This is a genomic window from Bradyrhizobium sp. SZCCHNS30572 (assembly GCF_032484415.1).
Classification (GTDB): Bacteria; Pseudomonadota; Alphaproteobacteria; order Rhizobiales; family Xanthobacteraceae; genus Bradyrhizobium.
Map to the genome: position 1 here is coordinate 454,967 of NZ_JAUESY010000005.1, position 115,343 is coordinate 570,309.

100 protein-coding genes (1 of these 100 cut by a window edge) are annotated in these 115,343 nt (G+C 66.3%); 43 read left to right on the forward strand and 57 right to left on the reverse strand.

What is annotated here, in order from left to right:
* Window positions 1-153: 153 nt before the first annotated feature.
* The 3 genes from QX048_RS16305 to QX048_RS16315 all read left to right on the forward strand — a co-directional run bounded on the left by QX048_RS16305 (window position 154) and on the right by QX048_RS16315 (window position 3,401).
* Window positions 154-528, forward strand: a complete 375-nt coding sequence (locus QX048_RS16305; RefSeq protein ID WP_315715738.1) for a hypothetical protein — start codon at window positions 154-156, stop codon at window positions 526-528.
* A gap of 454 nt (window positions 529-982) precedes the next feature.
* Window positions 983-2,086 carry a ferredoxin gene (locus tag QX048_RS16310; RefSeq protein ID WP_315715737.1) on the forward strand — a complete coding sequence of 368 codons (1,104 nt, stop codon included), beginning with the start codon at window positions 983-985 and terminating at the stop codon, window positions 2,084-2,086.
* Between the two features lie 55 nt (window positions 2,087-2,141).
* Complete coding sequence (locus tag QX048_RS16315; protein WP_315826404.1) at window positions 2,142-3,401, forward strand: 2Fe-2S iron-sulfur cluster-binding protein; 1,260 nt, start codon at window positions 2,142-2,144, stop codon at window positions 3,399-3,401.
* Between the two features lie 203 nt (window positions 3,402-3,604).
* Here the strand turns inward: QX048_RS16315 and QX048_RS16320 are convergent, their stop codons facing one another.
* The 10 genes from QX048_RS16320 to QX048_RS16365 all read right to left on the reverse strand — a co-directional run bounded on the left by QX048_RS16320 (window position 3,605) and on the right by QX048_RS16365 (window position 17,841).
* Window positions 3,605-4,777, reverse strand: coding sequence for a fumarylacetoacetate hydrolase family protein (locus QX048_RS16320; protein ID WP_315826405.1), 1,173 nt, complete (start codon window positions 4,775-4,777; stop codon window positions 3,605-3,607).
* An 85-nt stretch (window positions 4,778-4,862) separates the two neighbouring features.
* Complete coding sequence (locus tag QX048_RS16325; protein WP_315826406.1) at window positions 4,863-7,844, reverse strand: autotransporter domain-containing protein; 2,982 nt, start codon at window positions 7,842-7,844, stop codon at window positions 4,863-4,865.
* 266 nt (window positions 7,845-8,110) lie between these two features.
* The gene (locus QX048_RS16330; RefSeq protein WP_315715821.1) at window positions 8,111-9,064 is read right to left on the reverse strand and encodes a DMT family transporter; all 954 of its coding nucleotides are present in this window, start codon (window positions 9,062-9,064) and stop codon (window positions 8,111-8,113) included.
* 195 nt (window positions 9,065-9,259) lie between these two features.
* Window positions 9,260-10,099, reverse strand: a complete 840-nt coding sequence (locus tag QX048_RS16335) for an aldo/keto reductase (protein WP_315826407.1) — start codon at window positions 10,097-10,099, stop codon at window positions 9,260-9,262.
* A gap of 212 nt (window positions 10,100-10,311) precedes the next feature.
* Window positions 10,312-13,002 (reverse strand): molybdopterin-dependent oxidoreductase, encoded by a 2,691-nt coding sequence (locus QX048_RS16340; protein ID WP_315826408.1) that lies wholly within the window; start codon window positions 13,000-13,002, stop codon window positions 10,312-10,314.
* Between the two features lie 19 nt (window positions 13,003-13,021).
* Entirely contained in the window at window positions 13,022-14,236 is a 1,215-nt protein-coding gene (locus QX048_RS16345) for an NAD(P)/FAD-dependent oxidoreductase (protein ID WP_409999223.1), read from the reverse strand.
* A 5-nt stretch (window positions 14,237-14,241) separates the two neighbouring features.
* Window positions 14,242-14,667 carry a globin family protein gene (locus QX048_RS16350; protein WP_315826409.1) on the reverse strand — a complete coding sequence of 142 codons (426 nt, stop codon included), beginning with the start codon at window positions 14,665-14,667 and terminating at the stop codon, window positions 14,242-14,244.
* Window positions 14,668-14,749: 82 nt separating this feature from the next.
* On the reverse strand, window positions 14,750-15,544 hold the full coding sequence (locus QX048_RS16355; protein WP_315715819.1) for an ABC transporter ATP-binding protein: 795 nt from the start codon (window positions 15,542-15,544) through the stop codon (window positions 14,750-14,752).
* 9 nt (window positions 15,545-15,553) lie between these two features.
* Complete coding sequence (gene ntrB, locus QX048_RS16360) at window positions 15,554-16,462, reverse strand: nitrate ABC transporter permease (protein WP_316200516.1); 909 nt, start codon at window positions 16,460-16,462, stop codon at window positions 15,554-15,556.
* Between the two features lie 62 nt (window positions 16,463-16,524).
* On the reverse strand, window positions 16,525-17,841 hold the full coding sequence (locus QX048_RS16365; protein ID WP_315826411.1) for a CmpA/NrtA family ABC transporter substrate-binding protein: 1,317 nt from the start codon (window positions 17,839-17,841) through the stop codon (window positions 16,525-16,527).
* Window positions 17,842-18,520: 679 nt separating this feature from the next.
* Here QX048_RS16365 and QX048_RS16370 point away from each other — a divergent pair.
* Together QX048_RS16370 and QX048_RS16375 are read left to right on the forward strand one after the other, a co-directional pair.
* Window positions 18,521-19,354, forward strand: a complete 834-nt coding sequence (locus QX048_RS16370; protein ID WP_315826412.1) for a formate/nitrite transporter family protein — start codon at window positions 18,521-18,523, stop codon at window positions 19,352-19,354.
* A gap of 69 nt (window positions 19,355-19,423) precedes the next feature.
* Complete coding sequence (locus QX048_RS16375) at window positions 19,424-21,154, forward strand: bifunctional protein-serine/threonine kinase/phosphatase (RefSeq protein ID WP_315754178.1); 1,731 nt, start codon at window positions 19,424-19,426, stop codon at window positions 21,152-21,154.
* Window positions 21,155-21,174: 20 nt separating this feature from the next.
* Here the strand turns inward: QX048_RS16375 and QX048_RS16380 are convergent, their stop codons facing one another.
* Window positions 21,175-22,089, reverse strand: coding sequence for a dioxygenase (locus QX048_RS16380; protein ID WP_315826413.1), 915 nt, complete (start codon window positions 22,087-22,089; stop codon window positions 21,175-21,177).
* A 149-nt stretch (window positions 22,090-22,238) separates the two neighbouring features.
* Between QX048_RS16380 and QX048_RS16385 the strand changes: the two genes are divergently transcribed.
* Window positions 22,239-23,513: a serine hydrolase domain-containing protein gene (locus QX048_RS16385; RefSeq protein WP_315826414.1), complete on the forward strand. Its 1,275-nt coding sequence runs from the start codon at window positions 22,239-22,241 to the stop codon at window positions 23,511-23,513.
* 242 nt (window positions 23,514-23,755) lie between these two features.
* Window positions 23,756-25,273, forward strand: coding sequence for a sensor histidine kinase (locus tag QX048_RS16390; RefSeq protein WP_315826415.1), 1,518 nt, complete (start codon window positions 23,756-23,758; stop codon window positions 25,271-25,273).
* A gap of 6 nt (window positions 25,274-25,279) precedes the next feature.
* On the opposite strand, the gene QX048_RS16395 is transcribed toward QX048_RS16390, so the two are convergent.
* Complete coding sequence (locus QX048_RS16395) at window positions 25,280-26,014, reverse strand: cytochrome c biogenesis CcdA family protein (protein ID WP_315715723.1); 735 nt, start codon at window positions 26,012-26,014, stop codon at window positions 25,280-25,282.
* Window positions 26,015-26,318: 304 nt separating this feature from the next.
* On the reverse strand, window positions 26,319-26,564 hold the full coding sequence (locus QX048_RS16400) for a hypothetical protein (RefSeq protein WP_315826488.1): 246 nt from the start codon (window positions 26,562-26,564) through the stop codon (window positions 26,319-26,321).
* Window positions 26,565-27,079: 515 nt separating this feature from the next.
* Here QX048_RS16400 and QX048_RS16405 point away from each other — a divergent pair.
* The 3 genes from QX048_RS16405 to QX048_RS16415 all read left to right on the forward strand — a co-directional run bounded on the left by QX048_RS16405 (window position 27,080) and on the right by QX048_RS16415 (window position 29,964).
* Entirely contained in the window at window positions 27,080-28,300 is a 1,221-nt protein-coding gene (locus tag QX048_RS16405; protein WP_315715722.1) for a LysR family transcriptional regulator, read from the forward strand.
* A gap of 7 nt (window positions 28,301-28,307) precedes the next feature.
* Window positions 28,308-28,703 (forward strand): helix-turn-helix domain-containing protein, encoded by a 396-nt coding sequence (locus QX048_RS16410; protein WP_015668220.1) that lies wholly within the window; start codon window positions 28,308-28,310, stop codon window positions 28,701-28,703.
* 439 nt (window positions 28,704-29,142) lie between these two features.
* Window positions 29,143-29,964 carry an enoyl-CoA hydratase gene (locus QX048_RS16415; RefSeq protein WP_315826416.1) on the forward strand — a complete coding sequence of 274 codons (822 nt, stop codon included), beginning with the start codon at window positions 29,143-29,145 and terminating at the stop codon, window positions 29,962-29,964.
* On the opposite strand, the gene QX048_RS16420 is transcribed toward QX048_RS16415, so the two are convergent.
* From QX048_RS16420 to QX048_RS16430, 3 genes are all read right to left on the reverse strand, one after another.
* Window positions 29,961-31,040 carry an isocitrate/isopropylmalate dehydrogenase family protein gene (locus QX048_RS16420; protein ID WP_315715719.1) on the reverse strand — a complete coding sequence of 360 codons (1,080 nt, stop codon included), beginning with the start codon at window positions 31,038-31,040 and terminating at the stop codon, window positions 29,961-29,963. The two genes, QX048_RS16415 and QX048_RS16420, sit on opposite strands and share 4 nt — an antisense overlap.
* A 164-nt stretch (window positions 31,041-31,204) precedes the next feature.
* A complete protein-coding gene (locus QX048_RS16425; RefSeq protein ID WP_315715718.1) occupies window positions 31,205-32,272 on the reverse strand; it encodes an alcohol dehydrogenase in 1,068 nt (355 codons plus the stop codon).
* A 231-nt stretch (window positions 32,273-32,503) separates the two neighbouring features.
* On the reverse strand, window positions 32,504-33,571 hold the full coding sequence (locus tag QX048_RS16430; protein ID WP_409999233.1) for a CaiB/BaiF CoA transferase family protein: 1,068 nt from the start codon (window positions 33,569-33,571) through the stop codon (window positions 32,504-32,506).
* Between the two features lie 339 nt (window positions 33,572-33,910).
* Here QX048_RS16430 and glgA point away from each other — a divergent pair, with 339 nt between their 5' ends.
* On the forward strand, window positions 33,911-35,326 hold the full coding sequence (gene glgA, locus QX048_RS16435) for a glycogen synthase GlgA (RefSeq protein WP_315826417.1): 1,416 nt from the start codon (window positions 33,911-33,913) through the stop codon (window positions 35,324-35,326).
* Between the two features lie 156 nt (window positions 35,327-35,482).
* Here glgA and QX048_RS16440 read toward each other — a convergent pair whose 3' ends face one another.
* The 3 genes from QX048_RS16440 to QX048_RS16450 all read right to left on the reverse strand — a co-directional run bounded on the left by QX048_RS16440 (window position 35,483) and on the right by QX048_RS16450 (window position 39,954).
* On the reverse strand, window positions 35,483-37,606 hold the full coding sequence (locus tag QX048_RS16440; RefSeq protein WP_315826418.1) for a HAMP domain-containing methyl-accepting chemotaxis protein: 2,124 nt from the start codon (window positions 37,604-37,606) through the stop codon (window positions 35,483-35,485).
* Between the two features lie 239 nt (window positions 37,607-37,845).
* On the reverse strand, window positions 37,846-39,000 hold the full coding sequence (locus tag QX048_RS16445) for a patatin-like phospholipase family protein (protein WP_315826419.1): 1,155 nt from the start codon (window positions 38,998-39,000) through the stop codon (window positions 37,846-37,848).
* A gap of 132 nt (window positions 39,001-39,132) precedes the next feature.
* Window positions 39,133-39,954, reverse strand: coding sequence for a 3-hydroxybutyrate dehydrogenase (locus QX048_RS16450; protein ID WP_315754193.1), 822 nt, complete (start codon window positions 39,952-39,954; stop codon window positions 39,133-39,135).
* A gap of 183 nt (window positions 39,955-40,137) precedes the next feature.
* Between QX048_RS16450 and QX048_RS16455 the strand changes: the two genes are divergently transcribed.
* Window positions 40,138-41,034 (forward strand): LysR family transcriptional regulator, encoded by an 897-nt coding sequence (locus QX048_RS16455; protein ID WP_315826420.1) that lies wholly within the window; start codon window positions 40,138-40,140, stop codon window positions 41,032-41,034.
* Here the strand turns inward: QX048_RS16455 and QX048_RS16460 are convergent.
* Both QX048_RS16460 and QX048_RS16465 read right to left on the reverse strand, forming a co-directional pair.
* Window positions 41,022-41,741, reverse strand: a complete 720-nt coding sequence (locus tag QX048_RS16460) for a peroxiredoxin-like family protein (protein ID WP_315715712.1) — start codon at window positions 41,739-41,741, stop codon at window positions 41,022-41,024. The two genes, QX048_RS16455 and QX048_RS16460, sit on opposite strands and share 13 nt — an antisense overlap.
* Before the next feature lie 85 nt (window positions 41,742-41,826).
* Window positions 41,827-42,108, reverse strand: a complete 282-nt coding sequence (locus QX048_RS16465; RefSeq protein WP_315715711.1) for a hypothetical protein — start codon at window positions 42,106-42,108, stop codon at window positions 41,827-41,829.
* A 244-nt stretch (window positions 42,109-42,352) separates the two neighbouring features.
* On the opposite strand from QX048_RS16465, the gene QX048_RS16470 reads away from it, so the two are divergent.
* Both QX048_RS16470 and QX048_RS16475 read left to right on the forward strand, forming a co-directional pair.
* A complete protein-coding gene (locus tag QX048_RS16470; RefSeq protein WP_409977935.1) occupies window positions 42,353-42,838 on the forward strand; it encodes a cupin domain-containing protein in 486 nt (161 codons plus the stop codon).
* A gap of 92 nt (window positions 42,839-42,930) precedes the next feature.
* A complete protein-coding gene (locus QX048_RS16475) occupies window positions 42,931-44,160 on the forward strand; it encodes an MFS transporter (protein ID WP_315715709.1) in 1,230 nt (409 codons plus the stop codon).
* On the opposite strand, the gene ccoS is transcribed toward QX048_RS16475, so the two are convergent.
* The 10 genes from ccoS to QX048_RS16525 form a co-directional block, all read right to left on the reverse strand.
* Complete coding sequence (gene ccoS / locus QX048_RS16480) at window positions 44,130-44,315, reverse strand: cbb3-type cytochrome oxidase assembly protein CcoS (protein WP_315715707.1); 186 nt, start codon at window positions 44,313-44,315, stop codon at window positions 44,130-44,132. The genes QX048_RS16475 and ccoS overlap by 31 nt on opposite strands.
* Window positions 44,306-46,507, reverse strand: a complete 2,202-nt coding sequence (locus QX048_RS16485; protein ID WP_316200515.1) for a cation-translocating P-type ATPase — start codon at window positions 46,505-46,507, stop codon at window positions 44,306-44,308. The genes ccoS and QX048_RS16485 overlap by 10 nt, the downstream gene beginning before the upstream one ends.
* A 14-nt stretch (window positions 46,508-46,521) precedes the next feature.
* Window positions 46,522-47,022: a FixH family protein gene (locus QX048_RS16490; RefSeq protein WP_315826421.1), complete on the reverse strand. Its 501-nt coding sequence runs from the start codon at window positions 47,020-47,022 to the stop codon at window positions 46,522-46,524.
* A gap of 17 nt (window positions 47,023-47,039) precedes the next feature.
* Window positions 47,040-48,521, reverse strand: coding sequence for a cytochrome c oxidase accessory protein CcoG (ccoG, locus tag QX048_RS16495; protein WP_316164331.1), 1,482 nt, complete (start codon window positions 48,519-48,521; stop codon window positions 47,040-47,042).
* Between the two features lie 112 nt (window positions 48,522-48,633).
* Window positions 48,634-49,506: a cytochrome-c oxidase, cbb3-type subunit III gene (ccoP, locus tag QX048_RS16500; protein WP_316164330.1), complete on the reverse strand. Its 873-nt coding sequence runs from the start codon at window positions 49,504-49,506 to the stop codon at window positions 48,634-48,636.
* A gap of 6 nt (window positions 49,507-49,512) precedes the next feature.
* A complete protein-coding gene (locus tag QX048_RS16505; RefSeq protein WP_315715702.1) occupies window positions 49,513-49,677 on the reverse strand; it encodes a cbb3-type cytochrome c oxidase subunit 3 in 165 nt (54 codons plus the stop codon).
* Window positions 49,678-49,694: 17 nt separating this feature from the next.
* Window positions 49,695-50,429 (reverse strand): cytochrome-c oxidase, cbb3-type subunit II, encoded by a 735-nt coding sequence (gene ccoO / locus QX048_RS16510; RefSeq protein WP_316170621.1) that lies wholly within the window; start codon window positions 50,427-50,429, stop codon window positions 49,695-49,697.
* 10 nt (window positions 50,430-50,439) lie between these two features.
* Window positions 50,440-52,086 (reverse strand): cytochrome-c oxidase, cbb3-type subunit I, encoded by a 1,647-nt coding sequence (ccoN, locus tag QX048_RS16515; protein ID WP_315715701.1) that lies wholly within the window; start codon window positions 52,084-52,086, stop codon window positions 50,440-50,442.
* Between the two features lie 215 nt (window positions 52,087-52,301).
* Entirely contained in the window at window positions 52,302-52,727 is a 426-nt protein-coding gene (locus QX048_RS16520) for an HPP family protein (RefSeq protein ID WP_315715700.1), read from the reverse strand.
* 37 nt (window positions 52,728-52,764) lie between these two features.
* Window positions 52,765-53,598, reverse strand: coding sequence for a universal stress protein (locus QX048_RS16525; RefSeq protein WP_315754197.1), 834 nt, complete (start codon window positions 53,596-53,598; stop codon window positions 52,765-52,767).
* 271 nt (window positions 53,599-53,869) lie between these two features.
* Between QX048_RS16525 and fixL the strand changes: the two genes are divergently transcribed.
* The 4 genes from fixL (at window position 53,870) to QX048_RS16545 (ending at window position 57,301) form a co-directional block, all read left to right on the forward strand.
* Window positions 53,870-55,393, forward strand: a complete 1,524-nt coding sequence (gene fixL, locus QX048_RS16530; RefSeq protein WP_409977926.1) for a sensor protein FixL — start codon at window positions 53,870-53,872, stop codon at window positions 55,391-55,393.
* A complete protein-coding gene (gene fixJ, locus QX048_RS16535) occupies window positions 55,386-56,003 on the forward strand; it encodes a response regulator FixJ (protein ID WP_316186865.1) in 618 nt (205 codons plus the stop codon). Before fixL ends, fixJ begins: the two co-directional genes overlap by 8 nt.
* A gap of 77 nt (window positions 56,004-56,080) precedes the next feature.
* Window positions 56,081-56,485, forward strand: a complete 405-nt coding sequence (locus QX048_RS16540) for a response regulator (RefSeq protein WP_315715697.1) — start codon at window positions 56,081-56,083, stop codon at window positions 56,483-56,485.
* Between the two features lie 111 nt (window positions 56,486-56,596).
* Entirely contained in the window at window positions 56,597-57,301 is a 705-nt protein-coding gene (locus tag QX048_RS16545) for a helix-turn-helix domain-containing protein (protein WP_316186886.1), read from the forward strand.
* Between the two features lie 13 nt (window positions 57,302-57,314).
* Here the strand turns inward: QX048_RS16545 and QX048_RS16550 are convergent, their stop codons facing one another.
* The 4 genes from QX048_RS16550 to QX048_RS16565 all read right to left on the reverse strand — a co-directional run bounded on the left by QX048_RS16550 (window position 57,315) and on the right by QX048_RS16565 (window position 63,287).
* Window positions 57,315-58,637 carry an MFS transporter gene (locus QX048_RS16550; RefSeq protein ID WP_316191792.1) on the reverse strand — a complete coding sequence of 441 codons (1,323 nt, stop codon included), beginning with the start codon at window positions 58,635-58,637 and terminating at the stop codon, window positions 57,315-57,317.
* Window positions 58,638-58,743: 106 nt separating this feature from the next.
* Window positions 58,744-59,253 carry a PRC-barrel domain-containing protein gene (locus QX048_RS16555; RefSeq protein WP_315715695.1) on the reverse strand — a complete coding sequence of 170 codons (510 nt, stop codon included), beginning with the start codon at window positions 59,251-59,253 and terminating at the stop codon, window positions 58,744-58,746.
* Entirely contained in the window at window positions 59,250-61,451 is a 2,202-nt protein-coding gene (locus QX048_RS16560; RefSeq protein ID WP_315754204.1) for an amylo-alpha-1,6-glucosidase, read from the reverse strand. Before QX048_RS16560 ends, QX048_RS16555 begins: the two co-directional genes overlap by 4 nt.
* A gap of 72 nt (window positions 61,452-61,523) precedes the next feature.
* Window positions 61,524-63,287, reverse strand: a complete 1,764-nt coding sequence (locus tag QX048_RS16565; RefSeq protein ID WP_315754206.1) for an ABC transporter ATP-binding protein — start codon at window positions 63,285-63,287, stop codon at window positions 61,524-61,526.
* 290 nt (window positions 63,288-63,577) lie between these two features.
* Here QX048_RS16565 and QX048_RS16570 point away from each other — a divergent pair, with 290 nt between their 5' ends.
* Window positions 63,578-64,648 carry a glycosyltransferase family 4 protein gene (locus QX048_RS16570; protein WP_315754208.1) on the forward strand — a complete coding sequence of 357 codons (1,071 nt, stop codon included), beginning with the start codon at window positions 63,578-63,580 and terminating at the stop codon, window positions 64,646-64,648.
* Between the two features lie 46 nt (window positions 64,649-64,694).
* Here the strand turns inward: QX048_RS16570 and QX048_RS16575 are convergent, their stop codons facing one another.
* The 5 genes from QX048_RS16575 to bioB form a co-directional block, all read right to left on the reverse strand.
* Window positions 64,695-66,638, reverse strand: a complete 1,944-nt coding sequence (locus QX048_RS16575; protein ID WP_315826425.1) for an alkyl/aryl-sulfatase — start codon at window positions 66,636-66,638, stop codon at window positions 64,695-64,697.
* Between the two features lie 82 nt (window positions 66,639-66,720).
* On the reverse strand, window positions 66,721-67,986 hold the full coding sequence (locus tag QX048_RS16580) for an adenosylmethionine--8-amino-7-oxononanoate transaminase (RefSeq protein WP_315826426.1): 1,266 nt from the start codon (window positions 67,984-67,986) through the stop codon (window positions 66,721-66,723).
* The gene (gene bioD, locus QX048_RS16585) at window positions 67,983-68,615 is read right to left on the reverse strand and encodes a dethiobiotin synthase (protein WP_315826427.1); all 633 of its coding nucleotides are present in this window, start codon (window positions 68,613-68,615) and stop codon (window positions 67,983-67,985) included. Before bioD ends, QX048_RS16580 begins: the two co-directional genes overlap by 4 nt.
* Window positions 68,612-69,757 (reverse strand): 8-amino-7-oxononanoate synthase, encoded by a 1,146-nt coding sequence (locus tag QX048_RS16590; protein WP_315826428.1) that lies wholly within the window; start codon window positions 69,755-69,757, stop codon window positions 68,612-68,614. The genes bioD and QX048_RS16590 overlap by 4 nt, the downstream gene beginning before the upstream one ends.
* 100 nt (window positions 69,758-69,857) lie before the next feature.
* Window positions 69,858-70,910, reverse strand: coding sequence for a biotin synthase BioB (gene bioB, locus QX048_RS16595; protein WP_409999225.1), 1,053 nt, complete (start codon window positions 70,908-70,910; stop codon window positions 69,858-69,860).
* Window positions 70,911-71,029: 119 nt separating this feature from the next.
* Here bioB and QX048_RS16600 point away from each other — a divergent pair, with 119 nt between their 5' ends.
* From QX048_RS16600 to soxA, 9 genes are all read left to right on the forward strand, one after another.
* Complete coding sequence (locus tag QX048_RS16600) at window positions 71,030-71,662, forward strand: GntR family transcriptional regulator (protein ID WP_315715813.1); 633 nt, start codon at window positions 71,030-71,032, stop codon at window positions 71,660-71,662.
* Between the two features lie 130 nt (window positions 71,663-71,792).
* A complete protein-coding gene (locus tag QX048_RS16605) occupies window positions 71,793-73,193 on the forward strand; it encodes an MFS transporter (RefSeq protein WP_315826429.1) in 1,401 nt (466 codons plus the stop codon).
* A 137-nt stretch (window positions 73,194-73,330) separates the two neighbouring features.
* Window positions 73,331-73,780: a (2Fe-2S)-binding protein gene (locus QX048_RS16610; protein WP_315715685.1), complete on the forward strand. Its 450-nt coding sequence runs from the start codon at window positions 73,331-73,333 to the stop codon at window positions 73,778-73,780.
* 10 nt (window positions 73,781-73,790) lie between these two features.
* A complete protein-coding gene (locus tag QX048_RS16615) occupies window positions 73,791-75,974 on the forward strand; it encodes a xanthine dehydrogenase family protein molybdopterin-binding subunit (RefSeq protein WP_315826430.1) in 2,184 nt (727 codons plus the stop codon).
* Window positions 75,975-76,029: 55 nt separating this feature from the next.
* Window positions 76,030-77,307 carry an NAD(P)/FAD-dependent oxidoreductase gene (locus QX048_RS16620; RefSeq protein ID WP_315826491.1) on the forward strand — a complete coding sequence of 426 codons (1,278 nt, stop codon included), beginning with the start codon at window positions 76,030-76,032 and terminating at the stop codon, window positions 77,305-77,307.
* A complete protein-coding gene (gene soxX / locus QX048_RS16625; protein WP_315826431.1) occupies window positions 77,294-77,737 on the forward strand; it encodes a sulfur oxidation c-type cytochrome SoxX in 444 nt (147 codons plus the stop codon). The genes QX048_RS16620 and soxX overlap by 14 nt, the downstream gene beginning before the upstream one ends.
* Before the next feature lie 6 nt (window positions 77,738-77,743).
* Window positions 77,744-78,232 (forward strand): SoxY-related AACIE arm protein, encoded by a 489-nt coding sequence (locus tag QX048_RS16630; protein WP_316191794.1) that lies wholly within the window; start codon window positions 77,744-77,746, stop codon window positions 78,230-78,232.
* Window positions 78,232-78,552: a thiosulfate oxidation carrier complex protein SoxZ gene (soxZ, locus tag QX048_RS16635; protein WP_315715681.1), complete on the forward strand. Its 321-nt coding sequence runs from the start codon at window positions 78,232-78,234 to the stop codon at window positions 78,550-78,552. The genes QX048_RS16630 and soxZ overlap by 1 nt, the downstream gene beginning before the upstream one ends.
* The gene (gene soxA, locus QX048_RS16640) at window positions 78,552-79,328 is read left to right on the forward strand and encodes a sulfur oxidation c-type cytochrome SoxA (RefSeq protein WP_315826492.1); all 777 of its coding nucleotides are present in this window, start codon (window positions 78,552-78,554) and stop codon (window positions 79,326-79,328) included. Before soxZ ends, soxA begins: the two co-directional genes overlap by 1 nt.
* A gap of 132 nt (window positions 79,329-79,460) precedes the next feature.
* On the opposite strand, the gene QX048_RS16645 is transcribed toward soxA, so the two are convergent.
* The gene (locus QX048_RS16645; protein ID WP_315826433.1) at window positions 79,461-80,420 is read right to left on the reverse strand and encodes a LysR family transcriptional regulator; all 960 of its coding nucleotides are present in this window, start codon (window positions 80,418-80,420) and stop codon (window positions 79,461-79,463) included.
* A 101-nt stretch (window positions 80,421-80,521) separates the two neighbouring features.
* Between QX048_RS16645 and QX048_RS16650 the strand changes: the two genes are divergently transcribed.
* The 3 genes from QX048_RS16650 to QX048_RS16660 all read left to right on the forward strand — a co-directional run bounded on the left by QX048_RS16650 (window position 80,522) and on the right by QX048_RS16660 (window position 82,085).
* Window positions 80,522-80,959, forward strand: a complete 438-nt coding sequence (locus tag QX048_RS16650; protein WP_315826434.1) for a DoxX family protein — start codon at window positions 80,522-80,524, stop codon at window positions 80,957-80,959.
* Window positions 80,960-81,022: 63 nt separating this feature from the next.
* A complete protein-coding gene (locus QX048_RS16655) occupies window positions 81,023-81,487 on the forward strand; it encodes a hypothetical protein (RefSeq protein ID WP_315715677.1) in 465 nt (154 codons plus the stop codon).
* Window positions 81,488-81,593: 106 nt separating this feature from the next.
* A complete protein-coding gene (locus QX048_RS16660; RefSeq protein WP_315826493.1) occupies window positions 81,594-82,085 on the forward strand; it encodes a TlpA disulfide reductase family protein in 492 nt (163 codons plus the stop codon).
* 52 nt (window positions 82,086-82,137) lie between these two features.
* Here the strand turns inward: QX048_RS16660 and QX048_RS16665 are convergent, their stop codons facing one another.
* From QX048_RS16665 to QX048_RS16675, 3 genes are all read right to left on the reverse strand, one after another.
* Window positions 82,138-83,793 carry a regulator gene (locus tag QX048_RS16665; protein WP_315826435.1) on the reverse strand — a complete coding sequence of 552 codons (1,656 nt, stop codon included), beginning with the start codon at window positions 83,791-83,793 and terminating at the stop codon, window positions 82,138-82,140.
* A gap of 74 nt (window positions 83,794-83,867) precedes the next feature.
* A complete protein-coding gene (locus tag QX048_RS16670) occupies window positions 83,868-84,554 on the reverse strand; it encodes an isochorismatase family cysteine hydrolase (protein ID WP_315826436.1) in 687 nt (228 codons plus the stop codon).
* Between the two features lie 986 nt (window positions 84,555-85,540).
* Window positions 85,541-86,587 carry a S1C family serine protease gene (locus QX048_RS16675; RefSeq protein WP_315826437.1) on the reverse strand — a complete coding sequence of 349 codons (1,047 nt, stop codon included), beginning with the start codon at window positions 86,585-86,587 and terminating at the stop codon, window positions 85,541-85,543.
* A gap of 156 nt (window positions 86,588-86,743) precedes the next feature.
* On the opposite strand from QX048_RS16675, the gene QX048_RS16680 reads away from it, so the two are divergent.
* Window positions 86,744-87,511, forward strand: coding sequence for a thermonuclease family protein (locus tag QX048_RS16680; protein WP_409999226.1), 768 nt, complete (start codon window positions 86,744-86,746; stop codon window positions 87,509-87,511).
* A 76-nt stretch (window positions 87,512-87,587) separates the two neighbouring features.
* Here QX048_RS16680 and cyoD read toward each other — a convergent pair whose 3' ends face one another.
* The 6 genes from cyoD to QX048_RS16710 form a co-directional block, all read right to left on the reverse strand.
* Window positions 87,588-87,971 (reverse strand): cytochrome o ubiquinol oxidase subunit IV, encoded by a 384-nt coding sequence (gene cyoD, locus QX048_RS16685; RefSeq protein ID WP_315715673.1) that lies wholly within the window; start codon window positions 87,969-87,971, stop codon window positions 87,588-87,590.
* Entirely contained in the window at window positions 87,968-88,609 is a 642-nt protein-coding gene (cyoC, locus tag QX048_RS16690; protein ID WP_315715672.1) for a cytochrome o ubiquinol oxidase subunit III, read from the reverse strand. Before cyoC ends, cyoD begins: the two co-directional genes overlap by 4 nt.
* A gap of 24 nt (window positions 88,610-88,633) precedes the next feature.
* Window positions 88,634-89,467 (reverse strand): COX aromatic rich motif-containing protein, encoded by an 834-nt coding sequence (locus QX048_RS16695; RefSeq protein WP_315826495.1) that lies wholly within the window; start codon window positions 89,465-89,467, stop codon window positions 88,634-88,636.
* A 72-nt stretch (window positions 89,468-89,539) separates the two neighbouring features.
* Window positions 89,540-90,871 (reverse strand): sorbosone dehydrogenase family protein, encoded by a 1,332-nt coding sequence (locus QX048_RS16700; RefSeq protein WP_315826438.1) that lies wholly within the window; start codon window positions 90,869-90,871, stop codon window positions 89,540-89,542.
* 81 nt (window positions 90,872-90,952) lie between these two features.
* Window positions 90,953-92,740, reverse strand: coding sequence for a chloride channel protein (locus QX048_RS16705; RefSeq protein ID WP_315826439.1), 1,788 nt, complete (start codon window positions 92,738-92,740; stop codon window positions 90,953-90,955).
* A 255-nt stretch (window positions 92,741-92,995) separates the two neighbouring features.
* Entirely contained in the window at window positions 92,996-94,228 is a 1,233-nt protein-coding gene (locus QX048_RS16710; RefSeq protein ID WP_315826440.1) for an acetyl-CoA C-acetyltransferase, read from the reverse strand.
* Between the two features lie 569 nt (window positions 94,229-94,797).
* Between QX048_RS16710 and QX048_RS16715 the strand changes: the two genes are divergently transcribed.
* From QX048_RS16715 to QX048_RS16745, 7 genes are all read left to right on the forward strand, one after another.
* Complete coding sequence (locus QX048_RS16715) at window positions 94,798-95,763, forward strand: amidohydrolase family protein (protein ID WP_315751965.1); 966 nt, start codon at window positions 94,798-94,800, stop codon at window positions 95,761-95,763.
* 45 nt (window positions 95,764-95,808) lie between these two features.
* Entirely contained in the window at window positions 95,809-97,122 is a 1,314-nt protein-coding gene (gene dctA, locus QX048_RS16720) for a C4-dicarboxylate transporter DctA (RefSeq protein ID WP_315826441.1), read from the forward strand.
* Between the two features lie 242 nt (window positions 97,123-97,364).
* Window positions 97,365-98,285: a PepSY-associated TM helix domain-containing protein gene (locus tag QX048_RS16725; RefSeq protein WP_315826442.1), complete on the forward strand. Its 921-nt coding sequence runs from the start codon at window positions 97,365-97,367 to the stop codon at window positions 98,283-98,285.
* Window positions 98,286-98,650: 365 nt separating this feature from the next.
* Window positions 98,651-100,213 carry an efflux transporter outer membrane subunit gene (locus QX048_RS16730; protein WP_315751968.1) on the forward strand — a complete coding sequence of 521 codons (1,563 nt, stop codon included), beginning with the start codon at window positions 98,651-98,653 and terminating at the stop codon, window positions 100,211-100,213.
* The gene (locus QX048_RS16735) at window positions 100,213-101,328 is read left to right on the forward strand and encodes an efflux RND transporter periplasmic adaptor subunit (protein ID WP_315751969.1); all 1,116 of its coding nucleotides are present in this window, start codon (window positions 100,213-100,215) and stop codon (window positions 101,326-101,328) included. The genes QX048_RS16730 and QX048_RS16735 overlap by 1 nt, the downstream gene beginning before the upstream one ends.
* Window positions 101,329-101,361: 33 nt before the next feature.
* A complete protein-coding gene (locus QX048_RS16740) occupies window positions 101,362-104,433 on the forward strand; it encodes an efflux RND transporter permease subunit (protein WP_315826443.1) in 3,072 nt (1,023 codons plus the stop codon).
* A 111-nt stretch (window positions 104,434-104,544) separates the two neighbouring features.
* The gene (locus QX048_RS16745; RefSeq protein ID WP_315715662.1) at window positions 104,545-105,234 is read left to right on the forward strand and encodes a PadR family transcriptional regulator; all 690 of its coding nucleotides are present in this window, start codon (window positions 104,545-104,547) and stop codon (window positions 105,232-105,234) included.
* Window positions 105,235-105,573: 339 nt separating this feature from the next.
* Here QX048_RS16745 and QX048_RS16750 read toward each other — a convergent pair whose 3' ends face one another.
* On the reverse strand, window positions 105,574-106,410 hold the full coding sequence (locus QX048_RS16750; protein WP_315751971.1) for a class III extradiol dioxygenase family protein: 837 nt from the start codon (window positions 106,408-106,410) through the stop codon (window positions 105,574-105,576).
* A gap of 5 nt (window positions 106,411-106,415) precedes the next feature.
* Window positions 106,416-106,769 (reverse strand): protocatechuate 4,5-dioxygenase subunit alpha, encoded by a 354-nt coding sequence (locus QX048_RS16755; RefSeq protein WP_315751972.1) that lies wholly within the window; start codon window positions 106,767-106,769, stop codon window positions 106,416-106,418.
* A gap of 123 nt (window positions 106,770-106,892) precedes the next feature.
* On the opposite strand from QX048_RS16755, the gene QX048_RS16760 reads away from it, so the two are divergent.
* Window positions 106,893-107,825 carry a LysR family transcriptional regulator gene (locus QX048_RS16760; RefSeq protein WP_315826444.1) on the forward strand — a complete coding sequence of 311 codons (933 nt, stop codon included), beginning with the start codon at window positions 106,893-106,895 and terminating at the stop codon, window positions 107,823-107,825.
* 24 nt (window positions 107,826-107,849) lie between these two features.
* Here the strand turns inward: QX048_RS16760 and QX048_RS16765 are convergent, their stop codons facing one another.
* The 3 genes from QX048_RS16765 to QX048_RS16775 all read right to left on the reverse strand — a co-directional run bounded on the left by QX048_RS16765 (window position 107,850) and on the right by QX048_RS16775 (window position 110,301).
* Window positions 107,850-108,236: a VOC family protein gene (locus tag QX048_RS16765; protein WP_315715658.1), complete on the reverse strand. Its 387-nt coding sequence runs from the start codon at window positions 108,234-108,236 to the stop codon at window positions 107,850-107,852.
* Between the two features lie 75 nt (window positions 108,237-108,311).
* Window positions 108,312-109,589 carry an NAD(P)/FAD-dependent oxidoreductase gene (locus tag QX048_RS16770; RefSeq protein ID WP_315826445.1) on the reverse strand — a complete coding sequence of 426 codons (1,278 nt, stop codon included), beginning with the start codon at window positions 109,587-109,589 and terminating at the stop codon, window positions 108,312-108,314.
* Window positions 109,582-110,301, reverse strand: coding sequence for a RibD family protein (locus tag QX048_RS16775; RefSeq protein WP_315826446.1), 720 nt, complete (start codon window positions 110,299-110,301; stop codon window positions 109,582-109,584). Before QX048_RS16775 ends, QX048_RS16770 begins: the two co-directional genes overlap by 8 nt.
* Before the next feature lie 165 nt (window positions 110,302-110,466).
* Between QX048_RS16775 and QX048_RS16780 the strand changes: the two genes are divergently transcribed.
* Together QX048_RS16780 and QX048_RS16785 are read left to right on the forward strand one after the other, a co-directional pair.
* Window positions 110,467-111,993 (forward strand): alpha/beta hydrolase, encoded by a 1,527-nt coding sequence (locus QX048_RS16780; RefSeq protein ID WP_315826447.1) that lies wholly within the window; start codon window positions 110,467-110,469, stop codon window positions 111,991-111,993.
* Window positions 111,994-112,125: 132 nt separating this feature from the next.
* Complete coding sequence (locus QX048_RS16785; RefSeq protein WP_315826448.1) at window positions 112,126-112,479, forward strand: DUF2200 domain-containing protein; 354 nt, start codon at window positions 112,126-112,128, stop codon at window positions 112,477-112,479.
* 24 nt (window positions 112,480-112,503) lie between these two features.
* Here the strand turns inward: QX048_RS16785 and QX048_RS16790 are convergent, their stop codons facing one another.
* On the reverse strand, window positions 112,504-113,421 hold the full coding sequence (locus tag QX048_RS16790) for a PaaI family thioesterase (RefSeq protein ID WP_316200514.1): 918 nt from the start codon (window positions 113,419-113,421) through the stop codon (window positions 112,504-112,506).
* 261 nt (window positions 113,422-113,682) lie between these two features.
* Between QX048_RS16790 and QX048_RS16795 the strand changes: the two genes are divergently transcribed.
* Window positions 113,683-114,351 (forward strand): hypothetical protein, encoded by a 669-nt coding sequence (locus QX048_RS16795; RefSeq protein WP_315715652.1) that lies wholly within the window; start codon window positions 113,683-113,685, stop codon window positions 114,349-114,351.
* Window positions 114,352-114,407: 56 nt separating this feature from the next.
* On the opposite strand, the gene QX048_RS16800 is transcribed toward QX048_RS16795, so the two are convergent.
* A protein-coding gene (locus QX048_RS16800) for a L,D-transpeptidase (RefSeq protein ID WP_315826450.1) crosses the window boundary here: on the reverse strand, window positions 114,408-115,343 show its 3' portion. 618 nt of this gene lie beyond the right edge of the window; only the last 936 of its 1,554 coding nucleotides appear in the window; its start codon lies beyond the right edge, outside the window; its stop codon occupies window positions 114,408-114,410.

Below are 115,343 nucleotides of genomic sequence, written 5' to 3' on the forward strand. Positions count from 1 at the left end.
AATCGTGAGTCCAGGACCGACCGGGATGGTCACATGCGTTCTCACTCCCGCGGCGCGTTGCGTCCGGGTGATGCCGATATCATCGCCCTTATGACGTGAAGGGCGCAGGGAAGGCCGGGCGCTGGCCGCGCCCGTGGCCCGCCTGCGGAAAAAATGCAGGCGGCAGGTACCACAGGTCTGGCCGAAGACGCCCGGCCCTCCCTGCGCGATGGTTTTGACGGCTGCTTCGCGTTCTCCCCGGTGCGCCGGCTTTTGGCCACCGTGCGCGACGACGCGCTGTCCGCGCGCCGCCGCGGGGACACCAGCATCGGGGTGCCAGGACCGCGCGACTTGACCGTGCGTGCATCATTGTTCGTCGGCGCGAATGATCACGCTGCAACGACACACGCCCATCGCATTCCGCTGCCGACGTCCATGACGACCGCGATACGTCCCCTCCGACGCAACGGAACGGGCTGGACTGTAATGCTGATTATACGAAATCGGCAAGCGATTTATTTTTTGCCTGACGGCTGGACAGGATTTTAGCGCGCGATCTGATTTGCCCGTCGGGTCGTTATGGCAGCGTCGAAAATCATCTGCGCACTGCCCTGATCACGCCCGAACTACGTCACAGCCGAGGCCGTCATTGATCCAGATCAAACGATCTGGAAAAACTGCTCCAGCCCCCGATCAAATCCTTGATGTTCCTCGATTTGATCCAGATCAAACGGCCGCAGGCCGACCGCAGCATGGCCCAGGGACGTCCATATTGGCCGTCAAAAAGCGCCACATCTCGCCGTCAGATTCTGCGTCACAGCATGCGCTGCGACACGAAGTCACAGGGATTGCGGGACTAACAACTCCGCGCCTGTGAACGTGACGTCGGCGCGATCGTGAAGACCAACTCGCGTCCTGGAAAGCAATGCAGAACAACAGCGCTCAACGTTCGCCCCGACACGACTACGCTTCGCAACATCGAGATGCCCGGCCGCTCGCGCACGTGGCGGTGAAGGTGGCTCCCGCCAGGTATCAGCCGGCCGCACAGGCCGGCAGCCGCAGCACCGGACGGGCCGAGCGGCGATTCTGGCTGACGATGCAGACGGTCATGCTGGTCGTCGGCGTGCTGCTGGTGAACCTGCTGCTGTTCTTCCCTCCCCTCGGCATCGCCCTGATGTGGAATCTCCTGATTCCGATCGCGCCCGCGCTGGTGACGATCTCGCCCGGCCTGTGGCGCAACATCTGTCCAATGGCGACATTCCATCTGTTGCCCAACAAGATGGGCATCTCGCAGAACATCCGGATGCCGGAATGGGGCGCGGCGACGCTCGCGGTGATCAGCGTGACGCTTCTTTTCATCGTCGTGCCGATGCGGCGAATCGGGCTCAATGTCGACGGTCCGCTGACGGCGGTCATGCTGCTGTCGGCCGCGGTCATGGCATTCGCGATGGGCTCTGTGTTCGAAATGCGCTCGGGCTGGTGCACCTCGCTGTGTCCGATCCACCCCGTCGAGCGGCTCTACGGCACCAACCCTGCCCTGACCTTCAAGAATGCCCGCTGCAACATCTGCGAGGCCTGCAGCAATCCGTGTCCCGACTCCACGCCGGAGCTGACGCCGACGGCGGGCGTGCCCACCAAAGTCCAGCAGTTCCTCGGCAACTTCCTGATCGGCAGCTTCCCCGGCTTCGTCTGGGGCTGGTATCAAGTGCCGGACTATCCGCCGCAGCAGGTCGACCAGGCCGCGATCATCACCGCCTATGTGTGGCCGCTGGGCGCCGCGCTCGTCAGCTACGTCGTCTTCAGGGTCGGCGAGCACATCCTGCGCTACAGGCCCGCCGCCCGCACCCGGATGCATCGCATCTTCGCGGCGGCCGCGATCAGCACCTACTACTGGTATCGCCTGCCCGGCCCGGCATCCTTGCTGCCGGACTGGTTTCCGCTGGTCTCGCATCTCATCACGACGCCGTTCTTTTTCTGGTTCCTGGTGCTGCGTTCGCCGAAGGTGAGCTGGCTGAAGCGGCCGGTGATGGCGTCGAACTACTGGTCGAGCCGGTTCGAGAGCACCGCCAACAAGAATCTCATCCGCGTGTCGCCCGGCAAGGCGTGAATCCCCGCGGTCTCATCCCACCATCGTCACAGCGTATCCGATCGAGGAGTGAACCATGTCGAACTTCAGGACCGTCACCGTCAAGGGCCGCCAGTTCCGCGTCCGCGCGGGTGACGTGCTGCTCGATGGCGCGCTCGCCAACGGCGTCGAGATTCCGTTCGACTGTCGCGCCGGCACCTGCGGCACCTGCATGGTTCACGTCTCCAAGGGCCAGACAGTGTGCGGCGAGACGCATACGCAGGGCATGATCTATGCCTGCCAGGCGCGCGTCGTCTCCGATCTCGACGTCGAGCTGGAGGACGTGCCGGAAATCGACACCAGCAAGGCGCGGCTGGTCGGCCTGCGCGAGGTCGCGCCCGACATCATGGAGCTGATGATCGCTCCGGAGAAGAGCATCAGCTATCTGCCCGGGCAGTACTTCAAGTTCACCTTCAACGGCTATCCGGCACGCGCCTACAGCCCAACGGCGTCGTTCGACGGCCGCATCGGCGGCCGCGTCATCCATCTCAACATCAAGCGCGTGCGCGGCGGCCGCGTCACGACGGCGCTCGGCAGCGGCATCCGTCCCGGCCATCGGCTGCGCATCCAGGGGCCGTATGGGCATGCGTTCCTGCGCCCGGGCGGCACCGGCCGTCTCGTCCTCGCCGGCAGCGGCACCGGCTTCGCGCCGATCTGGGCGATCGCCGCGATGGCGCTGCGCGAGTCCCGCAACCGGCCGATGGTGATCATCGCCGGCGCCAAGAAGCTGCCGCAGCTCTACATGACGCCGATCCTGGCGCAATTGGCGCGGCTGCCGAACGTCACGATCATCCCGACGGTCGAGGAAGGTCCGGTCAATCATCCCTCGATCCGCACCGGACGGATCGAGCCGCACATGCCGACGCTGACGGCCTCCGATGTCGTCTATGCCTGCGGCTCGCCGCGCATGGTGACCGCGCTCGCCGGGATGGTCGAGAAGGCCGGCGCGACGTTCTATGCCGACCCGTTCGATTCCGCGCCACCAGAAGCGCCATCCGGCCTGATCGGCCGCATCAAGACGCTCGTGGCGCGACGTCCGCCCGAGCCTGAGCCGGGCCGTGACGGCGGCAGGGGGCGTGACGCGTCGCTCGATCCGTTCGAGCGGGCGCTGTCGCTGGTGCCGAAGGATCCGATCGACGACGATCTGGGCCTGCGCCGGTCGGAGCCACGGCGCAGCACGGCCGCCGAACGCGACCACGCACTCTCGCTGGTGCGCGAGCGCGCGCTGGGCGACGCCTCATCGCTGCAGGAGCGTCCGCGCCGCGCCGCCAGCCAGATGGCCTCGGGGCATGTGTGAGGTGACGCAGGAGTCCCCCAGTCTCTCCGTCACTCCGGGGCGCTCGCGAAGCGAGCGAGCCCGGAGGCCATAACCACCAGCCCGCGTGATGGAGCGCGATCGTAACTCAGGCCGTCTGCCTCACGAGCGCTGCGGCGTATGGATTCCGGGCTCGCGCTGTCGCGCGCCCCGGAATGACATCGTGGGTGTGGAAGCTGCGTGCCTCAGATCAGCTTCCGCCGCGCCAGGCTGCGCATCAGCGCACCCACGCCGAAGGTCCACGGCTCGCATTCGTCGCTGTTGCGCATGCGGTTGACGAGACGGCCGAGTTGGGGCGCCGAGATGGTGACGATGTCGTCGCGCTTGTGGGTGAACCCCTGGCCCGTTGCGTCGCGATCCTTGACGGGCGCGAACATCGTGCCGAGGAACAGCGCGAAGCCGTCGGGATATTGATGCACGGCACCGATGGTCTGGGCGACCAGATCGGTCGGATCGCGACTGATCTTGCTGATGGAGGAATGGCCGTCGAGCACGAAGCCGTCGCTGCCGGTCACGTTCAGCGCCACGTCCATCTTGCGGACGTCATCCAGCGTGAAGGTCTTGTCGAACAGGCGCAGCAAGGGGCCGATGGCGCAGGAGGCGTTGTTGTCCTTGGCTTTCGACAGCAGCAGCGCCGAGCGGCCCTCGAAGTCGCGCAGGTTGACGTCATTGCCGAGCATGGCGCCGACGATCCGGCCGCGGCTCGACACCGCCAGCACGACCTCCGGCTCCGGATTGTTCCAGGTCGATTTCGGATGCAGCCCGGCATCCATGCCGGTCCCCACCGACGACAAGGTCGGCGCCTTGGTGAAGACCTCGGCGTCGGGGCCGATGCCGACCTCGAGATACTGGCTCCAGGCGTTCTGCTCGATCAGCACCTGCTTGAGGTGCATCGCCTGGTCGGAGCCGGGTTTGAGCTTGGAGAAATCGTCGCCGACCAGACGCACCACCTCTTTCCGGATCGCCTCGGCCGAGGCCGGATTGCCGCGCGCCCGCTCCTCGATGACGCGCTCCAGCATCGAGATCGCGAAGGTGACGCCGGCCGCCTTCAGGACCTGCAGGTCGACCGGTGCCAGCAGCCACGGCTTGGCCGGATCGCGGCGATCCGGCGGGGTGTTGGCGAGGATGGCGGCGAGGTCGCCGATGCGCTGCCCGCCCATGCCGCGCAGCGCCGTCGCCGGATCATCCTGCTCGCACAGCGCGCTGACGGTGGGGAAAGCCGAGGTGACGTCATAAACACCGTCATCGCGCACCGCGACCACGGCCGGTCCGTCCACGTCGGGGCGCCAGACCCGGCCAACCAGCGTGCCGCTGGTGCCGTCGTCGGGCAGGACGGTCTCGGGCGTCAGGTTGATCATGGCGTCGTGCTCCCTGTTGTTCTTGTTGCTCAGCGCACCCCTAGCATCGGTGCACGCCGGCTCCAAGCCACACGACGTCGCGCAATCACCAACTGTAGCGCACCACGCCCTTGCCGGCGTAGGAGCGGCTGATGGACGAGAATTCGCCTTCGAAGGTCGCGACCGCCGACCAGCCGTTGCGCCAGGCGATTTCGGCCGAGGCGGTGGTGAGCGCGAGGTCGCGCGACTGCGCGGCGCCGTTGACGACGAAGCTCGTGCCCGGCAGCGCCTCGAAGCCCGCGGTCATGGTGCGATCGGGGTTGAAATTGTGCGCCCAGGCGGCGCGGCCGCGCAGCGACAGCACGCCGTCGGCGAGCGCAAACGACCGGTCGACGCGCGCGCCGAGCTCGGTGCGCGCATCCGTCACGGTCTTGCCGGCATAGCTCAGCGCGAAGGTGCCCGCGCCGGAGAGCACCTGCTCGGCATAGGACGGCAGCACGTAAGCCGTCGCCTGGCCGCCGAGATAGGGCGTGATCCCGCCCCACGGCGTGGCATAGCGGCGGCCGGCCTCGAGGCGGGCCGAATAGGCCGACGCATCGAAGCGGGCGCGGAGCTGGTCGACGCCGGCGACGGTCACGGCGCGGTCGGTGGTCACGTCGTGCCAGCCATAGGCGAGCGCCGCGGAGAGATAGTCCGGACCACTGCGATAGCGGGCGAAGGCGCCGGCCTGGAACAGGTCGGAGCGGCCGCTGCCGCCACCATTGACGCCGAAGGCGGTGCCGCCGCCCGACAGCGCGAAGCCGGCCAGCCAGCTCGGCGACACGATGTAATCAGCGCCGGCGGCCAAGGCGACCTCGCGGATCGTGGCGTTGTTCGAGCCGAGCGCGGCGTTGCCATCGGCGAACGAGCCGCCGCCGAACGGCGCCGCCCAGGTGCTCCAGCGCTCGTCGAAGCGCCGGGCCGGTATGGCCTTCACCGGCATGCGCGCGAAGGCATCGCGCGGCGCGGCGCCCTGTCCTGCGTCGGCGAACGCCGCTGCCGGACCGGATGCGTTCGCGCTGCGCCCGGCGACAAAGGGATCGGTCATCAGGCCAAGGAAGATCTTCATCGAGTCGAACATCGCCTGCTGCGAGGCGGTGGCGATCTCGCCGGACGCCTGTGTCAGGCCGGCTGGGGTCAACGCGCCGAAAGCGAGCGGGATGCCGCCGGTGCGGTTGAAATAGCCGGTCGTGGTGTCCGTGACGTTCTGCTGGTTGGTGTTGGTCCCGGCCGTGCCGAGCGTCAGGTTCAGATAGACGTTGTTGGCGTCGTAGCTCAGGCTCGAAGAGAAGTTGGCCGGCAGGTTGGTGTTGATCAGCGTGTTGAAGGTGCCGCTGATGCCGCCGGCGGCGTTGACGATCGTGTACTGCTTGTTGACATAGCTGCCGGGCGCGAAGCTCGCCTGCACGGTCGCGCCGCCGAGCGTCGCGGTGCCCGTCACATTGACCCGGTCGGCATTGGCCGGCGACACCTCGACCATGTAGCTCGCGGCCGCCGTGAACACGAGGCTGCCCTGCACGGTGAGCAGCCCGATCGAATTGCCCGGCGCGAGCGCGCCGCCATTGACCAGCGTGCTGCCGACGATGCCGTTGCCGCCGAGCGTCCCGCCGGCATTCACGGTGACGCTGCTGCCGGCGATGGCGCCGTTGACGGCGAGGATGCCGCCATCGACCGTGGTCGTGCCGGTGTAAGTGTTGATGCCGGACAATGTCAGCTTGCCGCTGCCGACCTTGGTCAGCGAGCCTGGGCCGATGGTGCCGCACCCGCAAGGATCGGTGTCGCCGATCACGCCGGAGACCTCGGTGGAGAGATTGTTGCCGCCGACCACCAGCGTGTTGAAGGCGCCGATGTAGTAGTTGCCGGAGCCCGCCAGCGAGCCGGCGGTGATGCGGCCGTCGCCATTGACACCCATGCTACCGGAGAAATCGACCACGCCGGTGCCATTGGTGACGAACTGGGCGGTGCCGCCGGTCGTATTGTCGAGGAAGCGGGTGCGGCCGCCATCATTGGTGATGATCGTGGCGGAGCCGGCGCTGGCGTGATCGAAGAACAGCGTCGATCCGCCGTCATTGGTGGTGACGGTCGCGTTCGCCGCGGTGGAATGGGCGTTGAACTGGACCTGGCCGTTCATGTTGTTGATGATGGTGGCATTGCCGGCCGACGGGGTGTCGCTGCCGAAGCCGATCCCGAACATCACGTACGAATTGCCGCCATTGGTGATGACCGCATTGGCGGCCGTGGCGGCATTGACGAACGCCAGCAGGCTGAACGTATCGTTCGTGATCGTCGCGTTGCCGGCGCTGGTGTTGGCGTTGAACAGCGTGCGACCCTGATGGTTGGTGATCACGGCGTTCCCCGCCGTGGCCGTATCGGTGCCGCCGGCGACGCCGAACGCGGTCGTGGCAATCGACTGGTTCACGATCGTCATCGCACCGGCGGAGCTCGCGCCGAGGAAGTTGGTGGTGCCGCCGTCATTGGTGAGCGAGGTGATGCCGGAGGTGTCGGCCCTGACGATGTTGAAGATGCCGAAATTCGAAACGTCGCCGATGATGCGGGCGGTGTGGGTGGCGTCGCCGAGTTGCAGCGTCGCGACGCTGCCGATGAAGGTGCCGCCGGAATAGGAGTTGGTGCCGAGCAGGATGGTGGTGCTGTTGCCGAGCAGCTCGGCGCGCACGCCGGCAACGGTCTCGCCGAGATTGTTGCCGATCGTGATCGTCTGGCCGGAATTGGCGTTGTTGATGAAGCCCCAGCCGGAGCCGGCGACGCCGAAATTCACGTCGGCGCCGCCAATCGAATAGGACTGGGCGTTGCTGAGGAAGATCCAGGAATCCGGATTGATCGGCGCGGTGACCGTGATGGTCGATGCGCCGGTGGCGCCGAACAGCGCCTCCTGGCCGCTCGATGCCGGCGGCGCGCCGGCCGGCGGGCTCTCCCAGTTGGTCGAGAGATTGTAGTCGGAGGTCGCGGTGGACGAGCCGGTGCCGCCCCAGGTGTAGTCGGTCTGGGCCAGCGCCGACGTCGTCAGCCCGAGCCCACAGAGCCCGAGCATGAGCCCCAGCGCGCCCCACACGGCCCGCGCCGTCCGACACACCGCCGTTTCGACCCGCCTCCGCACGCAATCCCCCGATCTTGCTCTGCACCCGTGATGCAATCCAAGACCTAGCAGGCGCACGGCGCCCGCCGAGATCGACGGCGCTCCTGTTTCTTGTTTGAAATCAGTGCGTTACGCGTTTGATCGCAGGTGTAGCGGACACGCAACGCATCCACCCAAAAAGTCGCTCCCCGGTAATGGCCCGGGGGCGTGCGACCGATGGCTCACGGATTCGGCGAGCTCTCGCCGGCGACCTGGAGCAGTTGCGAGCGGCGGACGCGCTCGCGATGGGCGGTGTAGAGGCCGCTGGAGACGATGAAGGCGGCGCCGACGATGGTCCAGACGTCCGGCACCTCGCCGAACACCAGGAAGCCGAGGATGCTGACCCACAGGAGCTGGGTGTAGGAGAACGGCGCCAGCACCGAGGCGTCGGCATAGCGGAATGCCAGCACCACGATCCACTGCCCCATGGTCGAGGCGACGCCGACCAGCACGCCGAAGCCGATGTCCTGCCAGGACGGCGTGGTCCATACGAACGGCACGATTGCCGTGAGCACGCAGACGCCGGCAATCGAGGAATAGGTCATGATGGTGATGGCGTGCTCGCGGCCGCTCATCATCCGCGTCATGATCAGCGTGCAGGCCCAGGCGAACGCCGAGACGATCGGGAACAGCGCGGCAAGATGGAACGCGCCGGTGCCAGGGCGGAGGATGATCAGCACGCCGCACAGCCCGACCGCGGTTGCGACCCAGCGGCGCAGGCCGACCTTCTCGCTGAGGAAGATGATTGACAGCGCGGTGACGAACAGCGGCGCGACGAAGCCGGTCGCGGAGGCCTCGGCGATCGGCAGATAGCGTAAACCGGTGATGAACATCAGCGACGAGCCGAGCAGCGCAACGCCGCGCAGCAGCTGGAACTTGAGCTGCTCGGTGCGCATCGCGAACAGCGGCGAGCCCGGGATCATCGCCGGCACCATGATCGCTGCGAATACCACGAAGCGGATCCAGGTGATCTCGATCGAGGGCAGCGTCTTCGACAGATACTTCGCGGTGACGTCCGAGGTGCCGAGGAACACGGTCGACAGCAGGATCAGCGCGATGCCGCGGAACGGCCGGTCGGCCCGCGCGGGCGCGCGCTTGCGCGTGGCCTGCGGCTTCTCCTGCACGGATGTCGGCACATCGTCGAGGCGCGCGGCGGCGGCCGCACTCGGTGGCGGGGTCACGGTCGAACTCGGACGTTTGGAGACAGGACGATTCGGTGAGTGGCGACAAAACGCCAATCGCGACGCCGCGACAACCCATCGAAGCGGGCAGCACTTATGCGTTGCTACGCGCCGGGGTAGCAAACATCCGTAATTTTCCGTGATGCTGCATTACAGCATGGGCAGCCCACGCGGCTTCGGCCCGCGCGGAAAGGCGCGATCGATTGCGGCGATCTCGGCCGCGGTGAGCTCGATGTCGCCGGCCGCCGCATTCTGCTCGGCATGCCCGGGCCGCGACGCCTTGGGGATCGCGAACAGCGACGACGCCCGCGTCAGGAAGGCCAGCGCGACCTGGCGCGGCGTTGCACCATGCTGCTCCGCGATCCGCTGCAGCACCTCGCCGCCGGCGCCGCGGCGTTCCGGAAAGTCGTCATGGCCGAACGGCGAGTAGGCGACCACGGCAACACCATGCTGGCCGCACCACGGAATGACGGCATGCTCGATGGCGCGCTCCTGCAGATGATAGAGCACCTGGTTGCAGGCGATCTTGCCCTCACCTGCGACCTCCAGCAGTTCGTCGAGATCGTCGACGTCGAAATTGCTGACGCCCCAGGACGCGATCTTGCCGGCCGCCTTGAGCTCCTCGAACGCCGCCACCGTCTCCGCGAGTGGATAGGAGCCCGGCCAGTGCAGGAGATAGCAGTCGAGCCGGTCGGTCTTCAGCCGCTGCAGCGAGCGCTCGCAGGCGGTGACGGTGCCCTTGCGCGAGGCGTTGCTCGGCAGCACCTTCGACACCAGGAACACCTCGTCGCGTCGGCCGGCGATGGCCTCGGCGACGACGAGCTCGGCATCGCCATACATCTCGGCGGTGTCGATGTGGCTCATGCCGAGATCCAGGCCGCGCCGCAGGGTGGCGATGGCGCGGCGGCGATCGGCGTGGTCGAGATACCAGGTGCCCTGCCCGATGACGGAGACGCCGCCGCCGCCGGTTCCGAATGTCTTGTGCTTCATGCGCGGGAGCATAGTGGATGAGGCGCACGGCGTCGATTGGGTGCCCTCCCTGCTCAAGGCATCTGACACGCTTCCACACCCACGTCATTCCGGGGCGACGCGTCAGCGTCGAACCCGGAATCCCGAGCTTGTCTTGCGCTGTTTCATTTCCACCATGTCGAGATTCCGGGTTCGAGGCCGTTGGCCTCGCCCCGGAACGACAGTGTTCTCGGCTAGCTCGCCGCCGCGATGGGCGGGGCGTCCGTGGCCGTCTGCGCGATCAGCCGCTTCATCTCCGGAATGCACGAGCCGCAATTGGTGCCGGCCTTGAGCTGCGCGCCGATGGCGGCGGGCGTGCGCGCACCTGCCGTGATCGCATCGCAGATGGTGTCGCGGCCGACGCCGAAGCAGGCGCAGACGATCGGGCCGCCGCCGACGCCGTCGGGCGCGCGGCCGGACAGCAGCGTGCGACGCTGGTCGTCGTCGAGGCGGTCGGCGGCGAACATCGTCTTCACGACGTTCCAGTCGCCAGCATCATGGCCGGGGCCGACGAACAAACAGGTTTCGATGCGATCGTCGGCGAACGACGCGGCGCGATAGACGCCGCCGCCGACATCCATGTAGTCCGTGACATCGTCGGTGGCGCGCGCCTTGAACCAGGCCGGCCAGCGCGACAGATCGCCGTTGTCGGCGAACAGATAGCCGAAGCCGCCCTGCACCGTCGCGCGCGCCCACCACAGGTTGGACGGCAGCGTGAGCTCGTTGCGCGACAGGATGAAGCCGCGGAATACGTACTCATAAGAACTGATCGCAGCCGGGGTCGCCTTGGCCTCGGGCTGGCCGGAGAACGGATCGGTGTAGGAGGCGACCAGCGCGCCGACGCGGCCATGCGATGAGTTGGTGGCGCTCCAATGGATCGGCGCGAACAGCATGCCGCGCTGCTGGCGCTCGCTGACGACGACCTTGAGGATGCACTGGCCGTGCTCGGTCGTGACCTTGGCGAAACCGTCATGCATCAGGCCATAGCGCAGCGCGTCATCCGGGTGCACCTCGACGAACGGCTCCGGCAGATGCGCTGATAGCCGCGGGCTCAAGCCGGTGCGCGTCATCGTGTGCCACTGGTCGCGGATGCGACCGGTGTTCAGGCGCAGCGGGCGGGCGGCGGTGGTCTCGCCGCGCAGCGCCGGCACCTCCGGCGCGACGAAGCGCGCTTTGCGATCGTTGGTGAAGAAGGCGCCTTCGGCGAAAAAGCGCGGCTCGGGCGGCCTGCCCGCGCGCGCCGGCCATTGCACCGGCGCCATCGCGTCGTATTCGTCGTCGGTGAGCGTCGCCAGCGCGCCGATGTCGAAGTCGCGCGTGCCGTCGTTCTCGAACGCCGACAACGCCGCGTGCTCGCGGAACACGTCCGCCGCAGAGTTGTAATTGAAGGCGCCCGCGTGGCCGAGCCGTTTGCCGACCTCGCTCAGGATCCACCAGTCCGGCATGGCCTCGCCGGCCGGCGCAAGGAAGGCGCGCTGGCGCGAGATGCGGCGCTCGGAGTTGGTGACCGTGCCCGATTTCTCGCCCCAGGCCTGCGCCGGCAGCAGCACGTGGACGCCAGCATCGACGGTGTCGTTGGAGCGGACGTTCTCGGACACGACGAGCAGCTCGAGCTTCTTGAGCGCGGCGCGGACCAGATCGGCGTCCGGCAGCGACACCGCGGGGTTGGTGCCGATCACCCACAGCGCCTTGATCTCGCCGCGCGCGATCGCCTCGAACATCTGCACCGCCTTGAGACCCTCATGGGTGGCGATGTCCTTGGCCTTCCAGAAGCGGCGGACGCGGTCGATGTCCGGCGGCGTGAAGCCCATGTGGGCCGCGAGCTGGTTGGCGAGCCCGCCGACCTCGCGGCCGCCCATCGCATTGGGTTGGCCGGTCAGCGAGAACGGCCCCATGCCCGGCTTGCCGATGCGCGCGGTCGCAAGATGGCAGTTGAGGATCGCGTTGACCTTGTCGGTGCCCTGCGCCGACTGGTTGACGCCCTGCGAATAGAGGGTGACGACCTTGGGAGTATCGCGGAACAGCTTGAAGAAGGCGGCGACGTCGACCTCGGACAGGCCGGTGGCGAGCGCGGTCGCCGCGGCGCTGCCGGCGAGGCTCCGGGCGCGGGCCAGGGTCTCGTCGAAGCCGCCGGTGTGAGCGTTGATGTAGTCGTGATCGAGCGCACCGCTGTCGGCGAGATGCACCAGCAGGCCGGCGAACAGCGCCGCATCCGCGCCGGGCTTCAATCCCAGGAACAGATCGGCTTCGCTCGACGTGTCGGTGCGACGTGGATCGATGACCACGAACCTGGCGCCGCGCGCCTGCTTGTTGGCCAGCATGCGCTGGTACAGCACCGGGTGGCACCAGGCGGCGTTGCTGCCGACGAAGACCAGCAGATCGGCCTGATCGAGATCCTCATAGGTGCCGGGCACGGTGTCGGCGCCGAAGGCACGGCGGTGGCCGGCGACCGACGAGGCCATGCACAGCCGCGAATTGGTGTCGACATTGGCCGAGCCGAGAAAGCCCTTCATCAGCTTGTTGGCGACGTAGTAGTCCTCGGTCAGCATCTGGCCGGAGAGATAGAACGCCACTGCATCCTCGCCGTCGCGGGCGACGATGTGCTTCAGCCGGGTCGCGACGTGATCGAGCGCATCGCTCCAGGCCACCCGCTGCATTCCGCCCTTGCAGCGGATCATCGGGTACAGCAGCCGGCTCTCCAGCCCGAGCGTCTCGCCGAGCGCCGAGCCCTTGGAGCAGAGCCGGCCGAGATTGGCCGGATGCGAAGGATCCCCGGAGATCGCCGCACCGCCGCGACCGTCGGGCGTGGCGAGCACGCCGCAACCGACGCCACAATAGGGACAGGCGGTGCGCACCATCGGCAGCTTCGGATCGAGCGTCGTCATCGTCGTGCGTGGCCCCTTCTCACGCTGCCTGCGGCCGCGCCCTCGCGCGGCCGAACATCATCGCTGTCCGGATCGCTGCGACCGGTTCGCGGCTCCGGATCAGGTCGCGATACCACAACGCGTCCTGAGTCTCACCGATCAGCACGGCGCCGGTGAGGCGTCCCTCGGCGATGACGAGCTTCTTGTAGATGCCGCGCCTGGCGTCGTTGAGCACGATCGCCTCGCTGCCCTCGGCGCCCATGAAGTCGCCGGCCGAGAACACCGACACACCCGACACCTTCAGATTGGTCGAGACGACGCTGCCGCCATAGGCCGCCTGGCGGCCGGCGAGATGCCGCGCCAGCACCCGCGCCTGCTCATAAGCAGGTTCGACCAGCCCATAGCAGGTGCCACGGTGCTCGGCGCATTCGCCGAGCGCGAAAATGCCGGGCGCCGAGGTCTGCATCGCGTCGTCGACGACGATGCCGCGGTTGACCGCGAGCCCCGCCTCCTTCGCCAGTGTCACATTCGGCCGGATGCCGGCCGCGAAGACCACGGCGTCGGTGGCAAGGCGCCGCCCATCGGCCAGCTCGACTCCTTCGACGCGACCATCGCCATGGATGGCCGCGGTGCTGGCATTGAGCAGAACCTCGATGCCCTTGCGCGCCACCAGCGACTTGAGCAACGCGGCGGCCGGCGCATCGAGCTGCCGCTCCATCAGCCGGTCCATCAGATGCAACAGCGTCACCCTGGCGCCGGCACGCGCCAGGCCATAGGCCGCTTCCAGCCCGAGCAGCCCGCCGCCGACGACCACCACGCGCCCCTTCTTCGCCGCCAGCGCCAGAAGCACGTCCGTGTCCCGGCTGTCGCGGAATGTGTGCACACCCGGCAGATCGGCGCCCGGCACCGGCAGCCGCAGCGGCAGCGAGCCGGTGGCGAGGACCAGGCGCGAGAACGCCACGTTCTCGTCGTTCTCGATCCGCAGTTCGCGACGGCCGACATCGATGGCGGTGACGCGCGCACCGTATTTCAACGTTACCCCGCGCTCGCGCCACCAGGCCGCCGGCTTGAGCTCGATCTCGTGGGACGCGGCCTCGCCGGCCAGCACCGACGACAGCAGCACGCGGTTGTAGGCGAGCCGCGGCTCCTCGCCGATGACGGCGATCGCGTAGCGGCCGAGCGCAGTCTGCGACAATTCCTCGACCAGCTTTGCGGCAGCCATGCCGTTGCCGACGATGACGAGCGGTTCACTCAAAGCGCCTACTCCGCCGCCTGCGCCTTGCCATGGGCTTCCGCGATCATGTAGCCGGACAGCGTGCCGTAGGCCGCGGTCCAGGCATCGGCGACATCGGGCGTCCAGCCGTCGCCAAGTCCCTTCTCGAGGGTCCACAGCAGCGCGGCGCCGACCACCGGATAGTGCTCCGGCCTGGCGCCGTAATCGACGTGGCGCTTGGCGAGCGCGCTTGCCGCCGGCAGGATCGCGGGCAGATTCGTCAATCCATTGACGACGACCGCCAAGGTCGCCATCAGCTTCTTGCGCTGCTCGGTGAGATCGTCGGGAAACATCGCGCGCACCTGCGGCGCGACCTCGAACAGCCGATCGTAGAAGATGGTCGCGGCCTGATCGGAGATCGGCGCGACCCTGGCAAAGCTATCCTGAACCAATGCGATCTGAGACGGCGTCATGGGAAATCCTTATGATGGAAACGAGAACCCGTTAGTTGCCCGACGCGGAGAGCGGTTCGATGCGCTCTCCGCTTTCCAATCGTCACGCCGCCTCGACGTAGCGATGCCGCTCATACAGGAACTCCAGCACGCGCTGGCGACACTTGACGTAGGTGGCGTTGGTCGCCAGCTCGAGCCGCTTGCGCGGCCGCGGCAGGGCGACCTCGAGCACCTCGCCGATATGCGCGCTCGGGCCGTTGGTCATCATCACGATGCGGTCGGACAGCAGCACCGCCTCGTCGACATCGTGCGTGATCATCAGGATGGTATTGCCGAGCTTCTGGTGCAGCGCCATCACCGAGTCCTGCAGATGCGCCCGCGTCAGCGCGTCGAGCGCGCCGAACGGCTCGTCGAGCAGCAGCACTTTCGGCTCCATGGCGAGCGCACGGGCAATGCCGACGCGCTGCTTCATGCCGCCGGAGACCTCGTTGGGCCGCTTGTCCTTGGCATGGGCCATCTGCACCAGGTTCAGATTGTGCATGGTCCAGGCGTCGCGCTCGGCGCGGGTCTTGGTCTTGGCGAACACCTTGTCGACGCCGAGCCGCACGTTCTCGTAGACCGTCAGCCAGGGCAGCAGGCTGTGGTTCTGGAACACCACGGCGCGGTCGGGTCCCGGCGAATTGACTTCGCGCTCCTCCAGCAGCACGCCGCCGGTCGTGGCCGTGGTGAGCCCCGCCACGATGTTGAGCATCGTCGACTTGCCGCAGCCGGAATGGCCGATGATCGAGACGTATTCGCCCTTGTTGATCGAGAGGTTGATGTCCTTCAGCACTTCGGTGGTGGCGGTGCCGCGGGTGAAGGTCTTGTCGACGTGATCGAGCTTCAGATAGGCCATGATCTCTACCTCTCAATTCGTCGCGGTGCCGCGGGTGACGATCTTACCGACGACCGCAATCAGGCGATCGAGCACGAAGCCGATGATGCCGACATAGAACAGCGCCAGGATGATCTCGCTGATATGCGAGGAATTCCACGCATCCCAGATGAAGAAGCCGATGCCGACGCCGCCGATCAGCATCTCGGCCGCGACGATCGCGAGCCACGACAGGCCGATGCCGATGCGCAGGCCGGTGAAGATGTAGGGCGCGGCCGCCGGAATCATGATCTTGCCGAAGAACTCCAGCGGATTGAGCTGCACCACCGCGGCGACGTTGCGATAGTCCTGCGGAATGTTGCGGATGCCGACCGCGGTGTTGATGATGATCGGCCATACCGAGGTGATGAAGATGACGAAGATCGCCGACGGCTGGCCGTCGCGGAACGCCGCCAGCGACAGCGGCAGCCAGGCGAGCGGCGGGATCGTGCGCAGCACCTGGAAGATCGGATCGAGGCCGCGCATGGCCCACACCGACTGGCCGATCAGCGTGCCGACACCGACGCCGACGACGGCAGCAATCGCGTAGCCGAAGGCGACGCGGCGCAGGCTGGCCTCGAGATGCCAGAACAGTCCCTTGTCGATGCCGCCATGATCGAAGAACGGATCGAAGATCAGCTCGCGGGTATCGCTGAACACCCGGGAGGGCGGCGGCAGCGCCGAGCCGGCCCGGCGGCAGACCAGCTCCCAAATCAGCAGGAACAGCGCCAGCACGATCAACGGCGGCACCACACGCACCGCGGCCTCGCGGGCCATCTTTCCAAAGCGTTCGGCTTTCGGCGCCTGCTTGGGCGTCATGGTCACGATTGACGCCGAGGTGGACGCCGCCGCGGTCGGCACGACCTGGGGAGCGCTATCGTTGGTCAACGCTGGCATGGACATCGGAAATCGTTCTCCGTGCAATGAGAGAGGCCGCGCGCCTCGCGCGCGGCGGGAGGTCCTGATCAGGCGTCGACGCGCTTGATCGACAGCGACTTCAGGTAGGCGGCGGGATCTTCCGGATCGAACACCTTGCCGTCGAAGAAGGTCTCCTTGCCGCGCGACTTGGAGGTCGGAATCTCGGCGGCGGCGATGTTCATCTCCTTGGCGGCCTCGCGCCAGATGTCCTCGCGGTTGACCTTGGCGATCAGCGACTTGGCGTCGAAGCCAGCCTCATACTTGCCCCACCGGATGTCCTCGGTGATGAACCAGAGATCGTGGCTCTGGAATGGATAGGACGCGAAGTCGCGCCAATACTTCATGATGTGCGGCGAGTTCTCGACGACCTTGCCGGTACCGTAGTCGAACTTGCCGGCCGTGCGTCCGGCGACGTCCTCGACCGGGCAATTCATCCACTGCCGCTTGGCCATGATGGTCGCAAGCTCCTGCTTGTTCTCCATCTTGTCGGCCCACTGCTGCGCTTCCATCACCGCCATCGTCAACGCCTTCGCGGCCTTCGGATATTTGTCGACAAAGGTGGCGCGCATCGCGAAGGATTTTTCGGGATGCTTGTTCCAGATCTCGCCCGTCGTGACGGCGGTATAGCCGATACCCTGGTTGACGAGCTGCGCATTCCACGGCTCACCGACGCAGAAGCAGTCCATGGTGCCGACCTTCATGTTGGCCACCATCTGCGGCGGCGGCACCACGATGGTCTCGATATCCTTGTCGGGGTCGATGCCGCCGGCGGCGAGCCAGTAGCGGATCCAGAGATCGTGGGTGCCGCCCGGGAAGGTCATCGCGGCCTTCACGGACTTGCCGGAGGCCTTCTTTTTCTCCAGCGCGGCTTTGAACGGCGCGGTATCGAGGCCGAGCTTGAGGTCCGCATATTCCTTGCCGACCGAGATGCACTGCGCATCGAGATTGAGCCGCGCCAGAATGTACATCGGCGTCGGCTGGTTGTTCTGCGTCACCTTGCCCGAGGAGATCAGGTACGGCATCGGGGTCAGGATGTGCGCGCCGTCGATGCCGTTGCCTTCAGAGCCGAGCACGAGATTGTCGCGCGTGGTGCCCCACGAGGCCTGCTTCTGTACGTCGACGTCGGGCATGCCGTATTTGGCGAAGATGCCCTTGTCCTTGGCCACGAACAGCGGACCGGCATCGCTGAGCGCGATGAAGCCGAGCTTGGCGCTGGCGACTTCCGGCCCCGCCCCCTGGGCGAACGCTCCGCCCGGCAAGTTCAGCTTCGCGGCTGCTAGCAGCGCAGCCGTGCCGGCGCCCGCCTTGAGAAGCTGACGACGGCTGAAGCCGTTGCGGCGAGCAGGATTGGCAGTCTTCGTCATGAGTGCTGTCGTCCTTTGTCTGAAGAGCGCTCGATGGGTGAAAAGGCCGTCCGTTGCGGGTCGCTGCGCCACGCACGAAGGCGCGTGTTCCGAGGTGGCCTCGGAAGGGGCAGCGTCACGATTCGGATGAGGATTGCGCGGACGGCATCGATGGCGTCGCGAATGCTCTTTCAAGCTTCGTGCCAACGCATCATTTTTGAATTTACAAGTAGATTCAATCGCTTAACTGCACACAGCAAATCCATCAGAGGCAGAAGGCCGCATCCAAAATTTGCGATTCGCCCACTTTGTGTGCGCCGCACACAAAGTGGGCATGGCGCGATTGTTCCATGAGCACCAGGGCAGCAAATCAGCCCTTTCAAGCAGCCGCGGCCCGGACGTCCAAACGTAATCGATTGAAATCGATGATCTTTTGATTGGCGTCAAAATTGGCACAGGCATTGCTTCGACGCCTACAAGTCAACGATGACTGCGGTTCGCCGGACTGTCGAGGCCGATGGCGCCTGATCTCCGGGACGGACGCGCGCTCGCGACCGGGGTCACCTCGGCGCGGTCGTCGTGACGCCCTTCCCCGCATTCGACATCCGATCCGCCTGCCCGTGGCGATGTCCCGCGAGAGCCAGAACCTCTCGCAAGGCAGCGCGCAATCTATTCCCGAGAGCAAACAAAGGACGTTTGAATGTCGTACCTCGCGCCTTCAGAATTCGTGACCAAGATGGTGGACGCAGGTGAGTCCAAGATCTTCATGTCGACCCGGGACACCGTCATCCGCGCCTACATGGCTGGCGCGATCCTGGCGCTCGCGGCCTGGTTTGCCGTCACCATCAATGTGAACACAGGCCAGCCGATCATCGGCGCGCTGTTGTTTCCGGTCGGCTTCTGCATGCTCTATTTGCTGGGCTTCGATCTGCTGACTGGCGTGTTCGTGCTGTCGCCGCTGGCGCTGATCGACAAGCGTCCGGGCGTGACCATCGCGGGCGTGCTGCGCAACTGGGGCCTCGTCTTCATCGGCAATTTCGCCGGGGCACTGACCGTTGCCTTCATGATGGCATTCGTGACCACGTTCGGCTTCACGCAGGAGCCGGACAAGGTCGGCGCTGTCATCGGCAATATCGGTGAAGGCAGGACGCTCGGCTACGCGGCGCATGGCGCGGCCGGCATGGCGACGCTGTTCATCCGCGGAATGCTGTGCAACTGGATGGTCTCCACCGGCGTGGTCGGCGCGATGATCTCGACGACGGTCCCGGGCAAGGTGCTGGCGATGTGGATGCCGATCCTGGTGTTCTTCTACATGGTGTTCGAGCATTCGGTGGTGAACATGTTCCTGTTTCCGTCGGGGCTGATGCTCCATGCGAAGTTCTCGATCATGGACTACCTGATCTGGAACGAGATCCCGACCGTGCTCGGCAATCTCGTCGGCGGTCTCTCGTTCACCGGCCTGACGCTGTACGCCACCCATGTCAGGACGCAGCCGAAGCGTGATGCCAAGATCGCAGCCCGCGTCGCGGCTTGATTTCCGTCTCCCTTGGAGAGCCCGGCTTCAGTTAAGGTCGGGCTCTCCTCAAATCGCTCGATAGCCCAAATGCCATTGCGGATCACCATCGGAGCGCATTCCGACAAAGGGCAGAAGCCGGGCAACCAGGACTTCCACGGCGCACTGATTCCCGATGAGCCGGCGCTCAGCCTGAAGGGCATCGCGATCGCCATCGCGGACGGGATCAGCAGCAGCGAGGTCAGCCACATTGCGAGCGAGTCGGCGGTCAAGAGCTTCCTGACCGACTATTACTGTACGCCGGATGCCTGGTCGGTGAAGACCTCGGCGCGACGCGTGATCGCCGCGGCCAACTCCTGGCTCTACGCCCAGACCAGAGCCAGCCAATACGCCTATGACCGCGACAAGGGTTACGTCTGCACGCTCAGTGCGATGGTAATCAAGGCGGCCACGGCGCATCTCTTCCATATCGGCGATTGTCGCATCTATCGCCCCGCAGGCCACTCGCTCGAGCAGCTCACCGACGATCATCGCGTCATCATCTCGTCGCAGCAGAGCTATCTGGGGCGTGCGCTCGGGGTCAATCCCGAGGTCGAAATCGACTATCAGGCCATTCGGATCGAGCGCGGCGACATCTTCGTGCTCGCGACCGACGGCGTTCACGAACACGTAGGCAAGCGTTTTGTCGCCAACGTGTTGAAAGAGAATTCCCACGACCTCGACCAGGCGGCCCGTATCATCGTCGCTGAGGCGCTGGCGCAGGGCAGCGCGGACAATCTCACGATCCAGATCGTGCGGATCGACGAACTCGGTGCCGGCGATGCCGCCGAGATTCCGGTCCAGGCCGAGCAGCTGCCGCCGGCGCCGCTGCTGGACGCGCGGATGATCTTCGAGGGCTACCGGATCGTGCGCGAGATCCACGCCAGCAGCCGCAGCCACATCTATCTGGCCGTCGACGTCGAGACGGAGCTCGCCGTCGCCCTCAAGGTGCCTTCGATCGACCTGCGCGGCGACCCGGCCTATCTCAAACGGTTCCTGATGGAAGACTGGATTGCGCGGCGGATCGACAACCCGCACGTGCTGAAGGCCTTCCCATCGACGCGTCGCCGCGATCATCTCTACGTCGTCACCGAATTCGTCGAAGGCCAGACCCTGGCGCAATGGATGATCGACCATCCCAAAGCCGATCTCGATACCGTCAGAGACATCATCGAGCAGATCGCCAGGGGGCTGCAGGCGCTGCATCGCAAGGAAGTGCTGCACCAGGATCTGCGGCCTGCAAACATCATGATCGACCGGACCGGGACGGTGAAGATCATCGATTTCGGATCGGTGCGGGTCAGCGGCGTGGTCGAGGCCGATCCGGCTGCCGACCACGACAGCATCCTCGGCACCCAGCAGTATACGGCGCCGGAATATTTTCTCGGCGAGGGCGGCTCCGAATGGTCCGACCAGTTCTCGCTCGGCGTGATCGCCTACCAGATGCTGACGGGCCGGCTGCCCTACGGCGCGCAGATGGCACGTGCACGAACCCGGGCGCAGTTTCGCAAGGTGCTTTATCACCCGGCCTCCGGCGATGACCAAACCGTCCCGCTCTGGATCGATGGCGCACTCCGGCGCGCCGTCCATCCCGTCGCCGCCAAACGTTACGAGAGCCTCTCGGAATTCGTCTTCGACCTTCGGCACCCCAATCCCGCCTATATCGGCGGCGGCCGGACGCCCCTGATCGAGCGCAATCCGCTGCTGTTCTGGAAGGCGACGACTGCGCTGCTCGCGATCGCAGTGATCATCCTGCTCGCGGCTCGCCACGGCGGCTGGTAGGCGGACCTGCCAGCCGCGGATCAGGCGGGTTCAGGCGCGATCGCGCCAAGCGGCCTCGGCGCCACGCCCGCTCCCGGCTTCATGCGGAAATCATAGGTCATCAAGTGCCATGGCCCGATGGCCAGCTTGCCGTCCGGCATCACCGCGTCGCTGCGCCGCTCGACCTGGGCGATGAGCTCGTCCTTGACGCCAAAGACGACGTCGCTGTCGAGATATTCGTCGCCGCCGACGAAGACATGGGTGATGAGCGGCTCGTAGCCCTTGGCGTCCACCAGGAAATGCACATGGGCCGGGCGCATCGGATGACGCTTGGTCTCGAGGATCATCCGTCCCACCGGTCCGTCGGTCGGGATCGGATAGCTGCAGGGCAGGATGGTGCGGAAGAAAAAGCGGCCATCAGCATCGGTGATGAAGCGCGCCCGCGACGACGGACCATCGCTTTCATAGGACGGCCGCTGCGAATCGTAGAAGCCCTCGTCGTCGGCATGCCAGACATCGACCGCGGCGCCTGCCAGCGGGGCACCCGCCAGATCGGTCACCCGTCCCTGGACGAACATCTTCTCGCCCTTGAGATCCGCCGAGATGTCGGTGCCGTGGGGCGTCACCTTGTGCTCGCCGACGTAGAACGGGCCGAGTACGGTCGTCTCCGTCGCCCCTGCCCGGTCGCGATGATTGATGGCGTCGACCAGCATCGACACGCCGAGCACGTCGGACAGCAGGATGAACTCCTGCCGGCTTGCGGTGCAGGTCTGTCCGGTGCGGGTGAGAAAGTCGATGGCGGCGGCCCATTCGTCGAAAGTGAGCTCCGTCCGGCGCACATAATCGTGCAGCGACTTCACCAATTCCTGCAGCAGGAATTTCGCGCGCGGATCGGGTGTCCGTTCGAAGCTCGCGACGACGGCCTCCGTGAGCTCGCCTTCATTGAATTGTGTCATTGCCAATTCCTCCCGGCGCAAAGGGTACACGACGCATGCCTGGCCTGCCATTGGACGCGGCGCGATTTTCGGCTATCACCCGGAACAAACGGGATGCGCGGCCGATCCTCGCGCAGGCCGCCAGAAACCGATTATAGCGGAGACGCCCGATGCTCGCCCCGACACCCGCCTCGCCCGAAACCGTCGGCATGTCGAAAGCCGCGCTCGATCGCATCGATGCCCATCTGCGGCAGCGCTATGTCGAGGCCGGCCGCTTTCCCGGGACGCAGTTGATGGTCTATCGCCGCGGCAAGATCGTGCATGCGAGCTCGCTCGGCTATGCCGACGTCGAGCGCAAGGTCCCGGTCAGGGACGACACGATCTACCGCATCTATTCGATGACCAAGCCGATCACCTCGGTCGCCTTCATGATGCTGGTCGAGGAAGGCAAGGTCGCGCTCGACGAGCCGGTCGCGAAATACATTCCGGAGTGGAAGAATCTCGGCGTGTTCGTCGCCGGCACCGCGCCGGCCTTTGTCAGCCGGCCGCCGTCGCGGCCGATGCTGATCGTCGACCTGCTGCGCCACACCTCCGGCCTGACCTACGGCTTCCAGCAGCGATCGAACGTCGATGCCGCCTATCGCGACGCCAAGATCGGCGCAGTCGAAAAGGCGGGAACGCTGCAGTCGATGATCGATGATCTCTCGCGTATTCCGCTCGAATTCTCGCCGGGCGAGGCCTGGAACTACTCGGTCTCAACCGACGTGGTCGGCTATCTCGTCGGCAAGATCGCCGACCAGCCGTTCGAGCAAGTCCTGAAGCAGCGCATCTTCGATCCGCTCGGCATGAGCGACACCGATTTCCACGTGCCCGCGGCGAAGGCGCACCGGCTGGCGGCGTGCTACTCGGCCGATGCCGGCGGCGCCTTGTCGTTCCACGCCGCCGATCGCAAGGGCGGCCTGACCTTGCAGGACGACCCGGCGACCAGTTCGTTCCTGAACCCGCCCGACTTCATCTCCGGCGGCGGCGGCCTGTGCTCGACCACGGCCGACTATCTGACGTTCTGCCGCGCATTGCTCAATGGCGGCGAGCTCGGCGGCGTCAGGCTGCTCGGACCGAAGACGCTGAAGCTGATGACCTCGAACCATCTGCCGGGCGGCGTCGACCTGCCGGCGCTGTCGCGCTCGATGTTCGCGGAAGCAGCCTATAACGGCATCGGCTTCGGTCTCGGCTTCTCGGTGACGATGGATCCGGCCAAGACGTTGATTCCCGGCAGCGCCGGCGAATATGCCTGGGGCGGTGCGGCCTCCACGGCGTTCTGGATCGACCCGGCCGAGGAGCTGATCACGATCTTCATGACCCAGGTCTTGCCGTCGAGCGCCTACCCGATCCGCCGCGAGCTGCGCACGATGGTGTACGCGGCGATCACCGAAAGCAACGTCTAGGAGCGGCGTCGTGGCGGTAAAGCCGCTCAGGGAACCGGCGATCCCCGCGCGTTGCGCTTGGCGTGCACGTGGTGCTCTCCTATGCTGACAGTCATGTGAACGGCTGCAACCGCCGAACCCTTGCGGAGGCAGCCGCTCCAGCCTGATATGCGCTCGCCGCACAAATTCGCCTCCGCCCGACGCGTCTCCCGCCTGCGTCAGTCCCAACGGCGATCGGCAGCGCCAGCTCAAACGGGGCATCCGTGCCAAAACTCTCCCTGCCGATCCGGCTTGCTCTTCTGGTCGCAGGGACCACATTGCCGCTCATCCTGTTCGCAGGCGGAATCGTCTTGCACAGCTACATGCAGGATCGCAGCGACGCCCGTCAGCGCGTGCTGGAGACGGTGCGCAGCATCCGGCTGACGCTCGATGCCGAAATGCAGCGCATGACTGGCGGCGTCCAGGTCCTGGCGCTGACCGATGCTCTGACCACCGGCGATTTCGAACGCTTCCGGCCGATCGCGATGGGCTTCCTCGAGCAGTACGGCAAGAACGGCACGATCGTGGTCGCCGACCGCAACGGACGCCAGCTGTTCTCGTCGGCGACGACGGATACGGCTCACCTGCCGACGCGCAACAACCGCGAGATCACCCGCCGCGTGTTCGAGACCCGGCAGCCGCAATATTCCGACCTGTTCTACGGCGTCGTGAAGAAGAGCCTGATCGTCACCGTCGAGGTGCCCGTCTTTCGCGACGGCGAGGTCGTCTATGACATCTCGTTCAGCCCGCCGATCGAGATGTTCCAGACCATCCTGGAAAAGCAGCGGCCGAATCCGGACTGGACCTTGTCGCTGCTCGACCGCCAGGCGACCGTCTTCGCACGCGTGCCAAATCCGGCGGAGACGATAGGCAAGCAGGCCTCGCCCTCGGTGTTTGATCGCATGCGCAGCGAGCAGGAGGCGACGCTGTCGAGCGTATCGCTCGAGGGCGTGCCGCTGCTGTCGAGCTTCACCCATTCCACCCTCACCGGATGGACCATCGGCGCCGGCATCGCCGAGGATTCGCTGGTTGCGCCGTTGTGGCGCAACCTCGCCGTCACCAGCCTGCTCGGCGGCATCATGCTGGCGATCGGTCTGGCCTTCGCGGTGCGGATGGCGACGACGATCGCGCGCGCCGAGATGCTGCACGACCTGCTGATCGAGGAGCTCAATCACCGGGTCAAGAACACGCTGGCGATCCTGCAGGCGATCGCGGTGCAGACCTTCCGCAGCGCCAGCCGCCATGAGCGTGAGAAGTTCGAGGGCCGGCTCGGCGCGCTCGCCGAGGCGCATAATCTGCTCAGCAAGGAGAAATGGCAGGGTTCTGAGCTGCAGGACGTGATCGAGCGCGTGCTCAAGCCCTACCGCCTCAACACGCCCGACCGCATCAGGATCTCCGGCCCGAAGGTGGCGCTGTCGCCGCGGCTCGCCGTCGTGCTGTCGATGATCGTGCATGAGATCGCAACCAACGCCGCCAAATATGGTGCGTTCTCCAACGACACCGGCAAGGTCGATCTGTCCTGGGAGCTGGCGAGCGCGGCCGACGCGGCGAAGAAGCTGCCGGCACGGCTGCGGCTGGTGTGGCAGGAAACCGGCGGCCCGGTGGTCTCGGCGCCGATCCAGCGCGGCTTCGGCTCCCGCCTAATCGAGCGCAGCGCGCGCGATCAGCTCGGCGGCGAGGCCACGGTCGACTTCCTGCCGCTGGGCGTGGTCTATACCATCACCTGCAAGCTCGACGATTGAGCCGCGTCAGCCGAACCTCTGCAGCGCCGGGAACGTCTCGAGCAGCCAGATGCTGAAGGTCGAGACCGCGCCAGTGAGAAAGCCGATGCCGGTGGCGATCATCAGCACGCCCATCGCGCGCTCGATGTTCACGAGATGGCCACGCATGCGGATGAACAGCGCCGAGAACTGTTCGATCATGAACGCCGCGACCAGGAACGGAATGCCGAGGCCGGCGGAATAGACGGCAAGAAGCCCGGCCCCCTTGGCGACCGTCGTCTCCGCGGCTGCGATCGAGAGGATCGCCGCCAGGATCGGCCCGATGCACGGCGTCCAGCCGAAGGCGAAGGCGAGCCCCATGACATAGGCGCCCCACAGGCCGACCGGCTTGGGGATCGGCAGCCGCCCTTCGCGCATCAGGAACGAGATCCGCGTCAGGCCGAGGAAGTGCAGGCCCATCACGATGATGACGACGCCGGCGAGGATGGACAACTGCTCCGACCAGGCCCGGATCAGGCCGCCGATCAGCGAGGCGCTCGCCCCCAGCATCACGAACACGGTGGAGAAGCCCAGCACGAACAGTGCGGCCGAGATCATCACGGCGCGACGCGACGCGGCCGGAGGCTCGTCGCTCTCGATGTGCTCGATCGTGGCGCCGGTGAGATAGATCAAATACGGAGGAACCAGCGGTAGCACGCAGGGCGAAAGAAAACTGACCAAGCCAGCAATGAACGCGGCCGGAATCGATACGTTCTGGATCATGCGAGTCCCGCGATACGCCCCTCCAGGCGCAAGCCGGGGCACGACGCTTCTTGCCGCCGATGCGGGGAATACGCAACAGACGTGCCGAAGTTACGGCGGTCAACGATGATCACGGCCTGCGGGCTTTCGCCAGGATAGAGCCCGACGTCCCCGGATCGGGGCCTCATTGGCGAAGTCCCCCGCCCCGATAGGGAGTGTCGCCTCGCTTTAACCGGCTCGTCTGCGAGCCGGCGCGCGCCTCACCGTGGGATCACGACATATCACAAATGCGCCAGATGCACCCTTGTGCACACATCGAACTGTGCTATTTCACCACTCGAAGCAACGGTGGCCGGCGCTGACCCGGCTGCAGCTTCGCATCGCGCAGCTTGTCGGGATTGTCGGCTTGAACCATCTCATCGCAGAGCGATTTCAGATCGTCCTCGGTCAGACGGTTCAGCTTCATGCGCAGGTCGAGGATGGCAACCGAGACCAAATGCGCCGATTCGCGATTGCCCGTCGCCGCGAGCATGGCGCGGCACTGCTCGAGGGACGCAAGCACTGCAAGCATTTGTTCGTCTGAATTGGCCACAGGCGTCGTTTCCGTTCTAGTAGCGTGCGACGAGATGGAGCCGAGCAACTCCCGACTCGCGGATGGCTTCCAAATACGTCATGTCGTTGCTCCCCTGCGCTTTGCCGATGCGGCTCAGCCGAGCCATGCACCCACCCCCTGGGACGGCACGACGGCGTCCTGGCATGACGCAGGGTGAAGAAACATCACCGCTCCCCGGCATTCGATGAATTAGCGCCACGATCCGTTCATCACGATAGCATGACAACGGCCCATCTTCGAATACCATTTCATTGCGGTCGAGGCAAAAACCGTCGATCTTAGGTTCGACTCGCGTTAAGCGTGTCCCTGTCCTACATGATGTGTCAGACCGCGCATCTGCTGGCGGTAAGACCATGCTGCAGAGAACTGAAGGTGGCAGACTCATCGACCCTCGATCGCTCAACCAAATCATGGCACGAACGTGCCCTGCCCGTAATTTATCGGAATCACTCTAGCAGGCGGAGAGAGCTTGTATGCGCGTTGCGGCGGAACGGGGCGTTCCTCAGAAGGAACGCCGGGAACTAGCCGAGACCCCTGCGACGCTGGCACCAGGGGAGCACGGCGGCTCGTCTGCTGGGGCAGGATCGAGCATTGAACTGAGCCGAGAGAGTGGCGGCGCCAAGGGCGCAACGGCGAGCAAGCCGGCAAGAACTGCGACGGGCCGGGCCGCCCCGGCCAAGTCGACCGTGAGCAAATCGGCGCAGGCAAGCCTCACCGACTGGGATGCAGCGCGGATATTCCTCGAGGTTGTCAGGGCCGGCAGCTTTCGCTCCGCGGCCGAGCGGCTGACGCTCTCGATCAATGCCGTACGGCGACGCATCGATGATTTCGAGCGGCAGATCGGCGCGACGCTGTTCACGCGCGATGTCCACGGCGCTCGGCTGACCGACGAAGGCGCGCTGGTGGTCTCCGCCGTCGAGCACATGGAGGCCGCGTCATTCGAGCTGCTGCGCGCGGGCGATGGTCTCGCCGGCGCTGCGTCGGGCGAGGTCCGGGTCGCGGTGACCGAGGGGCTCGGCACGTTCTGGCTGGCGCCCCGGCTGGTCGAATTTCAGCAGAGCTTTCCCAACGTCATGGTCGATCTCTATTGCGCGATGCGCTCGGCCGACGTGTCGCGTCACGAGGCCGACGTCGCCATCCACCTCTCCCGGCCGGCGGCGCTCGACGTCAAGCTGGTCCGGCTCGGCCGCATGCACCTGATGTGCTTTGCGAGCGAGAAATATTTGGAGATATTTGGCATCCCAAAGACGATTGACGATCTCGTCAAACACCGCTTGGTTCTGCAGGTGGCGGACGAAGCCGCCGCCAATGCCGCCTTCGCCACCATCTTCCCCGGTTTCGAGCAGCGGGACCTGATCGCGATGACCACCAATGTCTCGAGCGCCAATTACTGGGCCGTGGCGCACGGCGCCGGCATCGGAGTCTTCCCAACCTATGCGAGTGCCCTGGGCGGGAAGATCATACCACTGGAGGTTGACCTCAAGTGGTCCTACGACATCTGGCTGTCTTATCATGCCACCACCGGACGCATCCCTAGGGTGCGTCACATGATCGACTGGCTGGTCGAGGCTTTTAACCCTGGCAAATACCCGTGGTTTAAAGACGAATTCATTCATCCACAGCAACTTAAAACAGTATATATGGGTGAACCCCTGACCCATCTATTCGGGGGCTTTCCGATGGAAGGACGGTAAAATCAGTATGAACAAATCAGCGGCAAAGAAAATGAAGCAGCGCAGTGCGGGCAAGCCCGACATCGAGCTCGGCAAGCGGATTCGCCTGCGGCGTGTAGAGCAGAAGATCTCGCAGGCCGAGCTCGGCGAGAAGCTCGGCGTGAGCTTCCAGCAGGTCCAGAAGTACGAGAAGGGCGTCAACCGGGTCGGCGCTGCGCGTCTGCAGCAGATCGCCACCGCGCTCGACGTGCCTGTGACGTTCTTCTACGACGGCGACAGCAAGGCGCGCGAGGTCGAGAGCCTCCTGTTCCTGGACTCAGCCTTCAGCCTGCGGTTGCTGCGCGCCTACAGCAAGATCAAGGACCAGACCGTGCAACGTCAGCTGGTATCCTTGATGGAATCGATCGCAGCGAACGAAGAATAGGCAAGGCTGTCTGATCCGTCAGACAGGTCTGCCCGTGATGGATATGGGCCATCTTCGCTCGAGGGCGCAACTTGGGGGCGCCAGGCGCTCTGCCAGCTCGGGCGAGTTCACTGCCTCGGCTCAAGGCCGAGCGATCGGCGCGGCCGACACACCGGCCCTTCTCGTCCGCACAGCGATCGCTGCGCGGTCTGAGGCTTCGTCGCTTTTATAATCTCGTGCTCTCTGCCGTCATAGGAAGTGGCGGCATGCCGGCGTTTCGGTCCTGTCCGGCCGACGCTGATCATGAACGCTGCGCGTCCTCTCCTGGGCCACCCGTGCACAGGTCGAGAGCTCGGCCCGAACGTCCCTTTGCCTGCCCATCATGTCCTGAACTTACATTGACGCCGTCACCGGCGCGGTGAACGATGCCGGCCGCCTGCCCTCCTGCGGACGGACCCACATGCCGACCATCTCCGAGCTCCCCACCACCTTCGCCGGGGACAAGATCCTCATGACCAGAGCGGGCGATGGCGTCGGCATCATCACCTTCAACAACCCGGACAAGCGCAATGCGATGTCGCTGGAGATGTGGGAGGGGCTCGGCCAGGCACTGGTCGCGCTGCGCGACGATGACGCGATCCGGGTCGTGGTGCTGACCGGCGCCGGCGGCAAGGCCTTCGTGTCCGGCGCCGACATCAGCCAGTTCGAGCAGAGCCGCCACAATGCCGCGGCCTCGGAGGCCTATGCCGAGCGAAGCGCCGCCCAGCGGGCGCTGCTCGCCGGCTACCCGAAGCCGACGATCGCCTGCGTCAGCGGCTTCTGCCTCGGCGGCGGCCTGCAGATCGCGATGCTGACCGACATGCGCTTCGCCGCCGCGGACAGCCAGTTCGGCATCCCCGCCGCCAGGCTCGGCATCGCCTATGGCTATGACGGCCTGCGCAACCTGGTGTCACTGGTCGGCCCGTCGCAGGCGCGGCTGCTGCTCTATACGGGCCTGCGGATCGATGCCGCGGAGGCGCTGCGGATCGGCCTCGTCGACCGGATGATGAGCAACGACGAACTGCTGCCGGCCACGCTGGAGATCGCCCGCACCATTGCCGTCAATGCGCCGCTGGCGGTCAAGGCCGCCAAGATCACCATCGCCGAAGTGCTGAAGGACGAAAGCCGCCGCGACATGGAAGCCATCAAGCGGATCGGCGACGTCTGCATGGATTCGGAGGATTTCCGCGAGGGCCGCCGCGCCTTCATGGAGAAGCGCAAGCCAGCCTTCAAGGGACGTTAGAGCGCCTCCAGCACCGCCCTGGTCACGTCGATCGTGCCGGCATTGCCACCGAACTCGAATGGCTTGAGGCCGGATGCGTAGACCTGGTCGACGGCCTGCTCGATCCGCTGGGCCGCCTCGGCTGCGCCCTCGATGCCATGGGTGTCCGCCAGCCAGTCCAGCATCATCGCGGCCGACAGGATCATCGCGGTCGGGTTGGCCTTGCCCTGCCCCATGATGTCGGGCGCGGTGCCGTGGCAGGGCTGGAACACGGCGTGGCGATCGCCGATGTCGGCCGACGGCGCCATGCCCATGCCGCCGACGAGACCGGCGGCGAGATCGGACAGGATGTCGCCGAACATGTTCTCGGTGACCAGAACGTCGAAATCCCACGGGCGCTTCACCAGCATGAGCGCGCAAGCATCGATGTAGAGGCGGTCCGTCTTCACGTCCGGATGAAGTTGAGCGACCTCGTCGAAGATCTTACGGAAGTAGGCGAAGGCCTTGAAGACGTTGGCCTTGTCGACGCAGGCTAAAGTCCCCGAGCGGCCGCGCGCGCGGCGCCGGGCGGCGAGCTTGAAGGAGAAGTTGAACAGCCGCTCGGATGTCTTGCGGGTGATGACGAGGGTCTCGCGCGCCTCCTCATGTGTCACGACACCTTTGCCCATCGAAGCGAACAGGCCTTCGGTGGACTCGCGGATCACGACGAAGTCGATGCCGCGCTCGGCGGCGCCGACGATCGGACTCGGCACGCCCGGGATCAGCCGCGCCGGCCGCACGCCGGCATAAAGGTCGAAATGGAAGCGCAGCTCGATCTGCGGCGCGATCTCGGTGTTGTCGGGATAGCGCACCGACGGCAGCCCGCAGGCGCCGAGCAGGATCGCGTCCGCCTCTTCGCACAGCCGGATCGTGGAGTCGGCGATCGAGACGCCGGTCGCGAGATAGTTGTTCGCACCGGCCTGGGCCTCGGTGAACCGGAACGACAGGCCGGCCTTGGCCTCGACCTTGCGCAGCACTTCAAGTGCCGGCGCCATGACCTCCGGCCCGATGCCGTCGCCGGGGAGGACTGCGATGTGGAGTGCGTTGGTGGAGGGCATGCTTTTTTCTTCGTCACACGAGGGATTTAGCGCCGTCATTGCGAGCGAAGCAACTTGTCCGCCTTAGCCCGAAGGGCGACGGCGGAAGCAATCCAGGGCCCAGGTTGAGACTCTGGATTGCTTCGTCGCTTCGCTCCTCGCAATGACGATGGAGAGGGTGTGTCCTACGGCGTCAGCACGGCGCGGCCGACCAGCTGACCCTTCTGCAGCTCACGCAGAGCATCGTTGGCCTTGGCGAGCGGCATCGGCGTCACCGGGATCGGCGCGATGTGCTTGGCACGGACGAGGTCGAGCAGCTCCTTTGTCTCGCGGAGATTGCCGACATAGCTGCCCTGGATCGTCACCGCCTTGATCGGAATGAGCGGCAGCGCCCACGGCGCGCCGCCGCCGAACAGGCCGACGATGACCAGCTTGCCGCCCTTGGTGAGGCAGTCGAAGCCCAGCTGCGCGGTGGCGGCATTGCCGACCAGGTCGATGACGGCCCGGATCGGCTCGCCTGCGGCCTTGTTCAGTTGCTCCAGCGCATCCGGCGCCTTGCCGTCGACCGCCGCCAGCGCGCCGGCCGCCAGCGCCGCCTCGCGCTTGCGCGCGTCGATATCGACCACGATCGCACCCTTGCCGCCCATTGCCTTCAACAGCGACAGCGCCATCAGCCCGAGGCCGCCGGCGCCGAAGATCACGATCGGCGTGTCGAAATCCTTCTCGACCTTCTTGAGCGCGCTGTAGGTCGTGACACCGGAGCAGGCGTAAGGCGCGGTCGTCACCGGATCGAGCCCCTTGAGATCGATCAGGTGGCGCGGATGCGGCACCGTCATGTGGTCGGCATAGCCGCCGTCGCAATAGACGCCGAGCGAGGCCGGCTTCAGGCACATGTTCTCGTCGCCGGCGAGACAGGTCGCGCACTTGCCGCAGCCGATCCAGGGATAGACCAGCACGACGTCGCCGACCTTCAGCCCGCCCTTCTCCGCCTCGGTGACCTCCGGCCCGAACGCCACGATCTCGCCGGCGCTCTCATGGCCCATGGTCCGCGGCAGCGACACGCCCCGATCCTTGAGGGACAGCGGCTTGCGGCCGTGCCCGAGATCATAGCCGCCTTCCCAGATGTGCAGATCGCTGTGGCAGACGCCGGCCGCCTTCACCTTGATCAGCACCTGTTTGCCGAATGGTTGCGGTGTCGGCTCGTCGACCTCGGTCAGCGGCGCATTGAAATCGGTGACCTTGAAGCTCTTCATGGTTTCACTCCCGTAGTCCGGTGCGGGCGCGACCGGACGGCGCATCGACGGGACGAGCGGCGAGGCTGCGCGCGGCAACGTCGCCTTGGACCTCCTCCCCGGCATGAGCGCGTCCGGCTGGTCCGGACTGTTCTTGCGATATCGCGACATTGGCTGGAAACGCGAGGAGCGGCAAGGCTGCGCGCAGCGCCTGCGGTCATGGCAGCCCTGCAGCGTTTTGCCTCAGCGAGCTCAAGGTTTTGCAGCGTCGCCTACGCCAGCTCCACGCAGGACTTCCACTGTGTGCTCTCCGAGGCTTGCGGCCCGCAGGCCGGCCGCAACCTTCGCTTCCGACATCCGAAACGGCAGGTTGACAACCTTGAAGCTGCCGGCTGCATCCTCCACATCGGCCAGCGCGCCGCGATGCGCGATCTGCGGATCAGCCAGCGCATCGGCCACGCTGCGGTAGGCCGAACTTGGCACGCCGCCCGCATTCAATGCCTCCAGGCATTGGGCGACGTCGAGCCGGCGCGACCAGGCTTCCACGCCATCCATCAGCGCCCCCCAGTTTGCCCGCCGGTCGGAATATTTTGCGAATCTGGGATCATCGACCCAGTCCGGATGGCCGATCACGGTCATCAGGTTCTGGAACGTCTTCTCGCTGGCGATGGCGATCATCACATAGCCGTCGCGACACTCCGCCGGGCCGAAGGTCGGCCGCGACGGCTGCGTGACGGGAAATTGCGACCATTGGATCTCGTTCAGCGTCAGGCTCAGCATCGATTCCAGCATCGAGCAGTCGATGTGCTGGCCGCGCCCGTTGCGTTCGCGCTGATACAGAGCGGAGGCGATGGCGCCGAACGCGTAGGTCCCGGTGACGACGTCGGCATGATAGATGCCGCAATAATCGGGTCGGCTGCGCCCCGGCTGGTAGGCGAGATGCGCCATGTCGTAGCCCGAAGCCGCATGGATCACCGGGGCGTAGGCCGGGAGTTCCGCCGATGGGCCGGTCTGGCCGTAGCCCGAGATCGAGCAGTAGATCAGCCGCGGATTCAGCGCGCTCAAGGCCGCATAGTCGAGCCCGAGCCGCTGCATCACTCCAGGGCGGAAGTTCTCAACCAGGATATCGGCCGATGCGACCAGCCGACGCACCGCGGCGACACCGTCGCGCGACTTGAGGTCGAGCACGACGCTCTTCTTGCCGACGTTGAGCTGACCGAAAGCGGTAGAGCAGCCATGACGCATCGGAGGCCGGGTGCGCATGGTTTCACCTTCGACTGACTCGATCTTGATCACCTCCGCTCCCATATCGGCAAGCATGCGGGCACAGTGCGGGCCGGCGATGGTGGTCGAGAAGTCGAGGACGCGCAGTCCCTCGAAACATCCTGTCAAACGGCTCTCATCGTTTCCCACTAGACTCACCCTGGCAGCTCCCTGGTTTGAACTCTTCTCGCTCGGCACCGAGGCCGAAGGTCCGCTTTGCCGTCGCGGATTCACAAAGCGTAAGCCATCGATCGTTGTGCAGGTCGTTTCTAGATCGAACCATTCGATGTCGAAAGCGTTTGGCGTTCCGCCGCGGTGCGGCAGCGCCTTTCTTCATGACTGAATTTGGACCTTTTCTTGCATAGGACGAACATGGGGCTTGATCGAGGACATCTCTTGCGGGTTCTGTTCGTTACGACCGAAATGGACGATTTCGTCCGGGTGGGCGGACTGGCTGCCGTTTCGGCGGCACTTCCCCGGGCGCTGCGCTCACACACCGATGTCAGGATCATGCTGCCCGGCTACCGGGACGTGATCGAGCAACTCACTCACATCGAGATCGTCGGCCACTGCGCGCCCCTGGCAGAGATGCCGGGCTGCGCCCTGGGGCGGTCGTCGACCCGCGACGGCCTGCCGGTCTACGTCCTGCTCTGCGACGAGCTCTACGACCGGCCGGGCAACCCCTATGGCGACGAAAGCGGGCAGGACTGGGCGGACAACGACATCCGCTTCGGCCGTCTCGCCGCCGCCGCCGCCGAGCTGGCGGCGGGCACGCTGGACAAGAACTGGGCAGCCGATCTGGTCCACGCCAATGATTGGCAGGCCGCATTGGTGCCGGCCTATCTGGCGTGGCGCGGGGTCGACGTACCGTCGATCCTGACCATCCACAACCTCGCCTATCAGGGCCTGTTCCCGCGCGAGTCGCTGCGCCGGATCGGCGCGCCCGAATCCTCGTTCCACATCGACGGTCTGGAGTTCTACGACAAACTGTCCTTTCTCAAGGGCGGTCTGGTCTATGCGTCGCATCTGACCACGGTCAGCTCGACCTATGCCCAGGAGATCACGACGCCCGAGCTCGGCTGCGGGCTGGAGGGCCTGCTCCGGCAGCGCTCCAATGCCGATGAGCTGACCGGCATTCTCAACGGCATCGACGAGAGCTGGGATCCCCGTTACTGCCAGCAGCTGGCGCAGCCCTTCGCCGCGGGCGACTGGAAGGGCAAGAAGGCCAACGCCGACTACGTCCGCAAGCAGTTCGGCCTCGCCGTGTCGCGCGGTCCGATGTTCGGCATCGTCGCGCGCCTCGTTCATCAGAAGGGCATCGACCTGGTGCTGGAAGCCGCCGATGAGATCGTCGGCGCCGGCGGCCAGATCGTGGTCACCGGCACCGGCGAGCCCGCCATCGAGCGCGCGCTGATGGAGGCCCACCGCCGCCGGCCGGACGCGATCGGGGTCGCCATCGGCTTCAACGATGCACAGGCGCGGCGCATCTTCGCCGGCAGCGACTTCACCCTGATGCCGTCGCGCTTCGAGCCATGCGGCCTGAGCCAGATGTATGCCCAGCGCTTCGGCTCGCTGCCGATCGGCCACCAGACCGGCGGCCTCGCCGAGACCATCACCGATGGCGAGACCGGATTCCTGTTCGAGAAGCCGTCGGCGGAATCCTTCCTCGGCGGGGTGAAGCGCGCGTTTTCGGCGTTCACCAGCACCGAACGGCTGAACGAGATGCGGCTGTCGGCGATGGCACGCTCATTCAGCTGGAACCTGTCGGCCGCCTGCTACAACGCGCTGTACCGGAAGATGCTGGCGTCGTAGCCCGCTCCCGTAGCCCGGATGAGCGAAGCGACATCCGGGTTTATCTCATCCTGTCGAACAGGCCCCGGATATCGCTTCGCTCATCCGGGCTACGGTCAACAACAAAAGCCCGGACGTCGTCCGGGCTTTTTCTTGGGCGCTTGAAAGGCTGGCTTCTTACGCTGCGCGGACCGCTTCCAGGAAGCTGCCGACCTCCCGCTTGAGGCGGTTGGAATCTCCAGCCAGCGACTTGGCCGACGACAGCACCTCGGCGGAGGCCGAGCCGGTCTGCGAGGCGCCGCGCTGCACGTCCGTGATGTTGGACGAGACCTGCTGGGTGCCGTGGGCGGCCTGCTGCACGTTGCGCGAGATTTCCTGCGTTGCCGCGCCCTGCTCTTCGACCGCCGCCGCAATGGCTGCTCCGATCTCGGCAAGCCGCTCGATCGTCGAGCTGATCGCCTGGATCGAATTCACCGATTCCTGCGTCGCGGCCTGCACGCCCGAGATCTGCTGTGAGATCTCCTCGGTCGCCTTCGCCGTCTGTTCCGCGAGCGCCTTCACCTCGGTCGCAACCACCGCGAAGCCGCGACCGGCGTCGCCGGCGCGCGCCGCCTCGATGGTGGCGTTGAGTGCGAGGAGATTGGTCTGTCCGGCAATGCTGTTGATGAGCTCGACGACGTCGCCGATGCGGGCCGCGGCCTGCGACAACTCGGCGACGCGCCCATTGGTCTGGCGCACCTGCTGCACGGCGTCGCCGGCCATGCGGGCCGACGCCTGGACCTGACGGCTGATCTCGATCACCGACGAGGAGAGCTCCTCGGTGGCGGAGGCGACCGACTGAACGTTGGCGGACGCTTCCTCCGACGCAGCCGCCACCACCGTGCTGAGCTCCTGCGAGCGGCTAGCGGTGTTTGTCAGCATATCCGCCGACGTTTCGAGGCCCGAGGCCGCCGACGACACGGTGTTGACGATGTCGGCGATCGTCGACTCGAAGTTGCGGGTCAGCGCATCCAGCCGCTGGGCCCGATCGATCTGCGCCTGCGCGTCGCGCTGCGCGGCCTCGTCCGAGACCTTCTTGGCGATCAGCGCGTCCTTGAAGATCTTCAGGGCGCGCGCCATCGCGCCGATCTCGTCCTTGCGGGACTCGTTCGGAATGTCGGCGCTCAGCTCGCCATTGGCGAGGCGCAGGGTCACGCCGGTCAGCCCGACCAGCGGGCCGATGACGCCGCGGACGACGCCGATGACCACGGCGACCGACACGATCGCCACCAGCAGCAGAACGCCGAGCGCGATGAACAGCCGCAGCCGCGCCGCGCCGATCGCCTGATCGATGGCCTGATGCGCGGACTTCAGCGCCGCATCGCGCAGCACGATGACGTTGTTCAGCATCGGCGTGGTCCAGCGGCCCCACTCCTCAGCCGTGACCGGCGACGGCTGTCCGTCGCGCCCCGCCGTGACGATCTGACGGTAGCGCTGTTCACCAGCACCCATCAGGGTCGTGCGCACGTGCTCTAGCGCGGCGGACACCTCCGGCGTATTGCGAACGCTGCGCGCCGCGAGCTCGATCTGCTGCCACAGCAGGGTCACCTGTCCGCTCTGCTCGGTCACCTCGGCAAGACGCGCCGGGGTCCAGCTGACGTTCTGGATGAAGAAGCGCAGCACGGCGGAGCGCGCGCCGTTGATCGTGCGCATCGATTGCGACAGCTGCGCAAGCTGGGCCGAAGGCAACAGGTTCTCGACCTCGCCGCCGGCCCCCGACAGCTCGATCGCGGTCTCGTCGATGGCGGCATTCAGGGACTCGGCCGCCCGACCGAGGCCATCCGTGGTCGTCGCCTGGATGTTCGCCGGACGTTGCGCGGCCGGAAGCGGTACAGCGTTGCGCGCCGCCGAACGGACGCCACGCAGTGTCGTCGCTGCGGCATCGATGTTGGTGGTCGGCAGGCCCGCAACTTGCGCGGCGGCCTTGGCCCGTGCGAGCGCCTCGTCCGTCGTGGCGATGGCCTTGTCGAGCTTGGCGACATCATCCGCCGACGCGGACCCGGCCGCCGCGAGCAGATTCCACTGGCCGCGCTCGAGCGGGATCTGCGCATTGACCTTCAGTGCCAGCTCGAAGGCGTCCAGAACCTGCTCCGCCCGCTCGCGCTTGCGCAAGTCGCCCCACCCGCTCCATGCGAGCGCAAAGGCGAAGGCCATCGCGAAGAAGCCGGTCAGCAGATTGCCGGCAAGAATTTTCCATTTGAGACTGACCGCACCGGTCTCCGGCTTGATCGTCTCATTCTGCAGCACCGAGCGCTCGGACATCGGCCGTTCCCAATCAAATATCGCTGCCCGGCCGGTCACGCTCGCGTCGGCCGATACGCGCTGGCGCAGCGGCCTCCGGCGACGTCCCCGCGCGGTCGGCAAACACGAATCGCGGCGATGCTGCCGCGCCATAATGATTAAGAACGAATGGCGACTAATCCCTTAAACTCAGCTGATCCGAGCGGTATCGGAATGCCGCGATACCGCGCCAATCGGATCGACTCGGCCCATCGGGCCCTCTACTCCGCAGCCGCTGCAAGCGTCACCGAGGGATCGTGCAACACCACGCCGGAGAGCGGATCGTGCTCGCCCGACCAGGGCCTGCGCTGCAGGACCGATCGCGTGTGCTGATAGCCCGCAGTCCAGCGCGCGATGATGCCTCGCTCGGTGAAATCGATATCCTTGGTATGGCTCTCGCGAGCGAGTTGCGGGGCCAGCAGCCGGACGACATGCATCCGCGTCTGGCAACCGTGACTGACAAGATCGCGGATCGCCGGATCATTGCGGGCCGACTCCGGCAAATGAACCGCAAGCTGATTGATGATATGCCGCAGCCGATGCGTCTGCTGCTGGCGCGCGATATGGCTCGAGATCCGGCTCGAATATTGCGCGTCCTTGTGGCGGTTGAACACCTCCGCCATGGTCGTCGGCTCGGCTCCCTCGGGATTCCACAGATGCACGGCGAAGATCAGCGAGTCCTTTCGCGGATTGTCGTCGAACACGACCTCGGTCGGCGTGTTCGACAGGATGCCGCCGTCCCAATACAGTTCGCCATCGATGCGAACTGCCGGAAACGCGGGAGGCAGCGCGCCCGATGCCAGGATGTGGCGGACATCCAGCACCTCGTCGCGACTGTCGAAATAGCGCATCCGGCTCGTCCTGACATGCGCCGCCCCGACCGTGAGGCGTAGACCGCCATTGTTGAGACGATCGAAGTCGACGAGCTCCTGCAGCGTTTCGCGCAGCGGAGCGGTCGAGTAATAGCCGGCCTGCTCGGCACCGAGCGGATAGGACTCCCCGGCATGCGCCAGGGCGTTGGGACGGAAGAAGCCCGGAATCCCATGCGTCACGGTCGTCCAATAGGACAGCCGCTCGTTGAAATCCGGAAAGGCCGTGCGCACTGTCCAGGCTGGCCGCCGGTGCATCCGCTTCCAGAACTCCCGCAGCCGCGTCATGCGCTCCTGCACCGGGCTGCCGGCGATGAGAGCGGCATTGATGGCGCCAATCGATGTCCCGATCACCCAGTCCGGCTCCAGACCAGCCTCGTGCAGCGCCTGATAGACGCCGGCCTGGTATGAACCGAGCGCACCACCGCCCTGCAGGACGAGAACCACCTGCCCGGGCAGCCTGCTGCGATCGATCATCGCGCACATCGTGTCGTCGACGTCGGCCATGTCTCCCTCCTCATGTCTCCCTCCTCATGTCTCCCTCCTCATGTCTCCCTCCTCATGTCTCCCTCCTCATGTCTCCCTCCTGATGCATTGTCCTGTTCGCAGTTTTCCCGTCGCTGTTACATCGCCCAACCGTCAATGTGCGGTCCAACCACCATCGACCGGCAGGGCAACACCGGTGATCGATGCGGCGGCATCGCTGGCGAGAAAGACGGCGAGCGCACCGATCTCCTCCACCGTTGCAAAGCGCTTGTTCGGCTGTTGCGCCAGCAGGACATCGCGGATGACCTGATCGCGGGAGATGCCGTGCGCCCTGGCCTGTCCGTCGATCTGCGCCTCGACCAGCGGCGTGTAGACGTAGCCTGGACAGATCGCATTGCAGGTGATGCCGATCTCGGCCGCCTCCAGCGCCGCGACCTTGGTCAAGCCGATGATGCCATGCTTGGCAGCGACATAGGCCGATTTGAACGGCGACGCGACGAGGCCATGCGCCGAGGCGATGTTGATGATGCGACCGAAGCTATTCCGCCGCATCGACGGCAGTGCCAACCGCATCGTGTGGAACGCCGACGAGAGATTGACCGCAACGATGGCGTCCCACTTTTCGACGGGAAACTGCTCGAGCGGCGCGACGTGTTGAATGCCGGCGTTGTTGACCAGGATGTCGATACGGCCAAATTCCTGCAGGGTACCGGCCATCATGCGCGCGATCGCTTCCGGCTGCGTCATGTCGGCCGCAGCATAGCCGGTGCGAACACCGAACTCCGCAGCGATCTGCGACCTGATGCGGCCGATCTCCTCGGGAGCTCCGAAGCCGTTCAGCATCACGTGCGCCCCGGCACCGGCAAGTGCCTGCGCAATCCCCAGACCGATGCCGCTGGTCGAGCCGGTGATCACCGCCACCCTGCCGGACAACGGAGGTAATGTGGATCGGGCTTTCAGTGAATCTACAGCCATGGCGTCGCCTTCGTCCGAGCAGTTGAGCCCCGTGCCTGCACAAATTGCCGGGCCGCCATGACCAATGGAAATGCCGTTTGGCTCGCCACACGATAGGTGCTCGCTATCGCAATCGCTGGTGCCAAGCCCCGCTTGGTAGGATATTGCACCCGGGACGTCAGCCCGATCGAACGGAGCACCTCGATGGAAATGCATCAGGTTCGGTATTTTCTTGCCGTTGCCCGGCTGCTGCACTTCACGCGCGCGGCCGAGGAATGCAACGTGACGCAGCCGTCGCTGACGCGTGCGATCAAGCAGCTCGAAGCCGAGCTCGGTGGCGACTTGTTCCGGCGTGAGCGGCCGGCCGCGCAACTCACCGAGCTCGGCCAGCGCATGCATCCACTGCTGAAACAATGCTACGAGGCTGCCGTTGGCGCGCGAACCCTCGCCTCGTCCTTCAAGAGCGGAGAGCTCGGCACGCTCCGGATCGCGCTCGCCGACTCGGTCGACCTTGCGCTGCTGATCCCGCTGCTCGATCAGCTGCAGCGCCAGTTCAACCAGCTCGAGCTCAGGTTTCTACGCGGCAGCAGCCGCATGATCGCAGAGCATCTGAAGAGCGGCGAAGCGGAGCTCGGCATCGCCTCGGAGATCGACGAGACCTGGGATCGGCTGGATGTCTGGCCTCTCTTCACGGAGGACTTCGCGCTCGCCGTGAGCAGCCGGCACCGGCTGGCCGGGCAGGATCCGATCGCGATCGATGATCTGGGCGGTGACGCGTTGCTGTGCCGCAACTATTGCGAACATGCGGACAGGTTGCGCACGCTGCTCCGCGAACGCGGCGTCGACCTCGGACGAACTCATGATGTCCACTCCGAACGCGACCTGATCGCGCTGATGGAAGCCGGGGTCGGCATCGGTGTGGTGCCGCAAACGACCGCGCTGCCGGAGACCCTGCATCGGGCCACCGTCGACGGACTCGACGTGCGGCGCACCGTTCATCTCTACGGCGTTGCTGGCCGTGAACGCACGGCGGTTGCCTCGACCGTGATGCGCATGCTGCGCGGCAGGAACTGGCAGGAATGGCTCGCTCAGCTGTCCTGAGCCGCGGCCTGGCGAAGCGCTTCGACCAGATCGTCGATCTCCATCCGCTTGCGGAAATCGGGATCGACGAAGCGCGCCTTTACGAGACCGTCACGCCCGACCACGAAGGCAGCCGGAATGGGCAACACCCAGCCGTCATTGCCGTGGAAGCTCGCCAGGTCCTGGTGCGCCAGTAGTTGCTGGATCTCACGACCAAGCCAGATCGCGAGGTTGAGCGACAAGGCATAGCCGTTGTCGAGATCCGTCAACACAGGGAAGGTGGCGCCGGCGTCCGATTTGAACTGCTGCGTGAACGCCTGCAGCTCCGGCATGATCGCGACGATCGCGCCGCCCGCGGCGTCGATGCGCTCCTGCGCCTTGATCACCGCGCGAACGTTGAGCCGGCAATAGGGGCACCAATGGCCGCGGAAGAACATCACGGCGACCGGCCCCCGGACGAGGCAGGATTGCAGGCTCACCAGCCGGCCAGCCTCATCGGGCAGGACGAATGGCGGCATCGTCTCACCGGGCCGCGGCGCAGTCTCGCCGCCGCCGTTGTCTCCGAGCCGCGCCACCAGGCGGTCGACGGCGGACGCGTAGGCCGGAAAGATCTCGCGACCCGCAGCGGCATAGGCCTCGAGCTGCTGACGCAGGGTGCCCTGCATCTCCCTGCATTGCAGGAAGGCCTGTCTGAGCCGCTCGGCATCCGCGGGTGAAAGCACTGTCATGAGCAGCTCCGGCAGGTTCAGGACCCCAACCATGATAGTTTCCCGGGCAAGCCGACCACAAGGGCGGCCTGCCCGACTGTCGCGCTCAGGGCCGATAGAAATTGCCGGTGGGATCGAGCATGCCGGACGCCGAATAGAGCTGCCCGTCGCTCATGAAGAAGACGGTGTTGTTCGGCACCTTCCTGGCGTGGCGCATCATGGCCCGATGATTGGCGTCGCCGGCGGCCATCGTCATCATGCTGGTCTTGCCGGCGCTGTAGACATAGGCCATGCCGGGCGCGAGATCGAGGCCGCCTTGCGCGATGGCTGCGGTGGCAGAGACCGCGACCACGGCCGCGGCGATCAAGGTCTTGGACAGGCGGGTCATGGATATCTCCTCCTCATGAATGCTGTCGCCCGTCATCGGGCGTCCGCATTACAAGCGCGACCTGCTCTGCTTGAGAAATGCCGTTGTCCAATCGCGAGGATAGCGTCCGCCTATCGATAGCGGCGGTCTATCGGCTCCAGAGAAAGGATGCATTTCCATCATGTCCCCTGCTCCCCGATGGTGCGCCTCGCGATGCCCGCTGGGCGCGGGCCGCTGTTCCATCAGAGGAGACAATGACATGTTGATGCAGATCGCACCTACACGCGCGCGCCGCCTGAGCGCTGCTTTCGTCCTGGCCGTTGCTACGACGGTGATCGCGGCGTCCGGCGCCCGCGCCGGCGAGTGTCCGGCCGACAAGATCAAGGCCGGCGTACGTGAGAAAGCCGACGTCAAGGCGGTCGGCGTTACCGACGTCACGCTTGGCGCGATCGATCTCGCCAAGCAGCCCGCCAATATCAAGGACCGCGAGTTGCGCTTCCGCAAGCTGACCATCGCGCCCGGCGGCATCGTGCCGTGGCACAGCCATGACGATCGCCCGGCGCTGATCTTCGTTCAGCAGGGCGAGATCATCGAATATGCCAGCAACTGCGCCGAGCCGATCCTGCACAAGGCCGGCGATCTGAGAGCCGAGGTGTTCGGCACGTCGCATTGGTGGAAGAACGACGGCAAGGAGACGGTCATCCTCTATGTCGGCGACGTTCGCAAGGATCCGCACGATCACAACATGTAGATCGCGGGCCTCCGCCAGCCGCCTTCGGATCGCCGCCTTCAGGCAGGCGATCCGGATACGGCCGCGTTGCCTGTGGAGCCGAGGAGATTGCCATGACGGATCTGTCCGCACGGTTGCCGATTGGAGCCGCCGATGTGAATGCACGAAGGGCGGCGCGGCGCGCGGTCCTGGTCGGCCTGCTCGCCTTTTTCAGCCTCGTCGATCTGTTCGCGGCGCAGGCGATGCTGCCGGTCCTCGCGCGCTACTATCAGGTCAGCGCGGCCGAGATGGGGCTTGCCGTCAACGCCTGCACGCTGGGAATGGCGATCGCGAGCCTGGTCATCGGCCTGCTCAGCCCGCTGATCGATCGCCGGATCGGCATCGTCGCCAGCCTTGCCCTGCTCGCCGGCTTCACCGCCTTGCTCGGCAGCGCGCCCGACCTGACGGTGTTCGCAGGCTTGCGCATCCTGCAGGGCCTGTGCATGGCCTCGGCGTTCGCCCTCACCCTTGCCTATCTCGGCGAGCAGTGCACCGCCAGCGAGGCCGGCGGCGCCTTCGCGGCCTATATCACCGGCAACGTCGCCAGCAATCTGGTCGGGCGCCTGCTCTCGGCCGGTCTCACCGGTGCCCTGGGCCTCAAGCCGACCTTCTACGTCTTCGCCGCGCTCAATGTCTGCGGCGCCCTTCTCGCCGCATTCGCGGTCGGAGGCGCGGCCATGCGTGCGCAGGGAACGATGCGGCTGCGCGGCGGGGCCATCGCCGATCACCTGCGCGACCGCCGGCTGCGCGCGGCCTTCGGCGTCGGCTTCTGCGTCCTGTTCGCCTTCATCGGCGCCTTCACCTTCGTGAACTTCGTGCTGGTGCGACCGCCGCTGTCGCTCGGCATGATGGAGGTCGGACTGGTGTATTTCGTCTTCCTGCCCTCGATCGTCACCACGCTGCTCGCCGGCCGGACGGTCGCAAGGATTGGCACACAGGGCGCGATCTGGGGCGCACTCGCAACCGCAGGCCTCGGCCTCGTCCTGATGCTGTCGTCACAGCTCGGGGCGGTGCTCGCCGGCATGGTGCTGGTCGGAGCGGGCACGTTCTTCGCCCAGGCCGTGACCACAGGTTTCGTCGGAAAGACCGCCGCCCACGATCAGGGCGTTGCAAGCGGTCTTTACCTCGCCAGCTATTTCGCCGGCGGCATCATCGGAACGGCCGTGCTCGGCCAGTTGTTCGACCGGTTCGGCTGGACGGCTTGCGTGGCAGGCATCGCCGCCGCGCTCGCGGTCGCGGGATACCTGGCGCGTCGGATGACGCTGCCAGGCGTTCAGGACCGGCTCGGCGCGGCCTCGGGCTGAGCCGGCGGGGCCTGCTCATCGTCGTCGGCGATGGCGCGCCAGGCCGCCCCTTCGAGATCCTCATACTGGCCGCTCTTCAGCGACCAGAGAAAGCCGACCAGGCCGGCAAGGCCGAGCGCCAGAGCGAGCGGGACGAGAATGATCATCACTTCCATGACGCGACCTCCCCGGCCACCTTGCGGGCACGCAGCGCATTCAGCATGACGATGATCGACGAGCCGGACATCGCGGCTGCCGCGATCAGCGGGGTGACGACGCCGCTGATCGCAAGCGGCACCGCCAGGGCGTTATAGCCGACTGCGAGCCACAGATTCTGCCGCATCAGATGCAGCGCCTTGCGCGCGTAGTCGATCGCGGCCAGCACCGGCGCCAGGGGACGACCGAGGAAGACGAGATCGGCGGTGGCCTGGCTCAGATGCGCGGCCGAGATCGGCGACATCGAGACGTGCGCGGCGGCGAGCGACGGCGCGTCGTTCATGCCGTCGCCGACCATCATGACCTTGACGCCCGCGCGCTTCAGCTCCTCGATGCGCGCGATCTTGTCGGCCGGCGTGACGCCGGCGCGCCACTCGACGATGCCGAGCGCCTTGGCGGCCGCAGCCACGGCCGCCTCGCGATCGCCCGAGAGGATCTCGACCTTGATGCCGCGCCGCTGCAGGCCGGCGACGATCTTGGCGGCGTCGGGGCGCAAGCCCTGGCGCACCGAGAACAGGTACTTGCTGTCGCCGCGGCTGAAGGCCACCACCGAGGCCTCGGGATCAACGCTGCCGGTCTGCGCAACCAGCGCCTCGGCGCCGCAGAAGGTTGGACGTCCCAGCCTGATCTCGACGCCGTCGACGACGGCGCGGACACCCTGGCCCGGCTCCTCGACCGCGCCCATCAGCGGCGACCGCGCATTGGCGGCCTGGGCCACCGCCGCGGCCACCGGATGATGGCTCGACAGCGCGAGCTGGCCGGCCAGCGCGAACACATCTGCAGGGATGTCGGCGGCGTTGACGACCTCGAGCTCCGGCAGCGTCAAGGTACCGGTCTTGTCGAAGATGACGTGATCGGCCTCGGCGAGGCGCTCGATCGCATCGCCCGCATTGAGCAGCACGCCGGACTTGAACATCGCGCCCGACGCCACGGTCTGCACGGTCGGAATCGCGAGCCCGAGGGCGCAGGGGCAGGTGATGATCAGCACGGCGATGCCGGTGACGATGGCGTCGTGCCAGCTCGCGCCCATCAGCACCCAGCCGAGCACGGTGAGCGCAGCGGTCGCATGCACCACCGGCGCATACAGCCGCGAGGCGCGGTCGGCGAGGCGCATGTAGCGCGAGCGGGCCTGCAGCGCGTTGTCGAGCAGGCGCGTGATCTCGGCGAGCAAGGTGCCCTCGGCCGCGGCCGACACCCGGACGCGCAGCGTGCCGGAAATGTTGAGCGAACCGGCATAGACCGCGGTGCCCTGCTCGGCCGGCACGTACAGCGTCTCGCCGGTGATCAGGCTCTGGTCGATCTCGGAGCGGCCCTCGACCACGACGCCGTCGACAGCGCAGCGCTCGCCGGGCCGCAGCAGCACGAGATCGCCGGCGCGAACGGCGGCGACCGGTACCTCCGAAATCTCGTCGGGGCCGATGAACTTGGTCGCGGTCTCCGCCTTCAGCGCGGCCAGATTGCCGGCGACGGCGCGAGTCCGCCGCCGCATGTTCTGGTCGAGATAGCGGCCGACCAGCAGGAAGGTCAGCAGCATGATCGCGGCGTCGAAATAGGCGTGCTCGGCGTGGTGGAAGGTCTCGACGACCGACATGCCCAGCGCCAGGATCACGCCGATGCAGATCGGCACGTCCATGTTGACGTTGCCGCTCTTGAGCGCGCGCCATGCCGAACGGAAGAACGGCTGGCCGGCATAGGCCGCGGCCGGCAATGCGATGACGGCCGACAGCCAGTGGAAGAAGTCGCGCTGCTCCGGCAGCATGTCGCTGACATTGCCGGACCACACCGGGATCGACAGCATCATCACGTTCATGGTCGCGAACGCGGCGACGCCGAGACAGCGCAGCAGGAAGCGCGATTCCTCGGCCTCGTTGGCCTCGGCGCTTGCCTTCTCGAACGGATAGGCCTTGTAGCCGAGCTCGGCGAGGCGGTCGATGAACTTGGCCGGATCGAGCGTGCCCTGCTTCCATTCCAGCGCGACGCGGCGGTCGGTCAGGTTGACCCGCGCGAGCGTCACGTCGGGCAGTGCCGAGAGGCCGCGCTCGATCTTGGCCATGCAGCCGGCGCAGCTGACACCCTCGACCGCGAGGTCGATGTGCTTCAGGCCGGCGCCGAGATCCTTGACGTAATGGGAGAAGTCACGCGTCACATGCATGATCGGAAGTCCCTTCAGTTCAGCAGCACGCGGTTCTTCGACATGAACAGGCGGCGGCCGCTGGAATCACCTTCGAGCACGAGGTCCCACTGGCCCGGCGCGATCGCCTCCGCCGTGCCGCGATAGATGCCGATGCCGACCTCGGCGAGGGCGACGTCCTGATCGGCGCGCTTGTCGGCGGGACGCTCGAGCCGGCCCTGGAAGGTCAGGCCCGAGACGGGATTGCCGCTCGCGTCGCGCGCGTTGACCTGCAGGATGGCGGCGCCGCCGGCGCCACGCTCGATATGCGCCTCGACCTGCCACCGCCGCGCCTCCTGGGCGCGCGCCGCCGCGATCTCCTTCTCGTAGCCGAGGCTGGCGCTGTAGGCGCTGTCGACCTCGGTGCCCGGCAGGGTCGAGATCGCCATCTTCATCATGTAGACGTTGACGCCGATCACGGTCCCGAAGAAGGCGAGGAGCATCGCGAGCACCATGCCTCCGGTCAGCTGGAAAGAAGGATTGGAACGGCTGGCCATTGACAGGCTCCTTAGCTCTACGGGCTGACGAAATTGTCGGTGGCGGAGGCGACGACGCCGAGACCGATATCCGTCACATGGAACTTCACTGGGATGGACTTCGCGGGATTGTTCTCCTCGGGAGCGGTCACCAGGAGGCGCAGCTCCTCGGTCTGGTCGCGCCCGATCACGATCATCGGCCGGTCCGGCGTCACCGAATCCGCACCGACGACGTGGACGGTCGAATTGGCAGGCCCCTCGATGTCGATGGCGATGACGCGATCGAAGCCGTGCTTGTTGAGGACGCGCACCGTATAGGCATTGCGGATCGAGCCGTCGGACAGCTTGATCGCGATCGGATTGCGATCGTGCAGCACGTTAACCTCGAGCAGCGACCGGGTCGCGAGCTTGTAGACCATGGCGCCGCCGACCACGGCGATGATCGCGGCATAGACGATGGTCCGCGGGCGCACGAGCTTGTAGATCGGCGGCTTGCCTTCCTGTCGACGATGGATGTTGATGTCGTTGTCATAGCCGATCAGCCGCGTCGGGCGGCCGATCTTGGTCATGACGGTATCGCAGGCGTCGATGCAGAGGCCGCACTGGATGCAATCCATCTGGGCGCCGTCGCGGATGTCGATGCCGGTCGGGCACACCGCCACGCATTGCTTGCAATCGATGCAGTCGCCGGCCGGCTGGCCGAGCGCGCGCAATTCGGCGGCCTTCTTGACCGACATGCGGCTCTCGCCGCGGTCATAGCGGTAGGTGACGTTGAGCGCCCATTCGTCGGTCAGCGCCGCCTGGATGCGCGGCCACGGGCACATATAAACGCAGACCTGCTCGCGCATGAAGCCGGCGAGCGTGTAGGTCGTCGCGGTCAGGATCGCGATCCAGACATAGGCGAGCATCGGCCCCTGGAAGGTGATGAGATCCTTCACGAGCGTCGGCGCATCGCTGAAATACAGCACCCAGGCGCCGCCGGTCCACCACGCGATCATCAGCCAGATCGAATGCTTGAGCACGAGCTCCGAAATCCGCTCCAGCTTCATCGGGTCGCCGGAGGCATCCTTCTTCATGCGCTCCCGCCGGTCACCCTCGATCAGGCGCTCGACGGCATAGAACAGGTCGGTCCACACCGTCTGAGGGCACAGATAGCCGCACCAGATACGGCCGCCGATCGCGTTCATCAGGAACAGGCCGATGGCGGCGATGATCAGGAGGCCGGTGAAGTAGTACACCTCCTGCGGCCACAGCTCGATGAAGAAGAAATAGAAGCGGTGGTTCGAGAAGTCGATCAGCACCGCCTGGTCGGGCGCGCCGAGGCCGCGATTCCAGCGCACGAACGGCAGGAAATAATAGACGCCGAGGCAGAAGCCCATCAGGCCCCATTTGATCCGGCGGAAAGTGCCCGAGACGCTCTGCGGATAGACCTTCTTGTGCGCAGCATAGAGCGGACCGTAATCGTCCACGGGCTGCAGGTCCTGAGGCTTCAGGTCGTCCGGTCTTACCGTCTGGTTCATGGCTGGCGGATCATGGCTGGGGGTCTTCTCGCAGTTGCGGCCGAAGGTATGTCCACCTCCGGCCGCTCAGTTGATCCAGCTCAATCGAAGGGAAAGTTCCGTTGGATTTCCGTTACTTTCCGCCACCGAGCGAGTGGACATAGACCGCCATCGCCTTGATCGTGGTCGGGTCGAGACGGCCCTCCCAGGCCGGCATGACACCGGCGCGACCATTGGTGATGGTCTCGATCAAGGTCGCCTCGTCGGAGCCGTACAGCCAGATCTTGTCCGTGAGGTTCGGCGCGCCGAGCTCCGGATTGCCCTTGGCGTTGTCGCCATGGCAGGCCACGCAGTTCTCGGCGAAGACCTTGGCGCCGGCCTTGGCGTCATAACCCGGCCGGGTCGGCAGGCCCGCCAGCTCGCGGACGTAGTTGGCGACCGTGACGATCTCCGCCGGCTTCAGGACACCGTCCTTGCCGAAGGCGAGCATCTGGCCCTCGCGCGTCTTCGGGTGACCCGAGCGCACGCCGTACAGCAGGGTCTGCTGGATCTGCTCCAGCGAGCCGCCCCACAGCCAGTCGTCGTCGTTCAGGTTCGGGAAGCCCTTGGCGCCGGCCGCGCCGGTCCCGTGGCAGGCGGCGCAGTTGTCGCCGAACACGGTCTTGCCCTTGGCACGCGCCAGGGCCAGCATCGCCGGATCCTTCTCGATGTCGGCGAGCGAGGCGGTCGCGAGCGCCGCCATCTTGGCGCCGCGGATCTTCTCGAGATTGGCAAGCTCGACCCCCACGTCCGCACGGGACGAGTAGCCGAACAGGCCCTGAGTGTTGCTGGAGATGGTCGGCCAGGCCGGATACACGATCCAGTAGCCGATCGCCCAGACGATGGTGATGTAGAAGGTGATCACCCACCACCGCGGCAGCGGGGTGTTGAGCTCCTTGATGCCGTCCCAGGCGTGGCCGGTGGTGGGGGTGCCGGAGACACTGTCGACTTCGGTATGGTCAGCCATGATGAATTAATCCTCCCGCAACGGCATGCTCGCCGCCTCGTCGAAAGCGGCCTTGTTGCGAGGCCAGAGGGCATAGGTCACGATCGCGATGAAGATCGCGACGAAGATCGGGGTCCACAGCGTCGTCACGAGTGACGACGCGATGTTTTCGACTGCAATGATGGGCTTCATGATGTTCGCCTCTGATCTCAGCGCAGATTGGCTTTTTCGTTGTAGATCTTGAAGTCGACCAAGGTGCCGAGCATTTGCAGGTACGCTACCAGCGCATCCATCTCGGTCGGCGCACCCGCCTTGCCGTCGAAGTTGCGCACCACCGCCTTCGGATAGCGTTTGGTGAGCGCCTCGGCACCGGCACCATCCGGATCGACCTGCGCCTTGAGGTCGGCGGCGGCGTTGGCGATCTGGTCGTCGGTGTAGGGCACACCCACCGCCCGCAGCGTCTTCAGGTGATCGGCGACGTTGTCGGCGTTCAGCTCGGCCTCCTTCAGGAAGGGATAGCCGGGCATGATCGATTGCGGGACGATGGCGCGCGGGTTGGTCAGGTGGGTGACATGCCAGTCGTCGGAGTACTTGTTGCCGACGCGGGCGAGGTCAGGACCCGTACGCTTGGAGCCCCACTGGAACGGATGGTCGTACATGCTCTCCGCGGCGAGCGAGAAGTGGCCGTAGCGTTCCACTTCGTCGCGCAGCGGACGAACCATCTGCGAATGGCAGAGATAGCAGCCCTCGCGGACGTAGATGTTGCGGCCGGCCAGCTCGAGCGGCGTATAGGGACGCACGCCGTCGACCGCCTCGATCGTGCTCTTCAGGTAGAAGAGCGGAGTGATCTCGACGAGGCCGCCGATCGCGATCACCAGCAGGATGCCGATGACCAGGATGATCGAGTTCTTCTCGAAGACTTGGTGTCGTTGCCAGAAAGACATGGTTGATACCTCACTCCGCCGGCTGAAGGGCGACGGGCGACTGAACTTCTTCCTCACCGACACGGACCGTCATCCAGAGATTGTAGGCCATGATGAGTGAGCCGATCAGGAACAGCGCGCCACCGGCGGCACGGATGATGTAGAAGGGGTGCATCGCCTCGACGGTCTCGATGAACGAGTATTCGAGGAAGCCGAGCGCCGTGTAGGACCGCCACATCAGACCCTGCAGGATGCCCGAGACCCACATCGCGGAGATGTAGAGCACGATGCCCAGCGTGGCCGTCCAGAAGTGCCAGTTCACGAGCTTGAGGCTATAGAGACCCTTGCGGTTCCAGATCCACGGCACCAGGCAGTACAGCGCGCCGAAGGAGACGAAGCCGACCCAGCCGAGCGCACCGGAGTGCACGTGACCGATGGTCCAGTCGGTGTAGTGGCTGAGCGAGTTGACCACCTTGATCGACATCATCGGACCTTCGAAGGTCGACATGCCGTAGAAGGCGACCGAGACGACCAGCATGCGCAGCACGGGGTCCGTCCGCAGCTTGTCCCACGCTCCCGACAGGGTCATCAGGCCGTTGATCATGCCGCCCCAGGAGGGCATCCACAGCATGATCGAGAAGGTCATGCCCAGGGTCTGCGTCCAGTCCGGCAGCGCCGTATAGTGCAGATGGTGCGGGCCGGCCCAGATGTAGAGGAAGATCAGCGCCCAGAAGTGGATGATCGACAGCCGATACGAGTAGATCGGACGCTCAGCCCGCTTCGGGATGAAGTAGTACATGATGGCCAGGAAGCCGGCGGTCAGGAAGAAGCCGACCGCGTTGTGGCCGTACCACCACTGGAACATCGCATCCTGCACGCCACCCCAGGCGATGTAGGACTTGGAGCCGAACAGCGACACCGGAAGCGCCGGATTGTTGCCGAGGTGCAGAACCGCGATCGTGACGATGAAGGCAAGATAGAACCAGTTCGCCACGAAGATGTGCGGCTCCTTGCGCTTGATGATCGTCGTCAGGAAGACCAGCAGGTAGACCACCCAGACGATCGTCAGCCAAAGATCCGAGTACCATTCGGGCTCGGCGTACTCCTTGCCCTCGGTGACACCGAGCAGATAGCCCGTGCCCGCGATCAGGATGAAGAAGTTGTAGCCGATCACCACGAACCAGGGCGCGAGATCACCGGCGAGACGCACGCGGCAGGTCCGCTGCACGACGTAGAACGACGTCGCCAGCAGCACGTTGCCGCCGAAGGCGAAGATCACCGCCGAGGTATGCAGCGGCCGCAGGCGGCCGAAGCTGGTCCATGGCAGGTCGAAGTTCAGCGCGGGCCAGGCCAGTTGCGAGGCGATGATGAGGCCGACCGTGAAGCCGGCGATGCCCCAGAACATCGACATGAACGAGGCGAACTTGATCGGACCGAGATTGTAGTTCGGCCGACCATTGATCTCCTGCGGAGGCAGCTCGCGGCGCTCGAAGTAGCGGTTGAGGATGAAGAAGACGGACGCCGCGCTGGCGGCAGCCGCGAGCGAGGCGTGGAACGCGAAGGCCGTATCCAGTGCCTTCGCCGCAGCGAAGACGCACAGGAAGGCGGTGACGGCAAAAGTGAGCGACAAGCCACTTTCGCCGATGGTCATGGATTTTGTGGATGAGGACGCGCTCATGCGGAATCTCGCTGAAAGAACACGAGCCCAGCAACCACAATCGTTCACACGTGGAATTGATCGAAATCAACTTTGCGACCAGTTCGCCGGTAAACAGGCAGAGTGTTGCACGACGACGCGGTTTCGCTCGCAGACACGGCGACGGCCGGCATGCAGCGATGCATGCCGGCCGTCATTAGACGTTCGTAGCAGGCTTCGGACTCAGCGCGCCGCGCTCAATCCTTGGCGGCAGCCGCCAGCGCTCGCACGATGTCCTCGCGCGCCACGATCCCGACCACGCGGTTGTCGGCATCGGTCACGGGAAGGCTGCGGATGCGATGCTCGACCATCAGTTGCAGCACGCGCGTCAGCTTCGTATCCGGCCTGACGTAGATGAACTCGGACGTCATCACGTCGGCGACCGTCCGGTTCATCAGGTCGCTGTAGCGCGGCAGCATCTGATTCGGCGTAAAGGCAAAGCATTTCAGCACGTCGAACTTGGTGACGATGCCGATCACCTCGTCGTTCTCGACGACGGGGTAGGTGTTGAAATCGTCGCGGTCGAACATCTCGCCGAGCTCGCGGATCGTCGTCTCCCGGGTCACGGTCGTGACGTTCCGCGTCATGTAGTTGCCGGCGGTTTCCTCGAGAAATCTGTACAAGGCGGCAATCCTGTTCTCGAATGGAGCGGGTCGAATTTCAGTGCGACAGCAGAACGCAACGCTCGCTGCGCGTCATCAGATGCTCGGTGACCCCGCCGAGCACGAGCTCGCGGAATCGGGAATGGCCATAGGCGCCCGCCACGACGAGACCGGCCGAAACATCGGCGGCGACGGCGTCGAGCGTAGCCGCAACGTTGCGCCCCTGCCCCGGTTCCGCGACGCGCGCCGATGCGACGATCTTGTGACGGCCGAGCCATGCGACGACGTCCGCAAGATGCGCCGCGCAGGCGTCATATTCCGAGGCGGTTTCCGGGATCTCGGCGACCACGACGCCGCTCGCCTTGGCGAGCAGCGGCAGGGCATCGGTCAAAGCGCGGCGCGCCTCCGGTGTCTCCTTCCAGGCCACCAGCACGGTCCCGAGATCGAGGCTGCTGACGTTGTCCGGCACCACGAGCAGCGGGCGCCCGGCCTGCATGACGAGATCCTTGGGATTGGCGACCGCGAACGCATCGGACACCCCGGGCGGCACGCCGCCGGTGACGAGAATGTCGGCGGCACGGGCCTGCGCCAGCACGTAGCGCGCGGGGAAATCCACGGCGCTGCGCCAGCTCAACGACGCAGCCCGGTCACCCACTGCGGTGCGGAACTGCTGCTCGAGCTCGGCCAGTCGATTCCGCAGCGCGGCCTCACCCTGCTCGATCAGATCCTGCGCCTGCTCGCCGGTCGTGAAATACAGCGGCGGCGCGAATTCCGCGGCCGCCACGCCGATGACACCTGCGTCAAAGCGCGCCGCCAAGTCGGCCGCGACCTGAAGGCGGGCCTCATTCGGCTGACTGAGCGCAAGGCTCACCATGACAGTCGCGAACGTCATCCCGCCTCTCCAAACATTGCTTCCATGCAGCTCTTAGAGGTGAAATCACCTGCCGTGATGAGATAGATCAAGGTGCGGCGGTGAAGCACGGGCGGCAGGACACCGTTGGAACCCGGCCCAGGATCGGAGAAAGCCTTGAATTGTCGAACCAAAGTTTAAGTCGGGCCGGGTTGCAGGGGCGCAATCTGGTATAGGATACCGCGGTGGTCGGCCTCCCGGCCGCGGCGGCAACGGCGAATCGGACAACGGCGAATCGATCAAAGGCCTCGAATTGCGCGACTTCACCCACCCCTTCCCGGATGCATCCGCCAGGCTCGACGACGCTCCCGAGGACGCTCGGAGGCTGGGCTTCGGCGCGTGGGATCTCGATCTGGCCTCGGGCGAGTTCTACTGGTCGGTGACGACGCGGAAGCTGTTCGGCGTGGCGGCCGATCAGCCGGTGACCTACGGGTCCTTCCTGGCGCTGCTCGCGCCCGAGGATCGCGCGCCGGTCGAGGCGGCGATCGAGGATTCGCGCCATCGGAGCACCGGGTTCGACATGTCGTTCAAGGTGTCCGGCGGCGGCCACTGGATTCGCGTGCTTGCCGGCGTGGTCCCCGACGAGGCCGGCGCGCCGCACCATCTGCGCGGCATCGCCCTCGACATCGACCAGGAGAAGCGGCTGGAGGAGACGCTGCGGCTGCGCGAGCAGCATTTCCGCTCGATCCTGGACACCGTGCCGGACGCGATGATCGTGATCGACGGCAGCGGCACGATCCAGTTCTTCAGCTCCGCGGCGGAGCGGATGTTCGGCCTCACCGAGGCAGAAGCGGTCGGCCTTGACGTCAGCGAATTGATGCCCGAGCCGGACCGCTCGCGCCATGCCGGCTACCTCACCCGCTACCATGCCAGTCGCGAGCGCCGCATCATCGGCATCGGCCGCATCGTGACCGGCCGCCGCCGCGACGGCACGACATTCCCGATGCATCTGTCGATCGGCGAGATGCAGTCCGGCGGCAAGCCCTATTTCACCGGCTTCGCCCATGATCTCACCGAGCATCAGCAGACCCAGGCACGGCTGCGGGAACTGCAGTCGGAACTGGTCCACGTGTCGCGCCTCAGCGCCATGGGCGAGATGGCCTCGGCGCTGGCGCATGAGCTGAACCAGCCGCTCGCCGCGATCAGCAATTACATGAAAGGCTCGCGCCGGCTGCTGGCCGGCAGCAGTGATCCGAACACGCCCAAGATCGAGAGCGCGATGGACCGCGCCGCCGAGCAGGCAATTCGCGCCGGCCAGATCATCCGCCGTCTGCGCGATTTCGTCTCGCGCGGCGAATCGGAGAAGCGGGTCGAGAGCCTGTCGAAGCTGATCGAGGAAGCCGGCGCCCTCGGCCTTTCCGGCGCCCGCGAGCAGAACGTCCAGTTGCGCTTTCAACTCAATCCGGAGGCCGATCTCGTGCTCGCCGACCGGGTCCAGATCCAGCAGGTCCTGGTCAATCTGTTCCGCAATGGACTCGAGGCGATGGCTCATTCCGAACGCCGCGAGCTCAGTGCGACAAATTGCAGACTCAGCGACGACTTGATCGAGGTCTCGGTATCCGACACCGGAACGGGATTCCACGACGACGTCATGCCCAATCTCTTCAAGACCTTCTTCACCACCAAGGACACCGGAATGGGAGTCGGCCTCTCGATCAGCCGGTCCATCATCGAGGCCCATGGCGGGCGCATGTGGGCCGAGAACAACGAAGCGGGCGGCGCGACGTTCCGCTTCACCCTGCCGGCAGCCCCAACCAAGGTTGAGCACGATGGCTGAACGGGCCAAGGTCTATGTGATCGACGACGACGAGGCGATGCGGGATTCGCTCAACTTCCTGCTCGATTCATCAGGCTTTGACGTCACGCTGTTCGAGAACGCGGAGATCTTCCTCGGCCGACTGCCGATGCTCCCTTTCGGCTGCGTCGTCTCGGACGTGCGGATGCCCGGCATCGACGGCATCGAGCTGCTCAAGCGCATGAAGGCCGCCGGCAGCAGCTTTCCGATCCTGGTGATGACCGGCCATGGCGACGTGCCGCTCGCGGTCGAGGCGATGAAGCTCGGCGCGGTCGATTTTCTGGAGAAGCCGTTCGAGGACGAGCGACTGGTCGCCATGATCGAAACGGCAATCCAGCAGGCCGAGCCGGCCGCGAAGAATGAATCGGTCACGCAGGACATCCTGGCGCGCGTCGCCAGCCTGAGCCCCCGGGAGCGCCAGGTGATGGATGGACTGATGGCCGGTCTCTCCAACAAGCTGATCGCGCGCGAATACGACATCAGTCCGCGCACCATCGAGGTCTACAGGGCCAACGTGATGACCAAGATGGGAGCGAACAGCCTCTCCGAGCTGGTGCGTCTGGCGATGCGCGCAGGTGCGCTGAAGGATTGAGCTAGATCAAGCTACCTTGACAGAATCGAGTGTTATCTTGCGCCTCGGTTCAACATCACATTCTCGCGGCACGTGCGATGTCGGCTCACACAAAACCTACGGTCTACGTAGCCGACGACGATGCTGACGTCCTCGGCTCGCTGCGCTTCCTGCTGGAGGCCGATGGCTTCGACGTGCGCACGTTTCGCAGCGGCACCGCACTGCTCAAGGCCTCGGACCACGCGCCCGTCGACTGCTTCGTGGTCGACTACAAGATGCCGGAGATCAACGGCGTCGAGCTCGCCGAACGGTTGCGCAAGCAGGGGGCGACCGCGCCGGTGGTGCTGATCACGGGGCACTACGATGACCGGCTTGCGGCGCGCGCGGCGGCCGTCGGGATCCAGGATTTCCTGCTCAAGCCGTTGCTCGACGACAATCTGGTGAAGCGGATCCGCAAGGCGATCGCCAACGACCATTCGGGTACCGCCCAGCGGGTCTCCTGAGCGGGCCGGCTACGTATATCTACGTAAGGAACCCCCCTTAAGATAACGGCCGAAATGTCCTTAACGGGAGCCGCCGTGTACCACATCGCCATCCGCCGCAAGGAGATGGTCATGCTCAATCAGTCGATTACCAATTCGGTCGTCAACACCAACGCCCCCCACGCCGTCCCCTCTGCTGTCGTCTCTCCTGCCGCCAATCCCTTTGCCGAGATCACCGGCCATGCCGGGCTCATCGCCAGCGAGTTCTCCTACAAGAAGGACGAGGAGATCTATGGCGAGGACGAGCCGGCCGAATACGTCTACCAGGTGATTTCCGGCGCCGTTCGCAGCTACAAGCTGCTCTCCGACGGCCGCCGCCAGATCGGCGCCTTCCATCTTCCCGGTGACGTTTTCGGCCTCGAATTCGGCTCCATGCACCGTCTCGCCGCCGAGGCCATCATCGATACCACCGTGCGCCTGGTGAAGCGCCGCAGCCTCGAACAGGCAGCAGGCGTCGACGTCGCGGTCGCCCGCAAGCTCTGGACCATGACGGCCGGCGATCTCCGCCATGCCGAGGACCACATGCTGCTGCTGGGCCGCAAGACCGCGATGGAGCGCGTCGCGACCTTCCTGCTCGAGATGGACCGCCGCCTCGCCGTCGCCGGCATGATGGCGCTGCCGATGTGCCGCCGCGATATCGGCGACTATCTCGGCCTGACCCTGGAGACCGTGTCGCGCGCGCTGTCGCAGTTGCACAGCCAGGGCGTTCTCGGCTTCTCCGGTGCCCGCCAGATCGTGCTGCGCAACCGCCAGCGCCTGCGCAGCATGGACGCCTGAGCGCCCTGCCCGTTCACGCCCTGCGCTCGCGCTGCCCGGTCTCCGGCATCAGCAGCGCGATCAAGAGAAGACCCGTCAGCGCCACGCCTGACAGACCCATGAAGGCGGTGGCGCTGCCGTAACGGTCGCTGGCGAAGCCGGCGACGACGGTGGACAGCGATCCGCCGATCCCGGACGCCGTCCCGACGATTCCCTGCGCCAGATTGAAATGCCCGCTGCCGAAGGCGACGTCGGCCACCGTCAGCGGAATCATGACGGCGAACACGGCCGCCGTGACGCCGTCGAAGATCTGCACCGCCACCAGCACGTAGGGATCGTGCACGACCGCGAACAGCGCGCCGCGCATCGCGAGCGCCGCAAACCCCAGCATCAGCAGCGGCCTGCGGCCCCATTGCTGCGCGACCGCGCCGACCGAGGGCGAGGTCAGCGCCACGATCGCCTGCGGCACCACGATGCAGAACGCGATCAGCATCGGCGCCCATTCGCTCGATTTCGTCGTCACCACGCCGGCCATCAGCGGCAGCATCGCCGCATTGGCGAGCTGCAGCAGGAACACGCCGAGCGCGAACACGAGCAGCGCGCGCTGGCGCAGCAGGCCGAGCAGATTCGACAGCCGCGCGACCTCCTTGTCCTCGTGATGGGCCCGGCCGTGTGCCCGCGCGACGTCGATCTCGCGCTCGCGGATGCGCGACAACGCGATCAGCGTCGGAAAGGCGAGAATGAAGGTGACCAGGAACACGGCGCGGCTGGACAGCAGATAGCCGCAGGTGCCCATCACGGCCGCAGCCACGCCATTGCCGAGCGACGCGAACCGCGCATTGCGGCCGAGCCGCTCCGCCATGCCGCGCGGCCCGACCAGGCCGAGGCTGATCGCCGCGATCGCGGGTCCCAGCACGCAGCTCGCCGCCGCATGCAACGTTGCGGCAGCCGCGACCACGGGAAAGATCGGCCAAGCCGCATAGGCCAGCGCGCAGCCGCCGATGGCCGCGATGGCAAGGCCGGCGACGCGGCGCTCGGATCTGGCCGCATCGATGATCGCGCCGCCCGGCATCTGCCCGATCAGCCCGACGATGCCGCCGATCGACAGCACCAGGCCGATCTGCGCCTGCGTCCATTTCTGCGTCGTCAGATAGACCGCGATGAAGGGACCGAAGCCGGTCTGCACGTCGGCCAGGAAGAAGATGAACCAATCCAGCCCGTGCAGGCTCTGCCGCGACGGCGCTGGTCTTGAAGTCTGGCCATGATCCTCCCCGGCATCCGGACGCGCGCCCGCCTCTGCCGCGCCGTCAGGCTCGGGCTCCCGGTCAGGCGATCTCGACGGCCGTGCAATCGGCATGGCTCTCACATCTCAACTCATCTCAACTCGTGAGGCTGACGGGACAGAACATCCCCACCGTGTTCCGCTGCACGCGCAGGCCGGACCGGCAATCGCACACATCAACTCAATGATCGAAATCCCAGGGTGACAGCTTGCCGGACGCGCCGAGCACGACGACGGCCTTGTCCTCCTTGTATTCGGGCGCGGCCTTCACCTGCTCCTTGGTGAGGTCGAGCGTGACCTGGTCGCTCTTCTCGGCGATGTGCTTGAAGTCGAGCGCGGTCCAGTCGACCACGATCTTGCGGCTGCCGACACCGAGGAAGCCGCCGAAATCGATCACCGCGGCTCGCACCGTGCCGGTGGAATCGACGATGACGTCGACGATGTGGCCCATGTCCTCGCCGGTCGAGCTGCGCACGTCGCGACCGAGCACGCCATGCGCATCGCGCGCGCCGAGGATGGTGACCGAGGGCGGCGGTGCCGGCTCCTTCGCGGGCGCCGCGGCATCCTTGGCAGGCGGTGCCGGCGACGGCTGCTGCGCATGCCCGTCGCCGACATACGGACCGATGAGCAACGGCAGCGTGACGAGACAGCCGCAAGCAGCTCGGTGGAGAGCGGGTTTCAACGCCATCATTGCGCCAGCACCAGCGAGACCTGGATCTGACCGCGCCGCCGCAGCACCTCCATGGAGATGTCCTCGCCATGGCGGCGAATGCGCAGGTCGATCGTCGAGCTGCCGAGCCTGAGATCGCGCAGCACCACCCAGTCCAGGAACGCGGGCAGCCGCGGATTGCGCAGACGGATCTCGCCGCGCGCGGCGTCGAACTCGAGCCCGAGCGCCGCCTCGAGCAAGGTGAACGGCGTCGCGCTGGCCCAGGCCTGCGGCGCGCAGGCCACCGGATAGAGCGTCGGGCCGCGATGCTTCTCGCGCCGGAAGCCGCAGAACAGCTCCGGCAGCCGGCGCAGATCCATGTAGGACGCCGCTTCGAACAGGCCGCCGAACACCTGCTCGACCGCATGCTTGAGGCCATAGCGCGACAGGCCGAGCGCAATCAGCGCATTGTCGTGCGGCCAGATCGATCCGTCGTGATAGGACATCGGATTGTAGCGCGCTTCGCCGCAGGCGACGGTGCGGATGCCCCAGCCCGAGAAGAAATGCGGCCGCAGCAGTTCGGCGGCAAGCTTGCGGGCGCGATCCTCGCGCACCATGCCGCTGAACAGCAGCTGCCCGGCGTTGGACGTCCGGACGCGGCAGGGCTGCTTGTGGCCGTCGAGCGCGAGCGCATAGGTGTTCAGATCCTCGCACCAGAAGGCGTCCTCGAACCGTTCCGCGAGATCAGCGGCCTCGGCCTGGAGCCGGTCCGCCATCTCGGCCTTTCCGAGCCGACGGGCGCAACGCGCCGCCAGCTGCTTGCCGGCAAACACATAGCCCTGCACCTCCGCAAGCGCGATGTAACCTTCCGCGAGACGTCCATCGGCATGGAACACCGCGTCGTAGGAGTCCTTCCAGCCCTGGTTGGCGAGACCCTGCTCGGAGGCGCGCTGATATTCCACGAAGCCATCGCGATCGGGATCGCCGGGGCCGTCGATCCAGCGCAACGCCAGCTCGATCGCCGGCCATAACTCCCTCAGGGTGTCGATGTCGCCGGTGCGCTCGATATAAAGCCCGGCGAGCAGCACGAACAGCGGCGTGGAATCGACGCTGCCATAATAGCAGCCGAACGGCACCTCACGCAGCGCCGCCATCTCGCCGCCGCGCATCTCGTGCAGGATCTTGCCGGGCTCGGCATCGGACAGCGGATCGGTCGTGCGCGCCTGATGCACGGCGAGCCGGCGCAGGACGCCGCGGGCAATGCGCGGATCGACCCACAGCATCTGCATCGCGGTGATCAGCCCGTCGCGACCGAATGTGGTCGAATACCAGGGAATGCCGGCATAGGGATAACGCCCCTCCGGCGTATCCGTCATCAGGATGTTCAGATCGGCCGCTGCCTGGCACAGCACCTCGTTGAGGATGTCGTTGGAGGTCTCGATGCTGGCGGCGCCAACGGTGCATCGGCGCATCTCTCGGCGATGGGCGAGCAGGCTGCGGAAAAAGGGCCGGGGCCGCTCGCCGGCCTTGGCGTTGCACATCACGGCCACGAACAGCGAGGCCGATTCCTGCGGGGCAAGGTCGAAATGATAGGTTGCGACATTGACGGTGAGATGCGTCGGACGCGGATCGAAGCTCACGTCGGTGGTGCGCAGGACATTGTCCAGGCCGCGATAGTGCAGGACCACCTCGGACGGGTCCACCAGCCGGCTCGAGCCGATGCCGCGCCGCGGCCGCACGGTGCCTCGCACCTCGAAAAGGTCGGCAAAATCATTGTCGAATGTCAGCTTGAGATCGAAGCTGGCATGGCGATCGCCATGGTTCTGCAGCCCGATGCGCTGATAGGCCGTGCCATGCCAGAGAAAGATCGTGCGCACGATGTGCAGCATATCCTTCGGCAGCACCAGGCGGCCCTGGCTGTAGATGTCGGGATTGGTGAGATCGACGGTCAGCGCGGAGTTGTCGTCGCGCAGGCTCGAGCCGAGCAGCAGGGGCTGAACGTCGTCCAGCGTCAATTCGAGCCGCGCGAGATAGCGCGTATCGGCGTTGAAGAGACCGTCCGGTCCGCCGGCCGAGGCGCCGATGTCGCCATGGCCGTCGAGGACGATGAACGTATCGTCGTGCTTGAGCGAGCGCCGCGGCCGGGACGCCGGCCCCGTCATGGGAATATAGAACGGCTGCTCGACAGGCTCGTCCGTCTGGGTGATCAACGACAGTGTGCTTGCGACTTCGGCGGACATGTTGGCCTCATGCGATGTTGAAGTGCCCAGACAACCGAGAGTGCACGTTCTCGACGCGACCCGACGCTACGATCAGGCGGCGAACTTGGCGAGCCGGTTCATCTCCTGGGTGACGAGCTCACGATACGGGCCCTCGTCCTGCATCAGCCGGTCAGGCGCGCCGTCCTCGATGATCCTGCCCGATTTCAGCACCACCACGCGGTCAAAATTCCGCAAGGTCGCAAGGCGATGCGCGATCGCAATGACGGTGCGGCCGCGCATCAGACGACTCAACGCCTCACGGATGGCCTCCTCGGACTCGCTGTCGAGCGCGGCGGTGGCCTCGTCGAGCAGAAGGATCGGCGCATCCTTGAGGAAGGCGCGCGCGATCGCGATGCGCTGGCGCTGCCCGCCCGAAAGCTTGACGCCGCGATCCCCGACCATTGTCTGCAATCCCTCCGGCAGCGTCTCGACGAAGTCGCAGCGCGCCGCGATCGCCGCCCGCAACACCTCGTCGTCGGTCGCACTCGGACGTCCGTAGCGAATGTTCTCCAGAATGGAGCGATGAAACAGCGAGATGTCCTGCGGAACCACCGAGATCGCCTCGCGCAGGCTCTGCTGGGTGACCTTGGCGATGTCCTGGCCGTCGATCGTGATATGCCCGGCTTGCGGATCATAGAACCGTTGCAGCAGCGTGAACAGGCTCGACTTGCCGCCGCCGGACTGTCCAACCAGGCCCACGCGCTGGCCCGGCTGCAGGCGCAGCGTGAAATTCTCGAACAGCTTGTGACCGCCAGGATAGTGGAAGGTGATGTTGTCGAAGGCGATGGCCGCACCGCTCTTGACCAGCGGCTCGGCCTGCGGGTCATCGCGCAGCTCGTGCGGCTGCAGCAGGGTCGCGATCGCCTCGCTCATGCGCGCCACGTGCTGGGTGACATCGACCAGCGCCACCGCCAGATCCCGCGTCGCGTTGAGAATGCAGAGGCCGAGCGTGCAGACCAGCACGACGTCGCCGGTCGTCGCCCCGCCCCGCTGCCACAGCGAGATCGCCCACGCCATGAGCGCGATCGTCAGCACGATCGTCACCGTCGCGTGCAGAATGCGCAGCTTCTCGAGGTAGCGGAGACTGCGCCCGCGTGCCTCCAACTCCCTGTCGACCGTCGCGTCGAACCGGTCGTGCTCGTGGCGCAGGCCGCAGAACGCGCGCACCAGCGGCATGTTCGAGATCACGTCGACCATCTCGCCGTCGACCATGGCCGCCTTGTCGGCGAAATCGTCATGCAGCGGCTTGCCGGCGGCCGCCAGACGGAACATCGCCGCCACCATCATCGCCGCGATCAGCAGCAGGCCGATGGCCATCGGGCCGCTCACGGTTCCGATCAGGCAGATCGCCGCGACCGTGGCGAGGCATGGCGGCAAGACGTTCCAGACGAACATGTTCTCCACGGTGAACACGGCGTTCGACGTCGCCGTGATGCGGCTCGACAGCATGCCGGGCAGACGGTCGCCGAAATAGCTCGGCGAATGCCCGGTGAGATGACGGAAGATGTCGCGCCGGAGATCTCCGGTGACACGGACGAAGGTGAAGCTCGCGATCCAGCTGGCGACACGCCAAAGAATGTTGTCGGTCGCGATCAGCGCCATCAGCAGCACGAACGCGGCCCAGACGTTGCCGCCGCCCGCAGGCCCTGCCGAGAGGCTGTCGACGAGCGATTTCACGCCATATTGCGTGCCTACCGAACAGGCAACCGCACCGATGACGGCCATCAGAATCACGAGGTGGGCGGTGGGGCGCTTGCGCAGATAGCGCATCACGAAGGGAAAGGGTCGGTGCGCGTAGCCAGAAAGCTGATCCATGGTCTTCCCGTTGATGAGCGAGGTCGTGGCGACACCTGATGCGGCCAGATGAACGACGAACGGTTTCTCGGGTTCCGTGCGCCTTCGCGGCGCAACCTGCCCTCCGACGATGCCGCGGCAGCAGCGTTGGAGAGCGGGGATGGCATCAATGAGACGGCACGGAACACGTTGTGTCGAAGAAAGAGTGATCGCGTGAATGGAACTTCGCACATGCGACAACGTTCCCGCTGTGGCAGTGCCGGTGCCATTGGGGATTCATCCATGATCGGTCACGAACAGGAGACGATGAGATGCGCATTGCGCAAATAGCTCCATTGACGGAGGCCGTGCCTCCGAAGCTCTACGGCGGCACTGAGCGGGTCGTCCATTGGTTGACCGAAGAGCTCGTTGCCCTCGGACACGACGTCACCCTGTTCGCCAGCGGCGATTCGCAGACCTCGGCGAAGCTCTCTCCGACATGGCCGAAAGCACTGCGCCTCGACGGCTCGGTGAGGGATCCGAACGCGCTGCACATGGTGATGCTCGAAAACGTGCGGCAGCAATGCGACGACGAACAGTTCGACATTCTGCACTTCCACCTCGACTACTACCCGTTCTCCCTGTTCCACCGGCAACCCACACCGTTCCTGACCACCTTGCACGGCAGGCTCGATCTTCCGGAGCACCAGCCGGTGTTCTCGGTCTTCAAGGATGTTCCCGTCGTCTCGATCTCGGACTCGCAGCGCCGGCCGGTGCCGAATGCGAACTGGGTGCGCACCGTGCTGCATGGACTGCCCGCAACGCTCCTGATTCCCAAGCCGGTGACGCCGAGCTATCTCGCCGTGCTCGGACGCATCGCCCCGGAAAAGGGTGTCGACCGTGCCATCAAGATCGCCATGCGCTGCGGGATTCCGCTGAAGATCGCGGCCAAGATCGATCGCGCTGACCAAGACTATTATGAGCAGACGATCCGTCCCTTGATCCACGGCAATCCGCTCGTCGAGTTCATCGGCGAGATCAGCGATCACGAGAAGCCGGAGTTCCTGTCCGGCGCGCTCGGCCTGCTGTTGCCGATCGATTGGCCGGAGCCGTTCGGCCTGGTGATGATCGAATCGATGGCCTGCGGCACGCCCGTGATCGCCTACAACCGCGGCTCGGTTCCCGAAGTGATCGACGACGGTGTGACCGGCTTCATCGTCGAGGACGAGCTCAGCGCGGTAGCGGCCGTCAGTCGCCTGCCCGAGCTGAGCCGCGCCCGCGTGCGCGCGCAGTTCGAGCGACGCTTCACCGCGCGCCGGATGGCGCTCGACTATCTCGCGGCCTATCGCAGCCTGATCGACATCGCTGCGCCGCGCATCCGGCTGGTCAGCAGCGCCGAATAGCATGAGGAGGCCGGGCAAGTTCGGCGAGCCCGGCCTCCGCCTCATCTCAGGTGACGGCAGCCCGCTTCGGCTCGACGATCTCGAACATGCGCGGGAACTCGTCCATCAGCGACATCAGCTCGGCCAGCCGCATCGGATTGCCCGCGAAGCTGATCTTCCCGGCGGCGACCGCTTCCGGAAAGCTCGTGGCCTTGGCAATGACCGCATCGAGCGTCGAACGCGCCAGCGTGAACCCCGCATCGGCGGTCGACGCCTGCACGCCGACCGCATAGGTCAGCGCACAATTCTGCAGGGTGAGCACGAAGCGCTCGCCGGTGTCGGTGAACGTCCAGTTCAGCACGATGTGCTTGCCTTCCGCCTTGGGCCCGTTCAGCCTGACCCCGAGCACGTCCCATAGCTGCTCGGTGCGCAGCGCCGCCAGCGTCTCGCGCGGCAGGCCGGGCCGGGCCGGAACCTCCGGCATACCTTGGCGCAGCTCCTGCGCGCCGAACAGATAGGCATTGCGCCAGGTCGCACTCTCGGCGGCATAGCCGAGCTGCTCCAGCGTGTCGGCCAGCAGCGCGCGCGCCTCGGCATTGTCCGGCTCGGCGAAGACGAGATGACCCACGACCTGCGCGACGAAGCGGAATTCGCCGTTGGCAAAGTCCGCGCGCGCCCGCGCCAGCAGCGCCTCTGTCCCGCCCATATAGGAGACGTATTTCCGGCCGGCCTCGACCGGCGGCAGCGGATCGAGATTGACCGGATTGGCATCATACCAGCCGAGATATTTCTGGTAGATCGCCTTCACGTTGTGGCGGATGTGGCCGTAATAGCCGCGCGCATGCCATGCCCCTTCGAGGCTCCGGGGCAGCCTGATCTGCTCGGCGATCTCACTTGCGGTCAGGCCATGATTCATCAGCCGCACGGTCTGGTCGTGGGCAAATTTGTAGAGATCGCGCTGTTCGCGGATCATGCCGTCGACACGGCTCGCGCCCCATATCGGCCAATGATGCTGGCCGCACATCACCTCCGCCTTGCCGCCCCACAGTTGCAGCGCCTCGCCGAGATATTTCGACCACGCCAGCGCGTCGCGCACGTCGGCGCCGCGAAACGGCAGCAGGTTGTGGAAGTTGTGCGTGCAGTTCTCGGCGAGGTTCAACAGGCGATAGCGCGGCACGAAGAAATGCATCTCCGCCGGCGCCTCGCTGTTCGGCGCCATCTGGAATTCGAAGGTGAGACCGTCGATGACCCGGGTGTCCCCGGTCGCCATGATCAGGTCGGTCGGCCGCAGCAGCGCAACGGCTCCCGCCGCCATGGTCTTGCCGAGCCCACAATCGACATGGCCCTTCGGCCCCTTCGCGAGCAGCGGCCCGAACTGATATTGCGCCCGGCGCAGCATCGCAGGGCCGGCGATGATGTTCTCGGAGACCGCATGCTCGATGAACAGGTTCGGCGCGATCAGCGGCACGCGGCCGCTGGCCATCGCGTCGTCGTCGACCACGCCGCGCGCGCCGCCCCAATGATCGGTGTGGGTATGCGTGAACATCACCGCCGTGACCGGCCTGACGCCGCGGTGCTGGTAGTACAGCTCCAATGCGGCCTGCGCGCCCTCGATCGAGGTCAGCGTGTCGACCACGATCACGCCGGTGTCCCCCTCGATCAGCGTCATGTTGGCGATGTCGAGCCCACGCACCTGGTAGACGCCGGGCACGACCTCGAACAGGCCGTGATGCATGTTGAGCTTCGCCTGCCGCCACAGGCTGGGATTGACGGTCGGCGGCGCCTGCTCCGCGTCAAGGAAGTAGTAAGGCGCGAGGCTCCAGACGGTGCGCCCCTGCGCCGTCGTCACCTTGGCCTGATCGATCGTGCCGAGAAAGCCGCGGGCGGCATCATCGAAATCGGCGGTGTCGCCGAACGGCAGCGCCTCCAGCACGGCCTGCTGCGCTGCGCTCACGGCCGCGCTGGCCTCCTTCGGATCCTTGGTGCCATCTCCGCTGACCGGCGCGCTCATGACTGTTTCCTCCGCAACGACGTTGGCACGATGCTAGTGCGCGGGATCGCGGAGCGCAAATCGCGGGCCGCAGAACAGCCCCTCAGAGCACGTGATCGACGGCCTCGTCGATGGCGGCATAGACCGTCTCGACATCCCCGGCGGTGACGCAGTAAGGCGGCATGACGTAGATGGTGTGGCCAAGCGGACGCAGCAGGACGTCGCTGTCGCGGAAGAAGGCCTGCAGCTTCGGGCCGACCTCGGCGAGGTAGCCCGGCTCGTCGGCATGGAGATCGAGCGCGGTGATGGTACCGCAGCGCCGCAGGTCGGAAAATCGCTCGTCGTAACGCAGGCGGTCGAGGCAGCGCTCCTGCGCGGCCGCGACGGCGGCGACCCGGGCCCGCGTCTGCGGCTGGCGCCACAGCTCGAGATTGGCGCTAGCTGCCGCGCAGGCGATGGGGTTGGCGGTGTAGGAGCTGGAGTGAAAGAACGTGCAGGCGCGGTCGGTCGAATAGTGCGCCTCGTAGATAGCGGGACTGCACAGCGTGACCGCAAGCGGCATCGCGCCTCCGGTCAGTCCTTTGGCGTAGCAGGCGATATCGGGGGCGATGTCCGCCTGCTCGCAGGCGAACAACGTGCCGGTGCGGCCCCAGCCGGTCATCACCTCGTCGGCGATGAACAGCACGCCGAACACCTTGCAGATCCGGTGCATCTCGCGCAGCACCGCGGCCGGATACATCAGCATGCCGCCGGCGCCGAGCACCAGGGGCTCGACGATGAAGGCGGCCGGCCGGTCTTTCTCGCAAATTGTAGCGAGCGCATCCAGAGTCGCCTGTTCCCGGCCCTGCGCTGGAAACGGGACGACGGCGACGTCGAACAGCAGCGACTCATAGGCCGCATTGAACACGCCGCGGGCGCCGACTGACATCGCGCCGATGGTGTCGCCGTGATAGGAATGCTGCATTACCACGATGCGCGAACGCGGCTCGCCGATGTTCCTGAAATAGCCGAGCGCCATCTTCAGCGCGACCTCCACGCTGGTGGCGCCGCTGTCGGAAAAGAACACGTGCGTGAGGCTCGGCGGCACCAGCGCGAGCAGCCCGGCGGCCACCTGCTCGGCCGGCTCGTGGCTATGACCGGCGAAGATGACCTGATCCAGCCGCTCGGCCTGGTCCTGGATCGCGCGCACGATATGCGGATGGCAATGGCCGTGCGTGACCACCCACCACGACGCGATCGCGTCGATGATCCGCCTGCCGTCGGCGGTGAAGAGATAGGCGCCCTCGCCGCGCGCGACCGCCGTCATCTCGGGCTGGAGCGCATGCTGCGTGAAGGGATGCCAGATCGGCGAGGTTGCCTTGCGCATCATGGTTCGAAATCCGTGCGCTGGAATTGGGTGGCGAACACGTGCTGCAGCGATCGCGCCGTCAGCGGCGTGACCCAGGGCAACCGGCCGAGGCGCCTCACCTCGCCGAGCCGGCAGATCGTATCTTCGTTGTCGTCGTGGCCGTCGCCGATGAAGGCGATGCCGAGCACGTCGATGCCACGACTGCGCAGCGCCGCCAGCGACAGCAGCGAGTGATTGATCGTGCCGAGACTGGTGCGCGCGCAGAGCACGACCGGCAGCTGCCATCGCGCGAAGACATCGAGATAGAGCGTTCCGGAATCGAGCGGCACCATGACGCCGCCGGCTCCCTCGATCACGACAGGCCGGCCGGCGGCCCGCGGAGGACGGAGGCGGAGCGGATCGATGCTGATGCCTGCGAGGCGTGCCGCGCGATGCGGCGAGGCCGGCTCGGCCAGCCGATAGGCTTCAGGCAACACGCGGTCGTCGGCGAGCTCGGCGAGCCGCTGGACACGGCGGGTATCCGTCTCCTCGGCAAGGCCGGCCTGGACCGGCTTCCAATAGCAGGCCCCGAGCAGCGCCGTGAGGCCGGCGGCGAACACCGTCTTGCCGATCCCGGTGTCGGTCCCGGTGACCACGATGCGCAGCGTCATGGCCGCGGCCTTCCGATCTCGTCGGCGAGCGCGTCGAGCAGCGCCGCGATGGCCGGCTCGTCGATGTTCAAGGTCAGCGACAGCCTGAGCCGCGCCGTGCCCGGCGGCACCGTCGGCGGGCGGATGCCGCGGACGTCGAAGCCCCGCGCCTGCAGCGCGGCAGCCAGGTTCATCGCGCGCGCATTGTCGCCGACGACGCAGGGAATGATCTGCGACGGCGACCAGCTTTCACCGAAGCGCGCGGCGATCGCGCCATGGGCGAAGGCAACGAGCTGCGCCAGCCTCCGCTGCCGCTCCGGCTCTTCCCGCAGGATCGCAAGCGCCTCCATCACCGCCACCGCCATCAGCGGCGACGGCGCCGTGCTGAAGACGAAAGGTCGGCAGCGATTGATCAGCGTGTCGCGCAGCACGCGGCTTGCGGTGACCAGCGCACCGGCTGCGCCCAATGCCTTGCCGCAGGTGTGAACGGTCACGACGCTCTCGCGTCCCTCGTAGGCTGCGGCCAGACCGCGGCCCTGCGCGCCGTGGACCCCGGTCGCATGGGCCTCGTCGATCAGCAGAAAGGCATCGTGGCGCTCGGCGATCGCGATCAAATCCGCCAGCGGCGCGAGATCGCCATCCATGCTGTAGAGGCTTTCGACGACGATCCAGGGCCGGCCCACCCCGCCGCCCCTGCGCCAGATCAGGATCGCGTCCTCGGCCGACTGGGCGTTGTTGTGGATGAACTGGCACGTCTCGGCACGGCCGGCGCGCGCGCCTTCATGGGTGCTGGCATGAACCAGCGCATCGAGCACCAGCAGGTCGTCGCGCTGCGGCAGCGTGGTGAGCACGGCGAAGTTCGCCACGTAGCCGGAGCCGAAGAACAGCGCGCTCTCGGCACCGAAGAAGCGCGCCGCGTCCGCCTCGAGCCGTTCGTGCTCCTCGCAATTGCCACGCAGCAGGCGCGAGCCGCCGGCGCCGACCGGCGTGCCGGCCTCCATGGCCGCGGCGACCGCGCGCTTCATCCGCGGAGCCTGTGCGAGACCGAGATAGTCGTTGGAGGAGAAATCGAGACCGGCCCGTGGACTGAGGCGCCGCAACCGGTCATCGGCCGCGAGTCTCTGCAGACCGTCGGAATAGATCGCCAATCTGTCGGACGGCATGGGCATGGCTCCGCTCTCTTTCGGTCAGCCGCGGACGTGGACCGGCACGACAAGGCAGTTCCGGGGGCGCCGTCGCGCCGAGATCGCGCTGAGGGTTGAATCAGGCCGGGGACGAAGCCTCCGCGCCCTCGCCGGCGGCGACCGGCGCGCCCGGGCGCGCCGACAGCGACGATGTCATGCCGAGCCGCGCGAGCAGATCGGCATCGCGGTCGCGTTGCGGATTGGCCGTGGTCAGCAGCACGTCGCCGATGAAGATGGAATTGGCGCCGGCGAGCAGGCACAGGGTCTGCAGCTCGTCGCTCATATATTGCCGGCCCGCGGACAGCCGCACCACGCTGGCCGGCATCATGATCCTGGACACCGCGATCAATCGCACGAGCGCAATCGGATCAGGCCGCGCGGCCGTAGCGTTGACCGGCACGCCCTTGACCTCGTTCCACATGTTGATCGGCACGCTGTCGGGATGCTCAGCGAGATTGGCCAGCAGCACCAGCATGCCGAGCCGATCATCGACCTCCTCGCCCATGCCGATGATGCCGCCGCAGCACACCTTGATGCCGGCGTCACGGACATGCGCGAGCGTGTCGATGCGGTCCTGCAGCGCGCGCGTGGTGATGATGCGGTCGTAGAATTCGGGCGAGGTGTCGACATTGTGGTTGTAGAAGTCGAGCCCGGCCTCTCTCAGCCGCTGCGCCTGCGGCGGGGTCAGCATGCCCAGCGTGACGCAGGTCTCCATGCCCAGATCCTTCACCGCGCTGACCATGTCGCAGACCTGATCGAGGTCGCGGTCCTTCGGACTGCGCCAGGCGGCGGCCATGCAGAAGCGCTCGGCCCCGGCGGCCTTCGCGCGCCGCGCGGTGGCGACCACCTCGTCGCGGTCCATCAGCTTGGTCGCCTTGAGCCCGGTGTCGTAATGCGCGCTCTGCGAGCAGTAGCCACAATCCTCCGGGCAGCCGCCGGTCTTGATGCTGAGCAGGCTCGCCGTCTCGACGCGGGTGGGATCGAACTGCCGGCGATGCGCCGACTGCGCCAGGAACATCAGGTCCGGAAATGGCAGGCGATAGAGCGCCTCGGCCTCGTCTCTGGTCCAGTCATGACGGATGGCATTGCCAACCGCCATTCGATCAGGGCCCGCGCCGCTTTGATCCGCCATGCTCGCTCCACGCCAAATTATAGATTATCATAGATATTATCTATGATTTTCTGTATTCGAGCACCGTATCGGACGAGAGCTTCCGCTGCATCGGTTTTTTCGATAGATAATCTATGACTATGCCGGACGAGAATCTCACCACCGCTCAGCGGATCGCCGAAGCGATCACCGATCGCATCGTCAGCGGTGCGCTGCCGCCCGACGCGCCGTTGCGGCAGGACCACGTCGCGCGCGAGTTCAACTCCAGCCACGTGCCGGTGCGCGAGGCATTTCGGCAGCTCGAGGCGCTCTATCTGGTGGTCGCGGCGCCGCGACGCGGCGTGCGCGTGGCACCGCTCGATGCGAAGTCGACCAGGGAGATCGTCGAGATGCGCACAGCGCTCGAGGTGATCGCGCTGCGCAATGCCGCGCCGCGCTACACGCCGGCGCATCTCGCCGCGATCGAGCTGGCGCTGATCGAGGCCGATAATGCGGAGACCATCCAGGAGTTCGAGACCGCAAACCGCGCCTTTCATCGCGCGCTGGTCGCGCCCTGCGCGATGCCGCGGCTGCTGGCGAGCCTCGACGGACTACGCCTCGCGAATTCGCGCCTCGTGCTGGCGATGGCCCGCAATGCCGGCTGGCGTCCGCGCACCAACCAGGATCACCGGCTGATCCTGCAGGCCCTGCGCGCCCGCCAGATCGGCCACGCCTGCGAGCTCCTGACGCGGCACAACCAGACGATCGAGCGGCTGGCAAGGCCGGGCGTGTAGCCGGCTTCAACCCGTTCCTTGCGACCGGGCGCATACCGCCATGCGCCCGCGACGGCTGGGGCGCTCGCCTGCTCCCGTGTACATGCTGATCCGGACGCGCCCCGCGAACCGAAGGTCTCCAAAGGTCTCCATGTCCAACCGCCACCACGCTTCGAGGCTCGCCGGCGACGGCACCGCCGACGGCCTGCCGCCGGGCCAGCGTCCCTGGGCGATCTCGGCGATCTTCACCGCGCTGTCGATGGCCTCGCTCGACGTCGCCATCGCCAACATCGCGCTGCCGTCGATCTCGGCCGATCTCCACGTCTCCCCGGCCGAGGTGGTCTGGGTGGTCAACATCTACCAGATCGCGCTGGTGGCGACCTTGCTGCCGCTCGGCGCGCTCGGCGAGATCGTCGGCCATCAGCGCATCTATCTCGGCGGCCTCCTGCTGTTCACGCTGGCCTCGGTCGGCTGCGCGCTGGCGTGGTCGCTACCGACCCTGGTCGTCGCCCGCGCATTGCAGGGCCTCGGCGCCAGCGGCATCATGAGCGTCAACACCGCGCTGGTGCGCTTCGTCTATCCCGGAAAGATGCTCGGACGCGGCCTCGGCCACAACGCGCTCGTGGTCGGCATCTCCTTCACCTTCGGCCCGACCATTGCGTCCGCCATTCTCTCGCTCGGCTCCTGGCCTTGGCTGTTTGCGATCAACCTCCCCTTCGGCCTGATCGCCATCGCGATCGGCATGAAGATGCTGCCGCGAACGCCGCGCGCCGAGCATGGCTTCGACTTTCTCGGCGCCGGGCTCGCTGCGCTCTGCCTCGGCCTGTTCATCACCGGCATCGGCAGCGCCGCGCATGGCGCGACGCCGGCCATGGTGGTGGCAGAGCTTGTCGGCGCGCTCGTGCTCGGCGTCATCCTGACCCGCCGCCAGGCCGATCACCCAGCGCCGATGCTGCCGATCGATCTGTTCCGCCGCGGGGTTTTCGCGCTGTCGGCGGCGACCGCGGTTTGCTCCTTCTCGGTGCAGGGCCTCGGCTTCGTGTCGCTGCCGTTCTATTTCGAGGACATTCTCCAGCGTTCGCAGGTCGAGACCGGCTTCTTCATGACCCCCTGGCCGCTCGCGGTCACGATCATGGCCCCGATCGCCGGGCGGCTGTCGGACCGTTTTCCCGCCGGCCTGCTTGGCGGCATCGGCCTGGTGATGCTCGGATCCGGCATGGCGCTGCTCGCCATGCTGCCCGAGAACCCGAGCATCGCCAACATCGTCTGGCGCATGCTGATCTGCGGCATCGGGTTCGGCTTCTTCCAGGCGCCGAACATGAAGGCCATCATGTCGAGCGCCCCGCCCCATCGCAGCGGCGGCGCCAGCGGCATCGTCGCCACGGCCCGGTTGACCGGTCAGACCACCGGCGCGGCGCTGGCCGCCTTGTGCTTCAGCCTTGCGGGGCACGACGGAGCCACCCTTGCCTTGGCCCTCGGCGCAGGTTTCGCCGCGCTGGGCAGCGTGATGAGCTTTCTGCGGCTGGCCGTAGCTCCGCCGCGCGGCCCATGAGCCGAAGCAACTACAACCACGGCTCATCACAAATCTTCCCGCGCGGCAAACGCATATTCTTGATTTGAAGGATGCAAACGTTCGCGCCACATTGCCGCCCTCTGTTCAACTGGCGAGTTGAACGAAAGGGATCTGCGATGGCAAACCTCACGATCAACGGACAATCCTATACTCTGGACGTCGAGCCCGACACGCCGCTGCTGTGGGCGATCCGCGAGAATGCCGGACTGACCGGCACCAAATATGGCTGCGGCATTGCACAATGCGGCGCCTGCACCGTGCATCTCGACGGCGCGGCCGTGCGCTCCTGTGGCGTCACCGTCTCCGAGGCCCAGGGCAAGCAGATCACCACCATCGAGGGGCTCGCGAGCGACAACGGGCTGCACAAGGTGCAGCAGGCCTGGGTGGAGAACGACGTTCCGCAATGCGGCTACTGCCAGAGCGGCATGATCATGGCCGTCGCGGCACTGCTCAAGGACAATCCGAAGCCGAGCGATCAGGACATCAACGACGCCATCACCAACATCTGCCGCTGTGGAACCTTCGCGCAGGTGCGCGAGGCGATCCACGCCGCGGCCAACGCCTGAGGAGGACGGCATGAACCAGCATGTGACGCCGCGCCTCGACCGCCGGTCCTTCGTCATCGGCACCGCCGCACTCGGCGGCGGCCTCGCCCTCGGCCTCGATATCCCCTTCGGCGGCCCGCAGGTGGTGCGCGCAGCCGATGGCTCACCCGAGGTCAATGCATGGGTCGTAGTCCGGCCCGACGACACCGTGGTGATCCGCATCGCCCGCTCGGAAATGGGCCAGGGCTCGCTGACCGGGCTCGCCCAGCTCGTCGCGGAGGAGCTTGCCTGCGACTGGAGCAAGGTCACGACCGAATATCCGACGCCCGGCCAGAACGTCGCCCGCAAGCGCGTGTGGGGCGATTTCTCAACCGGCGGCAGCCGCGGCATCCGCTCGTCGCAGGACTACGTCCGCAAGGGCGGTGCCGCCGCGCGCATGATGCTGATCCAGGCGGCCGCCGACGAATGGAAGGTTCCGGCGGCCGAATGCACCGCCGCCAACAGCGTCATCACCCACAAGGCGTCGGGCCGCACGACGACCTACGGCAAGGTGGCGGAAGCCGCCGCGAAGCTGACGCCGCCTGCCGACGTCAAGCTGAAGGATCCGAAGGACTGGACCCTGATCGGCAAGGGCGTGAGACGGCTCGACACCGCCGACAAGGTCACCGGCGCGATGATCTACGGCGCCGACATGAAGCTGCCGAACATGCTCAACGCCGCGATCAAGGACTGTCCGGTCACCGGCGGCAAGCTGAAGAGCTATGACGAGGCCAAGATCGCCGGCATGAAGGGCGTCAAGAAGGTGGTCGCGATCGATGGCACCGCCGTGGCCGTGGTCGCCGACACCTGGTGGCACGCGAAGACGGCGCTCGATGCGCTGCCGATCGTGTGGGACGAAGGCGAGAACGCCAAGGTCTCCTCGGCCTCGATCGCCAAATGGCTCGCGGAAGGATTGGAGTCCGGCCCCGCCTTTGTCGGCAACGAGAACGGCGACGCCAAGGCGGCGCTGGCGAGCGCCGTCAGGAAGGTCGAGGCCGTCTACAACTATCCCTATCAGAACCACGCCACGATGGAGCCGATGAACGCCACGGCGCTCTACACGCCCGAGCGATGCGAGGTGTGGTGCGGCACGCAGAACGGCGAGGCGGCGTTCGCCGCGGTTCTGGAAGCCTCAGGGCTGCCCGCCGACAAATGCGAGGTGCACAAGCTGATCCTCGGCGGCGGCTTCGGCCGGCGCGGCCAGACCGACTATGTCCGCCAGGCGGTGAAGATCGCCAAGGAGATGCCGGGCACGCCGATCAAGCTGTTGTGGTCGCGCGAGGAGGACATGACCCATGGCCGCTATCACCCGATCACGCAGTGCAAGCTGACCGGCGGCTTCGACGCCGACAACAATCTGACGGCACTGCACATGCGCATCTCCGGCCAGTCGATCCTGTTCAGCCTGCGGCCCGACGCGCTGGTCAACGGCAAGGACCCCGCGACCTTCCAGGGGCTCGCACCATCGGGCGAAGCCACGATCGGCTACTCCGTGCCGAATTTGCTGATCGAACACGCAATGCGCAACCCGCACATCAATCCGGGCTTCTGGCGCGGCGTCAACGTGAACCAGAACGCGATCTATCTCGAATGCTTCATGGACGAGCTCGCCGATGCGGCCGGCCAGGATCCGCTGGACTTCCGCCGCAAGCTGATGGCCGATCATCCCAAGCATCTCGCGGTGCTCAACGCTGTCGCGGAGAAGATCGGCTGGGGCACGCCGGCGCCGGACGGCGTGTCCCGTGGCCTCGCTCAACTGCACGGCTATGGCAGCTACGTCGCGGGTGCTGCCGAGATCTCGGTGATCAACGGCAGCAAGATCAAGATCCACCGCATCGTCGCCTCGACCGATCCCGGCTACGTCGTCAACCCGGCGCAGGTGGAGCGGCAGATCGCCGGCTCGTTCGTCTACGGCCTCTCGGCGCTGTTCTACGGCGGCTGCACCGTGAAGGACGGACGGATCGTCGAGACCAACTTCGACAGCTACAACTCGATGCGCATCGCCGAGATGCCGAAGGTGGAAGCGATCATGATCCCGAGCGGCGGCTTCTGGGGCGGCGTCGGCGAGCCGACCATCGGCGTCGCCGCGCCCGCCGTGCTGAATGCGTATTTTGCCGCCACTGGGAAACGCATCCGCTCGTTGCCACTGCGCGACCAGAACATCACCTTCGCATGACCCGCGTGGCGGCGGCCGTTGGGAACAATGGCTGGCGCCGTGCTATTGCAGGATGATGACGATGTCCCGGCAGCGCACGCGCAGAGAGGTCGGCGGCCTGATCGCGGCGTCAGTTGCCATGATCGCCGCCCCTGCCGTGCTGCGCGCACAAGCGATGGCGCGCGTCGTCGTGATCGGCGGCGGCTTCGGCGGCGCCAGTTGCGCCCGCGCGCTGCGCCAAGCCGATGGCAAGCTCGACGTCACGCTGGTCGAGGCCAACACGACCTTCACGGCGTGTCCGCTCAGCAACGAGGTCATCGCTAGCCTGCGCGATATCAGTGCCCAGCAGTTCGGCTATGACAAGATCGCAGCCGAAGGCGTGAGCACTGTGCTGCGGGCGGCCACGGCGGTCGATGCGCCCGCCCACAAGGTGACGCTCGCCGACGGCAGCGCGCTGGCCTATGACCGCCTCGTGCTGGCGCCCGGCATCGACCTCGATTTCACAGCCCTGCAAGGCTACGACGAGGCCGCCTCCGCGGTCATGCCGCACGCCTACAAGGCCGGCGAGCAGACGCTGCTGCTGCGGACGCAGATCGAGGCGATGCCGGATGGCGGCACCGTCGCGATCGCCGTCCCGGCCAATCCGTCGCGCTGTCCGCCCGCGCCTTACGAACGCGCCAGCCTGATCGCGCATTATCTCAAGGCGCACAAGCCGAGGTCGAAGGTGCTGATCCTCGATGCCAAGGACAGCTTCTCGCAGCAGAAGCTGTTCGAGCAGGCGTGGCAGCAGCTCTACCCCGGCGTGATCGAACGCATTCCGCTGTCGCAGGGCGGCCGCGTCACCGGCGTCGAGATCGCCACGCGTACCGTTGTCACCGAGTTCGGCAATTACAATCCCGATGTGACCAACATCATCCCGCCGCAGAAGGCCGGCCGCATTGCCGCCCTCGCCGGCGCAGCCGACCGCACCGGCTGGTGCCCGATCGATGCCGCGACCTTCGCCTCGAAGCTCGTCCCCGACGTCCATGTCATCGGCGACGCCTGTCTTGGCGGCGGCATCCCGAAATCGGCCGGCGCCGCCCAGGCGCAGGGCAAGGCGTGTGCGGCCGTGATCGTGCGCGATCTGACGGGACGGCGGTCGGAGCCGCCGCCGCTGACCGGCATCTGTTACAGCATCGTCGCGCCGGACGACGCGTTCTCGCTCGCCGGCGTCTACCAGCCCAAGGGAGACATCTTCGCCGAGATCGAGGGCGGACGGGCCAGCCCGGTCGACGCATCGCGCGAGACGCGCGCGCGTGAGGCCGCCGCCGCGACGGCCTGGTTCAAGGCGCTGACCCACGATGCCTTCGGCTAGCCTTGTCATCGCCGCGCTCGTGGCCGCCCTGCCCGCCGCTGTCGCGGCGCAGACACTCGCGCCCGCTACGATCACCGGCGACGGCATCGCCTCGTCCCTCACCGGACGGCCTGGCGACGCCACCCGCGGCCGCGCACTCGTCCTCGCGCGCAGCTCGACCTGCATCCTCTGTCACTCCGGCCCGTTTCCGGAAGCGCGCTTCCAGGGCGATCTCGCACCCAGCCTTGCCGGGGCCGGCAGCCGTTCAACGATCCCGCAGCTCCGCTTGCGGCTGGTCGATGCCTCCAGGCTCAATCCGGAAACGATCATGCCGTCCTATTATCGCATTGACGGGCTGACGCGCGTCGGTTCCGCCTGGCGCGACAAGCCGATCCTGTCGGCAGAGCAGATCGAAGACATCGTCGCCTATCTCGCGACCTTGCGCGAGTGAGCCCATATGACCGGCATGTTCGAACCGTCCCACATGTCCCGCCGCCACCTGCTGCAACTGGCGGGAACGCTGACCGCCGCGGGCGCGCTGCCGCTGATCACGGTCCGGCCTGCGCAGGCGACCCCGGCGATGCTGGCGTCGGCGATCCGCAACCTCGTCGGCGAGGCAAAGGTGAACGCCGGCAAGATCCGATTAGACATCCCGCCGCTGGTCGAGAACGGCAACACCGTGCCGATGACCGTCAGCGTCGATCACCCGATGACGCCTGACGATTTCGTCAAGAGCATCCACGTCTTCAACGAGAAGAACCCGCAGCCCAACGTCGCCAGCTTTCACCTGATGGCGAGCGCCGGCCGCGCCCAGGTCACGACGCGCATCCGGCTCGCCGACACCCAGAAGGTCGTGGCGATCGCAAGGCTCTCCGACGGCTCGTTCTGGTCGGCGAGCGTCGACGTCATCGTGACCTTGGCCGCCTGCACCGAGGAGATGCCGTGATGCCTGCCGCCCTCGTCAACGTTCCCGCCAAGGCCAAGCGCGGCGCCGTCATCGAGATCAAGACGCTGATGAGCCACGTCATGGAGCCGGGCTATCGCCATACGGCCGCAGGCGAAGCCATCCCGCGCGACATCATCACCAGCTTCACCTGCCGCTTCAACGGCACCGAGATCTTTCGCGCCGATCTCTATCCGGCCATCGCGGCCAATCCGTTCCTGTCGTTCTTCACCACGGCTACCGAGAGCGGCCGCTTCGAGTTCGAATGGATCGGCGACAACGGGTTCGTCGCCACCACCGCCGCCGCGATCACGATCGAATGATGCGGTCTGCGTTTCTCACTGTCGTCACGGCAATCGTCCTGACCTTGCCCGTGCTTGCCGGCGAGATCGCTGAGTCCGAGCGCCGCTCCGGCTATGACTTCATGTCGTCGGACACCAGGGCGATGCAGGACGACGACACCGCCAATCCGGCGATGCTGTCGGTGCTCGACGGTGAGGCGCTGTGGACGACGAAGGCAGGCACGGCCAACAAGGCGTGCGGCGATTGTCATGGCGCGGTCGATGTCAGCATGAAGGGCGTCGCCGCGCGCTATCCCGCCTTCAATGCCGCCAGCGGTGCGCCGGTCGATCTCGGCCAGCGCGTCAATCTCTGCCGCAAACAGCATCAGGAGGCGGCGCCGTTCGCAGCAGAGAGCCGCGAGCTGCTGGCACTGACGGCGCTGATCGCGAAGCAATCGCGCGGGATGCCGATCACCGCTGGCGACGATCCGCGGCTCCAGCCCTTCATCGCGCGCGGTCGCGAGCTATTTTTCCAGCGGCAGGGCCAGCTCAATCTCGCCTGCACCAATTGTCACGATGACAATTGGCGCAAGCATCTCGCCGGCTCCGCGATCACGCAGGGACAGTCGACGGGCTATCCGATCTACCGGCTGGAATGGCAAGGCATAGGCTCGCTGCAGCGCCGCCTGCGCGGCTGCATGACCGGGGTGCGCGCCCAGGCCTACGATTTCGACGCCCCCGACATGATCGCGCTGGAGCTGTATCTGATGTCCCGGGCGCAAGGGATGCCGGTGGAGGCGCCGGCGGTGCGGCCGTGAGCGGGCAAGGTCTCGCGAGCTATCAGGCAAGTCGTTCGAGCTTGCAGAACGCCGCTTACGAACGAGCCGTGCCATGGGTTACGCGTCATGGCCGGCCATGACGGCATAGAGACCTCCGGCGACCCAATATGCTCAAGACCCTGCCTTCCGTCCCTTTCTCATCCCCGCCGCAGTCGGATCGATCGCGGCCAGAGGTCCGTCCGAGGCCTGCTTCATCAGGGGATCGGCGGCGATGAAGTCGATGAAGGTGCGGACCTTGGCGGAGAGATATTTTCGGCTCGGATAGACCGCCATCAGCGGCGCTTTGATCGTCAGCATCTCCGGCAGCACCGTCTCGAGCCGGCCGCTGGCGAGGTCGTCGGCCATCAGCCAGCGCGGCAGCACCGCCATGCCCATGCCGGCGACAGCGGCGTGATGCAGGAGCGTCTCGTTGGCGCTGATCAGCACCTCGTTGAAGTTGACCGTCACCTCGCCGTCCACGGTCGGCAGGATCATGGCCCGCAGCGGGTACAACGCGTATTTCAGCATTGCATGGCCATTGAGATCGGCCACCGCCTTCGGCCGCCCGGCGGCGGCGAGATAGCTCGGCGCGGCGACGAGCTGCATCAGCACCGGCGACAGCGGCCGCGCGATCAGCCCATCGCCGGGCGTGGCCGAGACGCGCAGCGCCAGATCAAACCCCTCGTCGACAAGGTTGACCAGGCGTCCGCTGAGATCGAGATCGATCACCACGTCCGGATAGCGCGCGCGGTACGCCGCGAGCGTGCCGGCAAACAGCGGATTGGCGAACCATACCGGCGCGCTGACCTTCAGGGTGCCGCGCGGGATCACGGTTGCCTTGCTGACGACGGCCTCGACCTCGTCGAGAGACTCCAGCATCGGCCGCACCTGGTCGAAATAGACTTGGCCGGCCTCGGTCAGGCCGACCCGCCGGCTGGTGCGGTTGAGCAGCCGGGTCGAGAGCCGCTGCTCCAGCTGCATGACATGCTTGGAGGCCATCGCCGCCGAAAGCCCCAGGCGATCGGCGGCGGCCGCGAAGCTCTTGAGCTCCGCGACCTGGCAGAACACCCGAATACTGACCAGCGTATCCACTTATCATCAACCCATAGAAAATGATGGCTTAACAAAAAGGATAATGATCAAACCAGAAGAAATTATCAATGTCGGGCACCTTTCCATTTGGAGCTCCGACCATGTCCAGCACCGCATCGACCACCGATCTCAGCCCACTCCAGCCCCCGCTGGCGCTGCGCATCGGCCTGTGGGTCGCCCAGACCCTGCTCTTCGCCCTGTTCTGCTTCGCCGGCGTCACCAAGGTCTTCACGCCGATCGAGGAACTCGCCCAGATGATGCCGTGGACCGGCGAATATTCGGTGGCCTTCGTCCGCACCATCGGCCTGATCGATCTGGCTGGCGGGCTCGGCATCCTGTTGCCGTCGCTGACCCGCATCATGCCGCGCGTGACCGTGCTGGCCGCGATCGGCTGTGCCACGCTACAGGTGTTCGCGTTCGCCTTCCACATCTCCCGCGGCGAAGCGGCAGTCACGCCTTTGAACATCCTGCTGCTGGCGCTGTCGCTGTTCGTACTGTGGGGCCGCAACGGCAAAGCGCCGATCGCGCCGCGCGGCTGATCCGAGCATCGCCGGCGCTGGCCATCCAGCGCCGGCGCATCGCGTGCTTTAAAGGAAGCCATGATGAGCGAACCGATCCCTGACGTGTCGCGCCGCGGCTTTCTCGCTGGCGCGACAGCCCTCGGCGCCCCAGCCCCTGCCGTCCCGGCCGTCGCCCAGCATCGCGCCGGCATTGTCGTGCTGATCGACCGCAACGACCCCCATGTGATGGGTCACGCCATCAGCTATTCCGGCAATCTGACGCGGCATTTCGGCAGTCTCGGACAGACCCCCGCGATCGAGGTCGTCGCCAACGGCACCGGCATCGACGTATTTCGCGCCGACAAATCACCGCTCAAGGAGCCGCTCGCGGCGCTGCGGCAGATGTATCCGCATATCGGCTTCAGCATGTGCGCCTCGTCGAAGTCGATCGCGGAGAGCAAGGAGAACCTCACGATCCAGCTGATCGACGGCGCCAGGCTGGTGCCGTTCGGCATCGGCCGCGTCGTCGAGCTGCAGCGCAAAGGCTGGGCCTACGTCCATGGCTGAGGCTTTGAGCGCGCCCGCACGGCGCGATCTGCTGCTGGCCGCGGCCAGCCTGCTGCTGCTGACAAGCAGGCCTGCTTGCGCCGGCGCACAGGACCCGAGCCCGCCGGTGTTCCGCAGCGGCCGCACCCAGTTCATCGTCGAGCGGCCGCGCCAGGCGCTGCCGCCGTTGAAGCTGCAGGACATGGGCGGCAAGGACGTGACGCTCGCGCCCAAGCCCGGCCATGTCACGCTGGTCAATCTCTGGGCGAGCTGGTGCGCGGCGTGCAAGATCGACCTGCCGACGCTGGCCGGGCTGGAGCGGATGCGGATTCCGGCGCTCGACGTCTGGACCATCTGCACCGACCGGCGCGACATCAAGAGCATCCGCCGCTATGCCGAGGCGATCGCGATGCCCCGCGCCTCCTTCGCCGATCCGCATGCGCAAGCGACCAATCCGGCCAATGCCGATGCCTCGATCTTCGCGACGCCGGCGATGCCGATCACCTATCTGGTCGGCACGAGGGGATTGATCGAAGGCTATGTCACCGGGGCGGCCGAATGGCCGTCCGAGCCGGGCCAGGCGCTGTTGCGCTATTATCTCGATCAGCCGGGCGCGTGAAAATCATAACCGGCGGCCATGCCGCCGGTTGTCGTTCCCGTTGAAAAGATACCTATTCTGCCGGCGCCACATGCATGTCGGCATGCGCCAGGTAGCTCTCGGACGTGCCGAGCCGCCCCAGTGCGAACAGCCCGCCTGCGACGGCCGCATAGGCCAGCGCCACCGCCGGCGTCACGCCGAAACCGCCACCGATGCCGACCGCCTCGCCATGCATGAAGCCGAAATAGGTCATGACGGCGCCGGCGAGCGCGAACGCCGCCGCCTTGATAAAGTCGCGCTCGATCACGAACACGCCGATCGCGCCGAGCACGAGGCCGGCGAGGATCGAGCCGCCGCCCATCACTTCGAGCCCGTGATACAGCACGCCCTGCTGCGGCAGCGCCGCGATCGCAGCGGTCTTGACCGCATCGACCTTGTCGGCCGCGAGGCCGCCGACGCTCTGCGCCGCGGCCACCGTCGAGGCCAGCATGGTGTCGATCTGCAGCTTGGCCCAGGCGGCGAGATGCGGCGTGAAGGCGAGCACGATCGCGGGCGCGTGCTTGACCGGCGTGGTCTGGAACGCCTGCGCGCCGATCAGCATGCCGATGTAGAGCAGGATCGGCGAAATCGCGACCACCGGCACCAGTGCCAGCAGCACCGAGATGATGCCGAGCCAGGACAGCACGATCACCATCAGCCCGGTCGCCGCGGAGTAGCCGATGCGGCCGCCCATCGCCTTCCAGCCGGGATGGCCGATATAGACCGCGTTGATGAAAGGATTGCCCATCATGCAGCCGATCAGGCTGACGATGCCGTCGGCGGTCAGCACCCGCGTGGTCGGATATTCGTCGCCCGCGGCTTCCGCGCTCTCGACGTTATCCATCGCCTCGACGAGGTCGTAGATGCCGAACGGAATCGCAGTCACCAGGATGATCCCGAGATATTCGAAGCCGGAGAACACCGTGCCGAAGGCCGGCAGCGGCACCGAGAACCCGAAGTTCGCAAAGGCGTCCCCGACGCCCTTGACGCTGAGCCCGCCGAGACCGAGGCCGAACAGGTTCGAGCCCCACGCGATGATCATGCCGACCGCGATCGCCACCAGGCCGGCCGGCAGCCCCTTCGGATATTTCACGCCGCCGAACCAGCTCACCAGAATGATCGCGAAGCACACCAGGCCGATCTGCGGCGTCATGTACATCTCGAGCGCCGGCCGCATCGAGATGAAGGTGACCGAGACGCCGGCGAGCGTGCCGAGCAGCGCCGCCCGCGGCGTGATCTTGCGGATGTAGGGCGCGACGAAGCCGCCGATCATCAGGATGAAGCTCTGGAAGAACACCCAGACGAGGCCGGCCGACCAGCCCTTCAGGGGATCGCCGGTCTTGAGCGTGATCGGCAGCATGATCACGAAGGTCACGATGAACATGTGCGGGACACTGACGCCCGAGGGCAGCGCGCAGACGTCGCTGCGTCCGGTCTTCTGCGCCAGGCGATAGGCGAGGAAGGCGTAATACAGGGTCGACAGGCACATCATGAGGCCGAGCGCCGGCAGGATGCGGCCGAACACCAGGCTGTCCGGCATCTTCAGCACGAAGCGCAACAGTCCGGTGAGGACGAGCATGTTGACGAGGATGTTGGTGCCGAAACCGAAGAACGCGTTCCAGTCGCCGGGTGTCCACAGCACCGGCTTGAAATCCGCCTTGACCGAGCTTGCCGTCCCGCTTCCGCTCATCGCCTTGCTCCCCTGTTGCTTGCAGCGACTACATGACCGAACTCATTCGTCTCGACTCGTCTCTCAGCTCTCTCTCAGCTCATGGCCTTCAGCACCGCGGTCGACTCCGCGACCCAGCCGAAGATGCCGCCCTGTGCCTTGATCATCTTCAGGCCCATCTCGTGGAATTCCGGGAAGTAGGACGCGCAGCCGTCGGAGATGACGACGCAGCGATAACCGCGGTCATTGGCCTCGCGCACGGTGGTGTTGACGCAGACCTCGGTGGTGACGCCGCACACCAGCAGGTTTTCGACGCCGTGATGCTTCAGCACGTCACCGAGTTCGGTGGCGTAGAAGGCGCCCTTCCCCGGCTTGTCGATCACGACCTCGCCGTCGACAGGATAGAGCGCGGGAATGATGTCGTGGCCGGCCTCGCCGCGGATGAGGATGCGCCCCATCGGACCGGGATCGCCGATGCGAAGCGACGGCGCGCCGCGCTCGACCTTGGCCGGCGGCGCGTCGGAGAGATCCGGCGCGTGCCCCTCGCGCGTATGGATCACCAGCATGCCGCTCATGCGTGCCGCCGCCAGCACGTTGGCAATCGGGACAACCGCACGGGCGAGCTGCGAGACGTCGTTGCCCAGCGTCTCGCCGAATCCACCCGGCTCCATGAAGTCGCGCTGCATGTCGATGATGACCAGCGCGGTCTTGAAGAGATCGAGCGTGATCGGCTCCGGCTCGGCCGTGATCGTAGCGGTTGCCGATGCAGATGAGTTCGCCATACCAGCCGCTTGCCTCTCCACGAGAATGCCTCGCAACAGACGAAGCAAGCGCTATGCCATTGTGTACAATTCGGCGGGACGCAAGCGCGACGGCGAAGCACGAACTAATTCAAAGGGTTGAGAAGCGCGCCGGCAATGCCCGGTCGCTGAGCACGTTTTGTTTGCAGCGATCGCAGCTCATTTCATGAGCGGCCATTGCATGCAACGATCACCCTGCTGCATCCCCTTGCACCAAGGGAAGCCAGTGAATTGAGGAGAGTCTCAACTGCGCGAGGTTGCCCACCGATCGCGCCAAACCGAACGGCGCCGTCCCGGGCTTGACCCGGGACGACAGCGGAGGGCGAGGCGCCATATTCCGATAAAGATAATCTTATTGCTATTTTTCGGAAATCATGATTGTATCCGCGTATCCCGCCTCCTGCAGAAGGGGCGTAGCGCGCGATCGTCACGACACGCGAGGTGGGGATGCGATGGCCGCGGGAGCTCGCAGCATATCTTCTTGATGTGCGGACGAACGAGCGCCTGCGGACGGTCAAGTCGCGTGGTCCTGACCTCCCGAAGCTGAGGTCAAGTCCGGCGCCACTGCTGATGCTCGGCGTGGACGACGGTGGCCAACCAGCCGGCGCACCGGGGAGATCGCGAAGCAGCCGTAAGCCCATCGCGCAGGGAATGCCGGAATGTCGGCTGCACCTGTGGTACCTGCCGCCTGCATTCTTGTTCGCAGGCGGGCCATGGGTGAGGCCCTCACCCGGCATTCCCTGCGCCCTCTGCACTGTTTGCGAGGGACGAACTGATCGCGAGCCTCGGGCATCACGTGCCGCGAGAACGCGATGACATGTCCTCAATCATTCAGCTGTTTGAATCGTGAAGCGCGCCCTCCGCTCCGCCGTCGTCCCGGACAAGCCACGACGCGCACCAGCGCGGCGCGGCGGCGTTCGCCGGGACGACGGCGGTGGTTGTGGCAGCAGCTCAACATCCCACGACGCTCACGACGCCTGCCGCGCCGCCGGCTTGCGCTCGACCGGGTGGATGTCGATGCCGCGCAGCCGTCCCAGCCGCAGCACGTCCATCGCGACGGTACGGCCGATGCGGTCGCGGTCGAGCACGCGGATCAGGTCGTCGACGCCGTTGATGTCGACGCCGTCGAGCTTGATCACGACGTCGCCGGGCAGCAGGCCGGCGCGGGCCGCGGGCCCGTCCGGCTCGATCTGCATCAACAGCGCGCCCATCTTGTTCTCGACGCCGGCGAGCAACGCATGTCGCCGCGGCACCGGCGCGGTCTGCCCGGACACGCCGATATAGGCGCGGCGGACGTAGCCGTGGCGGATGATCTCCGACAGCACGAACTGCGCGGTGTTGCTGGCGACCGCAAAGCAGATGCCCTGCGCGCCTTGGATGATGGCGGTGTTGATGCCGATCACCTCGGCGGCCGACGACACCAGCGCCCCGCCGGAATTGCCTGGGTTGAGCGCCGCATCGGTCTGGATGACGTCCTCGATCATGCGGCCCGAGACCGAGCGGATCGAGCGGCCGAGCGCCGAGACCACGCCAGCCGTCACCGTGGATTCGAAGCCGAGCGGATTGCCGATCGCGACCACGAGCTGGCCGCGGCGCAGGCTCTTGGAGTTGCCGAGCGCGGCGTAGCGCAGGTCGCGCGCGTGATTGGCGCGCAGCAAGGCGAGATCGGTGTCGGGATCGACGCCGAGCACCTGAGCGTCGGTGACGACGCCCTCGACGTCGCGCAGCCGGATGCTCTTGGAGGAGCCGACGACATGGCTGTTGGTCAGCACGAGACCGTCGGGCGAGATCACGATGCCCGAGCCGAGCCCGCCGCGCTCGGCGCGGGAGCCGGCGGTCGACCCAGCCCTGGGGCCGGTTTCGACGCGCACGACCGCAGGGCCGACCCGCTCGGTGACGTCGATGACGGCATTGGAATAGGCGTCCAGCAGCGCGCGGTCGTCGGCCGGCGCAGCATCAGACGCGCGCGCCGGCGACACCGCATCGCCGGCGAGATCGGAGGTAAAGTCCAACATGGCAAGATTTCCTTCGCCCGGTCAGATGGGTAGCAGCCGCCCCCCGCGCAAGGTGGCGATCCGGCGGCGCCGTTCCGCGCCGTCCTTGGCGAGACTCACGCGCGCTGTGATAGGACTACGGCCGGGTATTTGATGAATCTGATTGCGGGAGGAAGCATGCGGCTGCGAGACCGGCTGTTGTCGTTGTGTGGGGCCATGGTGCTGGGAGCCGACATGACCGGCGCATCGCTGGCGGCGAGCGCCACGGTGCGCAGCGGCGACACGATCCAGCTCGGCGACACGGTGTTCCGGCTCGACGGCATCGATGCGCCGGAGGTCGACCAGCTCTGCATCGACGATCACGCCGATTCCTGGAGCTGCGGCGTCGAGGCACGCGAGCAGCTTGGCAAGCTGATCGGCGGCCGCTCGGTGCGCTGCGACGATCTCGGCCCCGACAAGCCGCTCAAGACGCGCAGGATCGGCCTCTGCACCATCGACGGCGACAAGGTCAGCCTGAACCAACAGGTCGCGCGCGCGGGCTACGCCATGAGCGCGGATCCGGCGATCAAGTATCGCGCCAAGGACGATGTCGCCGCGGCCAAGGAGGCGGTGCGCGGGCTGTGGAAGGGATGTTTCGTCGCCCCAGCCGAGTTCCGCGCCGACAAGAAGGACGGCGCCCTGCTCGGCGCGGCCTGCCGCGCCGACCGCGACCGCGAGATCCGTGCGGTGCTCTTCCCGGACGCGCCGAGCGCGCCGCCGGGCTGCAGCATCAAGGGGAAGTTCGCGGTGCGCGCCCGCGTCACCGGCAACATCGGCATCTACCATCTGCAGGGCTGCCCGAGCTATCCGGCGACCACCGAGCCCGACCGCTGGTTCTGCTCGGAGGACGATGCACGCGCCGCCGGCTTCCGCCGTGCATTCAACTGCCGCGCGCCGAAGAAGTGAGATCGGACGGTCGACGAGCCGGCACGACGAAGCAATCGAGAGCTGTCGCGCGGCCCCTGGATTGCCGCAACGATGCTCAGTGCTGCATCTGCAGCAGCTGATCCATCGGCATCATGTTGTGGTTGAGGTTCGCCATGATCCACAGCGAGCCGCCGACGACGAGAAACACGATCAGCAGCCCGAAGGCCAGCGCCAGCACGTTGTTGGTGTTGTCGGGCCCGGTGGTGATGTGCAGGAAGAACACCAGGTGCACCCCCATCTGGGCGATCGCCAGGACGATGATCGCGACCGGGATCGACGGCTGCCAGACGAGGTCGGTGCCGGCGATGAAGAACGACGTCGCCGTCAGCAGGATCGCGAGACCGAGGCCCGCGACATAGAACAGGACGCGGGAACGCAGGCTGCCATGCTGCTGCTCGCCGGGCGCGAGATCGAATTCCGCGGGGGCTTGATCGGTCATGTCGCACTCCCGAGCAGATAGACCACGGAGAACACCGCGACCCAGATGATGTCGAGCGCGTGCCAGAACAGCGCGAAGCACAGGATGCGACGCTCGATGTCGGCGCGGAAGCCCTTGGCGACCACCTGCGCCATCATGGTCAGCAGCCACAGGATGCCAGCCGCGACGTGCAGGCCATGGCAGCCGACCAGAGTGAAGAACGCCGACAGGAAGGCGCTGCGGCTCGGCCCGTCGCCGCGGCCGACGAGGTCGACGAACTCTCGGACCTCGAGCAGCAGGAAGCCGGCGCCGAGCAGGCCGGTGACGGCCATCGCGACCTGGAACCAGAGCTGGTTGTGGCGCTCGGCGGCAATGCTCGCCATGCCGCAGGTGAAGCTCGACAGCAACAGCAAAGCGGTCTCGACCGCGACGTTGCGGACGTCGAACAGTTCGGCGCCGCCCGGACCGCCGGCGGTCGCACCCGACAGCACAGCGAAGCTCGCGAAGAAGCACGAGAACATCACGATGTCGGAGAGCAGGAATATCCAGAAGCCGAATCCGGTCACGATCCGTTTCGGCGCCGGCCCAGGATGCTCGGCGGCACGCAGTTGATGCGGATCGGCATAGGCAGGCGCCTGAGCGACGGTGGTCACCGACATCGGCCCACTCCCTTTGCGACGACTTCAGTGGGCATGCGCCGTTCCGCCTTCCGGCCGCGACTGGTTCTCGCTGAGCTGCGGTCCCGGCGCCGGAGGGATCTTCTGGCTGGCGATGTTGCCGAACAACTCGGGATCCGCGAGCCGGTAGGTCTTCGGGCGGGTCTCGACGGACTGCGCCGCGAGCTCCTTGTAGCCCGCCTCGTCGAGCACCTGGCCGCTCCTGGCAGCATTCGTCACCCAGTTGGCGAAGTCGGGCTGCGAGACGACGCTGGTGTCGAACATCATGTCGGGAAAACCGTCGCCGCTGAAATGCGAGGCCAAGCCCTTGTAGGTCCCGACATGATCTCCGCGCAGGTTCAGCCGCGTGACCATGCCGTTCATGGTGTAGATCATGCCGCCGAGCTGCGGGATGAAGAAGGCCGTCATGACGCTGCCGGATGTCAGCTCGAAGCGCAGCGGCGCGCCGATCGGGACGGTCAGGCTGTTGACGGTGGCGATGCGCTGGTCGGGATAGATGAACAGCCACTTCCAGTCGAGCGACACCGCCTGGATGCGGATCGGAAGCCCGGTGCCGTCGACGGGCTTGCCCGGGTCGAGCTGGTGCGAGCCGATCCAGGCGACGCCGCCGAGCAGGATGACGGTGAGCGCGGGGATCGACCACACCACGAGCTCGACCGCGCCCGAATAGGCGAACTCCGGCCGGTAGCGCGCCCTGGCGTTGGAGCTGCGGAACCAGAACGCGAAAGCGAGCACCGCGATCGATGTCGGCACGATGATCGCCAGCATGATGATGACGGAATCGATCAGGATCGTCTGCTCGGCGGCGGCGATCGGCCCTTGCGGATCGAAGATGTTCATACGCTCATCCGGCATTCATCCGCGCTCCCAACCCACACCGGATCGAGAGGTTCCTGCGCCGCAAAGATCCGCTCAGCGGCTCACGCGCCAGATCGTGCTGTTGCCGTCTTCGGAGATGAGCAGGCTGCCGTCGCGCGCCACGGTGACGCCGACCGGCCGGCCCCAGACCTCGCGATCGTTGACGACGAATCCGGTGACGAAATCCTCGTATTCGCCGGTGGGCACGCCGTCCTTGAGCCTGACCCGGATCACCTTGTAGCCGGTGCGCTTGGACCGGTTCCACGAGCCGTGCTCGGCAGCGAAGGCATCGCCGCGATACTCCGGCGGAAACAGATTGCCGTCGTAGAATGTCAGACCGAGCGAGGCCGAATGCGGCTGCAGCAGCACGTCGGGCACGGTGATCCTGCCCTTCAGGTCGGGGCGCTCGCCGGCATGGCGCGGGTCGGGGTTGTCGCCGATGTAGTACCAGGGCCAGCCATAGAAGCCGCCCTCCTTCACCCGCGTGACATAATCCGGCACCAGATCGTCGCCGAGCCCGTCGCGTTCGTTGGTCGAGCACCACGGCGTTCCGGTCGCGGGCTGGATGGCGAGGCCGACGCAGTTGCGGATGCCGGTGGCGAACAGGCTGCGGTTCTTGCCGTCGGGATCGAACGCCAGCACGCTGGCACGGTCGGCCTCCCCGCCCCAGGCCGCGCCGAGCGGGTGCGCCTTGATCCAGGCACTGACTCCGCCGGCTGGCTCTCCCAGCGCTTCGCCGACATTGCCGGTGGAGCCGACCGACACCAGCATGCGCTTGTCGTCCCTGGTGAAGACGATATCGCGCGTCGAATGGCCGTAGCCGGCCGGCAGATCGGGCACGACGAGCTGCAGCGGCCCCTGCGCCTTCATGTCGCCGGCCCGATAGGGAAAGCGCATGACGCGCTCGGTGCTCGCGACATAGATCCATTGCGGATCGCTGCTCGGGTAGAAGGCGATGCCGAAGGGATGGCCGAGACGGTCGGCGAAGATCTCGCTCGACGCGACCTTGCTGCCGTCCTCGCTCGGACGCAGCACGCGGACGCGCCCTGCCCGGGTCTCGGCAACGAAGATGTCGCCATTCGGCGCGGTACGGAGGATGCGCGGCCCGCTCAGCCCCTCGGCAAACAGCGCGATCTTGAAACCGTCGATGACCCTCGGCACGGCGGAGGCCGGTCGTTGCATCACGCGGGAGACGTTGGCTGCGGACGCCGTCGCCCCCGGTTTGGGCAGGTCTTCGGGACGGATCAGCCTGATTGTGCCAGGTGCATCACCCTGCCAACTGCCGAACGCGTCCTTGCCTTTCAGCACAACAGGTTCGGCTGCGGCGGCGGTCGCCGCCAGCGCGCTCAAGGTCGCCACGACAGCCGTGCTGATCAGTCTCGTCATGCGGTCCTCGCGCGTCTCGAACGGCCGGCAGTCTACCCCGGTCGAGGACCGGCGATCACGTGTCGCGGCGACGGGACGCGATCACGACAGCGCCCCGAGCACGCCGCGCGTCGCCTGGTCGATCTCCTCGACATAGCGGCGGCGCGCGAAGGACTCGGTCAGGAAGCCGATCACCTTGCGGCTGTTCTCCGATTCCAGCACCGCCAGCTCTTCGGCGCCGGAATCGTCGAAGATCTTCATCGCCGTCTTGACGTTCATTTCGGGCAACAGCGCGACGTCGAAATATTTGGCGAGCTCGACCACCTGGATCTCGTCGGCGATGGAGTCCAATTCGCCCGAGAACAGATCGGGCAAGGAGACCAGCCCGCAATAATCGTCGCTGTTGTTCACCACCACCACGGCCTGGCGCGTGCCCAGCGCGAACTCGCGCCGGCAGGCCGCGATGCTGGTCGTGGTCGGCACCTTGGCGACGTCGGAGCGCATCAGCCGCTCGACCGTGAGGTTGCGCAGCCAGCCGACGTCATTGGCGCTGCGGATGGTCTCGCCGCGCAGATGCAGGCGCCAGGTCGAGAACGAGTGGCCGAACAGGACGCGGACGCACACCGACGTCACGATGCAAGCGCCCAGCACGACGGCCGTGACGTCGACGCTGCGGGTCATCTCCAGCACCAGGAACGACATCGTCAGCGGCCCGCCGACGATGGCGACACCGAGCGTCGCCATGCCCGTGAGCATCGCCACCAGCGGGTCGATCGCGAGCCCGAGGCCGGCCAGCGCGAGCAGTCCCGCAAACAGCTTGCCGAGCAGGCTGCCGACGAACAGCGAGGCGAAGAACAGACCGCCGCGGAAGCCCGAGGCCAGCGAGATCAGGCAGGCGGCGAGCTTGAGCACGATGATGGTGGCGATCATGCCGACCGCCATCTCGCGATGCAGGTCGAGCAGCATTGCGCCGTGGCCTGCCGCCAGCACCTGCGGCGTCACGATCGCCATGGCGCCGACACAGACCCCGCCGATCACCGGGCGCAGCCACACCGGAATGCGGACGAACAGCCGCTCGACCGCCGGCGAGGCACGCATCACCACGATGCCGATGCCGGCGACGAGGAGCGCCAGCACGAACAGCGCGATGTATTGCTCGAAGCCGACCGCGCCGACCTTGGCGACCTCCAGCGAATACGGCGCGCCGGCGAGATATTGCGAGGTCAGCGCACCCGCCAGCGAGGCCGCCAGGATCGGCGCCGCGCTGCCGACGGAGTAGACGCCGACGATCAGCTCATAGGCATAGAACGCCCCCGTGATCGGCGCGCCGAAAGCGGCCGCAATGGCGGCGGCCGCACCGCAGCCGAGGATGAGGCGCATATCGTTGCGGCGGAGCGTGAGATACTGCCCAAGCAGCGAGGCGACGCCGGCACCGATCTGGGTGTAGCCGGCCTCGAGCCCGACCGACGCGCCGGAGCCGTTGGAGACCAGGGTCTGGCCGCTCACCACGATGCTGTCGCGCATCGACAGCCGTCCGCCGCGCAGCGCATTGGCCTCGACAGGGTCGACCGCGGCCGCAATCTTCCAGCGCCGCCGCAGCCATTCCATGATGCCGAGCGCAAGGCCGCCGCAGGCGGGCGCGATCAGGGCGACGGCCGGGTTGACCGAGGTATGAGCGCTGAGCCGGACATCGATCGGAATGCCGTAGATGACCACATGCGCGACCTGCGCGATCAGGCTCATCACCGTCACGATCGCACCCGTCGCAACGCCGATCACCAGCGCCAGCGGTATCAGGTAGAACTCGTTGCTGCGCAGCAGGGCCCGCAGCCGCGTGACCACCCGGTTCGAAGCCTTGCGATCGATGATATGCGACAGCGTCGACAGCACGGAGAGCCATTTCTTCTACGATGAGGCCTCGCCGTGGCAATAACCTGTCGCAACTAGCGGAACAAGCGCGAATTCCTGTCCGATCGAAACGTGGTTGACTGGTCCGGAAAGTGGAACCGCCGCGGCTCGCGCGATCCTGCGCCTCAACTGCGCGGCACCGCCGAGGTCACAAGCGGCCCAGGTGCAAAACAACGGCGCCCGCCACGGGAGACTCCGCAACGGGCGCGCGCAACTCAAATCGAGAAGATGTCCCGTTCAGATCCGCTCGATGATGATCGCGGGTGCCATGCCACCGGCCGCGCACATCGTGACCAGGCCGCGCTTGAGATCGCGCCGCTCGAGCTCGTCGAGCAGCGTCCCGATCAGGATGGAACCGGTGGCGCCGATCGGATGTCCCAGCGCGATCGAGCCGCCGTTCACATTGACCTTGGCGCGGTCGAGCTCGAGGTCGCGGATATACTTCTCGGCGACGACGGCGAACGCCTCGTTGATCTCGAACAGGTCGATGTCATCAAGCTTGAGCCCGGCCTTGGCCAGCACCTTGCGCGTCGCCGGCACCGGGGCGTTCAGCATCAGGGTCGGGTCGTCGCCCATATTGGCCATCGCCACGACGCGTGCACGCGGCTTCAGGCCATGGGCCTTGGCATAGGACGGCGACGCCAGCAGGATCGCCGCCGCACCGTCGACCACGCCCGAGGAGTTGCCGGCGTGATGCACGAATTCGATCTCGAGGCCGGGATAGCGCTGCAGGATCAGGTTGCGATACGTCGTACCCTTCTCGTCCAGCGCGTAGTCGGCGATCGCCGGAAACGCCGGCTTCAGCGCGGCCAGCGCCTCGGCCGTGGTCTGCGGCCGGGGGTATTCCTCGTGGTCGAGCGCGACGCTGCCGTCCTCGCGATGCACCGGCACCAGACTCTTCTTGAAATGGCCGGCAGCGATCGCAGCCGCCGCGCGCTTCTGGCTCTCCAGCCCGAGCGCGTCGACGTCGGCGCGGGTGATGCCTTCCATGGTGGCGATGGCATCGGCGCAGACGCCCTGATGCGACTGCGGATGCAGCGCGCGCAGATGCAGATTGCCGGCATCCATCATCAGCGGCCCCTCGCCGCGCCGGCCGTCCATCGACATCATCTCGCAGCCGCCGGCGACGACGAGGTCCTCCTGCCCGGCCATGATCGAGGCCGCGGCGATGTTGACGCTGGTGATGCCGGAGCCGCAGAAGCGATCGAGCGTGACGCCCGAGGCGCGGATGTCGTAGCCGGCGTCGAGCGCCGACATGCGGCCGAGATCGCCGCTCTGCGGTCCGCGCTGCGACGAGCAGCCCCAGATGATGTCGTCGACATCGCCGGTATTGATGCCGGTGCGGTCGGCCAGCGCACGCAGCACGGTGGCGCCGAGACGCTGCGGGTGCAGCCCGGCGAGCGCGCCCTTGCCGGCTTTGCCAATACCGCGCGGCGTTCTGCAGGCATCGATGATGAGCGCGTCGACCATGGTGTTTCCTTTGCCCGATGTTGTTGTGCGCTGACCGCGCGCGGCGTCTCGGCGGCCGCACGCCTCTCTTTGCTGTCGCATAGCATTGCGCATGCGGTCTTCACAACGGCGCTTGAAGCTGCCGGCGCATGACCAGAACGCACGCCATGGCTTTGACACAACTCACCTTTCCGTCGCACGAACAATTCCGCGGATCGGCGCGCTCGGGCTGCCTTCTCGCAGACTGGTTGAAGAGCAGCCCATCTCGCCCAGACGCGCTGCAACGCAGCTCGAACGGAGGGTCTCGGCAACGTTGGCAGTTGGACTGCAGAGCATTGTCCAACCAAGCGAACTGACCGTTCACCCAATGCTTCTTGTCATGCTGCAGAGGCTGCAAGATCCTCGATCAGGAACGACTGGGATCACAGCGATCCGCCGGCTCGGGAGCCGGAACCCCCATGATCACGACGCCACGTTGAGAGGTCGCCCGACCTCTCCTTCGTGGCGTGACGATAGCAAACACGAACGATGCCGGAGCCTGGCGGGCAGCGCCTGCCTGTGACCGCGGCCATCCCGAGGAGGACGCTCTGATGTTGAGACGAGACCTGCTGGCCACCATGGCCGGACTGGGAGCGGCGAGCGTGCTCGGAGGCCCTGCCCTCTCCGCCGACGAGGCCAAGATCCCCAGCATAGCCGGCCCGGATCCGGCCCCGAAGACCCCGAGCTTCAGGGCGCCACCGGGCAGCGTCGATACCCACACCCACATCTTCGGGCCGGCCGCGACCTATCCATTCTCGCCCACCCGCCCCTACACGCCGCCCGACGCATCGCTGGAGATGTTCCGGGCGCTGCACGCCAAGATCGGCGTCGAGCGCGCCGTCATCGTCAACGCCACCGTCCACGGCACCGACAATCGGGTCGTGACCGATGCGATCGCGCAGAGCAATGGCAACTACAAGGGCGTCGCCAACATCAACGCGGCGATGTCCGATGCCGACCTCGCGGCGCTCGGCAAGGCCGGCATCTGCGCCTGCCGGTTCGCCTTCCTCCGCCGCCTCGGCGGCGTCGGCGACATGAACGTCTTCCGCACCCTGGTGGACCGCGTCGCGGCGATCGGCTGGCACGTCGACGTTTATCTCGAGGCCGGGACGATCCAGGAATTCGTGCCGATCCTGAAGGCGCTGCCGGTCACCTATGTGATCGACCACATGGGCACGATCAGCGCTGCCAAGGGGATCGACGATGCCGGGTTCAAGGCGCTGCTCGACCTGCAGGCGAGCGACGACAAGTGCTGGATCAAGATCACCGGTCCCGAGCGCGCTTCGGCCTCCGGCCCCCCGTTCCACGACGCGGTCCCGTTCGCCCGCAAGCTGATCGACAACGCGCCGGATCGCGTCATCTGGGGCACCGACTGGCCGCATCCGAACGTCAAGATCATGCCCAATGACGGCGATCTGGTCGATCTGATCCCACTCTACGCCCCGGATCCGGCCATGCAGCGAAAGCTGCTTGTCAGCAATCCCGAACGGCTGTTCAAGTTCGAGCCCAAGAGCTGAGTCACCGCCAGCTGCGAATTCGCCCGTTCAGCGACAGGACCGATCATGACCGCCACGACCCTCACCGCCGACAGCAAGGCAGGCGCCCGCCGCGGCTGGTGGAAGGAGCTTTGGGTCCAGGTCATGATCGCGATGGCAGCGGGCATCCTGCTCGGTGCCATCAAGCCGGATCTGGGCGCCCAGATGCAGCCGCTCGGCGACGCCTTCATCAAGGCGATCCGGATGCTGATCGCGCCGATCATCTTCTGCACGGTGGTCAACGGCATTGCCCACATGGCCGACATGGCCAAGGTCGGCCGCGTCGCGATCAAGGCGCTGATCTATTTCGAGGCCGTCACGACGCTGGCGCTGATCATCGGCTTGACCGCGGTGAACCTGTTTCAGCCCGGCGTCGGCATGAACGTCGACCCGGCGACGATCAACTCCGCGACGATCGAGCCCTATATCAAGCAGACCGCTGCGGTCGGCTTCGTGCCGTTCCTGCTCAACATCATCCCGCAGACCTTCGTTGGCGCCTTTGCCGAGGGCAATATCCTGCAGGTGCTGTTCATCTCGGTCATGTGCGGCTTTGCGCTGATCTGGCTCGGCGACCGCGCCAAGCCGGTGACGGACGTGATCGATGTCGCCGGCCGGATGATCTTCGGTGTCGTTCGGATCGTGATGTGGGCAGCGCCGCTGGGCGCATTCGGGGCCATCGCCTTCACCGTCGGCAAGTTCGGCCTGGGCTCGCTGGCCAAGCTCGGCCTGCTGCTCGGCAGCTTCTATCTCACCTGCCTGATCTTCATCGCCGCCGTGCTCGGTCCGATTGCCGCCTTCACCGGCTTCAGCCTGTGGAAGCTGATCCGCTACATCAGGGACGAGGTGCTGGTCTGCATCGCCACCACGTCATCGGAGACCGTGCTGCCGCGCATGCTGGCGAAACTCGAAGCCGCTGGCTGCGAACGCAGCATCGTCGGTCTCGTCATCCCCACCGGCTATTCGTTCAATCTCGACGGCACCTGCCTCTACCTCGCGACCGCCGCGGTGTTTCTGGCGCAGGCGACCAACACGCATCTCGACATCAGCCACCAGATCGGGCTGCTGCTGATCCTGCTGGTGACGTCGAAGGGCGCGGCCGGCATCGCGGGCGCCGCCTTCGTCGTGCTGGCCGCCACGCTCGCCGCGACCGGTACGATTCCGGTCGCCAGCGTCGCGCTGGTGCTCGGCATCCATCGCCTGATGTCGCAGGGGCTGACGCCGACCAACCTGATAGGCAATGCAGTCGCCACCATCGTCATCGCGAAGTGGGAGAACGGCTTGGACGCGACATGCCTGCGCGAGGTGCTCGATGGCCGCAAGACGGCATCTGATACAAATTGACATCATCCCAGCAGTCCTGAAACGACCTCTGCCGCATTGATGCCGATCAAACGGCGCATGACCTAAAATTAATAGTTATCTCCTTCGTCTCGCTGCTGCGCTCAGCTAATGAAGCGCGGCGGACGACAGGTTGATATCCCGGCGTCGTCCAGCGAGAACGATCAGAAACGTTCACGGAGCAGACGCCTGCGGACAACGGTCCCGCATGATACCGCGTGCGAGACGATCAATCGGAGACGATCATGAACAAGCAGCTTCTGCTCAAACTTCACCGTTGGATCAGCCTCGTCTTTGCGCTGCCATTGCTTGTCATCATCGTGACCGGGCTGATCCTCTCCTTCGAGCCGATGGCGCAGGTCGCCGCCGTCAAGCCGCAAAGCGTCGATCCGGCGCGCGTGGTCACGCTGATCAAGCAATACGATCCCGACGGCAAGGCACGCGGTCTGTCGATCGACGCCTCCACGCAGCATCTGACCTTGCAGGGGGCGCCGGGCGCCGAGGTCGACATGACAACCGGTGCCGCGGTCGAAAAGCCGGCGATGCCCAGCGTCTTCTCGTGGGCGCGCAGGACCCACGAGCATCTGATCGGAATCCCCGGCCTCACCCTGATCTCGACCATCGCCATGATCAGCATCATGATCATCGGCATCCTGATGGGACTGCCGCGGCTGCGCAACACGCTGTCCGGCTGGCACAAGGGCACGGCCTGGTTCACGCTGCCGCTGATTTTGCTCAGCCCGCTCACCGGACTCTGCCTCGAGCTCGGCCTGACCTTCGCAGGCGGCACTCCTCCTGCCGCAGCCAAGCGCGTCTCGCTGCCTGACGCCGTCAGCATCGTTGCCAAGGACCACGACCTGTCGTCGGTGAACTCGATCGGCAATCGCGGCGGACGGATGATGGCGCGCATCATCGAGGGCGATGAGCTCAGGGCCTATGCCGTCACGGCCGACGGGCTCTCCGCGTTGCCGCGCAACTGGCCGCGCCTGCTGCATGAAGGCAACTGGTCTCTGATCGGCAGCGCGGCCAACGTTCTGATCTCGGTCGCGCTGTTCGCGCTGCTGGTCACCGGCCTGCTGATCTGGACGCAACGCCGGCTGCGGCGCCCGAGCCGCGTGCGCGACGTGCCGGCGAAGCCGGTGGTCGCATCCTCGATGCCATCCTGACCGGCGCTACGTTGCAGACGCCGGCTCGCACCGCGGGCCGGCTTCCAGCGCGATCTGCACGCGCTGCTTCGCTCGGGCCTGCCCTGGACAATGTAGGCGCGACGGCGCTTTTTCGATCATTGTGAGAAACGACGTAGCTGCCCGCCACCGCGGGAAGGGCAGCGGCGCGTTCTCGGCGTTCGTCTCGGAGCTGTCATGCCCGCGTCCCGATGCAGGCGAGCGCCGGCGCCGCGCAGCGGTGCGCGAGACGTGAAGCTGTGAGCAAGCTCGCTTTGTCATCAACGTGACTTGACTAGGCCGGAACCGCCACGCATCGTCGGCGACAGAAAACGAAACGGTTTAGTTTTATGTCCGATGATGTCAAAATGTTTCATGCCTGTTTGGGGCTGGTCCCGAGATGCAGCGCGCTGCCCTTGCGGCTCGGCCTCCTCGGCTGCAGCATGCTGCTCGCGTCCTGCGCCGTCGGTCCGGACTTCATGTCTCCGGACGCGCCGGCCGCAACCGGTTATGTGGCCGAACGTCGGCTCGCCGCGACCGCCAGCGCCTCGACACCGGGCGGCAATGTGCAGAGCTTCGCGCCCGGAGGCGATCTGCCCGGCACTTGGTGGGCGCTGTTTCATTCCCGGCAGATCAACGCCTTCGTCGAGGAGGCGATTCGCAACCACCCGGACATCGAAGCCGCACAATTGGCGCTGCGTGCTGCGCGCGAGAACGCGCTATCGCAGCAGGGCGCGCTATTTCCGCAGCTGAGCGCGAGCGGCTCGGCCGAGCGTACGCAGGCCTCCAGCACGCAGCAAGGACAATGGCCTGGTCAGACCTCGCTGTACACGCTCTATGGCACGTCGGTGAGCGTCAGCTACGCGCTCGACCTATGGGGCGGCACGCGTCGCCAGGTGGAGGCGCTGCAGGCGCAGGCCGACTACCAGGCCTTCAAGATGGAAGCGACGTATCTGTCGCTGACCGCCAATGTCGTCACCGCCGCGATCAGCGACGCCTCGTTGCGCGATCAGATTGCCGCGACGGAGGAGATCATCAAGGCGGAGACCGACCAGCTTGGCCGGATCCAACACCAGTTTGACGTCGGCGCCATCTCCAAATCCGACGTGCTGGCGCAGGAAGCGACGCTGGCGCAGGCCAAGGCGACCTTGGCGCCGCTGCAGAAGCAACTCGCACAGCAGCGCAATCAACTGATGGCCTATCTCGGCCGGCTGCCGAGCCAGGATCGCGGCGAGCATGTGACCCTCGCGGAGCTGCGGCTGCCGCGCAAGCTGCCGATGTCACTGCCCTCCTCGCTCGTCCGGCAGCGTCCCGACATCCGGCAGGCCGAGGCCACGCTGCACCAGGCCACAGCGACGGTCGGCGTCGGCGTCGCCAATCTGCTGCCGCAGGTGACGCTGTCGGGCAGCTACGGCGCAAGCGGACCGGGCCGGCTGTTCTCGCCGACGACCATCGTGTGGGATGCGGCCTCGAGCGTCAGCCAGAAGCTGCTCGACGGCGGCACGCTGTATCACACCAAGGAGGCGGACGTCGCCACCTTCGAGCAGGATCTGTCGCTCTACAAGAGCACCGTCATCACGGCGTTCCAGAATGTCGCGGATTCGCTGCGCGCCATCCAGTACGACGCCGAGGCGCTGAAGGCCCAGGCCGCCGCCGAGAAGGCCACCGCCGACAGTCTCGCCATGGCGGTCGAGCAGTTCAGGAGCGGCGCGGTGCCCTACGCCAACGTCATCAACGCGCAGCAATCCTATCTCAACGCACGCGTCTCCCGCATCAAGTCGCAGGCCACGCGCTTCACCGACACCGCGGCGCTGTTCCAGGCGCTCGGCGGCGGCTGGTGGAATCGCCAGGACGAGACCCCGGCGGCGCTGCCGCGTGCCAATCCCGGTTATTTCGCCGGTCCCAATCGTACGACCCAGGAAGCAATGTAATGAAGAAACGCATGACGATCATGCTGGCCGCCATGGCGGTGCTGTTCGGCGGCCTGTACGGCTTTCAGACCTTCAAGGGCATCATGATCGCCAAGGCGATCGGCGCCATGGCCAACCCGCCGCAGACGATCTCGACGGTCGTTGCGGCGACCGCAGCATGGCGCTCCAACCTCACCGCGGTCGGTTCGCTGCGCGCCGTCAACGGCGCCGATCTGGCGCTGCAGGCTGCAGGCATCGTGCAGGGCATCCAGTTCAATTCGGGCGACACCGTCGAAGCCGGCCAGCAATTGCTGCAGCTGGTCGCGACCGATGACGTCGCCAAGCTGCAGTCGCTGCAGGCGACTGCCGAGAACTATGCCATCGTCGTCAAGCGCGACGAGGAGCAGATCAAGTTCAACGCGGTCAGCCAGGCCACGCTCGACAGCGATCGCGCCAACCTCAAGAACGCGCAGGCCCTGGTCACGCAGCAGAAGGCGATCGTCGAGCAGAAGACGCTGAAGGCGCCGTTCGCCGGCCGGCTCGGCATCCGCGCCGTCGATCTCGGGCAGTATCTCGGCGCCGGCACCACCATCGTCACCCTGCAGAGCCTCGATCCGATCTTCGTCGATTTCTACCTGCCGCAGCAGTCGCTCGCCGACATCCGGATCGGCCAGGACGTCGGAATCGCCGTCGACGCCTATCCCGGCGAACGCTTCACCGGTCAGATCTCGGCGATCAACGCCAAGGTCGATTCGACGAGCCGCAACGTCCAGATTCGTGCCACGCTGCACAACGATGCGACGCGGTTGCTGCCGGGCATGTTCGCCAAGGTCGAGATCGCGACCGGCAAGCCCGAACAGCTCGTCACGCTGCCGCTGACAGCGATCGTCAGCAATCCCTATGGCGATCTTGTCTACGTGGTCGACGATCTGAAGGACGGCGAGGGCAAGGCGCGGCAGACGTTCGTGAAGAGCAAGCCGGCCAAGGGCGACCGGATCGCGATCACCGACGGCATCAAGCCGGGCGAGACGGTGGTGATCGCGGGACAGATCAAGCTGCGCAACGGCAGCCCGGTGAAAATCGACAATTCGCACGTGCCGGTCGCGGAAGCCGCGCCGGATGTCGTCGACCAATAATCCGGCCAGCCCGCACCCATCAGAGTCATCACTATGCGTTTCACAGACATCTTCATCCGCCGACCGGTGCTGGCGCTCGTGGTCAGCGCCCTCATTCTCGTGCTCGGCCTGCGTTCGATGACGACGCTCGCCATCCTGCAATATCCGCGCACGCAGAACGCCATCGTCACGGTGAGCACGGCCTATGCCGGCGCCGATAGCGACATCATCGCCGGCTTCATCACCACGCCGCTGGAAAATGCGATCGCCCAGGCCAACGGCATCGACTACATGACGTCGACCAGCGTCACCGGCAGCAGCACCATCACCGTGAACCTGCGGCTCAACTACGATTCCGGCAAGGCGATGACCGAGATCAACGCCAAGGTGAACTCGGTGCTGAACCAGCTTCCGACCGGCACGCAGCAGCCGACCCTGACCTTGAAGGTCGGGCAGACCATCGACTCGATGTATATCGGCTTCGCCAGCGACGTGCTGGCGCCGAACCAGATCACCGACTACCTCACCCGCGTGGTACAGCCGAAGCTGCAGGCGGTCTCCGGGGTGCAGACCGCCGAACTGCTCGGCGCCAAGAAATTCGCGCTGCGCGCCTGGCTCGACCCCGACAAGCTTGCGGCCTATGGCCTGACGGCAACCGACGTGTCGACGGCACTGTCGGGCAACGACTACATCTCCGGGCTCGGTACCACCAAGGGCCGCCTCGTGCAGGTCGATCTCGCCGCCGCGACCAACCTGCATTCGCTGGAGCAATACCGCAATCTCGTCGTCAAGCAGGTCAATGGCGCCATCATCCGCCTGCGCGATGTCGCCAATGTCACGCTCGGCAATGACGACTACGACAGCGCGACGCGCTTCAACGGCAAGACCGCGGTCTACATCGGCATCCAGGTGGCGCCAACGGCGAACCTGCTCGACGTCATCAACGGCGTGAAGGTCGGTTATCCGGAGCTGCAGCGACAGCTGCCGAACGGCATCACCAGCGAGATCCTGTACGACTCCACCGATTTCGTGAACTCGTCCATCGACGAGGTGATCCATACGCTGGTGGAGGCGATCGGGATCGTAATTGTCGTCGTCTTCATGTTCCTGGGATCGTGGCGCTCGGTGCTGATCCCGGTGATCGCCATTCCGCTGTCGCTGATCGGCACCTTCGGCCTGATGCTGCTGATGGGCTTCTCCATCAACCTGCTGACCTTGCTGGCGCTGGTGCTCGCGATCGGCCTGGTCGTCGACGACGCCATCATCGTCGTCGAGAGCGTGCACCGCCTGATCGACGAGGGTGTGCCGCCGGTCGAGGCTGCCATCCAGTCGGCGCGCGCGCTGGCGAGCCCGATCATCGCGATGACCGTGGTGCTGATCGCGGTCTACGTGCCCGTCGGCTTCCAGGGCGGCCTCACCGGCGCCCTGTTCACCGAATTCGCCTTCACGCTCGCCGGCGCCGTCACCGTCTCGGCGGTGATCGCGCTGACGCTTTCGCCGATGAACTGCGCCTGGCTGCTGCGCCGGACCGAGCGCGACGCCACCACGGTCGAGGCGCGGCTGGTGCGTGCGATCGACCACGTGCTCGAACGGCTCGCACAGGGCTATCGCCGCGGGCTCGAAAGCGTGTTCGCGACCAAGCCGGTGGTCGTGGTGTTCGCGCTGCTGCTGCTGGCGATGATCCCCTGGCTCTATGTCAGCTCCACCAGCGAGCTCGCGCCGGACGAGGACCAGGGCATCGTGCTGTCGCTGACGAATTCGGCGCCCTCGGCCACGCTCGAGCAGCGCCAGTTCTACGGCCAGCAACTGTACGGCCTGATTGCCCAGCGGCGGGAGACGCGCACCGTGTTCCAGATCGACACCTCGACGCAGGTGATCGGCGGCTGGGTGCTCAAGCCCTGGGATCAGCGCAAGGCGACGACCAGCACCTTGCAGCCGGAATTCCAACAGCTCCTGAACGGCATCGCCGGCGCGCGTTCCGTCGCGTTCCAGCCCTCGCCCCTGCCGGGCAGCAACGGCCTGCCGGTCCAGTTCGTGATCGGCACCACCGGCGCATTCGGCGAGCTCAACGACGTGTCGCGCGATTTCATGGCCAAGGCGCTGGCGAGCGGCCGCTTCATCTTCCTCGACAGCGACCTGAAGATCGACAAGCCGCAGACCACCGTGGTGTTCGACCGCGACAAGGCTGCCGATCTCGGCCTCAAGATGAGCGATCTCGGCGGCGCGCTCGCGACCATGCTGGGCGGCAATTATCTCGACTATTTCAGCCTGGAGGGCCGCTCCTACAAGGTGATCCCCCAGGTCCGGCAGAACGACCGCCTCACCGACAGTCAGTTGCTCGACTATTCGATCCGCACCAGCGGCAATGCCATGGTGCCGCTGTCGACCGTGGCCCGGCTCGAGCACAAGACAATCCCTGAGTCGCTCAATCACTTCCAGCAGATCAACGCGGCGACCATCTCCGGCGTGGCGATGCCGGGTATCGCGATGGGCGACGCGCTCGCCACCTTGAAGGAGATCGCGAAGTCGCTGCCATCGGGTTACTCGATCGACTATGGCGGCGCGTCGCGACAGCTCGAGCAGGAATCCGGCGGCTTCGTCACCACCTTCGTGTTCGCGCTGATCATCATCTTCCTGGCGCTCGCCGCCTTGTTCAACAGCTTCGTCGATCCGATCATCATCCTCGTGTCGGTGCCGATGTCGCTGGCGGGCGCGCTGATCTTCATCAGCCTCGGCGTCGGCGGCGCCAGCATCAACATCTACACCCAGGTCGGCTTGGTCACCCTGATGGGCCTCGTCAGCAAGCACGGCATCCTGATGGTCGAGGTCGCGAACGAGCTGCGCGAACAGGGCAAGGACCGCACCGAGGCGATCATCGCGGCGGCCACCGTCCGCCTGCGGCCGATCCTGATGACCACGGCGGCGATGGTGCTCGGCGTGATCCCGCTGATCACCGCGAGCGGCGCCGGCGCGGTGTCCCGCTTCAACATGGGGCTCGTGATCGCGACCGGACTCGCGATCGGCACCCTGTTCACGCTGTTCGTGGTCCCCGTCGCCTATGCGCTGATTGCGCATCGCGGCACGGCGCACGAGGTCGCGGGTCGCGTGACCGAGGCAATCCCATAAATCGCGTGAAATCAACGCGTTATTTGCAGATTCGGAAACCTGCATCGGTCACGGTTGACAAACGAAACCTATAAACGATATATCGTTCGCACGAAACGGAGATCATATCGTATGAGACATCATCATTGGACGTTTGGCCCCTCCCGCAGAGACGACGACAACCAAGAGCGCGGCTGGGGACATCGCGGACGTCATGGACGGCGTGGCTTCGACGAAGCCTGCGAGGAGATGCGCATGGGCGGGCGCGGCGGCGGGTTCGGCCCGCGGGCGGCCGGCCTGTTCGAGCGTGGCCGCCGCGGCGGTCGCGAGGAGTTCGGGCGTGGCGGCGGCGGCCGCTTCTTCGGTCCCGGCGATCTGCGCAGCCTGCTGCTGTGGCTGATCGGTGAGAAGCCGCGCCATGGCTATGAGCTGATCAAGGCGGTCGAACAGTTGGTCGGCGGGGCGTACTCGCCGAGCCCGGGCTCGGTCTATCCGATCCTCAATCTGCTCGAGGACATGGGCCAGATCGAAGCGGCATCGGCCGAGGGCGGCAAGAAGCTGTTCGCGATCACCGACGCCGGCCGTCAGGCACTGAAAGAGGATGAAGCCGCCATCGATGGCCTGCTGAGCCGGCTGCGCATCATGGCCCGCACCATGGGCGGCATGCGCCCGCCGGAGCCGGTGCTGCAGAGCGTGCAGACGCTAAAGATGGCGCTCAAGATGCACCGGCAGGGCTGGAGCGACGCGGAAGCGAAGCGTGTCAGCGACATCCTCACCCGCGCCATCGCCGATATCCAGGGCGACGAGGGCACCGCGAGCTGACATCAACATCAGCCAGGAGCGGAGCCGTGGCAGCCGGAATTGATATCCGTGTTCGCGCCGCCCAGACGCTGCGTTCCCTCTCAACCGTTCTTCACGGCGAGAGGGTCGGGGTAAGGGCAACCGCACGGAAGTCGGTCGAAGGGAGCCACTGACAGCCACATCCCTCGATAGCATCCGCGGTATGGGTCCGGCGTTCGCCGGGACGACAGCAGTGGTGGGGCGCGGCCTATCCAAGCCCACCCGTGTCGTCCCGGCCTTGAGCCGAGACCCATACCGCGTGATCGTCGTTGGCAGACGACTCTCAGTCGTCGCCTTCCGAAAAAGACTCTCGCAGGGGCCCTACACCGGCTCCAGCACCATCAGTCCCGTCGCCGTGTTGGAGATCGGGATATGATAGTTGGCGTGCTCCTTGCGGACCTTCTCCGGCAGCGTGCCGCGCGCCACCATCCAGTTCAGCAATTCGACGCCCTGGGTGCCCGACAGCTCGACCAGCTCGGTGGTCGAATACTTCGTCGCCCAGGCGGGATCGTCGACCATGCTGGCCATGAACTTCTCGTCGAAATCCTTGTTGATGAAGCCGGCGCGCTCGCCGTCGAGCTGATGCGACAGGCCGCCGGTGCCCATCACGACGACGCGCTCGTCCTTCGGCCAGGATTGAATCGCCCGCGCCAGCGCCTGGCCGAGCTTGTAGCATCGCGCGGCCGACGGCAGCGGCGCCTGCACCGTGTTGACGACCACGGGCACCACCCGCACCGGCCATTTCTGATCGGGCCAGCACAGCGCCATCGGCAGCGTGAAGGCGTGATCGACCACCATCTCCTGGCAGGTGGTGAGGTCGAAATCCTCCTTCACCAGATGCTCGATCAAATGCCAGGACAATTCGCTGTCACCCTTGAACGGCGCGGTCTGCGGAATGCCCCAGCCCTCGTCGGCATTGCTGTAGCTGTCGGCCGCGCCGACCGCGAAGGTCGGCATCTTGTCGAGGAAGAAGTTGAGGCCATGGTCGTTATAGACGAGCACGACCACATCCGGTTTGACCTTGGCGAGCCACTCGCGGACATGCGGGAAGCCGTCGAAGAACGGTTTCCAATACGGATCCTGCTGCAGGCCCTTGGCGATCGCGCCGCCAATGGCCGGAACGTGCGAGGTGGTGATGCAACCGACGATCTTTGCCATGACGATTACCCCCTCGCCGCCAGAAGCTTGGCCTTGAACTGCTCTTTCGTCAGCCCGGTCTGCTGCGCGCCGATGTCCTGCATGTCGAGCCCGAAGATGCCGGCGAACTTGGCGAGGTAGTAGGCGTTGCCGCCGGCCTCGATCAGCTCCAGCACGTTGCGGTTCCTGATCGCCGCGCGCTGCTGTGCATTGAGGCCATATTTGGCGCAATAGCCGTCCTCGTCGGCGACGAACGCCTTGCGGTTGGCGGCATCGTTGAACGAGTAGCACATCTTGTTGAGGGCGTAGCCTTTGCGGGCCTGCTCGCCGTCGAAGATGGTGGTGCCGGGCACGGGCTGCCGGGCTGACGTGGTGGACATCTGAGCCTCCCCTGGGCGTGTTTCGGACGGCCGCGCTTGATCTGGATCAAACGCGGCGCCGTTCGTGCCCGCCAATATCGCCGACAGACACCGTCAATAAAGGCCGCGCGACCGATCTGATCCATGAGCCAATTCGATCATTTGGACCTCGACGGCCACCTGCTGCAGCTCCTGCTCGCCGTCATCGAGGAAGGCTCGGTCACCCGCGCGGCGCAGCGGCTCGGAGTCACGCAGTCGGCCGTCAGCCATCTGCTCGACAAGCTGCGCGCGATCACCGGAGATCCGCTGTTCGTGAAGTCCGGCCGCGGCATCGTGCCGACTGCGCATGCGCAGCTCCTGGCGCTGCGCGCCCGCGCGCTGCTCGACGATCTCCGGAGCTTCTCGCACACCGCTGCGTTCGAGCCGGCGAAAATCTCCGCGCAGGTGACGATCGCGGCCAATGATCTGCAGCGCGACCTGCTGCTGCCGTCGCTGCTGCGCTATGCCCGCGCGCAGGCGCCGGGCCTCAGCCTGCGCGTGATCCCTTCCGGCGCACCGACGCCGGAAATGCTGCGCGAGGAGCACTGTCAGCTCATCATCACGCCGCGACCGCCCGAGGGCAGCGACATCCTGCAGAAGCGGCTGTTCGAGGACAGCTATCGCGTGTTCTACGATGCGAGCCAGCGCGAGCCGCCGCAGAGCCTGGAGGACTATCTCGCCAGCGACCATGTCACGGTACTGTACGAGCCGCGGCGCCGGCTCGACATCGACGAGGTCCTGGCCGAGCGCGGCCTCGTCAGGCGGTTCGCGGCGCAGGTGCCGGGCTTCGGCGGCATCGGCCCGTTCCTGCGCGGCAGCCGCATGATCGCGACCCTGCCGAGCCTGCTGCGCGCCTACATGCTGCGCGGCCTGGCGGTGGCGCCGGTGCCGGTCCCCTGCCCGGCGATGCCGATGTACATGGTCTGGCACCTGCGCCACCACGAAGATCCGATGCACCGCTGGCTGCGCCAGCAGCTTGAGATCGTGGTCGCGCCGAGCTTGGCCGCGGCCGCCGAGCACATGCCGGTGATGGCCTGACTCATCCCGAGGGGTGAGCGGCCCTCACGCCGGCGCGTGGCACACCGCCTCGATGTTGTTGCCGTCGGCGTCGCGCACGAACGCGCCGTAATAGTTCTCGTGATAATGCGGCCGCAGTCCAGGCGCGCCGTTGTCCATTCCGCCTGCGGCGATCGCCGCTTGATAGAACGCATCGACCGTGGCGCGATCCTTGGCGTGGAACGCGACATGCGTCGAGGTCGCGGCCGTCCCGCCGGTGCCGATCCAGAAATCCGGACGGCCGTCGCCGAAGCCGGCGTGATCACCATGGCCGCCGGTCTGCGCGTCGGTGATCTCCATCATCAGGACATAGCCGAGCGGCGCCAGGGCGGCCGCATAGAACGCCTTGGCGCGGGCGAAGTCGGAGACAGGGAAGCCGACGTGGTCGAGCATGGTGATCCTCTCCATGGTGACCGGCGAATGCTAGCGCCGTGGGCGCACGGGCGCAACGTGTCGAACACGGCTCGATCACATCGCAAGGATGCGCCGCGCCGTTTGTTGCCCACTCGCCAGCGCCGCCTCGACCGTTCCCATGTCGCGTCCGCGATACAGCGCTTCGCCGGAGATCAGCACCCGTCCGCCATCCCGACGCGAAAGCGTATCCTGCGCCTCGTGGGATGTCAGCGTCGCATAGGAATAGGCTCCGCGCGCGAACGGATCCTTCGCCCAATCCGTGACATGCGACGCGACGAGCTGCTGCTTCAGCAAGCCCGCCGGCTGTACGAAGACGTCTGCGAGCGCCGAAAGCCCGTTTTCGATCAGCGCGGCCTCGTCGCACGCGGCGAAGGCGCCGGCCGGCGGCCCGGCGAGCCAGCCGGTCAGCACCGCGTCATCGTTCGGATGCTGCGTCCACCACACCGGCACGTCGGCATCGGACAGCACGAACAGCATGTCGGAAAGGTCCTCGGTCCGGGCCTCTCGCCACCAGCGACGCTCGAAGCGAAGCAGCAGCTTGATGACGTTGCCGAAGCCGATGGTTTCGGCTGCGGCCAATTGCGGGCGCATGGCCGGCGGCAGCGCGATGGTTCGCAGCAGCGGCAGCGGCACGGTCAGGATGACGAGATCACCGCGCTGCGCACGGCCGTCAGCCAAGCGCACGACGACACCATCATCGGAGCTCTCCACCGCACGGGCCACCGCCTCGAGCAGCATCGCCACGCCATGCGCCCGGCAGTCCGCCAGGAGATGATCGAGCAGCGCCGCGTAGCCGCCGACGATGCGCGCCTGAGCGCCGCGGTCGCCGCCCATCCATTCGTCGCGCAGCGCGAACACGCTGGCACGACCGGGATCGGCCGCGTCATAGCCCTGCACCATCCCCAAGACCGACTTGCGCAGGGCGGCAAACTCCGCGCCGGCGAAATGCCGATCGAGCAGCGCCGTCACGGTCATATCCTCGTCGAGCTGCCGCGCCACGCGGTGCAACTGGCGCATCTGCCGTTCAGCGGGATCCTCGCGCGAGAACGCGCCATCCGTCACGTACCAGCGCGCGCCATCGACCGGCGTCGAGGTGAGCCCCGCCTCGGCCATCAGCGCGTGGGTGACGGGCGCCTCGCCATGGATGAATTCCGCACCGGCATCCGCGCGATATCCGAACCTGCTCGCAGGCAGCGGATGGATGCGCCCGCCGCAGCGGTCGCGCGCCTCCAGCAGTGTCACCTGCTGGCCTGCGCGGGCCAGTTCGCGCGCCGCCATCAGGCCCGCGGCACCGGCCCCGACGATGATGATGTGCATTCGCCGCTCAGCCATGACTTGCCTGGGCCGGCAAGGCCGAGCCGTTGGTGATCTTGTAGCGCAGCCACAGCGCGCCGCCCTCCAGCGCCGTGCTGCTTTCGAGCGTCATGGCCGTGATCGGGGCACGCTCGCCGGACTCGGCTTCCGTCGAATCGAACACGCTCGGCGCCCCCTTGGCGCCATCCACCGCCGGACACAGAACGAGGTTGAACTCGTCGACCAGGCCCGCGCGAAGGAACGCGCCGTTGGCGCCGCCGCCGCCTTCGAGCAGCAGGCGCTTCACGCCGAGCTCCTGCGCGACGATCTCGAGCACGCGCGAAAGATCGAGCTTCGCCTGGCCGGCGAAGACGTAGGAGACGCCCTCGCCGCGCAGTCCCGAAAGATGCGCATCCGACACGGCCTCGGTCAGCACGACGACGATCGGATCGCCGCCGATGTCGGAGCGACCCCAGCAGATCTTGCCATGGGGATCGAGCACGATGCCGTAGGCCTTGGCATCGCGGCGCGCGATCCAATGGGTGCGCGGGAATTTCTCCGTCGTCTCGGCCGGATAGGCCGAGCCCTTGGCGAATTCCTGGCCGGTGACGCGGCCGATCAGCCAGGCGTCGCCGCCGAGCCGGTCATGCACCTGCTCGAACAAATCGCCCGATCCCTTCGGACGCCAGCGGCTCGGCAGGGTCCGGCCGTCGACGCTCGACGCCATCAGGCAGATGACTTCCGGTTTCATGCATCCTCCTTGTCGCCGCTGAACGGGGGTCACCGAATATCGCTCCGGCGGCGTTGTCAACGAAGCGGCGTGCGTTTCGTTCGATTGCGCCGGTGCCGCTCGCCTGCGCCGTCGCTGTTACCGCACCAATTCCTGCGCTAGTTTCGGCTGCAAACGGAGCCGATCATGGACGCTGCGCCGCGCAGACGAGACGCCATCGGTTTGCGCGGGGCAGCCCTGCTGGCTGCAGCGCTTGCCGGCCTCGCGCTCTGCGTCGCCGGGATCTGGCGCCTCGAAGCCGAGCGCGCGGGCATCACGATCGCCCCGCTGCAGGCAGGCACCACCCCCATCACCGTCTATCGGCGCGACGACGCGGCTGCGTCGCCCGTGGTCGTCATTGCCCACGGCTTTGCGGGCTCACGCCAGTTCATGGAGGCCTATGCGCTGACATTGGCGCGCGCGGGCTATGTCGCGGTCTCGTTCGACTTCGAGGGGCATGGCCGCAATCCGACGCCGATGTCGGGCGACGTCACGCGCGTCGACGGCACGACGAAGAAGCTGATGAGCCAGATCGGCCGCGTCACCGACGCCGCGCTGTCCCTGCCGGGGAACGACGGCCAGGTCGCCCTGCTCGGACACTCGATGGCTTCCGACATCATCGTCCGCCAGGCGCTGGCCGATCCGCGTATCAGGGCGACGGTGGCGATCTCGATGTTTTCCGAGGCCGTCACGGCGAGCGCGCCGCGCAATCTGCTGATCATCACAGGCGAATGGGAGGCGGCCCTGCGCCGGGATGCGCTGCGCAACCTCCGGCTCGCCGATCCCGCCGCGCGCGAGGGCGACACCGTGGGCGATCCCGCCGCAAATGGCGGACGCCGCGCCGTCGTCGCGCCCGGAGTTGAACACGTCAGCGTGCTGTATTCGACGACCGCACTGCGCGAGGCGCGCGACTGGCTCGATCGGGCGTTCGGCCGCGCCAGCAGCGGCCCGGTCGCTTCGACTGGCGGTGCGATCGCGCTGCTGCTCGCCGGCATCGTGCTGCTGGCGTGGCCCTTGGCCGAGCTGCTGCCGAAGGGTGATGCGCCGCCGCCGACAATTCCGCTGCGCAGTCTTGCGATCGCCACGCTGGTGCCGGCGGTGACGACACCGATCGTCCTGAGGTTCGTCGAGACTCGCTTCCTGCCCGTTCTGATCGCCGACTACCTCGCCGTACATCTCTTCGTGTACGGCACGCTGTCGCTCATACTGCTACGCGCGCAGGGCGTTCACTTCGGCCGCGTGGCCTGGCTCGCGGCGCTGGCGCTGGCCGCCTACGGCATCTGCGGCTTCGGTGGCGCGCTCGACCGCTACGTCGCCTCGTTCATGCCGATCGCGGCGCGCCTGCCGATCATCGCAGCGATCGCAATGGGCGCGGTGCCCTACATGCTGGCGGACTGCATCGCCAACAGGGGCGGCCACGCCGCGCTGTGGCGCACCGTGTGGATCCGCACCGCCTTCCTGGCCTCGTTGGGCGGGGCAGTCGCGCTCGACCTCAAGCGGCTGTTCTTCCTGCTCATCATCATCCCCGTGATCGTGCTGTTCTTCATCGTGTTCGGACTGATCGGCGGCTGTGTCGGCCGCAGGACCTGCTCGCCGATGGCCGAAGGCCTCGGTCTCGGCCTGATCCTGGCGTGGTCGCTCGGGGTGTCGTTTCCGATGTTCCTGCCGGGCTAGCGTCCGTTTCCGGCATGTGCGAACGAACGTGCTGTCCGACGATCCGAAACACGGACATGAAGCACGCGCTTTTGCCGCGCCGTCGCCCCTCGCAGACCCGACATGCCTCGCCTACGATCCGATGGAGTCAGCATGGCAAAACACCGCATCTACACGACGAGCTTCGCGAGCGTGTACCGATTGTACCTCGCGAAGGCCGAGAAGAAGGGACGCACCAAGGCAGAGGTCGATCAGGTGATCTGCTGGCTGACGGGCTATGGCCAAAGCGAGCTTGAGATCCGGTTGGAGCGTCAGACGGACTTCGAGACCTTCTTCGCACAGGCGCCAGCGATGAATCCGGCGCGGACCCTGATCAAGGGCATGATCTGCGGCGTCCGCGTGGAGGATGTCGAGGAACCGACGATGCGGGAGATCCGCTACTTGGACAAGCTGGTCGATGAGCTGGCGCGGGGAAAGGCAATGGACAAGATCCTGCGCAAGGCCTGATCGTGTCTCGCGACCCGGTCTCCCTCAATCCTGCTCCTGCCCTGGCGCCGGTCGTAGCATGAAATGGCCGAAGGCGGTGGCGATCGGCTTCGTCGCATCGTCCTGCCAGGCGCGGGCCTCGAAGGCGACGACGCGGCGTCCCTGCTTGACGATCGACGCCGATGCGACGGTGTCGAGCGCGCGCCCCGACCTCAGATAGTTGATGGTGAGGCCGACCGGCTTCGGCGGCGCCGTGGCGCCGAGCTCGCGCATCACGGTGACGATCGCTGCGGTCTCGAGAAACGCACCGGTCATGCCGCCATGGATCGCAGGCAGCACGGGATTGCCGATGATACGACGCGAGAAGGGCATCACCAGCGTGTCGTTCTCGGCGAAGCGGATGCCGAGGCAGCGCGCGAACGGACTGGTGGGAAACGGCCCCGCCGGATCGTCCGGGGCGTCGAGCGGCGGTGGCGCGCCGTCGAAGGCCGCCCGGTCGGTCAGCATGTTGGTGCGGTTGGCGCCAATCATGAAGCAGGCGGTCGCGGTGGCGACCGGTGCGGTCTCCTCCTCCTGATAGGCGGTGGCGCGCACGAACGCGATCGAGCGCGTGACGCGGAAGCAGACCGCATGGGCCTTGATGTCGAGACCGGGAGTCGCCGGCTTCCGATAGTCGATGCGCAGATCGAGCGTGGCGATCGCCCGGCTGCCGTCGAGCGCAAGCTGCACCGCCATGCCGCAGCTCTCGTCGAGCATCGCGGTGACGACGCCGCCATGGATCACCCCGGCTTCGCTGTCACCGACGAACACGGGACGATAAGGCAGGGTCGACCAGGCTTCGCCGGGCGCGAAGCGATCCATCCTGAGCCCGCTGATATGGCCATAGACCGAGCGGCGCTGCCCGATGGCCTCGGCGAGCACGTCGAATGCCGGCGGTGCGGCGGGGGGCGGAATGTCGGACATGCGCGATTTAGATCACGATCCCGAGGACGCACGAAGCCTTTTCCGACGGATCCGATTTGCATGCCAGCGATCCGGGCCGGATCATCGCCGTCCCTGCATCGGCACTCCTGAGCGCCGCCGGTCATGCTCACAACTCGAGGCTGCGAGAGCCCATTCCCGCAAAACTACGTGGATGAAATGTTCCGCCGGAGCCGCGCGCTTAGAACATTGGCAACCTTAATATGATCATAATTGTCTCCATCAAATCCCGGAGACCCGTCGATGCGCAGATCCACCAAGACGCCGGACGCCCCGCCGAGCAGCGGCACGGCCTCTCTACGAATTGTCCTGAGCCTGGCGCTCGTAGCCAGCGCCGGTGCGATGTGGTGGAGCAGCGGCGGCGCCAACAGCTTCTCCTTCGGCACCGGAGCGCCTTCGCTCGAGAGCCGCGTCGCCACGCTGACCTCGGAGCTGGCGCAGCTCAAGGCCGAGACCGCCCAGCTGCGCGACCGCCAAAGCGACACCTCCGGCGAGCTTCTGCAATTGCGCGCCAGCCTCACCACGGCCGAAACGGGCCTGGCCGTCTTGCGCACCGCCGCCGACGAGACCGAGGCGCGCCGCCGCGATACGGCCGACAAGATCGAATCCGATCTCGCGCTGCTGAAGCGCCAGACGATCCGCCTCCGCGGCGCCCAGGAAGATGCGGCAACCGAGCTGAGCGGGCTGCGCACCGCGGCCGCGAACAGCGACATGACCATCGAGCAGCTCCGGACCTCCACCGGCGAGATGCGTCAGCAGTTGACGCGCATCGAGACCGCTCGCGAGGCGACCAGCTCGATCTCCCGCAGGCCTCACCGTGTCAGGCGCGTGGCGCGCGCGACCGAGGCGCAGCACGAGCCGCAGCCCTTCTTGATGCAGTGGCCCGGCGTCATCCCCGCAGGTCGCAACTGATTTGAAGCGCCATCCGGCCTGACCCGCGAATCGCGGTCAGGCATCAGCCCGGCTGGTCACCACCAGCCCGGCTGCATCGGCCGGTAGTAGGTCGGAGGCGGACCGCGGCGGCGCGGCGCCGCGACGGGCTGGCCATCCCAGCTGCGCTGGAAGAAGCTGCCGAAGCCGTCGTCATATTCGTCCCCGCTGGCGACGACGTCGACATTGGTCGTCGGCCGGCGCGTGATGAAGCCGCCCTGCGGCTGGTTGCTCAGCACCGCGACGAACTCGGTCCGGTAATTGGTCTCGCTCGACAGCGGCTCGTCCGAGACGATGATCGAGGAGCGCGGCACGGCCGTCGGCGCGATCCGGTCGAGCACGTCCTTCGGAATGGTGATGCGGTCGAGCGCGTCCTTGGCGGTGTCGCCGTCGTCGATGGTCACCGCCGTCCAGCGCAGCTCCGCGCCGTTCTGCGCCACCGCGGTGAACACATGCGTTCCGATCGGCCGGTCGGGATCGCGGATGGTCACCGGCGCCTCGATCGAGGTGTCGAACACCTCGCCGCCGCCATCGGGGGCCGGCTTGTGCGTGTTGCGCCTGACATAGAGCATCTGCGTCGAACGGCTGATATAGACCGAGACCGGCTCGGTCGCGAGCCTGGCGTCCGTCGCAGCCTTGCTCGCATCGGCCTTCCTGGCCGCCGCCGCCTTGGCGGCATCCTTGGTCGAGGTCGCCGCAGCGAGCTTCGCGGTCGCGTCCGACTTCGCGGCCTCGAGCTGCGCTGCCGCGTCGGTCGCCTTGGCGGCGGCCTTCTGCTTCGCATCCTCGGCCAGCGTCCTGGCCTGATCGGTCTTGGCGGCGGCCAGCTTCCTGTCGGTGAATTTGAGCTCGGCCTCGGCGCGCGCCTTGGCCTGCTCCAGCTTGCGCAAGGACGCCTTCAGAGCCTTGGCCTCGCGATCGGCCGCGGCAGCCGCCGCCTTGGCCTCGTCGGCGCTCCTGGCGGCGTCCTCGGC

Excerpts from the sequence above, each read along its gene's own strand:
- QX048_RS16550 (WP_316191792.1), bottom strand. The coding sequence starts at position 58,637 with ATGCCGATTGCACGGCCGTCGAGATCGCCTGACCGGGAGCCCGAGCCT.
- QX048_RS16540 (WP_315715697.1), top strand. The coding sequence starts at position 56,081 with ATGTCGGCTCACACAAAACCTACGGTCTACGTAGCCGACGACGATGCT.
- QX048_RS16745 (WP_315715662.1), top strand. The coding sequence starts at position 104,545 with ATGAGACATCATCATTGGACGTTTGGCCCCTCCCGCAGAGACGACGAC.
- QX048_RS16430 (WP_409999233.1), bottom strand. The coding sequence starts at position 33,571 with ATGCTTGCCGATATGGGAGCGGAGGTGATCAAGATCGAGTCAGTCGAA.
- QX048_RS16560 (WP_315754204.1), bottom strand. The coding sequence starts at position 61,451 with ATGTCCGCCGAAGTCGCAAGCACACTGTCGTTGATCACCCAGACGGAC.
- QX048_RS16610 (WP_315715685.1), top strand. The coding sequence starts at position 73,331 with ATGGCAAACCTCACGATCAACGGACAATCCTATACTCTGGACGTCGAG.
- QX048_RS16600 (WP_315715813.1), top strand. The coding sequence starts at position 71,030 with ATGCCGGACGAGAATCTCACCACCGCTCAGCGGATCGCCGAAGCGATC.
- ccoN (WP_315715701.1), bottom strand. The coding sequence starts at position 52,086 with ATGAGCGCGTCCTCATCCACAAAATCCATGACCATCGGCGAAAGTGGC.
- QX048_RS16440 (WP_315826418.1), bottom strand. The coding sequence starts at position 37,606 with ATGTCCGAGCGCTCGGTGCTGCAGAATGAGACGATCAAGCCGGAGACC.
- ccoS (WP_315715707.1), bottom strand. The coding sequence starts at position 44,315 with ATGGAAGTGATGATCATTCTCGTCCCGCTCGCTCTGGCGCTCGGCCTT.
- QX048_RS16775 (WP_315826446.1), bottom strand. The coding sequence starts at position 110,301 with ATGAAACCGGAAGTCATCTGCCTGATGGCGTCGAGCGTCGACGGCCGG.
- QX048_RS16755 (WP_315751972.1), bottom strand. The coding sequence starts at position 106,769 with ATGTCCACCACGTCAGCCCGGCAGCCCGTGCCCGGCACCACCATCTTC.
- QX048_RS16305 (WP_315715738.1), top strand. The coding sequence starts at position 154 with ATGCAGGCGGCAGGTACCACAGGTCTGGCCGAAGACGCCCGGCCCTCC.
- QX048_RS16415 (WP_315826416.1), top strand. The coding sequence starts at position 29,143 with ATGCCGACCATCTCCGAGCTCCCCACCACCTTCGCCGGGGACAAGATC.
- QX048_RS16715 (WP_315751965.1), top strand. The coding sequence starts at position 94,798 with ATGTTGAGACGAGACCTGCTGGCCACCATGGCCGGACTGGGAGCGGCG.
- QX048_RS16475 (WP_315715709.1), top strand. The coding sequence starts at position 42,931 with ATGACGGATCTGTCCGCACGGTTGCCGATTGGAGCCGCCGATGTGAAT.
- QX048_RS16590 (WP_315826428.1), bottom strand. The coding sequence starts at position 69,757 with ATGCCGTCCGACAGATTGGCGATCTATTCCGACGGTCTGCAGAGACTC.
- bioD (WP_315826427.1), bottom strand. The coding sequence starts at position 68,615 with ATGACGCTGCGCATCGTGGTCACCGGGACCGACACCGGGATCGGCAAG.
- soxZ (WP_315715681.1), top strand. The coding sequence starts at position 78,232 with ATGCCTGCCGCCCTCGTCAACGTTCCCGCCAAGGCCAAGCGCGGCGCC.
- QX048_RS16470 (WP_409977935.1), top strand. The coding sequence starts at position 42,353 with ATGCAGATCGCACCTACACGCGCGCGCCGCCTGAGCGCTGCTTTCGTC.
- QX048_RS16425 (WP_315715718.1), bottom strand. The coding sequence starts at position 32,272 with ATGAAGAGCTTCAAGGTCACCGATTTCAATGCGCCGCTGACCGAGGTC.
- QX048_RS16555 (WP_315715695.1), bottom strand. The coding sequence starts at position 59,253 with ATGATGGCGTTGAAACCCGCTCTCCACCGAGCTGCTTGCGGCTGTCTC.
- QX048_RS16450 (WP_315754193.1), bottom strand. The coding sequence starts at position 39,954 with ATGGCTGTAGATTCACTGAAAGCCCGATCCACATTACCTCCGTTGTCC.
- QX048_RS16780 (WP_315826447.1), top strand. The coding sequence starts at position 110,467 with ATGGACGCTGCGCCGCGCAGACGAGACGCCATCGGTTTGCGCGGGGCA.
- QX048_RS16380 (WP_315826413.1), bottom strand. The coding sequence starts at position 22,089 with ATGACACAATTCAATGAAGGCGAGCTCACGGAGGCCGTCGTCGCGAGC.
- QX048_RS16340 (WP_315826408.1), bottom strand. The coding sequence starts at position 13,002 with ATGACGACGCTCGATCCGAAGCTGCCGATGGTGCGCACCGCCTGTCCC.
- QX048_RS16545 (WP_316186886.1), top strand. The coding sequence starts at position 56,597 with ATGCTCAATCAGTCGATTACCAATTCGGTCGTCAACACCAACGCCCCC.
- QX048_RS16620 (WP_315826491.1), top strand. The coding sequence starts at position 76,030 with ATGACGATGTCCCGGCAGCGCACGCGCAGAGAGGTCGGCGGCCTGATC.
- QX048_RS16580 (WP_315826426.1), bottom strand. The coding sequence starts at position 67,986 with ATGATGCGCAAGGCAACCTCGCCGATCTGGCATCCCTTCACGCAGCAT.
- QX048_RS16485 (WP_316200515.1), bottom strand. The coding sequence starts at position 46,507 with ATGCATGTGACGCGTGACTTCTCCCATTACGTCAAGGATCTCGGCGCC.
- QX048_RS16525 (WP_315754197.1), bottom strand. The coding sequence starts at position 53,598 with ATGACGTTCGCGACTGTCATGGTGAGCCTTGCGCTCAGTCAGCCGAAT.
- QX048_RS16455 (WP_315826420.1), top strand. The coding sequence starts at position 40,138 with ATGGAAATGCATCAGGTTCGGTATTTTCTTGCCGTTGCCCGGCTGCTG.
- QX048_RS16315 (WP_315826404.1), top strand. The coding sequence starts at position 2,142 with ATGTCGAACTTCAGGACCGTCACCGTCAAGGGCCGCCAGTTCCGCGTC.
- ccoO (WP_316170621.1), bottom strand. The coding sequence starts at position 50,429 with ATGTCTTTCTGGCAACGACACCAAGTCTTCGAGAAGAACTCGATCATC.
- QX048_RS16665 (WP_315826435.1), bottom strand. The coding sequence starts at position 83,793 with ATGAGCGGAAGCGGGACGGCAAGCTCGGTCAAGGCGGATTTCAAGCCG.
- QX048_RS16490 (WP_315826421.1), bottom strand. The coding sequence starts at position 47,022 with ATGGCCAGCCGTTCCAATCCTTCTTTCCAGCTGACCGGAGGCATGGTG.
- ntrB (WP_316200516.1), bottom strand. The coding sequence starts at position 16,462 with ATGTCCATGCCAGCGTTGACCAACGATAGCGCTCCCCAGGTCGTGCCG.
- QX048_RS16570 (WP_315754208.1), top strand. The coding sequence starts at position 63,578 with ATGCGCATTGCGCAAATAGCTCCATTGACGGAGGCCGTGCCTCCGAAG.
- QX048_RS16730 (WP_315751968.1), top strand. The coding sequence starts at position 98,651 with ATGTTTCATGCCTGTTTGGGGCTGGTCCCGAGATGCAGCGCGCTGCCC.
- QX048_RS16680 (WP_409999226.1), top strand. The coding sequence starts at position 86,744 with ATGCGGCTGCGAGACCGGCTGTTGTCGTTGTGTGGGGCCATGGTGCTG.
- QX048_RS16335 (WP_315826407.1), bottom strand. The coding sequence starts at position 10,099 with ATGAAGCACAAGACATTCGGAACCGGCGGCGGCGGCGTCTCCGTCATC.
- QX048_RS16615 (WP_315826430.1), top strand. The coding sequence starts at position 73,791 with ATGAACCAGCATGTGACGCCGCGCCTCGACCGCCGGTCCTTCGTCATC.
- QX048_RS16325 (WP_315826406.1), bottom strand. The coding sequence starts at position 7,844 with ATGCTCGGGCTCTGTGGGCTCGGGCTGACGACGTCGGCGCTGGCCCAG.
- QX048_RS16770 (WP_315826445.1), bottom strand. The coding sequence starts at position 109,589 with ATGGCTGAGCGGCGAATGCACATCATCATCGTCGGGGCCGGTGCCGCG.
- bioB (WP_409999225.1), bottom strand. The coding sequence starts at position 70,910 with ATGGCGGATCAAAGCGGCGCGGGCCCTGATCGAATGGCGGTTGGCAAT.
- QX048_RS16605 (WP_315826429.1), top strand. The coding sequence starts at position 71,793 with ATGTCCAACCGCCACCACGCTTCGAGGCTCGCCGGCGACGGCACCGCC.
- dctA (WP_315826441.1), top strand. The coding sequence starts at position 95,809 with ATGACCGCCACGACCCTCACCGCCGACAGCAAGGCAGGCGCCCGCCGC.
- QX048_RS16395 (WP_315715723.1), bottom strand. The coding sequence starts at position 26,014 with ATGATCCAGAACGTATCGATTCCGGCCGCGTTCATTGCTGGCTTGGTC.
- QX048_RS16385 (WP_315826414.1), top strand. The coding sequence starts at position 22,239 with ATGCTCGCCCCGACACCCGCCTCGCCCGAAACCGTCGGCATGTCGAAA.
- QX048_RS16405 (WP_315715722.1), top strand. The coding sequence starts at position 27,080 with ATGCGCGTTGCGGCGGAACGGGGCGTTCCTCAGAAGGAACGCCGGGAA.
- QX048_RS16465 (WP_315715711.1), bottom strand. The coding sequence starts at position 42,108 with ATGACCCGCCTGTCCAAGACCTTGATCGCCGCGGCCGTGGTCGCGGTC.
- QX048_RS16700 (WP_315826438.1), bottom strand. The coding sequence starts at position 90,871 with ATGACGAGACTGATCAGCACGGCTGTCGTGGCGACCTTGAGCGCGCTG.
- soxA (WP_315826492.1), top strand. The coding sequence starts at position 78,552 with ATGCGGTCTGCGTTTCTCACTGTCGTCACGGCAATCGTCCTGACCTTG.
- cyoC (WP_315715672.1), bottom strand. The coding sequence starts at position 88,609 with ATGTCGGTGACCACCGTCGCTCAGGCGCCTGCCTATGCCGATCCGCAT.
- QX048_RS16785 (WP_315826448.1), top strand. The coding sequence starts at position 112,126 with ATGGCAAAACACCGCATCTACACGACGAGCTTCGCGAGCGTGTACCGA.
- cyoD (WP_315715673.1), bottom strand. The coding sequence starts at position 87,971 with ATGACCGATCAAGCCCCCGCGGAATTCGATCTCGCGCCCGGCGAGCAG.
- QX048_RS16655 (WP_315715677.1), top strand. The coding sequence starts at position 81,023 with ATGAGCGAACCGATCCCTGACGTGTCGCGCCGCGGCTTTCTCGCTGGC.
- ccoP (WP_316164330.1), bottom strand. The coding sequence starts at position 49,506 with ATGGCTGACCATACCGAAGTCGACAGTGTCTCCGGCACCCCCACCACC.
- fixJ (WP_316186865.1), top strand. The coding sequence starts at position 55,386 with ATGGCTGAACGGGCCAAGGTCTATGTGATCGACGACGACGAGGCGATG.
- QX048_RS16420 (WP_315715719.1), bottom strand. The coding sequence starts at position 31,040 with ATGCCCTCCACCAACGCACTCCACATCGCAGTCCTCCCCGGCGACGGC.
- QX048_RS16750 (WP_315751971.1), bottom strand. The coding sequence starts at position 106,410 with ATGGCAAAGATCGTCGGTTGCATCACCACCTCGCACGTTCCGGCCATT.
- QX048_RS16710 (WP_315826440.1), bottom strand. The coding sequence starts at position 94,228 with ATGGTCGACGCGCTCATCATCGATGCCTGCAGAACGCCGCGCGGTATT.
- ccoG (WP_316164331.1), bottom strand. The coding sequence starts at position 48,521 with ATGAACCAGACGGTAAGACCGGACGACCTGAAGCCTCAGGACCTGCAG.
- soxX (WP_315826431.1), top strand. The coding sequence starts at position 77,294 with ATGCCTTCGGCTAGCCTTGTCATCGCCGCGCTCGTGGCCGCCCTGCCC.
- QX048_RS16505 (WP_315715702.1), bottom strand. The coding sequence starts at position 49,677 with ATGAAGCCCATCATTGCAGTCGAAAACATCGCGTCGTCACTCGTGACG.
- QX048_RS16630 (WP_316191794.1), top strand. The coding sequence starts at position 77,744 with ATGACCGGCATGTTCGAACCGTCCCACATGTCCCGCCGCCACCTGCTG.
- QX048_RS16370 (WP_315826412.1), top strand. The coding sequence starts at position 18,521 with ATGTCGTACCTCGCGCCTTCAGAATTCGTGACCAAGATGGTGGACGCA.
- QX048_RS16760 (WP_315826444.1), top strand. The coding sequence starts at position 106,893 with ATGAGCCAATTCGATCATTTGGACCTCGACGGCCACCTGCTGCAGCTC.
- QX048_RS16725 (WP_315826442.1), top strand. The coding sequence starts at position 97,365 with ATGAACAAGCAGCTTCTGCTCAAACTTCACCGTTGGATCAGCCTCGTC.
- QX048_RS16740 (WP_315826443.1), top strand. The coding sequence starts at position 101,362 with ATGCGTTTCACAGACATCTTCATCCGCCGACCGGTGCTGGCGCTCGTG.
- QX048_RS16445 (WP_315826419.1), bottom strand. The coding sequence starts at position 39,000 with ATGGCCGACGTCGACGACACGATGTGCGCGATGATCGATCGCAGCAGG.
- QX048_RS16375 (WP_315754178.1), top strand. The coding sequence starts at position 19,424 with ATGCCATTGCGGATCACCATCGGAGCGCATTCCGACAAAGGGCAGAAG.
- QX048_RS16365 (WP_315826411.1), bottom strand. The coding sequence starts at position 17,841 with ATGACGAAGACTGCCAATCCTGCTCGCCGCAACGGCTTCAGCCGTCGT.
- QX048_RS16350 (WP_315826409.1), bottom strand. The coding sequence starts at position 14,667 with ATGACGCCGTCTCAGATCGCATTGGTTCAGGATAGCTTTGCCAGGGTC.
- QX048_RS16410 (WP_015668220.1), top strand. The coding sequence starts at position 28,308 with ATGAACAAATCAGCGGCAAAGAAAATGAAGCAGCGCAGTGCGGGCAAG.
- QX048_RS16695 (WP_315826495.1), bottom strand. The coding sequence starts at position 89,467 with ATGAACATCTTCGATCCGCAAGGGCCGATCGCCGCCGCCGAGCAGACG.
- QX048_RS16460 (WP_315715712.1), bottom strand. The coding sequence starts at position 41,741 with ATGACAGTGCTTTCACCCGCGGATGCCGAGCGGCTCAGACAGGCCTTC.
- QX048_RS16575 (WP_315826425.1), bottom strand. The coding sequence starts at position 66,638 with ATGAGCGCGCCGGTCAGCGGAGATGGCACCAAGGATCCGAAGGAGGCC.
- QX048_RS16670 (WP_315826436.1), bottom strand. The coding sequence starts at position 84,554 with ATGGCGAACTCATCTGCATCGGCAACCGCTACGATCACGGCCGAGCCG.
- QX048_RS16400 (WP_315826488.1), bottom strand. The coding sequence starts at position 26,564 with ATGCTTGCAGTGCTTGCGTCCCTCGAGCAGTGCCGCGCCATGCTCGCG.
- QX048_RS16790 (WP_316200514.1), bottom strand. The coding sequence starts at position 113,421 with ATGTCCGACATTCCGCCCCCCGCCGCACCGCCGGCATTCGACGTGCTC.
- QX048_RS16735 (WP_315751969.1), top strand. The coding sequence starts at position 100,213 with ATGAAGAAACGCATGACGATCATGCTGGCCGCCATGGCGGTGCTGTTC.
- QX048_RS16320 (WP_315826405.1), bottom strand. The coding sequence starts at position 4,777 with ATGATCAACCTGACGCCCGAGACCGTCCTGCCCGACGACGGCACCAGC.
- QX048_RS16650 (WP_315826434.1), top strand. The coding sequence starts at position 80,522 with ATGTCCAGCACCGCATCGACCACCGATCTCAGCCCACTCCAGCCCCCG.
- QX048_RS16675 (WP_315826437.1), bottom strand. The coding sequence starts at position 86,587 with ATGTTGGACTTTACCTCCGATCTCGCCGGCGATGCGGTGTCGCCGGCG.
- QX048_RS16765 (WP_315715658.1), bottom strand. The coding sequence starts at position 108,236 with ATGCTCGACCACGTCGGCTTCCCTGTCTCCGACTTCGCCCGCGCCAAG.
- QX048_RS16565 (WP_315754206.1), bottom strand. The coding sequence starts at position 63,287 with ATGGATCAGCTTTCTGGCTACGCGCACCGACCCTTTCCCTTCGTGATG.
- QX048_RS16795 (WP_315715652.1), top strand. The coding sequence starts at position 113,683 with ATGCGCAGATCCACCAAGACGCCGGACGCCCCGCCGAGCAGCGGCACG.